At 70.4% G+C, this 110,918-nt stretch carries 106 protein-coding genes and 1 riboswitch (2 of these 107 cut by a window edge); of the genes, 45 read left to right on the top strand and 61 right to left on the bottom strand.

What is annotated here, in order from left to right:
• Positions 1-640: the beginning of an arginine--tRNA ligase gene (gene argS / locus EZ242_RS16805; protein WP_135286339.1), read on the bottom strand. 1,034 nt of this gene lie to the left of the window's left edge; 640 of the gene's 1,674 nt are visible here — the first part of the coding sequence; its start codon is at positions 638-640; its stop codon lies beyond the left edge, outside the window.
• 42 nt (positions 641-682) lie between these two features.
• Positions 683-1,588 (bottom strand): LysR family transcriptional regulator, encoded by a 906-nt coding sequence (locus tag EZ242_RS16800; RefSeq protein ID WP_135286338.1) that lies wholly within the window; start codon positions 1,586-1,588, stop codon positions 683-685.
• Positions 1,589-1,688: 100 nt separating this feature from the next.
• On the opposite strand from EZ242_RS16800, the gene EZ242_RS16795 reads away from it, so the two are divergent.
• From EZ242_RS16795 to EZ242_RS16780, 4 genes are all read left to right on the top strand, one after another.
• Positions 1,689-2,378 (top strand): haloacid dehalogenase type II, encoded by a 690-nt coding sequence (locus EZ242_RS16795; protein ID WP_135286337.1) that lies wholly within the window; start codon positions 1,689-1,691, stop codon positions 2,376-2,378.
• A gap of 22 nt (positions 2,379-2,400) precedes the next feature.
• Complete coding sequence (locus EZ242_RS16790; protein WP_135286336.1) at positions 2,401-4,596, top strand: malate synthase G; 2,196 nt, start codon at positions 2,401-2,403, stop codon at positions 4,594-4,596.
• Positions 4,597-4,681: 85 nt separating this feature from the next.
• Positions 4,682-5,518 carry a DUF1631 family protein gene (locus tag EZ242_RS16785; RefSeq protein ID WP_135286335.1) on the top strand — a complete coding sequence of 279 codons (837 nt, stop codon included), beginning with the start codon at positions 4,682-4,684 and terminating at the stop codon, positions 5,516-5,518.
• Between the two features lie 22 nt (positions 5,519-5,540).
• Positions 5,541-5,777, top strand: a complete 237-nt coding sequence (locus EZ242_RS16780) for a cysteine-rich CWC family protein (RefSeq protein WP_135286334.1) — start codon at positions 5,541-5,543, stop codon at positions 5,775-5,777.
• On the opposite strand, the gene EZ242_RS16775 is transcribed toward EZ242_RS16780, so the two are convergent.
• Together EZ242_RS16775 and EZ242_RS16770 are read right to left on the bottom strand one after the other, a co-directional pair.
• Entirely contained in the window at positions 5,754-6,977 is a 1,224-nt protein-coding gene (locus EZ242_RS16775; RefSeq protein WP_135286333.1) for a hypothetical protein, read from the bottom strand. The two genes, EZ242_RS16780 and EZ242_RS16775, sit on opposite strands and share 24 nt — an antisense overlap.
• 509 nt (positions 6,978-7,486) lie before the next feature.
• A complete protein-coding gene (locus tag EZ242_RS16770; protein ID WP_135286332.1) occupies positions 7,487-7,936 on the bottom strand; it encodes a hypothetical protein in 450 nt (149 codons plus the stop codon).
• A gap of 94 nt (positions 7,937-8,030) precedes the next feature.
• Between EZ242_RS16770 and EZ242_RS16765 the strand changes: the two genes are divergently transcribed.
• Entirely contained in the window at positions 8,031-8,795 is a 765-nt protein-coding gene (locus EZ242_RS16765; RefSeq protein ID WP_135286331.1) for a class II glutamine amidotransferase, read from the top strand.
• A gap of 7 nt (positions 8,796-8,802) precedes the next feature.
• Here the strand turns inward: EZ242_RS16765 and gshB are convergent, their stop codons facing one another.
• The 12 genes from gshB to EZ242_RS16705 form a co-directional block, all read right to left on the bottom strand.
• Positions 8,803-9,756 carry a glutathione synthase gene (gene gshB, locus EZ242_RS16760; protein WP_135286330.1) on the bottom strand — a complete coding sequence of 318 codons (954 nt, stop codon included), beginning with the start codon at positions 9,754-9,756 and terminating at the stop codon, positions 8,803-8,805.
• Between the two features lie 5 nt (positions 9,757-9,761).
• A complete protein-coding gene (locus tag EZ242_RS16755) occupies positions 9,762-11,630 on the bottom strand; it encodes a potassium transporter Kup (RefSeq protein ID WP_135286329.1) in 1,869 nt (622 codons plus the stop codon).
• 127 nt (positions 11,631-11,757) lie between these two features.
• A complete protein-coding gene (gene gshA / locus EZ242_RS16750; RefSeq protein ID WP_135286328.1) occupies positions 11,758-13,050 on the bottom strand; it encodes a glutamate--cysteine ligase in 1,293 nt (430 codons plus the stop codon).
• 74 nt (positions 13,051-13,124) lie between these two features.
• Positions 13,125-14,138 carry a DUF6352 family protein gene (locus EZ242_RS16745; protein WP_135286327.1) on the bottom strand — a complete coding sequence of 338 codons (1,014 nt, stop codon included), beginning with the start codon at positions 14,136-14,138 and terminating at the stop codon, positions 13,125-13,127.
• Entirely contained in the window at positions 14,138-15,418 is a 1,281-nt protein-coding gene (locus tag EZ242_RS16740) for a glutamate-5-semialdehyde dehydrogenase (RefSeq protein ID WP_135286326.1), read from the bottom strand. Before EZ242_RS16740 ends, EZ242_RS16745 begins: the two co-directional genes overlap by 1 nt.
• Positions 15,415-16,500 carry a DNA polymerase III subunit delta gene (gene holA / locus EZ242_RS16735; protein ID WP_135286325.1) on the bottom strand — a complete coding sequence of 362 codons (1,086 nt, stop codon included), beginning with the start codon at positions 16,498-16,500 and terminating at the stop codon, positions 15,415-15,417. The genes EZ242_RS16740 and holA overlap by 4 nt, the downstream gene beginning before the upstream one ends.
• Complete coding sequence (locus EZ242_RS16730; RefSeq protein WP_135286324.1) at positions 16,500-16,997, bottom strand: LPS-assembly lipoprotein LptE; 498 nt, start codon at positions 16,995-16,997, stop codon at positions 16,500-16,502. The genes holA and EZ242_RS16730 overlap by 1 nt, the downstream gene beginning before the upstream one ends.
• Entirely contained in the window at positions 16,997-19,636 is a 2,640-nt protein-coding gene (leuS, locus tag EZ242_RS16725) for a leucine--tRNA ligase (protein WP_135286323.1), read from the bottom strand. Before leuS ends, EZ242_RS16730 begins: the two co-directional genes overlap by 1 nt.
• 48 nt (positions 19,637-19,684) lie before the next feature.
• Positions 19,685-20,104 carry an ExbD/TolR family protein gene (locus EZ242_RS16720; RefSeq protein ID WP_135286322.1) on the bottom strand — a complete coding sequence of 140 codons (420 nt, stop codon included), beginning with the start codon at positions 20,102-20,104 and terminating at the stop codon, positions 19,685-19,687.
• Entirely contained in the window at positions 20,101-20,745 is a 645-nt protein-coding gene (locus tag EZ242_RS16715) for a MotA/TolQ/ExbB proton channel family protein (RefSeq protein ID WP_240787128.1), read from the bottom strand. The genes EZ242_RS16720 and EZ242_RS16715 overlap by 4 nt, the downstream gene beginning before the upstream one ends.
• Positions 20,746-21,573: a 4-hydroxy-tetrahydrodipicolinate reductase gene (gene dapB, locus EZ242_RS16710; protein WP_420821258.1), complete on the bottom strand. Its 828-nt coding sequence runs from the start codon at positions 21,571-21,573 to the stop codon at positions 20,746-20,748.
• Between the two features lie 2 nt (positions 21,574-21,575).
• Positions 21,576-22,121, bottom strand: coding sequence for an outer membrane protein assembly factor BamE (locus EZ242_RS16705; protein WP_135286320.1), 546 nt, complete (start codon positions 22,119-22,121; stop codon positions 21,576-21,578).
• 74 nt (positions 22,122-22,195) lie between these two features.
• On the opposite strand from EZ242_RS16705, the gene fur reads away from it, so the two are divergent.
• Positions 22,196-22,636: a ferric iron uptake transcriptional regulator gene (gene fur, locus EZ242_RS16700; protein WP_135286319.1), complete on the top strand. Its 441-nt coding sequence runs from the start codon at positions 22,196-22,198 to the stop codon at positions 22,634-22,636.
• A 16-nt stretch (positions 22,637-22,652) separates the two neighbouring features.
• Here fur and hprK read toward each other — a convergent pair whose 3' ends face one another.
• From hprK to EZ242_RS16675, 5 genes are all read right to left on the bottom strand, one after another.
• Positions 22,653-23,603 (bottom strand): HPr(Ser) kinase/phosphatase, encoded by a 951-nt coding sequence (hprK, locus tag EZ242_RS16695; protein ID WP_135286318.1) that lies wholly within the window; start codon positions 23,601-23,603, stop codon positions 22,653-22,655.
• The gene (locus EZ242_RS16690; protein WP_135286317.1) at positions 23,600-24,067 is read right to left on the bottom strand and encodes a PTS sugar transporter subunit IIA; all 468 of its coding nucleotides are present in this window, start codon (positions 24,065-24,067) and stop codon (positions 23,600-23,602) included. Before EZ242_RS16690 ends, hprK begins: the two co-directional genes overlap by 4 nt.
• 130 nt (positions 24,068-24,197) lie before the next feature.
• Positions 24,198-24,533, bottom strand: a complete 336-nt coding sequence (hpf, locus tag EZ242_RS16685) for a ribosome hibernation-promoting factor, HPF/YfiA family (RefSeq protein ID WP_135286316.1) — start codon at positions 24,531-24,533, stop codon at positions 24,198-24,200.
• Positions 24,534-24,777: 244 nt separating this feature from the next.
• The gene (locus tag EZ242_RS16680) at positions 24,778-24,966 is read right to left on the bottom strand and encodes a hypothetical protein (RefSeq protein ID WP_135286315.1); all 189 of its coding nucleotides are present in this window, start codon (positions 24,964-24,966) and stop codon (positions 24,778-24,780) included.
• 25 nt (positions 24,967-24,991) lie between these two features.
• The gene (locus EZ242_RS16675; protein ID WP_135286314.1) at positions 24,992-25,171 is read right to left on the bottom strand and encodes a hypothetical protein; all 180 of its coding nucleotides are present in this window, start codon (positions 25,169-25,171) and stop codon (positions 24,992-24,994) included.
• 151 nt (positions 25,172-25,322) lie between these two features.
• Here EZ242_RS16675 and EZ242_RS16670 point away from each other — a divergent pair, with 151 nt between their 5' ends.
• The 3 genes from EZ242_RS16670 (at position 25,323) to corA (ending at position 28,210) form a co-directional block, all read left to right on the top strand.
• Complete coding sequence (locus EZ242_RS16670; protein WP_135286313.1) at positions 25,323-25,916, top strand: cysteine hydrolase family protein; 594 nt, start codon at positions 25,323-25,325, stop codon at positions 25,914-25,916.
• A gap of 40 nt (positions 25,917-25,956) precedes the next feature.
• Positions 25,957-27,150: a patatin-like phospholipase family protein gene (locus tag EZ242_RS16665; protein WP_135286312.1), complete on the top strand. Its 1,194-nt coding sequence runs from the start codon at positions 25,957-25,959 to the stop codon at positions 27,148-27,150.
• Between the two features lie 73 nt (positions 27,151-27,223).
• Positions 27,224-28,210 carry a magnesium/cobalt transporter CorA gene (gene corA, locus EZ242_RS16660; RefSeq protein WP_135286311.1) on the top strand — a complete coding sequence of 329 codons (987 nt, stop codon included), beginning with the start codon at positions 27,224-27,226 and terminating at the stop codon, positions 28,208-28,210.
• Here the strand turns inward: corA and EZ242_RS16655 are convergent.
• The 5 genes from EZ242_RS16655 to EZ242_RS16635 form a co-directional block, all read right to left on the bottom strand.
• Entirely contained in the window at positions 28,203-28,913 is a 711-nt protein-coding gene (locus EZ242_RS16655) for a 5'-methylthioadenosine/adenosylhomocysteine nucleosidase (RefSeq protein ID WP_135286310.1), read from the bottom strand. The two genes, corA and EZ242_RS16655, sit on opposite strands and share 8 nt — an antisense overlap.
• Before the next feature lie 28 nt (positions 28,914-28,941).
• A complete protein-coding gene (locus tag EZ242_RS16650; RefSeq protein WP_135286309.1) occupies positions 28,942-30,621 on the bottom strand; it encodes a long-chain-fatty-acid--CoA ligase in 1,680 nt (559 codons plus the stop codon).
• Between the two features lie 310 nt (positions 30,622-30,931).
• On the bottom strand, positions 30,932-32,362 hold the full coding sequence (locus tag EZ242_RS16645) for an NAD(P)(+) transhydrogenase (Re/Si-specific) subunit beta (RefSeq protein WP_135286308.1): 1,431 nt from the start codon (positions 32,360-32,362) through the stop codon (positions 30,932-30,934).
• A complete protein-coding gene (locus tag EZ242_RS16640; protein ID WP_135286307.1) occupies positions 32,359-32,682 on the bottom strand; it encodes an NAD(P) transhydrogenase subunit alpha part 2 in 324 nt (107 codons plus the stop codon). The genes EZ242_RS16645 and EZ242_RS16640 overlap by 4 nt, the downstream gene beginning before the upstream one ends.
• A 5-nt stretch (positions 32,683-32,687) precedes the next feature.
• Entirely contained in the window at positions 32,688-33,803 is a 1,116-nt protein-coding gene (locus EZ242_RS16635) for a Re/Si-specific NAD(P)(+) transhydrogenase subunit alpha (protein WP_135286306.1), read from the bottom strand.
• A 178-nt stretch (positions 33,804-33,981) separates the two neighbouring features.
• Here EZ242_RS16635 and EZ242_RS16630 point away from each other — a divergent pair, with 178 nt between their 5' ends.
• The 3 genes from EZ242_RS16630 (at position 33,982) to mnmA (ending at position 36,555) form a co-directional block, all read left to right on the top strand.
• Positions 33,982-34,701: a hypothetical protein gene (locus EZ242_RS16630; RefSeq protein ID WP_135286305.1), complete on the top strand. Its 720-nt coding sequence runs from the start codon at positions 33,982-33,984 to the stop codon at positions 34,699-34,701.
• Positions 34,702-34,931: 230 nt separating this feature from the next.
• The gene (locus tag EZ242_RS16625) at positions 34,932-35,426 is read left to right on the top strand and encodes an NUDIX hydrolase (protein WP_135286304.1); all 495 of its coding nucleotides are present in this window, start codon (positions 34,932-34,934) and stop codon (positions 35,424-35,426) included.
• A gap of 22 nt (positions 35,427-35,448) precedes the next feature.
• The gene (mnmA, locus tag EZ242_RS16620; protein ID WP_135286303.1) at positions 35,449-36,555 is read left to right on the top strand and encodes a tRNA 2-thiouridine(34) synthase MnmA; all 1,107 of its coding nucleotides are present in this window, start codon (positions 35,449-35,451) and stop codon (positions 36,553-36,555) included.
• 276 nt (positions 36,556-36,831) lie between these two features.
• On the opposite strand, the gene ssb is transcribed toward mnmA, so the two are convergent.
• Both ssb and EZ242_RS16610 read right to left on the bottom strand, forming a co-directional pair.
• Positions 36,832-37,359 carry a single-stranded DNA-binding protein gene (gene ssb / locus EZ242_RS16615; RefSeq protein ID WP_135286302.1) on the bottom strand — a complete coding sequence of 176 codons (528 nt, stop codon included), beginning with the start codon at positions 37,357-37,359 and terminating at the stop codon, positions 36,832-36,834.
• A 52-nt stretch (positions 37,360-37,411) separates the two neighbouring features.
• On the bottom strand, positions 37,412-38,620 hold the full coding sequence (locus tag EZ242_RS16610; RefSeq protein ID WP_135286301.1) for an MFS transporter: 1,209 nt from the start codon (positions 38,618-38,620) through the stop codon (positions 37,412-37,414).
• A gap of 138 nt (positions 38,621-38,758) precedes the next feature.
• Here EZ242_RS16610 and uvrA point away from each other — a divergent pair, with 138 nt between their 5' ends.
• On the top strand, positions 38,759-41,695 hold the full coding sequence (uvrA, locus tag EZ242_RS16605; protein WP_135286300.1) for an excinuclease ABC subunit UvrA: 2,937 nt from the start codon (positions 38,759-38,761) through the stop codon (positions 41,693-41,695).
• Between the two features lie 11 nt (positions 41,696-41,706).
• Positions 41,707-42,711: a metal-dependent hydrolase gene (locus EZ242_RS16600; RefSeq protein WP_135286299.1), complete on the top strand. Its 1,005-nt coding sequence runs from the start codon at positions 41,707-41,709 to the stop codon at positions 42,709-42,711.
• A 10-nt stretch (positions 42,712-42,721) separates the two neighbouring features.
• Here the strand turns inward: EZ242_RS16600 and pyrF are convergent, their stop codons facing one another.
• Together pyrF and EZ242_RS16590 are read right to left on the bottom strand one after the other, a co-directional pair.
• Positions 42,722-43,552 (bottom strand): orotidine-5'-phosphate decarboxylase, encoded by an 831-nt coding sequence (gene pyrF, locus EZ242_RS16595; RefSeq protein WP_135286298.1) that lies wholly within the window; start codon positions 43,550-43,552, stop codon positions 42,722-42,724.
• Positions 43,553-43,590: 38 nt separating this feature from the next.
• A complete protein-coding gene (locus tag EZ242_RS16590) occupies positions 43,591-46,263 on the bottom strand; it encodes a hybrid sensor histidine kinase/response regulator (protein WP_240787126.1) in 2,673 nt (890 codons plus the stop codon).
• Between the two features lie 173 nt (positions 46,264-46,436).
• Here EZ242_RS16590 and EZ242_RS16585 point away from each other — a divergent pair, with 173 nt between their 5' ends.
• Together EZ242_RS16585 and EZ242_RS16580 are read left to right on the top strand one after the other, a co-directional pair.
• On the top strand, positions 46,437-47,162 hold the full coding sequence (locus EZ242_RS16585; protein ID WP_135286297.1) for a pseudouridine synthase: 726 nt from the start codon (positions 46,437-46,439) through the stop codon (positions 47,160-47,162).
• Entirely contained in the window at positions 47,147-47,785 is a 639-nt protein-coding gene (locus EZ242_RS16580; protein WP_135286296.1) for an MBL fold metallo-hydrolase, read from the top strand. The genes EZ242_RS16585 and EZ242_RS16580 overlap by 16 nt, the downstream gene beginning before the upstream one ends.
• 10 nt (positions 47,786-47,795) lie before the next feature.
• On the opposite strand, the gene EZ242_RS16575 is transcribed toward EZ242_RS16580, so the two are convergent.
• The gene (locus EZ242_RS16575; RefSeq protein ID WP_135286295.1) at positions 47,796-48,722 is read right to left on the bottom strand and encodes a M48 family metallopeptidase; all 927 of its coding nucleotides are present in this window, start codon (positions 48,720-48,722) and stop codon (positions 47,796-47,798) included.
• Positions 48,723-48,754: 32 nt separating this feature from the next.
• Here EZ242_RS16575 and EZ242_RS16570 point away from each other — a divergent pair, with 32 nt between their 5' ends.
• From EZ242_RS16570 to EZ242_RS16560, 3 genes are all read left to right on the top strand, one after another.
• A complete protein-coding gene (locus tag EZ242_RS16570) occupies positions 48,755-50,101 on the top strand; it encodes an AmpG family muropeptide MFS transporter (protein ID WP_135286294.1) in 1,347 nt (448 codons plus the stop codon).
• A gap of 106 nt (positions 50,102-50,207) precedes the next feature.
• On the top strand, positions 50,208-50,927 hold the full coding sequence (locus tag EZ242_RS16565) for a response regulator (protein ID WP_240787125.1): 720 nt from the start codon (positions 50,208-50,210) through the stop codon (positions 50,925-50,927).
• A 7-nt stretch (positions 50,928-50,934) separates the two neighbouring features.
• Positions 50,935-52,095, top strand: coding sequence for a sensor histidine kinase (locus EZ242_RS16560; protein WP_135286292.1), 1,161 nt, complete (start codon positions 50,935-50,937; stop codon positions 52,093-52,095).
• 23 nt (positions 52,096-52,118) lie between these two features.
• On the opposite strand, the gene waaF is transcribed toward EZ242_RS16560, so the two are convergent.
• From waaF to radA, 5 genes are all read right to left on the bottom strand, one after another.
• Positions 52,119-53,102 (bottom strand): lipopolysaccharide heptosyltransferase II, encoded by a 984-nt coding sequence (gene waaF / locus EZ242_RS16555; protein ID WP_135286291.1) that lies wholly within the window; start codon positions 53,100-53,102, stop codon positions 52,119-52,121.
• A gap of 168 nt (positions 53,103-53,270) precedes the next feature.
• On the bottom strand, positions 53,271-53,495 hold the full coding sequence (locus EZ242_RS16550) for a zinc-finger domain-containing protein (RefSeq protein ID WP_135286290.1): 225 nt from the start codon (positions 53,493-53,495) through the stop codon (positions 53,271-53,273).
• Between the two features lie 5 nt (positions 53,496-53,500).
• Complete coding sequence (locus tag EZ242_RS16545) at positions 53,501-54,436, bottom strand: branched-chain amino acid transaminase (protein ID WP_135286289.1); 936 nt, start codon at positions 54,434-54,436, stop codon at positions 53,501-53,503.
• A 42-nt stretch (positions 54,437-54,478) separates the two neighbouring features.
• Complete coding sequence (locus EZ242_RS16540) at positions 54,479-54,913, bottom strand: glycerate kinase (RefSeq protein WP_135286288.1); 435 nt, start codon at positions 54,911-54,913, stop codon at positions 54,479-54,481.
• A 62-nt stretch (positions 54,914-54,975) separates the two neighbouring features.
• Positions 54,976-56,355 (bottom strand): DNA repair protein RadA, encoded by a 1,380-nt coding sequence (radA, locus tag EZ242_RS16535; protein ID WP_135286287.1) that lies wholly within the window; start codon positions 56,353-56,355, stop codon positions 54,976-54,978.
• A gap of 94 nt (positions 56,356-56,449) precedes the next feature.
• Between radA and hpaR the strand changes: the two genes are divergently transcribed.
• From hpaR to EZ242_RS16475, 12 genes are all read left to right on the top strand, one after another.
• Positions 56,450-56,884, top strand: a complete 435-nt coding sequence (hpaR, locus tag EZ242_RS16530; RefSeq protein WP_135286286.1) for a homoprotocatechuate degradation operon regulator HpaR — start codon at positions 56,450-56,452, stop codon at positions 56,882-56,884.
• Positions 56,881-57,498, top strand: a complete 618-nt coding sequence (locus tag EZ242_RS16525; RefSeq protein WP_135286285.1) for a fumarylacetoacetate hydrolase family protein — start codon at positions 56,881-56,883, stop codon at positions 57,496-57,498. Before hpaR ends, EZ242_RS16525 begins: the two co-directional genes overlap by 4 nt.
• Complete coding sequence (locus EZ242_RS16520; protein WP_135286284.1) at positions 57,495-58,253, top strand: fumarylacetoacetate hydrolase family protein; 759 nt, start codon at positions 57,495-57,497, stop codon at positions 58,251-58,253. Before EZ242_RS16525 ends, EZ242_RS16520 begins: the two co-directional genes overlap by 4 nt.
• Positions 58,250-59,719: a 5-carboxymethyl-2-hydroxymuconate semialdehyde dehydrogenase gene (hpaE, locus tag EZ242_RS16515; RefSeq protein WP_135286283.1), complete on the top strand. Its 1,470-nt coding sequence runs from the start codon at positions 58,250-58,252 to the stop codon at positions 59,717-59,719. The genes EZ242_RS16520 and hpaE overlap by 4 nt, the downstream gene beginning before the upstream one ends.
• A gap of 234 nt (positions 59,720-59,953) precedes the next feature.
• On the top strand, positions 59,954-60,880 hold the full coding sequence (hpaD, locus tag EZ242_RS16510) for a 3,4-dihydroxyphenylacetate 2,3-dioxygenase (RefSeq protein WP_135286282.1): 927 nt from the start codon (positions 59,954-59,956) through the stop codon (positions 60,878-60,880).
• Positions 60,881-60,893: 13 nt separating this feature from the next.
• Positions 60,894-61,304: a 5-carboxymethyl-2-hydroxymuconate Delta-isomerase gene (locus EZ242_RS16505; RefSeq protein WP_135286281.1), complete on the top strand. Its 411-nt coding sequence runs from the start codon at positions 60,894-60,896 to the stop codon at positions 61,302-61,304.
• Positions 61,301-62,104, top strand: a complete 804-nt coding sequence (hpaH, locus tag EZ242_RS16500; protein ID WP_135286280.1) for a 2-oxo-hept-4-ene-1,7-dioate hydratase — start codon at positions 61,301-61,303, stop codon at positions 62,102-62,104. The genes EZ242_RS16505 and hpaH overlap by 4 nt, the downstream gene beginning before the upstream one ends.
• A gap of 6 nt (positions 62,105-62,110) precedes the next feature.
• Positions 62,111-62,908 carry an aldolase/citrate lyase family protein gene (locus EZ242_RS16495; RefSeq protein ID WP_135286279.1) on the top strand — a complete coding sequence of 266 codons (798 nt, stop codon included), beginning with the start codon at positions 62,111-62,113 and terminating at the stop codon, positions 62,906-62,908.
• Positions 62,905-64,614: a dihydroxy-acid dehydratase gene (gene ilvD / locus EZ242_RS16490; protein WP_135286278.1), complete on the top strand. Its 1,710-nt coding sequence runs from the start codon at positions 62,905-62,907 to the stop codon at positions 64,612-64,614. Before EZ242_RS16495 ends, ilvD begins: the two co-directional genes overlap by 4 nt.
• Before the next feature lie 26 nt (positions 64,615-64,640).
• Entirely contained in the window at positions 64,641-65,414 is a 774-nt protein-coding gene (locus tag EZ242_RS16485; protein WP_135286277.1) for a class II aldolase/adducin family protein, read from the top strand.
• 4 nt (positions 65,415-65,418) lie between these two features.
• The gene (locus EZ242_RS16480) at positions 65,419-66,396 is read left to right on the top strand and encodes a 2-dehydropantoate 2-reductase (protein ID WP_135286276.1); all 978 of its coding nucleotides are present in this window, start codon (positions 65,419-65,421) and stop codon (positions 66,394-66,396) included.
• Positions 66,393-67,307, top strand: coding sequence for a DMT family transporter (locus EZ242_RS16475; RefSeq protein ID WP_135286275.1), 915 nt, complete (start codon positions 66,393-66,395; stop codon positions 67,305-67,307). The genes EZ242_RS16480 and EZ242_RS16475 overlap by 4 nt, the downstream gene beginning before the upstream one ends.
• A gap of 110 nt (positions 67,308-67,417) precedes the next feature.
• Here the strand turns inward: EZ242_RS16475 and EZ242_RS16470 are convergent, their stop codons facing one another.
• Both EZ242_RS16470 and EZ242_RS16465 read right to left on the bottom strand, forming a co-directional pair.
• Complete coding sequence (locus tag EZ242_RS16470) at positions 67,418-68,842, bottom strand: FAD-binding oxidoreductase (RefSeq protein WP_135286274.1); 1,425 nt, start codon at positions 68,840-68,842, stop codon at positions 67,418-67,420.
• A gap of 91 nt (positions 68,843-68,933) precedes the next feature.
• On the bottom strand, positions 68,934-69,632 hold the full coding sequence (locus EZ242_RS16465) for a hypothetical protein (RefSeq protein WP_135286273.1): 699 nt from the start codon (positions 69,630-69,632) through the stop codon (positions 68,934-68,936).
• Positions 69,633-69,786: 154 nt separating this feature from the next.
• On the opposite strand from EZ242_RS16465, the gene EZ242_RS16460 reads away from it, so the two are divergent.
• Positions 69,787-70,344 (top strand): cob(I)yrinic acid a,c-diamide adenosyltransferase, encoded by a 558-nt coding sequence (locus tag EZ242_RS16460; RefSeq protein ID WP_135286272.1) that lies wholly within the window; start codon positions 69,787-69,789, stop codon positions 70,342-70,344.
• A 138-nt stretch (positions 70,345-70,482) separates the two neighbouring features.
• Here EZ242_RS16460 and EZ242_RS16455 read toward each other — a convergent pair whose 3' ends face one another.
• The gene (locus tag EZ242_RS16455; RefSeq protein ID WP_135286271.1) at positions 70,483-70,905 is read right to left on the bottom strand and encodes a hotdog fold thioesterase; all 423 of its coding nucleotides are present in this window, start codon (positions 70,903-70,905) and stop codon (positions 70,483-70,485) included.
• A gap of 11 nt (positions 70,906-70,916) precedes the next feature.
• A complete protein-coding gene (locus EZ242_RS16450; RefSeq protein WP_420821259.1) occupies positions 70,917-72,239 on the bottom strand; it encodes a solute carrier family 23 protein in 1,323 nt (440 codons plus the stop codon).
• 126 nt (positions 72,240-72,365) lie between these two features.
• Between EZ242_RS16450 and EZ242_RS16445 the strand changes: the two genes are divergently transcribed.
• Positions 72,366-74,390, top strand: a complete 2,025-nt coding sequence (locus EZ242_RS16445; protein WP_135286269.1) for an acetoacetate--CoA ligase — start codon at positions 72,366-72,368, stop codon at positions 74,388-74,390.
• Here the strand turns inward: EZ242_RS16445 and EZ242_RS16440 are convergent.
• Genes EZ242_RS16440 through EZ242_RS16425 form a run of 4 tightly spaced genes read right to left on the bottom strand, consistent with a single transcriptional unit; the run spans position 74,382 to position 78,485 of the window.
• Positions 74,382-75,311 (bottom strand): DMT family transporter, encoded by a 930-nt coding sequence (locus EZ242_RS16440; protein WP_135286268.1) that lies wholly within the window; start codon positions 75,309-75,311, stop codon positions 74,382-74,384. The genes EZ242_RS16445 and EZ242_RS16440 overlap by 9 nt on opposite strands.
• 9 nt (positions 75,312-75,320) lie before the next feature.
• The gene (locus EZ242_RS16435) at positions 75,321-76,718 is read right to left on the bottom strand and encodes an amidohydrolase family protein (RefSeq protein WP_135286267.1); all 1,398 of its coding nucleotides are present in this window, start codon (positions 76,716-76,718) and stop codon (positions 75,321-75,323) included.
• Between the two features lie 11 nt (positions 76,719-76,729).
• The gene (locus tag EZ242_RS16430) at positions 76,730-77,497 is read right to left on the bottom strand and encodes a TSUP family transporter (protein WP_240787124.1); all 768 of its coding nucleotides are present in this window, start codon (positions 77,495-77,497) and stop codon (positions 76,730-76,732) included.
• 7 nt (positions 77,498-77,504) lie between these two features.
• A complete protein-coding gene (locus EZ242_RS16425) occupies positions 77,505-78,485 on the bottom strand; it encodes a Bug family tripartite tricarboxylate transporter substrate binding protein (protein WP_135286266.1) in 981 nt (326 codons plus the stop codon).
• A gap of 141 nt (positions 78,486-78,626) precedes the next feature.
• Between EZ242_RS16425 and EZ242_RS16420 the strand changes: the two genes are divergently transcribed.
• From EZ242_RS16420 to fghA, 3 genes are all read left to right on the top strand, one after another.
• A complete protein-coding gene (locus EZ242_RS16420; RefSeq protein ID WP_135286265.1) occupies positions 78,627-79,331 on the top strand; it encodes a GntR family transcriptional regulator in 705 nt (234 codons plus the stop codon).
• A gap of 67 nt (positions 79,332-79,398) precedes the next feature.
• Complete coding sequence (locus EZ242_RS16415) at positions 79,399-80,505, top strand: S-(hydroxymethyl)glutathione dehydrogenase/class III alcohol dehydrogenase (RefSeq protein ID WP_135286264.1); 1,107 nt, start codon at positions 79,399-79,401, stop codon at positions 80,503-80,505.
• Positions 80,506-80,518: 13 nt separating this feature from the next.
• Complete coding sequence (gene fghA, locus EZ242_RS16410) at positions 80,519-81,373, top strand: S-formylglutathione hydrolase (protein ID WP_135286263.1); 855 nt, start codon at positions 80,519-80,521, stop codon at positions 81,371-81,373.
• A 19-nt stretch (positions 81,374-81,392) separates the two neighbouring features.
• On the opposite strand, the gene EZ242_RS16405 is transcribed toward fghA, so the two are convergent.
• Both EZ242_RS16405 and EZ242_RS16400 read right to left on the bottom strand, forming a co-directional pair.
• Positions 81,393-81,824, bottom strand: coding sequence for a MarR family winged helix-turn-helix transcriptional regulator (locus EZ242_RS16405; RefSeq protein WP_135286262.1), 432 nt, complete (start codon positions 81,822-81,824; stop codon positions 81,393-81,395).
• A complete protein-coding gene (locus tag EZ242_RS16400) occupies positions 81,821-82,330 on the bottom strand; it encodes a flavin reductase family protein (protein ID WP_135286261.1) in 510 nt (169 codons plus the stop codon). Before EZ242_RS16400 ends, EZ242_RS16405 begins: the two co-directional genes overlap by 4 nt.
• A 63-nt stretch (positions 82,331-82,393) precedes the next feature.
• On the opposite strand from EZ242_RS16400, the gene EZ242_RS16395 reads away from it, so the two are divergent.
• Positions 82,394-83,164: an alpha/beta fold hydrolase gene (locus EZ242_RS16395; RefSeq protein WP_135286260.1), complete on the top strand. Its 771-nt coding sequence runs from the start codon at positions 82,394-82,396 to the stop codon at positions 83,162-83,164.
• Between the two features lie 6 nt (positions 83,165-83,170).
• Here EZ242_RS16395 and EZ242_RS16390 read toward each other — a convergent pair whose 3' ends face one another.
• Together EZ242_RS16390 and EZ242_RS16385 are read right to left on the bottom strand one after the other, a co-directional pair.
• The gene (locus EZ242_RS16390; protein ID WP_135286259.1) at positions 83,171-83,770 is read right to left on the bottom strand and encodes a hypothetical protein; all 600 of its coding nucleotides are present in this window, start codon (positions 83,768-83,770) and stop codon (positions 83,171-83,173) included.
• A complete protein-coding gene (locus EZ242_RS16385) occupies positions 83,767-85,074 on the bottom strand; it encodes a D-amino acid dehydrogenase (RefSeq protein WP_135286258.1) in 1,308 nt (435 codons plus the stop codon). Before EZ242_RS16385 ends, EZ242_RS16390 begins: the two co-directional genes overlap by 4 nt.
• Positions 85,075-85,136: 62 nt before the next feature.
• Between EZ242_RS16385 and EZ242_RS16380 the strand changes: the two genes are divergently transcribed.
• Positions 85,137-85,760: a TetR/AcrR family transcriptional regulator gene (locus EZ242_RS16380; protein WP_240787123.1), complete on the top strand. Its 624-nt coding sequence runs from the start codon at positions 85,137-85,139 to the stop codon at positions 85,758-85,760.
• A 55-nt stretch (positions 85,761-85,815) separates the two neighbouring features.
• Here EZ242_RS16380 and EZ242_RS16375 read toward each other — a convergent pair whose 3' ends face one another.
• From EZ242_RS16375 to EZ242_RS16365, 3 genes are read right to left on the bottom strand one after another with little or no spacing between them, the layout of a single operon-like run.
• Positions 85,816-86,238 carry a universal stress protein gene (locus EZ242_RS16375; RefSeq protein WP_135286257.1) on the bottom strand — a complete coding sequence of 141 codons (423 nt, stop codon included), beginning with the start codon at positions 86,236-86,238 and terminating at the stop codon, positions 85,816-85,818.
• On the bottom strand, positions 86,235-87,119 hold the full coding sequence (locus EZ242_RS16370; protein ID WP_135286256.1) for a metallophosphoesterase: 885 nt from the start codon (positions 87,117-87,119) through the stop codon (positions 86,235-86,237). Before EZ242_RS16370 ends, EZ242_RS16375 begins: the two co-directional genes overlap by 4 nt.
• Positions 87,120-87,123: 4 nt before the next feature.
• The gene (locus tag EZ242_RS16365; protein ID WP_135286255.1) at positions 87,124-88,116 is read right to left on the bottom strand and encodes a LysR family transcriptional regulator; all 993 of its coding nucleotides are present in this window, start codon (positions 88,114-88,116) and stop codon (positions 87,124-87,126) included.
• Between the two features lie 121 nt (positions 88,117-88,237).
• On the opposite strand from EZ242_RS16365, the gene EZ242_RS16360 reads away from it, so the two are divergent.
• Entirely contained in the window at positions 88,238-88,657 is a 420-nt protein-coding gene (locus EZ242_RS16360; protein WP_135286254.1) for a hypothetical protein, read from the top strand.
• 11 nt (positions 88,658-88,668) lie between these two features.
• On the top strand, positions 88,669-88,824 hold the full coding sequence (locus tag EZ242_RS22095) for a hypothetical protein (RefSeq protein ID WP_167784827.1): 156 nt from the start codon (positions 88,669-88,671) through the stop codon (positions 88,822-88,824).
• Positions 88,825-88,893: 69 nt separating this feature from the next.
• On the opposite strand, the gene EZ242_RS16355 is transcribed toward EZ242_RS22095, so the two are convergent.
• The 4 genes from EZ242_RS16355 to EZ242_RS16345 form a co-directional block, all read right to left on the bottom strand.
• Complete coding sequence (locus tag EZ242_RS16355; protein WP_135286253.1) at positions 88,894-90,744, bottom strand: phosphoenolpyruvate carboxykinase (GTP); 1,851 nt, start codon at positions 90,742-90,744, stop codon at positions 88,894-88,896.
• Between the two features lie 339 nt (positions 90,745-91,083).
• Complete coding sequence (locus tag EZ242_RS22090; protein ID WP_167784825.1) at positions 91,084-91,236, bottom strand: hypothetical protein; 153 nt, start codon at positions 91,234-91,236, stop codon at positions 91,084-91,086.
• Positions 91,237-91,312: 76 nt separating this feature from the next.
• Entirely contained in the window at positions 91,313-91,726 is a 414-nt protein-coding gene (locus EZ242_RS16350; protein ID WP_135286252.1) for a PaaI family thioesterase, read from the bottom strand.
• A 10-nt stretch (positions 91,727-91,736) separates the two neighbouring features.
• Entirely contained in the window at positions 91,737-92,939 is a 1,203-nt protein-coding gene (locus EZ242_RS16345; RefSeq protein ID WP_135286251.1) for a threonine ammonia-lyase, read from the bottom strand.
• Positions 92,940-93,064: 125 nt separating this feature from the next.
• Between EZ242_RS16345 and EZ242_RS16340 the strand changes: the two genes are divergently transcribed.
• Positions 93,065-95,365: an ATP-binding protein gene (locus tag EZ242_RS16340; protein ID WP_135286250.1), complete on the top strand. Its 2,301-nt coding sequence runs from the start codon at positions 93,065-93,067 to the stop codon at positions 95,363-95,365.
• Between the two features lie 13 nt (positions 95,366-95,378).
• Here EZ242_RS16340 and EZ242_RS16335 read toward each other — a convergent pair whose 3' ends face one another.
• Positions 95,379-95,630 carry a DUF3297 family protein gene (locus tag EZ242_RS16335; protein WP_135286249.1) on the bottom strand — a complete coding sequence of 84 codons (252 nt, stop codon included), beginning with the start codon at positions 95,628-95,630 and terminating at the stop codon, positions 95,379-95,381.
• A 342-nt stretch (positions 95,631-95,972) separates the two neighbouring features.
• Between EZ242_RS16335 and EZ242_RS16330 the strand changes: the two genes are divergently transcribed.
• The gene (locus tag EZ242_RS16330) at positions 95,973-97,145 is read left to right on the top strand and encodes a hypothetical protein (protein ID WP_167784823.1); all 1,173 of its coding nucleotides are present in this window, start codon (positions 95,973-95,975) and stop codon (positions 97,143-97,145) included.
• On the opposite strand, the gene recQ is transcribed toward EZ242_RS16330, so the two are convergent.
• Complete coding sequence (gene recQ, locus EZ242_RS16325; protein ID WP_420821257.1) at positions 97,142-99,013, bottom strand: DNA helicase RecQ; 1,872 nt, start codon at positions 99,011-99,013, stop codon at positions 97,142-97,144. The genes EZ242_RS16330 and recQ overlap by 4 nt on opposite strands.
• 70 nt (positions 99,014-99,083) lie before the next feature.
• Between recQ and EZ242_RS16320 the strand changes: the two genes are divergently transcribed.
• Positions 99,084-100,130, top strand: coding sequence for a homocysteine S-methyltransferase family protein (locus tag EZ242_RS16320; RefSeq protein ID WP_135286247.1), 1,047 nt, complete (start codon positions 99,084-99,086; stop codon positions 100,128-100,130).
• On the opposite strand, the gene EZ242_RS16315 is transcribed toward EZ242_RS16320, so the two are convergent.
• A complete protein-coding gene (locus EZ242_RS16315) occupies positions 100,112-103,900 on the bottom strand; it encodes a CHASE domain-containing hybrid sensor histidine kinase/response regulator (RefSeq protein WP_135286246.1) in 3,789 nt (1,262 codons plus the stop codon). The genes EZ242_RS16320 and EZ242_RS16315 overlap by 19 nt on opposite strands.
• A gap of 98 nt (positions 103,901-103,998) precedes the next feature.
• A riboswitch (S-adenosyl-L-homocysteine riboswitch) is annotated at positions 103,999-104,076 on the top strand.
• A 38-nt stretch (positions 104,077-104,114) separates the two neighbouring features.
• Here EZ242_RS16315 and metH point away from each other — a divergent pair.
• Complete coding sequence (gene metH, locus EZ242_RS16310; protein WP_135286245.1) at positions 104,115-106,841, top strand: methionine synthase; 2,727 nt, start codon at positions 104,115-104,117, stop codon at positions 106,839-106,841.
• Here the strand turns inward: metH and EZ242_RS16305 are convergent.
• From EZ242_RS16305 to EZ242_RS16295, 3 genes are all read right to left on the bottom strand, one after another.
• Complete coding sequence (locus EZ242_RS16305; RefSeq protein WP_135286244.1) at positions 106,838-107,767, bottom strand: hypothetical protein; 930 nt, start codon at positions 107,765-107,767, stop codon at positions 106,838-106,840. The two genes, metH and EZ242_RS16305, sit on opposite strands and share 4 nt — an antisense overlap.
• Positions 107,760-108,284: a CDC27 family protein gene (locus EZ242_RS16300; RefSeq protein WP_135286243.1), complete on the bottom strand. Its 525-nt coding sequence runs from the start codon at positions 108,282-108,284 to the stop codon at positions 107,760-107,762. The genes EZ242_RS16305 and EZ242_RS16300 overlap by 8 nt, the downstream gene beginning before the upstream one ends.
• 98 nt (positions 108,285-108,382) lie before the next feature.
• On the bottom strand, positions 108,383-109,933 hold the full coding sequence (locus EZ242_RS16295; RefSeq protein WP_135286242.1) for a YifB family Mg chelatase-like AAA ATPase: 1,551 nt from the start codon (positions 109,931-109,933) through the stop codon (positions 108,383-108,385).
• Between the two features lie 277 nt (positions 109,934-110,210).
• Here EZ242_RS16295 and EZ242_RS16290 point away from each other — a divergent pair, with 277 nt between their 5' ends.
• Positions 110,211-110,918, top strand: the 5' portion of a protein-coding gene (locus tag EZ242_RS16290) for a TorF family putative porin (RefSeq protein WP_135286241.1). Its footprint extends 57 nt past the window's final position; only the first 708 of its 765 coding nucleotides appear in the window; its start codon is at positions 110,211-110,213; its stop codon lies off the right edge, out of view.

Raw genomic sequence — 110,918 nt, 5'->3', positions numbered from 1 at the left:
TGCGGGCGAGGAAATCGGCCGCGATATCGGCGATGTAGTCGCCGTTGTAGGCCGACTCGGGCCAGCCATCGTCGCCGGGCTTGATGCCCTGGATGCGCAGCTGCGTGGAGCGGGCCAGCGTCTCGATCTGCACGCCCGCGTCGTTGTAATAGAACTCGCGATGCACCTGCCAGCCCTGGCTGGCGTACAGGTTGCAGATGGCGTCGCCCAGGGCGGCCTGGCGGCCGTGGCCCACGTGCAGCGGGCCGGTGGGGTTGGCCGAGACGAACTCGACCATCATGCGTCGCCCGTTGGCGCGCTGGTGTCCGTAGCGCTCGCCCGCCTCCAGCACCTCGCGCACCACCTGCTGCTTGGCAGCGGGCTTGAGGCGGATGTTGATGAAGCCCGGGCCGGCGATCTCCAGGGCGTCGACCCAGCGCGCAAAGGCGGGGCGCTGCTGCAGGTCGGCGCGCAGGGCCTCGGCGACCTGGCGCGGGTTCTGGCGCAGGCCCTTGGCCAGCTGCATGGCCGCGGTGCAGGCCAGGTCGCCATGGGCCGCGGCCTTGGGCGACTCGAAACCTGCCTTGGCGCCGGCGCCGGGCTGCAGGTTTTCCAGCCCGGCGGACAGGTCGCCGAGCAGTTCTTGGGTCACGAGGAGCATCGCGGGATTCTACGGGCCGGCCCCTGGCCGCCTCTCGGCGGCTCAGCGCTTCCAGTAGGCCGGCTGGCCGTAGTGATGCTTCAGGAAATCGATCCACAGGCGCACTCGCAGCGGCAGGTGCCGGCGCTGCGGGAAGGCCGCATAGATGCCATTGGGCGCCGCCGCGTAGTCACGCAGGATCTCCACCAGGCGTCCGCTGGTGATCTCGGCCTCCACCTCCCAGGTGCTGCGCCAGGCGATGCCCAGCCCCTGCAGGCACCACTCGTGCAGGACCTGGCCGTCCGAGCATTCCAGCGGCCCGTTGGGCTTGAGGTGGACGATCTCCACGCCGTCCCGGAACGCCCAGCCGCGCGTCTGCGAGGCGTCGCTGGACAGGGCTAGGCAGTCGAAGCGCGCGAGGTCCGCCGGACGCTGGGGGACACCGTGCTGCCGCAGGAACTCCGGCGTGGCCACGCACAGGCGGCGGTTGTCGGCCAGGCGGACGCTCACCAGGGAGGAATCGGGGAAGTCGCCCACCCGCACGGCGCAGTCATAGCCTTCGCCCGCCAGGTCGACCACGCGGTCGCTCAGGTTCAGGGACAAGGTGACCTCCGGATGCAGGCGCCGGAACTGCGGCACCAGCGGCGCGACGTGCCGGCGACCGAAGCCCGCCGGGGCGGTGATGCGCAGGTGGCCGCTGGCCTTGACGCCCCCGGCGCTCACGCTGGCCTCGGCATTGGCCAGCTCGGCCAGCACGCGCTGGCAGTCCTCCAGGAAGGCGCTGCCCTCGTGGGTGAGACTCAGCCTGCGCGTGGTGCGCAGCAGCAGCTTGACCCCCAGCCGGGCTTCGAGCGCGTCGAGCCGGCGGCCGATCACTGCCGGTGCGATGCCTTCGGCGCGCGCCACGGCGGCCAGGCTGCCGCGCTGGGCCACGGCCACGAAAGTTTCGAGCTGCCTGAGCTTGTCCACCGTGCACGCTTCCTGAGAAGGGATTACCTTTATTCCAGTCACGAATGTAATGACCGGAACGCGACTTCATTATCCCGCTGGTTCTCAATAAAGTCCGTGCATGGCCGCTCCCCGCGCTGTGCTTTTCGACGCCTACGGCACCCTGTTCGACGTCTACAGCGTCGCGCTGGTGGCCGAGCAGCTGTTCCCCGGCCAGGGCCAGGCCCTGGCCGTGCTCTGGCGTGACAAGCAGATCGAGTACACGCGGCTGGTCACCACGAGCAACGACGGCGCGCACTACCAGCCCTTCTGGGCCTTGACCGAGGCCGCGCTGCGCTTCGCCTGCCGCAAGCTGGACCTGCCGCTCACGCCCGCGCGCGAGCAGCAGCTGATGAACCAGTACCGTCACCTGTCCGCCTTTCCCGAGAATCGGCGCGTGCTGCAGGCGCTCAAGGCGCTCGGCGTGGTCACCGGCATCCTGTCCAACGGCGACCCGCAGATGCTGGGCGTGGCCGTGCGCAGCGCCGGCCTCTCGGACCTGCTGGACCACGTGCTGAGCGTGGACGCGGTGCGCCGCTACAAGACCCATCCGGCCGCCTACGCCCTGGGCACCGACGCCACGGGCCTGCCCGCCTCGCAGGTGCTGTTCGTGAGCAGCAACGCCTGGGACGCGCTGGGCGCGACCTGGTTCGGCTACCGCACGCTCTGGGTCAATCGCTGGCAGCAGCCCTTCGAGGCGCTGGGCACGCCGCCCACGCGCGAGGGCAGCAGCCTGGACGACGTGCTGTCCTTTTTCGATACCGCTTCTTGAACTTCACCGGAGGAACCGCCCGATGACCGCCCGCACTTCCCACCACGGCCTGCAGGTCGACGCCGCCCTGGCCCGCTTCATCGACGAGGAGGTGCTGCCCGGCACCGGCGTCGAGCCGGCCGTGTTCTGGAAAGGCTTCGACGCGATCGTGCAGGAGCTGGCGCCGCGCAATGCCGCCCTGCTGGCCGAGCGCGATCGGCTGCAGCAGGAACTGGACACCTGGCACCAGGCGAACCCCGGCCCCGTGCGCGACCTGCCGGCCTACCGGAGCTTCCTGGAGCGCATCGCCTACCTCGTGCCGCAGCCGGCCGGCGTGCGGGCCACCACCGAGAACGTGGACGCCGAACTCGCGCAGCAGGCCGGCCCGCAGCTCGTGGTGCCCATCCTCAACGCCCGCTACGCCCTCAACGCCGCCAACGCGCGCTGGGGCTCGCTCTACGACGCGCTCTACGGCACCGACGCCATTCCCGAGGCCGGCGGTGCCGACCGCGGCCCCGGCTACAACGAGGTGCGCGGCGCCAAGGTGATCGCCTATGCGCGTCAGGTGCTGGACCAGGCCGCGCCCTTGGCCGAGGGCTCGCACGCCGACTCCACGGGCTACGCAATCGATGGCGGACGCCTCGTCGTGGCCTTGGGCGGCGGCAAGCGCGCGGGGCTGAAGGACCCTGGCGCGTTCGTGGGCTACCAGGGCGACGCTACGGCGCCTTCGGCCATCCTGCTGCGCCACCACGGCCTGCACCTGGAGATCCGCATCGACCGCCAGCACCCGATCGGCGCCACCGATCCCGCCGGCGTGAGCGACCTGGTGCTGGAGGCGGCGCTGTCCACCATCCTGGACCTGGAAGACTCCATCGCCGCGGTGGACGCGCAGGACAAGCTGCTCGCCTACCGCAACTGGCTGGGCATCCTCAAGGGCACGCTGACCGAGCAGGTGAGCAAGGGCGGGCGCAGCTTCACGCGCGGGCTCAACCCGGACCGCCGCTACACCACGCCCGACGGCCGCGGTGCGCTGAGCCTGCCGGGCCGCTCGCTTCTCTTCCTGCGCAATGTGGGCCACCTCATGACCAACCCCGCCATCCTGTGGGGCGAGGGGCGCGAGATCCCCGAGGGCATCATGGATGCGGTCGTCACCACCGCCATCGCGCTGCACGACCTGCAGGGGCACGGCGCCAATGGCATCCGCAACTCGCGCACGGGCTCGGTGTACATCGTCAAGCCCAAGATGCACGGCCCGCGCGAGGTGGCCTTCGCGAGCGAGCTGTTCGGGCGCGTGGAGCAGCTGCTCGGCCTGGCACCGAACACGGTGAAGCTCGGGATCATGGACGAGGAACGGCGCACCAGCGTGAACCTCGCCGCCTGCATCGCCGAGGCCGCCGCGCGCGTGGCCTTCATCAACACCGGCTTCCTGGACCGCACGGGCGACGAGATGCACACCGCCATGCTGGCCGGGCCGATGCTGCGCAAGGGCGACATGAAGTCCAGCGCCTGGATCCAGGCCTACGAGCGCAACAACGTGCTGGTGGGCCTGTCCTGCGGGCTGCGCGGGCGCGCCCAGATCGGCAAGGGCATGTGGGCCATGCCCGACCTGATGGCGGCCATGCTGGAGCAGAAGGTCGCGCACCCCAAGGCCGGCGCCAACACCGCCTGGGTGCCCTCGCCCACCGCCGCCACGCTGCACGCGCTGCACTACCACCAGGTGGACGTGTTCGGGGTGCAGCGCGAGCTGGAGAAGACCTCCGCCGAGAGCGCGCGTGACGAGCTGCTGGCCGGCCTGCTGCAGGTGCCCGTGGTGGCCGACCCCAAGTGGTCGGCCGAGGAGCGCCAGCAGGAACTGGACAACAACGTGCAGGGCATCCTGGGCTACGTGGTGCGCTGGATCGACCAGGGCGTGGGCTGCTCCAAGGTGCCGGACATCCACAACGTCGGGCTGATGGAAGACCGCGCCACGCTGCGCATCTCCAGCCAGCACATCGCCAACTGGCTGCTGCACGGCGTGGTGTCGCCCGAGCAGGTGCACGAGACCTTCCGCCGCATGGCTGCGGTGGTGGATGCGCAGAACGCGGGCGACCCGGCCTACCAGCCGATGGCCGGCCGCTGGGACAGCTCCTACGCCTATCGCGCCGCGCTGGACCTGGTGTTCAAGGGCCGTGAGCAGCCCGCCGGCTACACCGAGCCGCTGCTGCACGCCTGGCGCCTGAAATGCAAAGCAGGTTCCTGAGGGCTTGGCAAGAAACCGACAGCTTTTCGTCAGTTCTCACAGGGGACGCCACAACAGAGAACGCGCCGGCTCCTAGACTGGCGCGATGTCCCAGGCGTCCCTGCTTTCGTCGGATGGCTTTCGCCGGCTGATCGGCCGCGCGCCTGTCGTGCCGCGGCTCGAGACCGTCCGCAGCCTGCTGCCCTCCAGCGGGCTGAGCACCGGGACCGACTGGGAAGCCGCCGCCAACGATGCGCTGGTGCAGGACGCCATGCGCTTCGCCGAGCAGCGCCGCGCCACGGCCGAGCAGCTGGTCATCGAGCTGGTCCAGCGGCCCGACCTGCGCGAGGCGCCCGAGCCGGTGCAGGACTTCCTGCTGCAGGTCTGGCCCCTGGTGCTGGCGCATGCCCGCCTGACCAGCCCCACGCCCGAGCACGACCCCGGCGCCTTCATGGCCCTGGTGCCGCGGCTGCTCTGGAGCGTGCGCCGCGACTCCATCCTGCGCCGCCCCGGACGCCTGGTGGCCATGATCCCCGAGCTGCTGGGACGCCTGCGCGAGGGCCTCGCCCTGATCGGACGCGAGCCGGCGGCCTGCCGGACCTTCTTCCGCGCCCTGGAAGCGCTGCACCGGCCGGCGCTGCAGTTGTGCGCCAGCCGGCGGCAGAACCAGCTGTTCTTCGCGCCCGATCCGCAGGATTCGCTGCTCGAAGGTCCGCCCGCGCCCCACCCGCTGCTGCGCCTTCGGGCGGGCCGCTACCTCTTTCTCTACAGCGGCGGGCGCTGGCAGAAGGTGCGGCTGGACTGGGTCGATCCCCGGGGGCGGCAGTTCATGTTCAGCGGCGAACAAGGCGACGCCCACGCCATGACGCGCCGCATTCTTTCGCGCCTGCTCGCGGAAGACCTGATCCGCTTCGACGATCCACGCCCGCACCTGTGCGCGTGAAAACCAGTTAGCGTTCGCCACCATGTCCGACGCTTTCCCGCCCGAGCGCTGCCCTCTGTGCCAACGGCCCAACGCCTGCGCGCTGGAGGAAGCCCGGCGCACAGGCCAGGCGCAGGGGCCGTGCTGGTGCACGCAAGCCGCATTCAGCCCCGCGCTGCTGGCGCAGCTACCACCCGAGGCACGCGGCAAGGCCTGCATCTGCGCGGCCTGCGCCCGCCCCACACCCGCACCGCTCTCAGGTCAGGGCCTGGAGCAGTAGCGAGGTCCCGCCCACCAAGGCGCCCATCCCCCAGGTCGCATCCGAGAGCACGTCCGCGCGCTCGCGCAGCGCCTCGACGCGGGTGTCGCGGTCGCGCGCAGGCAGGCCGAGCCACAAGCGGTCCTCGAGGAGCTGCCGCAGCGGCTGCAGCATCGGATCGGTGAGGTCCCAGCGGCCCAGTTCGGCCGCCAGGGCCGAGAGGTCGTCAGGCTCCGCCTCGGCGTGAGCGGCGCTCAGGAAGAGGCGCGCCTCGTCCCGGGCTCGCAGCAGGTCCAGCAGGCTTCGCTGCAACTGCAGGTTCGCCTGGGTCCGCAGCTGTGCGAGGTCGATCTTGTGCGCCTGGGCACGCTGGTTGTCCACGGTCGGCAGGATCGCGCGCTGCAGCATGGCGCAGCCCAGGCGCACGCAACGCTCGACCAGTGGCACGGCCACGGCGAAGGCGGCACCGAGCGCGATGCAGCCGGCGGTCACGACGAAGGAAGCGCCGGCGGCCACGCGCGCCGCCTCCAACCGCGCCTGGGCATCCGGGCGCCCGAGCGCTCTCGCGTGCGCGTAGGCCGCATTGGCCACGGCGTTCGATCCCATGGGCAGGGTCGGCTGCCCCGCCTCGGCCGCCTGCCAGTTGCGCCAGGCGCAGTGCGCGTGGGCGACCGCCTGGCGCAGCAGCAGAACGGAGACCACCAGCGCGGGGGCTGCGAGGCCGCCGCTGGCCACCGTGGCTGCGATCGCCAGGCCGAGCGAAGCCGTGGCCGCGCCGACGCCCAGCAGGCGGCTGAGGAAACCGGCCCGGTGGAAGTCGATGCGCGTCTTTTGGCTCGCTTCCTCGAATCGGGTGCGTGCGCTGCGCAGGGCTTCCACCGCTGCCCTGACCGGCGGCGAGGCCCGGTCCAGGTCGGGCGTGGGTAGCCTCGGCGACGTGGTGGCCGCTGCGGGCGGCTCGTTGCGCCAGACCTTCTGGAGCTGCCGCGCCGCGATCGGCACCAGCGGCGCAGCGAACCCGAAGCTGGCGACGGCCGCGAGGCACGCGGCCAGCAGGTCCACGAGCGCAACTGGCAGGTGGGCCCAGTGCAGGAGCTTGCGCACGAACGACGCCTTGCTCGCATCGACGCCGACGCCCCTGGCGCGATCGCTGGCCTCGCTGGCCCGATGCACGGCGTCAGGCGCGTCGTCGGTCTTGGAGACACCAAGTGGTTCGGGCAACCCGGTGCCCAGCGGTGCAGGCCCGGACGCGGACTTGCTGGTGGCGCTTGGCCCGGGTTTTGGCTTCGACACCGTGGCGGCGTTCTCCGCCGCCGCAGGGTCTGGAAGTGGCTGTGCGACTGGGGGCGAAGGCGTCTCTGGCTGCAGCGACGTCTCTGGACGCGGCAAAGTCTCAGGGCGCGGCAGCGGCTCAGGACGCGGCGGCCGCTTCACTCGCACCAGCTTCACGCGCGTCGCACCGCCAACAGTGTCGGCTTCGCCGGGTGCAGGTGGCGGCACCCCTGGATGCCCGGGCGGCAAGGGCTCGCTTTCCGACCGCTGAGCGTCGTCGGCCACCTCGCCAGCGGGCTTCCTGGCGCTTGGCGACGGCGGCAGACCGAGCGAGGCCGGGCGGCGCTTGTAGTCGCGCAGGCTCTTGCGCTCGATCTCATGGAACAGGCAGGGCTTGCTCACCGGGTAGGGCGGGAGCAGGGTTCGGACGGGCATGGGTGCGCTCCGGCCGGGCTGGGTCAGGCCGCGAGCGCGTCCAGCTCCGCCAGCCGCAGCTCGGCTTCGCGTCGCACCTCGGCGTGCCCCCGATCCAGCCAGGACAGCTTGACGCTGGCCTCGAACGCCTCGCGCGCCTCGGGCAGCTGCTCCATCGCGCCCAGGCACTCGCCCATTCGGTAGGCGCACAGCGCATCGGTGGCGTCCAGCATGAAGGCGAGGGCATAGAAGCGACCGGCCGACTCGTGCTGCTCCAGGTGCTGCAGGCAGTAGGCGAGCGCCAGGTGGTAGGCGCGTTCCCAGGGATTGCTGTGCACCAGCCGGAAGGCATCGTCCACGGCCTCGGCGAAGCTGCCCGCCTCCAGCTGCGCACGCACGCGGCGGTAGGTCGCCTCCTGCGCCTCGGGCGCGAGCACCTCGCCTTCTTCGGCGCCGAGGGCCTCGATCGCATCCAGTCCGAAATCGAGATTCATGCCGGACTCCTGGTGAGTAGAACTTCTTATATCAGCGGATGAGCTGAGGCCGCAAGGCGTCTTACCCGCAGGACGCACCCTCACAATCGGGGCCATGTGCCAGCTTCTCGGAATGAACTGCAACACGCCCACGGACGTGGCCTTCAGCTTCACCGGCTTCGCCCAGCGCGGCGGGCGCACGGACCACCACGCCGACGGCTGGGGCATCGCCTTCTTCGAAGGCAAGGGGGTGCGCCATTTCGTGGACCACCAGCCGGCCTGCGCCTCGCCCGTGGCAGAGCTGATCCGCAAGTACCCGATCAAGAGCCGCACCGTGATCGCGCACATCCGCAAGGCCACGCAGGGCGTGGTGGCGCTGGAGAACTGCCATCCCTTCGTGCGCGAGCTGTGGGGCCGCTACTGGGTGTTCGCGCACAACGGCGACTTGAAGGATTTCCACCCGCGGCTGCACGCGAGCTTCCAGGCCGTGGGCGACACCGACAGCGAGCGCGCCTTCTGCTGGCTGATGCAGGAAATCTGGAAGTCGCACGCGGGCGTGCCCAGCGTCGAGGAGCTCACACTCACCCTGCGCGAGCTGGCGCCCCGCCTGTCACGCCATGGGCCCTTCAACTTCCTGCTGTCCAACGGCCACGCGCTCTGGGCGCACTGCTCGACGAATCTCTACTCCGTGGAGCGCAGGCACCCCTTCGCGCACGCCCAGCTCGCGGACGAGGACCTGTCCATCGACTTCGCCCAGCACACGACGCCGGGCGACAAGGTGGCCGTGGTGGTGACGGCGCCGCTGACGACCAACGAAGCCTGGGCGCCCTTCACCCCGGGCGAGCTGCGGGTGTTCGCGGACGGTGGGCGCGTCGGCTGACCGAACCCTATTTCGCCGCCAGCGCCGCTTCCAGCGCGTCGAGGAACATGGCCGGCACGTCGAAGCCGGTCTGCTCGGTGATCTCCTGGAAGCAGGTCGGGCTGGTGACGTTGATCTCGGTGAGCCAGTCGCCGATCACGTCCAGCCCCACCAGCAGCAGGCCGCGTGCGGCCAGCACCGGGCCCAGCGCCTCGGCGATCTCGTGGTCGCGGGCCGTGAGCGGCTGCGCCACGCCCTTGCCGCCGGCCGCCAGGTTGCCGCGCACCTCCGTGCCCTGCGGAATGCGGGCCAGGCTGAAGGGGACCGGCTTGCCGCCGATCACCAGCACGCGCTTGTCGCCGGCGCTGATCTCCGGCACGAAGCGCTGGACCATGAGCGTGGTGGTGCCGCCGCCATTGAGGGTTTCGGTGATGGAGCCGAGGTTCAGGCCGTCGGCCCGCACCCGGAAGATGCCCTTGCCGCCCATGCCGTCCAGGGGCTTGAGGATGATGTCGCCGTGCTCGTCATGGAAGCGCCGGACCTCCGCTTCGTCGCGGGTGACCAGCGTGGGGCTCACGAACTGCGGGAACTCCATCACCGCGAGCTTTTCCGGGTGATCACGCAACGACGCCGCGCGGTTGAAGACGCGCGCGCCCTCGCGCTCGGCCTGCTCCAGCAGGTGGGTGGCGTAGAAGTACTCGCTGTCGAAGGGCGGGTCCTTGCGCATGAGGACCGCGTCGAACTCGCTCAGGGCCCGCACCGGGCGGCCCGCCACCTCGAACCAGGCCTCGCCCTCCTGCCCGGTCAGGACGATCTCGCGCACCTGCGCCTGCACCCGGCCGCCCGAGCGCCACGACACATCACGAGGCTCGCAGGCGGCCACGCGGTGCCCGCGTCGCTGCGCCTCGCGCATCATGGAGAAGGTCGTGTCCTTGTAGGTCTTGAAGCTCTCGAGCGGGTCGGCCAGGAAGAGAAGGTTCATCGCGTTCAGATGGAGATCTTGGAGCCCAGCTCCACGACGGAGTTGTTCGGCAGCTTGAGGAAGTCGGCCGCCGCGCTGGCGTTGCGGTGCATCTGGGCGAAGAGTTTCTCGCGCCAGGGCGCCATGCCGCCGCCCACGCTGGGGACGACCACGTCGCGCGACAGGAAATAGCTGGTGGTCATGGCATCCAGGTCGCAGCCGCGGTTGTGCATCAGCTGCAAGGCGCGCGGCACGTCGGGGTCGTTCTTGAAGCCGTAGTGCACGATGACCTGCCAGCAATCATGACCCAGGGCCTCCACCTCGAGGCGGCGGCTCATGCCGACCCAGGGCACCTCGTGGTTGTGCACCGTGACGAAGAGGTTCTGCTGGTGCAGCACCTTGTTGTGCTTGAGGTTGTGCAGCAGGGCGTTGGGTACCGCGCCGGCTTCGGCGGTGAGGAAAACGGCCGTGCCCGGCACCCGCGTGGGCGGGCTCACGAACACGGCGTCGAGGAAGCCCCGCAGGTCGATGGCATCGGTGCGCAGGGCCTGGTTGAGGATGGTGCGGCCGTTCTTCCAGGTGATCATGAGCGTGAAGATGGCCCCGCCGATGGCCAGCGGAAACCAGCCGCCATCGAACAGCTTGAGCATGTTGGAGGCGAAGAAGGTCGCATCGACGACGAAGAAAAGGCCGGTGGATCCGATGCACAGCCACAGCGGGTACTTCCAGCCGTAGCGGATGACGAAGAAGGTGAGCGTGGTGGTGATCAGCATGTCCAGCGTCACCGCGATGCCGTAGGCCGCCGCGAGGTTGCTGGACGAGCGGAACAGCACCACCGCCAGCACGATGGCGACGAACAGGCCCCAGTTCACGAAGGGCAGGTAGATCTGCCCGGCCTGCTTCACGCTGGTGTGCTGCACCTCCAGGCGCGGCAGGTAACCGAGCTGGATGACCTGCTTGGTGACGCTGAAGGCGCCCGTGATGAGCGCCTGGGAAGCGATCACGGTCGCCGCCGTGGCCAGGCCCACCAGCGGCAGCAGGGCCCACTCCGGCGCCATCAGGTAGAAGGGGTTCTTGACCGCCTCCGGCCGCTCCAGCAGCAGGGCGCCCTGGCCGAAGTAGTTGAGCGTGAGCGCCGGCATGGCGACCGCGAACCAGGCCAGGCGGATGGGCCGCTTGCCGAAATGGCCCAGGTCCGCATAGAGCGCCTCGGCGCCCGTGACCACCAGCACCACCGCACCGAGGATCACGAAGCTCGTTCCCGGGTTGGCCAGCACGAAGCCCAGCGCATGGTGCGGGCTGATGGCCGACAGGATCTCCGGGTGATGCACGATCTGGCTCACGCCCAGCAGCGCCAGCACCGCGAACCAGGTGAGCGTGATCGGCCCGAAGAAGCGGCCGATGCCGGCCGTTCCCCGCTTTTGCACCGCGAACAAGGCGAACAGGATCAGGAGCGTGAGCGGGATCACGAAGCGATCGAAGGCGGGTGAGACCACCTCCAGGCCTTCCACCGCGGACAGCACCGAGATGGCCGGCGTGATGACGCCGTCGCCGTAGAAGAGGCAGGTGCCGAAGATGCCCACGACCAGCAGCACGCTGCGCAGGCGCGGCTTGTCCTTCACCGCCTGCGAGGCCAGCGCCAGCATGGCGACCAGCCCGCCCTCGCCGGCGTTGTCGGCGCGCAGCACGAGCACCACGTACTTGAGCGAGACGATCAGCGTCAGCGTCCAGAACAGGATGGACAGGACGCCGTACACATTGGCCTGCGTGAACGGCACGTGGCCCGATCCGAACACCTCCTTGACGGCGTACAGCACGCTGGTGCCGATGTCGCCGTAGACCACGCCGATGGCGCCGAGGGTGAGGGCCGCGAGGGAGGATTGCGAACGTTGCACGAAGAATGCCCTGGAAAGCCGCGCTGGCGGCGACCCGGGGGCGGGTTGTCGGACGGAGCGGTATTGTGCGCCTGCAGCAATCGCGCTGCCCGGCGGGCCCGTTGCCGGCGGGCAACGGGCGGGGTCGTCACTCGTAGGTTTCGGCTTCCGGGTCGGTCGATTCCAGCTCGTAGCTGGCCGCGAGCAAGGCCACGCGGGCGATCACGCCGTACATGTAGAAGCGGTTGGGGGCGCTCGCGCCGGGCTTCTGCCCGGGCTGCGGAAGGCGCGTGCTTTCGGCGAAGGCGAGCGGCACATAGCCCGCGCCCGGCCCGCTGAGGTTCTCGTCCACGCCGCGCTCGGCATGCACGCGGTAGAAGCCGCCCACCACATAGCGGTCCATCATGTAGACCACCGGCTCGGCCACGGCTTCGTGCATGCGTTCGTTGGTCAGCACGCCTTCCTGGATGATGGTCTCGCGCCCCTGCAGCGCGCCGGCAACGCCGGGCTTGCCGCGGGCCTTGCGTTCGAGCTGGGCAAGGTCCCGCACGTCGCGCACCGTGAGGATGCCCCGGCCATGGCTGCCGTTGTCGGCCTTGACCACCACGAAGGGCTTCTCGTTGATGCCGTATTCCTTGTATTTCTTGCGGATGCGCGTGAGCAGCCCATCGACCTGCGTGGTGAGGCACTCCAGGCCCTGGGGCTGGTCGAGGTCGAGCTCGCCGCAGCGGCTGTACATGGGATTGATCAGCCAGGGGTCGATGCCCAGCATCTTGCCGAAGCGCTTGGCCACTTCCTCGTAGCTCTGGAAGTGCCGGCTCTTGCGCCGCACGGTCCAGCCGGCATGCAGCGGCGGCAGCAGGTACTGCTCGTGCAGGTCCTCCAGGATGCCCGGCGCGCCCGCGGACAGGTCGTTGTTCAGGAGGATGGTGCAGGGGTCGAAATCCTTCAGGCCCAGCCGGTACTTGCTTCGCACCACCGGCTCCAGGCAGAGGGTGTCGCCGCCGGGAATGTCGATGCGCGTGGACTCCTTCACGTCGGGGTCGATGGAGCCGACCCGCACGTTCAGCCCCGCCATGTGGAAGATGCGCTGCAGCTGCGCGATGTTGCTCAGGTAGAAGGTGTTTCGGGTGTCGTTCTCAGGAATGATCAGCAGGTTCTTGGCTTCCGGGCAGATCTTCTCGATGGCCGCCATGGCCGCCTGCACCGCCAGCGGCAGCATTTCCTGCGTGAGGTGGTTCCAGCCGCCGGGAAAGAGGTTGGTGTCCACCGGCGAGAGCTTGAAGCCGGCGTTGCGGATGTCCACCGAGCAGTAGAACGGCGGCGTGTGCTCCATCCACTCGAGGCGGAACCAGCGTTCGATGGCCGGCATCGATTCGAGGACCCGCTGTTCGAGTTCGTTGATCGGGCCACTGAGGGCGGTGATGAGGTGGGGGACCATGCTGGGTAGGGGCTGGAGACTGGAGGCTAGGCCGACAGCCAGGGGCGGCTTGTTGCCAATCAGCGTCTTTCCACTTAGGACACCTGCGCGAGCGGCAGGTTCATCAGGAGGTTCTGCGGCTTCAGGCGCAGCTTCTGCGACTCGTCCATGGCCATGGCCAGGTAGATGGGGCGGCCGGCGATCTCGGGCCGCAGGGCGGTGGGCTCGTCCAGGTGCAGGCTGAAGAGGCACAGCATGCGGCGCATCTGCGCTTCGTCCACGTCCTGGCCCTGGTAGAGCGCATTGAGCACGGCGCTGGCCTGGGCGTCCAGGCCCACGTGCCAGACCCACTGCGTCTCGTCGATCTCGCGCTCGACCTGCACCCGGGCCGACAGGCCCAGCAGGTGCGCGAGCCAGCGCTCCATGACGCGGCACAGGGCCTCCAGGCCGGGCTGGCCGTGGTGCAGGGGCAGGACCAGGTCGTGCGCCTCGCTGCGCGCCCAGTAGTCGTCCGCCACGTCCGGATTGAGCACGTCCAGGTCCGTGGTGCGCAGCGGCGCCCCGCCCTGGCGCAGCAGCTCGCCCAAAGTGCCGAAACCGCCGGCGACGGCCAGCCGCTCGACGGTCTCGTTGTCCGCCGCCATCACCTGCCCGTCCTCCTGCACCGCGATCTTCTGCACCCTGAACAGCATCTCGGCCGCGCGCGCCTCGAAGGGCGTGGCGGAGTCGCCCAGGGCTTGGCGCAGCAGGATCTGCGTGAGCTGGTGCACCAGCAGGGGCGGCACGTCCACCTGCCCGCGGAAGATCTGCAGGTAGCTCGCCTCCAGCGTGGGCCGGGCCAGCAGGCGCTCGCGAAAGCGCAGCCAGACGGCGACGTTGGCGCGCGCGTCCTCGTCTTCGACCGCGGCCAGCTCGCGCTCGGACACGGCCGCGCGCGGCTGCGCGACGAGCCGCGCATGCAGCGCCCGCTCGCCGGGGCCGGATTGCGGCACCGGCGCCAGCTCGGGCCGCTCCAGCAGGAAGCGCAGGAACTCGTCACCCACGCGCAGGCGCCCTTCGCCATCCTGCTCCAGCAGGTGCCAGCCGCAGCCGGGCCAGTAGCCGGCCATCAGCCGCGCACCTCGCCCTGGCCCAGCACGATCCACTTGAGCGAGGTGAGGCCTTCGATGCCCACGGGGCCACGGGCGTGGAACTTGTCGGTGCTGATGCCGATCTCGGCGCCCAGCCCGTACTCGAAGCCGTCGGCGAAGCGGGTGCTGGCGTTGACCATCACGCTGGCCGAATCGACCTCGCGCAGGAAGCGCTGCGCGTGCACGTGGTCCCGCGTGAGGATGGCATCCGTGTGGTGGCTGCCGTAGTGGTTGATGTGCGCGATGGCCTCGTCCAGGCCACCCACCACCTTGATGCTGATGACGAGCGCGAGGTATTCCTCGTACCAGTCCTGCTCGGTGGCGGCCACCACCCTGGCGCCCTGCACGTTTCGCAGCAGCGCCGCGGCCTCGGCGTCGCAGCGCATCTCCACGCCCTTGGCGGCGAAGACCTCGCCGATGCGCGGCAGGAAGTCCGCCGCGACACCGCGCGCCACCAGCAGGCTTTCGCTGGCGTTGCAGGGGCTGACCTTCTGGGTCTTGGCGTTGTCCACCACGCGCAGGGCCATGTCCAGGTCGCAGGGATCGTCCACGTAGCTGTGGCAGTTGCCGTCCAGGTGCTTGATGACCGGCACCTTGGCCTCGCGGCTGATGCGCTCGATCAGGCTCTTGCCGCCGCGTGGGATGACCACGTCCACGTACTGCGGCATGGCGATGAGCTGGCCCACGGCCTCGCGGTCGGTGGTCTGCACCAGCTGCACCGCCTCGGGCGGCAGGCCGCTGTCCTGCAGGGCCTGCTGCACCAGGCGGGCCAGCGCCTTGTTGGAGTCGATGGCCTCGGAGCCGCCGCGCAGGATGCAGGCGTTGCCGCTCTTGATCGACAGGCTCGCCGCCTCGATGGTGACGTTGGGCCGGCTCTCGTAGATCATGCCGAAGACCCCGATCGGCACGCGCATGCGGCCCACGCGGATGCCGCTGGGCTGCTGCTGCATGCCGACGATGTCGCCGATGATGTCCGGCATGGCCGCCAGCTGCTCGCAGCCCTCGGCCACGGTGGCGATGACCTTGGCGCCCAGGCGCAGGCGGTCGACCATGGGCGCGGCCAGGCCCGCGGCCTCGGCGCGCGCGAGGTCACGGGTGTTGTCCACGTCCAGCGCCTGCACGCTCTCGCGCAGGAGCGCAGCCAGGCGCCTCAAGGCCTGGTTGCGCGCGGCGGTGGACGACTTGGCCATCACGGCCGCGGCCTGCCGGGCCTGCAGGCCCATGGCGTGCAGCGTCTCGGCGATGTTGGGGGCGTTCATGGCGCGATTCTGGCACGCGGCCCGGCGCCGGCCGGCGGCACGCAGGCCAGGCACAGCTGCATGGCCAGGCGGTGCAGGGCCTGCCAGCCGTCGGTCGGCCAGCCGGGCGCCTTGAGGCCCTTGACGATGCCGTCCACCACGTGCGCGGAATGCAGCAGCGACTCCAGCGCGAGCGGCGACAGGCGCGGCAGCACGCGCTCGAAGAGCCGCTCCTTCAGGCCCCACACACGCTGCTCGCGCAGGGCCACCGGCATGGGCCGGCCCTCGCCGAGCGCATCCTTGACGCGCTTGAGCGCGCGGATGTCCTCGGCCAGCGTGTAGTGCACCAGCACCTGCGCCTCGCCCTCGGCCTGCAACCCGTCGAGCATGCGCTGCACGCGTTGCGCCTGGCCGCCCAGCACGGCCTCGGAGAGCTTGAAGACGTCGTAGCGCGCGACGTTGAGCACGGCCGCCTCCACCTGCTCGAAATCCAGCTCGCCGGGCGGATGCAGCAGGCCCAGTTTCTGGATCTCCTGGTGCGCGGCCAGCAGGTTGCCCTCGACGCGGTCGGCAAAGAACTGCAGCGTGCGCTGGCCCGCCTCGCCGGAAGCGACGCGCTGGCCCTGCGCGGCCAGGCGCTGGGCGATCCACTGCGGCAGCGCGGCGCGCTCGACGGGGTCGATCTGCACCGTCACGCCGAAGGATTCGAGGGCACCGAACCAGCCGCCGCTGCGCGTGGCGCGGTCCAGTCGGGGCAGCAGCACCAGCGTGAGCACGCTGTCGTTGCCCTGGGCCTGCTGCGCGATGGCTTGCAGGGCCTGGCCGCCGTCCTTGCCGGGCTTGCCGCTGGGGACGCGGATTTCCACGATCTGGCGCTCTGCGAAGAGGCTCAGCGAGCCCCCGGCGGCCAGCACGCCGCTCCAGTCGAAGTGCGCGCCGGCGATGGTGTGCACGCTGCGCTCGCTGTAGCCCCGCTCGCGCGCGGCGGCGCGGATGGCATCGGCCGCCTCCTGCACCAGCAGGGGCTCGTCGCCATGCACGGTGTAGAGCGACTGCAGCTGTCGCCCGAGGTGCTTGTCCAGCTGCGCTGCAGCGATCTGCATCAGACCACCTTCACCGCCGCCAGGCGGCGCAGCAGCTGCTGGACCAGGTCGGTCTGCATGTCGCGGTACAGGAGGTTCTCCTCGGCTTCCTTGGCGAGCACGGCGGATTCGTTGAAGCTGATGTCGCGCTGCTGGCCCAGCTCGGTGGGCGCGATGAGCTGGCGGCCCTGCGGCGTGCGCAGCGCGAAGACGATGCGGCTTCGCAGCTGGAACTCGCGCACCTGCCCGCTGGCGCTCTGGGCCACCACCACTTTCTGGCGCAGCTCCGAAGACAGCTCCAGGACCACATCGGCCTGCTCGCGGGCCTGGGCGCCGGTCAGCACCCGCACGCTGGGGATGGAGGCCAGGTTGCGGCGCAGTTCGCTGCCCAGCGGCGAGCTGTCCGGAATCGCGAGGAAGATGCTGTCGAAGGCGAAGTCGGGCGCCTGGCGCAGCTGGAAGCCGCAGCCGGCCAGGAGCGCGGCGGCTGCGAGGGGCAGCACGGCACGGCGGCGCATCACAGCACCACGTTCACGAGCCGGCTCGGCACGATGATGATCTTGCGCGGCTTCGCCCCAGCGGCGAATTTCTCGAAGGCCTCGCTCGCCAGCGCCGCACGCTCGATGTCCTCGCGCGTGGCATGCGTGGAGACCGAGACGCTGCCGCGGTGCTTGCCGTTGATCTGCAGCACCAGCTCGATCTCGTCCTGCACCAGCGCCGCCTCGTCCAGGCGCGGCCAGGGTGCATCGACCAGCTCGCCCTGCACGCCGGCATAGCCCAGCGCCTGCCACAGCGCATGCGCGATGTGCGGCGTGACCGGATAGAGCACGCGCAGCAGGATGCCGAAGCCCTCGGCCAGCGCGGCCCGCGCGCCCGGCTCGTCCAGGGCCTTGAAGTCCTCCAGCGCATTGAGCATCTTCATGGCGCCGGAGACCACGGTGTTGTACTGCATGCGCACGTAGTCGTAGTCCACCTGGCGCAGCACCGTGTGGATCTCGTGGCGCAGGGCCTTGACCGTGCGGCCGAAGCCGGCGGCCTGGGCCACCTCGGACGCCTGGCCCCCGACCTCGGACCCGCCGCCCAGCCGGTGGCCGAACTGCCAGACGCGGCGCAGGAACCGGTAGCTGCCTTCGAGGGCGGCGTCGTTCCACTCCAGCGTGGCCTCGGGCGGCGCGGTGAACATGGTGTACAGGCGCGCGGTGTCGGCGCCGTACTTCTCGATCAGCGCCTGCGGGTCCACGCCGTTGTTCTTGGACTTGGACATGGTGGTCCAGCCCTCGTAGTCCACCGGCTGGCCGTCGGCCTTGGACGTGGCCGAGACGACCTTGTTGTGCTCGTCGCGCACGATGTCCAGCTCGTGCTGCCAGAAGTACTGCTTGCCCGTGGTGGTGCGCGAGAAGGCCTCGTTGAGCACCATGCCCTGGGTCAGCAGGCGGGTGAAGGGCTCGTCGATCTTCACCAGCCCCAGGTCGCGCATGACCTTGGTCCAGAAGCGCGCATAGAGCAGGTGCAGGATGGCGTGCTCGATGCCGCCGATGTACTGGTCCATGGGCATCCAGTAATCCGCGCCCTCGGCCACCATGGCCTGGTCGTTGTGCGGGTCGCAGTAGCGCATGAAGTACCAGGCGCTGTCCACGAAGGTGTCCATGGTGTCGGTCTCGCGCCGGGCCTCCTTGCCGCACACGGGACAGGTGCAGCGCAGGAAGTCCTCGCGCTTGTTCAGCGGGTTGCCGGTTCCGTCGGGCACGCAGTCCTGCGGCAGCACCACCGGCAGGTCCGCCTCGGGCACCGGCACGGCGCCGTGCTCCTCGCAGTGGATGATCGGAATGGGCGTTCCCCAGTAGCGCTGGCGGCTGATGCCCCAGTCGCGCAGGCGCCAGGTGGTCTTCTTCTCGCCCAGGCCCTTGCGCTCCAGCGCGTGCGCCACGGCCTCGACGGCGTCCTTGTAGTGGAAGCCGCTGAAGTCGAAGGAGTTGCAGGTCAGGCCCCGCTCCTTGTCGGCGTACCAGTCCTGCCAGCGGTGGTAGTCGTAGGTCTCGCCGTCCACCTGCACCACCTGGACGATGGGAAGGCCGTACTTGAGGGCGAAGGCGAAGTCGCGCTCGTCGTGGCCCGGCACGCCCATGACGGCGCCGTCGCCATAGCCCATGAGCACGTAGTTGCCGACCCACACGTCCACCGGCTCCTGGGTGATCGGATGGATCACCGTGAGCCCGGTGCGCATGCCTTCCTTGTCGCGCAGGGCCAGCTCCGCCTCGGTGGTGCCGCCCTTCTTGCAGGACTCGATGAACTCCGCCAGCGCGGGGTTGCCTTGCGCGGCGTGCGTGGCCAGCGGATGCTCGGGCGCCACGGCACAGAAGGTCACGCCCATGATGGTGTCGGCGCGCGTGGTAAAGACGTACAGGCGCCCGTCGCCGATCAGCTTGCCGTCCGCGTCGCGGATGTCGTGCGGGAAGGCAAAGCGCAGGCCTTCGCTCTTGCCGATCCAGTTCTCCTGCATCAGCTTGACCCGCTCGGGCCAGCCGGGCAGCTTGTGCTGCACGTGCTCGAGCAGTTCCTCGGCGTAGTCGGTGATCTTGAGGTAGTAGCCCGGGATCTCGCGCTTTTCCACCACGGCGCCGGTGCGCCAGCCCTTGCCGTCGATCACCTGTTCGTTGGCCAGCACGGTCTGGTCCACCGGGTCCCAGTTGACGACCTGCGTCTTGCGGTAGGCGATGCCCTTTTCGAGCATCTTGAGGAACAGCCACTGGTTCCACTTGTAGTAGCTGGGATCGCAGGTGGCGACTTCGCGCGACCAGTCGATCGCCAGGCCCATCGCCTGCATCTGCTTCTTCATGTAGGCGATGTTGTCGTAGGTCCACTTCGCCGGCGGCACGCCGTTCTTCAGCGCGGCGTTCTCGGCCGGCAGCCCGAAGGCGTCCCAGCCCATGGGCATGAGCACGTTGTAGCCGTTCATGCGCAGGTAGCGCGTGAGCATGTCGTTGATGGTGTAGTTGCGCACATGCCCCATGTGCAGCTTGCCGCTGGGATAGGGCAGCATCGAACAGGCGTAGAACTTCTTGCGCGCGGCATCCTGGGCGACGCGGTAGGCATCGCGGGCGGTCCAGTGCGACTGCGCGGAACGCTCGACGTCCAGGTGGTGGTACTTGTCTTGCATGGTGGCGCAAATTGTAGGGGTGGCCTCCCCTGCAGCACGAGCTCGAAGCTAGCGCGCCGCCGGCTCCGCGACGAAGCCGATGCGGTTGAGGCCGGCCTTCTGCGCGGCGCCCATGATCTCCACCACGCGGCCGTAGGGCACGCTGCGGTCGGCGCGCAGCTGCACTTCCGTGTCCGGGTTACGGCGCGCGGCGGCGGCCAGCTGCTCGGCCAGGCCGGCCGCGTCCGCCGGCTGGCCTTCCACGAAGAGCTGGCCTTGCGCATCCAGCGTGATGCCGATGGCGGCCGCCGCCTCGGCGGGCTGCGCCGCTTCCGTGGCGGGCAAATCCAGCCGGATGGAGCTGGCCAGCAGCGGCGCGGTGAGGATGAAGATCACCACCAGCACCAGCATCACGTCCACCAGTGGCGTGACGTTGATGTCGCTGAAAGGCCGCGCGCCCGGCGTGCGCTCCAGGCGGCCGAAGCTCACGCCGCCGCTCCGGCCAGCAGGTCCCGCAGGTCGCGGGCGAAGCCTTCGAGGTCGGCCTCGATGCGGGCGATGACGCGGCCGAAGATGTTGTAGCCCAGCACGGCGGGGATGGCGACCGCCAGTCCGGCGGCCGTCATGATGAGCGCCTCGCCCACCGGGCCGGCGACCTTGTCAATGCTGATCTGGCCCGCCGCGGCGATGCCGGTAAGAGCCAGGTAGATGCCCCAGACCGTGCCCAGCAGCCCGACGAAGGGCGCGGTCGACCCCACGGTGGCCAGCAGCACCTGCCCGAACTGCAGCCGGTGCAGCACGCCGTGCAGCGCATCGCGCAGCACCCGGGTGAGCTGGACCGCGGGCGCGCCGGAGGCGCCCAGCGGCCCCGGCGCCGGGTGCTGCGTCGCCTCCACCAGGGGCAGCACCAGGGCGTTGCGGTCGAAGGCCGGCAGGGCCTGGCGCGCGTCGTCGATGGAGGCGGACTGCCAGAACAGCGCCGTGCCGCGGGCCACGTCCGCCACGGCGCGGCGCAGCAGCCAGGCCTTCCAGAAAATCACCACCCAGCTGGCCACGGACATCAGCAGCAGGAGCACGGCCAGGGCCTGCGTGACGGCGTCACCCTGGCGGGCCAGCTCCCACAGCGTCACTTAGCGCAGCCCCAGCACGTCGAACATGTCGAACAGGCCGCTGCGCCGGCCGGCCAGGAAGCGCACTGCGCGCAGGCTGCCCTGGGCGTAGGTGGCGCGGCTGGCGGACTTGTGCGTGATCTCGATGCGCTCGCCGGTGCCCGCGAACAGCACCGTGTGGTCGCCCACGATGTCGCCGCCGCGGATGGTGGAAAAGCCGATGGTGGACGGATCGCGCTCGCCGGTCACGCCCTCGCGCGCATAGACCGCGCACTGCTTGAGGTCGCGGCCCAGCGCCTGGGCGATCACCTCGCCCATCTTGAGCGCCGTGCCCGAAGGCGCATCGACCTTGTGGCGGTGGTGCGCCTCGATGATCTCGATGTCGTAGCCGGTGTCCAGGGCCTGAGCGGCCATCTCCAGCAGCTTGAGCGTGACGTTGACGCCCACGCTCATGTTGGGCGCCATGACGATCGCGATGTCACGCGCCGCGTCGCGGATCTGGTCCTTCTGCGCGTCCGAGAAGCCGGTGGTGCCGATGACCAGGTTCACGCCCAGTTCGCGGCAGGCGCGCAGGTGCGCGAGCGTGCCCTCGGGCCGCGTGAAGTCGATCAGGACCTGCGCCTGCGCGAGCCCGGCACGCGGGTCGGCCGTGACGGCCACGCCGCTGGCATGGCCGAGGAAGGCACTGGCGTCGTTGCCGATGGCGGGGCTGCTGGCCTGGTCCAGGGCGCCGGCGAGCCGGCAGTCGCCGCTGTCGCGGACCGCTTCGACCAGCATCTGGCCCATGCGGCCGGAGACGCCGGCGATGGCGACGCGGTGGTGCGCGCCGGGCTTGGAGTCGGGCGCCATGCTCATCGCACCTGCGGCTCGAGCGGCGGATAGCTGGCCGAGGCCGGCGGCGGGGCGGGCGCCTCCTCGGCGCGCGGCGCCGGCTTGCCGAAGCGCTGCAGCTGCGCCTCGGTGGCCTGGAGCACCGGCACCGGGCCGCTGGCACGGCGGGTGTCGATCTGTTCGACGAACTCGGCCTCGCTGGGCAGGCGCTCACCTTCGAAGCGCTCCAGCGCGTTGTCCTTGAAGAACACGGTGAGGTGGTGGGCCTGCGAGGGGACGCCCGGGCGCTTCAGGGTGAAGACGTAGTCCCAGCGGTCGGCGTGGAACAGGCTGGTGACCAGCGGCGTGCCCAGCACCTCGCGCACCTGCTGGCGGCTCATGCCGGGCTTGAGCAGCTCGGCCTGCTCGCGCGAGACGAAGTTGCCCTGCACCACCGGCGGCTTGTAGGGAGCGAGGTTCGAGGCAAAGCGCTTGGTGGCGTCGTTGAGCGAGCCGCAGCCGGCGACCGCGGCACTGGCCGCCAGCACCAGGACGAGCCGGCTAAGGCGTGGGTGGAGGGCAGGCATCGGACGAGGGTGGCTTTATGATCCGGGCGATTGTAGCGAGCGCCCTCCTGCGGGCTCCGGCACGACGCGACCCCATGGCGAACATCGACGAACTCAAAAGCACCGGCCTGAAGGCGACGCTTCCGCGGCTGAAGATCCTGGACGTGTTCCAGAAGGGATCGCAACGGCACATGACCGCGGAAGACGTCTTCCGCGTGCTGCTGCAGGAGCGCTCGGACATCGGCCTGGCCACCGTCTATCGGGTGCTCACGCAGTTCGAGCAGGCCGGCATCCTCTCGCGCAGCCATTTCGAGAGCGGCAAGGCCGTCTATGAACTCAACGAAGGCCAGCACCACGACCACCTGGTGTGCCTGGACTGCGGCCGCGTGGAGGAGTTCTATGACCCGGAGATCGAGAAGCGCCAGCACGAGGTGGCGCAGCTCAAGGGCTTCGAGATCGCCGACCACGCCCTGAGCCTGTATGCGCACTGCACCAAGCCGCAGTGCCCGCACCGGCCGCAGCGGACGACCCGCTGACCGGGTCGCGGCTCGCCTAGGAATCCTTTTCCATCGCGCGCCGGTGGCGCTCGACGAACTCCTGGTAGGTGTCCACGCCGCGCAGCTGCAGGATGGTGTTGCGCACGGCCGCTTCCACCAGCACGGCGATGTTGCGTCCGGCGACCACCTGGATCACGGCCTTGCGGATCGGCACGCCCAGCACGTCCTGCGTGAGCGGCTCGTAGGGCAGGCGCTCGTACTCGCGCTCCAGCGTCTCCCGCCGCACCAGGTGGACGATGAGCTTCAGGCGCATCTTCCGGCGCACCGCGGTCTCGCCGAAGATCGCGCGGATGTCCAGCAGGCCGATGCCGCGCACCTCCAGCAGGTTCTGCAACAGCTCGGGACAGCGCCCCTCGATCGTGGTCTGGTTGATGCGGTACAGGTCCACCGCGTCGTCGGCCACGAGGCCGTTGCCGCGCGAGATCAGCTCCAGGCCCAGCTCGCTCTTGCCCAGGCCCGACTCGCCCGTGATCAGCACGCCCAGGCCCAGGATGTCCATGAAGACGCCGTGCATGGAGGTGCGCTCGGCGAAGTGCTTGGACAGGTAGGCGCGCAGCACGTCGATGACGAAGGCCGAGGATTCGGCCGTGGCGAACATCGGGATTTGCGCCCGCTCGCACATCGCGACCAGCGCGTCGGGCGCGACCTGGCTGTCGGCCAGCACCAGAACGGGCGGCTCCAGCGTCACGATGCGAGAAATTCGGCGGGCGCAGTCTTCCTGCGTGGCGTTGGTGAGGTAGGCGATCTCGCGCTCGCCCAGGATCTGCACCCGGTAGGGATGGATGTAGTTCAGGTAACCGACCAGGTCGGCGCCCGAGCGCGCGGCCCGCACGGCGACCTCGTCGAAGCGCCGCTCGGAAGCACCGAGGCCGGCCACCCACTCCCACTTCAGCTGCCCGCGATGGTCCTCGAAGAGGACGTCGGCGCTGACGACGGTGGGTTTCACGCCGACTGCGCCGACTGCCAGTTCGCGATCAACGCATGCAGTTCATCGGCGCTCTGGCTCGACTTGATGCGCTCGCGCAAGGGTGCGTCGCTCAGCAGCTCGGCAATTTCGGAGAGGATTTCCAGGTGCTTCTGCGTGGCCGCCTCGGGCACCAGCAGGAAGATGAGCAGGCCGACCGGTTGCTCGTCCGGCGCATCGAAGCCGATGGGCTGGGCCAGCTGGAACAAGGCCGCCATGGGCGCCTTCAGGCCCTTGATGCGCCCGTGCGGAATGGCCACGCCATGCCCGAGCCCAGTGGAGCCCAGGCGTTCACGGGCGAACAGGCTGTCGGTGACGAGCGCGCGCGAGAGACCGTGCAGGTTCTCGAACAACAGCCCGGCTTCCTCGAAGGCCCGCTTCTTGCTGGTGGCGTCGACGCTCACGAGCACTTGAGCGACAGGCAGGATGGACGCGAGGCGGTTCATGGTTGGGAGGTGGATTATGCACCCCGCCACAGGCCCGGCGGAAAGAGGAGTTCAGCCTGGGCCCATCGGGCAGGCGACGTCGGCCGGGGCCCTGGCGCCGCCGCAGGCGCTGCCTGCGCAGCGCCGGTGATCACGCGGTCGCGAGGCGCTTGACGGCTTCGTGGTGGTGATCCTGCAGGCGCGACTTGTAGCGGCCGACCAGTCGGTCGAGCTTGTCGGCCAGCTGGTCGAGAGCGGCGTAGAGATCCTCGTGTGCGCTTTCGGCGAAAAGATCGTTCCCCTTGACATGGATGAGGCATTCGGCGCGCTGGCGGCGGTCCTTCTCGGTTTCGTTCTCGATGATCAGGCGGACCCGGATGTCTTCGATCTGGTCGAAGTGCCGCGTGATCCGCTCCAGCTTGGCCGTCACGTAGTTGCGAAGGGCTTGCGTGACTTCCAGGTGGTGGCCGCTGATCGTCAAGTTCATAGCATCTCCTGTGGTTGGGGGGCCGAGGGATGGCGGGCCGTCCGGTGCGGGCGCCGCCGCGAGGGATCCGTGACGGCCCACTATGCGCAAAGGCGCCACGAAGATCAATCCGATTTCGTGGGTCGGCGTAGGGATTACCAGGGGCTATTGACGCAGCGCAAAGGCTTGAAGAGCATGACAAGGGCCGGGTGCCTCGCTACGGCAGCGAGGCACCCGGCCCGGAGAATGCGACCCGCAGAGTGGATCAGTTCCAGCGTGGTCCGCGGGCGTGGCGCTCCCAGGCGGCAGGCTGGCGCGCAGCCGGCTGGCTCGCGCGTGGATGCAGCACGGCACCAGGGCGCTCCAGGTTGCCGTGCTCGACGCGGTCCACCCGGGGCTTGTCGCGCGGCACGTCGATGGGGCGCTTGGGCGCCTTCAGGGCTTCGAGGGACATGGAAACTCCGGAAATTCGATATTGATCAGCTGCCGCCTTCGCTGCGCCGCGCCTGTGCGCGCGCCACCGGACGGGGCTCGAGGGGCTTGCTGAGGAAGGGCCAGGCATGTCCAGGTCGCGTGCGCACGGCGTCCTTGCCCTGTGCCGGGGCACTCGGGCGCCAGCCGGAGCCTGCGGCTTTCGGATCGGACGCGTGGTGGATCATGGACAGCTCCTTCTACAGTTGAGGGGACTTTAGGAAGCCCGCCTCATCCGGTATGTCGGACGGCTCGGCTGGGGAATGTAGGACCGGTCCTGCCCCCGCCGCCTGTGCCGGCCGGCCGCCGGTGTCCGGCACCGGCCGGAGGATTGCTGCCATGCCTGCCTCCATCCGCGAGAACCGCCACCACCGCGCCAGCGCACCGCACAGCCCGCGCGTGCTGCTCCTGGTCGACTACATCAACCCGCTCGACTTCCCTGGCGCCGAGGAGCTCGCCCCCCGCGCGCTGCAGGCCGCCCGGGCCGTGGCCGCGCTCAAGGAGGCCCTCGCGGAGCAAGGGGTCGCGACGGTCTATGCCAACGACAACTACGGCGCCTGGCAGTCCGACTTCCGCTTCCTCGTCGAGGACTGCCAGCGGCGCGACGGTGCCGCCGGCGACATCGCCCGCCTGCTGGCCCCCCGGCCCGCCGACCTGACGGTGCTCAAGCCCCGGCACTCAGCCTTCTACGGCTCGCCGCTGGAGCTGCTGCTGGCCGAGATGGACGCCACGGAACTGGTGATCTGCGGGCTGGCGACGGACATGTGCGTACAGATGACGGCGGCCGACGCCTTTCTGCGCGAGTTCCGCTGCTGGATTCCCGAGGACTGCAGCGCGGCGGAGAGCACTGAAGCCCACCTGGCCAGCATGCGCTACATGGCCAGCGTGCTGAAGTGCGATACGCGCGCCTCCATGCAGACACCTCTTTCTTAATCCTTAGGTCTGCTCTACCATGGCCGCAGCTTCCGCGGCCATGACGCTCGACACCCTCATCCAGACCGCCCTGCTGCGCCCCGCCCCGGACACGCGGGCGCTGGTCTTGATGGGCGGCGGGGCGCGCACGGCCTACCAGGCCGGCGTGCTGCGGGCCTTGGCGCGGTGCATGGGCGGTGACACATTCCCCTTCGACATCCTGCTGGGCACCTCGGCCGGCGCGCTGAACGCCACCTACCTGGCCACGCAGGCGGCCGACGGGGCCGCGGCCTTCGAGCGGCTCGCCGGCTTCTGGTCCGAGCTTCGCAGCAGCGCGGTGTACGAGCTGCACCTGCCGTCCTGGACGCGGCCCTCGCGCCTGGCCACGGCGCTGCACCTGTGGCGCCAGGGTCGGCGCCAGGGGGCCATCCTGGACACCACGCCCCTGGCCCGGACCCTGGAGGCCCAGCTGTCGATGGGCGGACTGGAACGAGCGCTGCGCAGCCGCGCGATCGAGGCGCTGGCCGTCACCGCCTCCAGCTACTCCACCGGCGTGCACTGGACCTTCTGCCATACCGCGCGCGACGGCGGGCGCCGCCCCTGGAACTCGCCGGGGCGCCGGGGCGAGTTCCAGGCCATCACCGCGCAGCACCTCCTCGCCTCGGCCGCCATTCCCTTCCTCTTTCCCTCGGTGCCCATCGAAGTCGATGGCCGCACCGAGCATTTCGGCGACGGCTCCATGCGCCAGATCTCGCCCCTCTCGCCCGCGCTGCGCCTGGGGGCGGGCAAGCTGCTGGTGATCGGCGTCGGCCAGCCGGAGCCGCTGCTGCCGAACGGGCCGTCCGCCCGCCCCCCGGGATTCGGCACCATCGCGGGCCACGCACTGGGCAGCGTGTTCCACGATGCCGTGCGGGCCGACGTGGAGCAGGCCCGCCGGGTGACACGGGCCCTGTCGCAACTGCCGCCCCGGCTCGCGGCGGCCGTGCCTTACCGGCCGGTGGAGGTGCTGTCCATCCAGCCCTCGCGCTCGCTCGACGCGCTGGCCCTGGAGCACCTGGCGGACATGCCCGCGCCGCTGCGGTCGGCCCTGCGCGCCGTGGGCGCCCTGGGCCCCGGCGCGCCCCTGGCCAGCTACCTGATGTTCGAGCCGCCCTTCGTGCGCGCATTGATCGCTCTGGGCGAGCGCGACGCCGCGGCGCAGGGCGCGCAACTGCGCGCCTTCTTCGAACCGGCCAGGACCGTTGCGCGGGCATAATCCACGCGCCTTTCAGCGTCGGCAGGCACCGCCCGCCGCGCCGACCCGAAGTCACCGTCACGGACGAGAGCCCATGCTCAATATCTTCACGCTCGTGAACGGGCGGCTGTTCCAGGAGGAGATCGAGTCCCTCGAGGAGCTCTCGAAGTTCCAGCCGATCTGGGTGGACCTCGAATCACCGTCGGTGGAGGAGAAGCGCTGGGTGAGCCAGTACTTCGGCCTGTCCATCCCGCAGGACGCGACCGACGAGGACATCGAGGAATCGGCCCGCTTCTACGAGGAAGACAACGGCGACCTGCACATCCGCAGCGACTTCCTCATCGCCGGCGACGACGAATTCCGCACCGTGCGCGTCGCCTTCATCATGAACCTGGTCAACGACAGCCTGCGCAGCAAGGGCGTGCTGTTCTCCATCCATGACGAGGACGTGCCGGTGTTCCGGCTGCTGCGCATGCGCGCGCGCCGCGCACCTGGGCTGATCGAGGACGCCAAGGAAGTGCTCCTGAGCCTGTTCGACACCGACGCGGAACACTCGGCCGACATCCTCGAGGGCATCTACGACGAGCTGGAGCTGGTGAGCAAGCAGGTGCTGGCCGGCGACGTGACCGACCAGCGCGCCGGCGAGGTCCTGGGCCGCATCGCGCGCCAGGAGGACCTGAACGGCCGCATCCGCCGCAACATGATGGACACGCGCCGCGCGGTGAGCTTCATGATGCGAAGCCGCATGCTCTCGGCCGGCCAGTTCGACGACGCGCGCCAGATCCTGCGCGACATCGAGTCCCTGGACAGCCACACGGCCTTCCTGTTCGACAAGATCAACTTCCTGATGGACGCCATCGTCGGCTTCATCAACATCAACCAGAACAAGATCATCAAGATCTTCTCGGTCGCCAGCGTCGCCCTGCTGCCGCCGACGCTGATCGCGAGCATCTACGGCATGAACTTCCGCTTCATGCCCGAGCTGGACTGGGCCGCCGGCTACCCCTTCGCCCTGGGCCTGATGGTCGCCAGCGCCGTGGGCCCCATGTGGTACTTCAGGAAACGCGGCTGGCTCAAATAGGTCCGCCCGGCCAGGCCGCCAGCAGCGCCTCGACGATCGCCGCCGTGTGCCGGCTGGCCACCTGGTCGATGAAGCTCACGAAGTCGCCATGGGCCTCATCGTCCGCGCGGTCGGAGATGGTGCGCACGGCCGCATAGGCGATGCCGTAGTCGTGGCAGACCTGCGCGACGGCCGCGCCTTCCATCTCCACCGCCAGGGCGTCGGGAAAGGCCAGTTGCAAGGCCATGGCCTCGGAGGCGCTGTCGATGAACTGGTCCCCGCTGAGGATCAGGCCCTCGTGCTGGCCAGCGCCCGGCAGGGCCCGCCGTGCGGCGCGCACCAGGCGCTCGGTGAGCGCGGCATCGGTGGGGAACATGGCCTGGCCGTAGAGCGGCACCTCGTAGCGAGGAAACAGCGGCGAGGCGTCCAGGTCGTGCTGCACGAAGCGGCGCGCCACCACGACGTCGCCCCGTCGTACCTGCGCGCCCAGCCCGCCCGCCACGCCGGTGAAGACGAGCTGCCGCACGCCGAAGTGTTCGGCCAGGACGGTGGCCGTGGTCGCCGCCGCCACCTTGCCGATGCGCGAGAGCACCGCCACCACCGGCTGGCCATGCAGGTGCCCGACCCAGAACTCGCGGCCCGCCACGCGTTCGCGGCGCTCGTCGGGCATGAGTGCGAGGACTGCGGACAGCTCCTCTTGCATGGCGGAAACGAGGGCGAGCATGGGCGTGGCGGGAGGCGCCGAAGAGGGTTCAGGCGTGGGCGGCGCGCAGCTCGCGGCGCAGCACCTTGCCCACGGGGGTCTTGGGCAACTCCATGCGGAACTCGACCACGCGCGGGCGCTTGTAGCCCGTGAGCCGGTCGCGGCACCACTCGCGCACCTGCGCTTCGGTCAGCGCCGGGTCCTTGGCCACCACGATGAGCTTCACGGCCTCGCCGGAGTGCTCGTCGGGCACGCCGACCACCGCGCATTCGAGCACGCCGGGCATGGCGCCCACCACGTCCTCGATCTCGTTGGGGTACACGTTGAAGCCCGAGACCACGATCATGTCCTTCTTGCGGTCCACGACGCGGAAGAAACCGCGCTCGTCCATGATGCCGATGTCGCCGGTGCGGAACCACCCTTCGGGTCCGAGGACCTTGGCCGTCTCTTCGGGCCGCTGCCAGTAGCCGGCCATCACCTGCGGACCCTTGATGCAGATCTCGCCGGGCTCGCCGGCCGGCACTTCCCGTCCCTCGTCGTCCATGCAGGCCATCCACGTGGACGGCAGCGGCACGCCGATGGTGCCGCTGAACTCCTTGCTGGTCACCGGGTTGCAGCTGGCCGAGGGCGAGGTCTCCGACAGGCCATAGCCTTCGCAGATGGGGCAGCCGGTCTTCTCCAGCCACAGGCGTGCCACGGCGCTCTGCACGGCCATGCCGCCGCCCACCGAGACCTTGAGGTTCGACCAGTCCACCTTGCCGAAATCCGGGTGGTGCGCCAGGCCGTTGAACAGCGTGCTCACGGCCGGGAAAGTGTGGAAGCGATGGCGCGACAGCTCGTCCAGCGTGGCCTTGAGGTCGCGCGCGTTGGGGATCAGGATGACCTTCGCGCCGGTGCGCAGCGACAGCATCATGCTGACCGTGAACGCGAAGATGTGATAGAGCGGCAAGGCGCAGACCGCGGTGCTCTGCTCGCCGGCGGGCACCGTGCCCATGGCCGGCGCGTTCCAGGCCTCGGACTGCAGCACGTTGGCGATCAGGTTGCGGTGCAGCAGCACCGCGCCCTTGGAGACGCCGGTGGTGCCGCCGGTGTACTGCAGCACCGCGATGTCGTCGGGGCGGATCTCCGGGCGCTTGAAGGGCGCGCGGCGCCCGCGCGCCAGCGCGTCGTTGAAGCGCACCGCCCCCGGCAGCGTGTAGGCGGGCACCAGCTTCTTGACCTTGCGCACCACGTAGTTGACCAGGGCTCCCTTGAGCGTGCCCAGCCGGTCGCCCATGGCGGCGAGCACCACGTGGCGCACCGGCGTCTTCGCGATGCACTGCTGCAGCGTGGCGGCGAAGTTCTCGATGATCACGATGGCCTTGGCGCCCGAATCCACCAGCTGGTGCTCCAGCTCGCGCGGCGTGTACAGCGGGTTCACGTTCACCACGATCAGCCCGGCCCGCAGCACCGCCGCCACCACCACCGGGTACTGCGGCACGTTGGGCATCATGATCGCCACCCGGTCCCCGCGCGCCAGCCCCAGCTGCTGCAGGTAGGCGGCAAAGGCCTGGCTCAGCTCGTCCGTCTCGGCAAAGCTCTGCTCCTTGCCCATGAAGCTGTAGGCCGGCCTGGCCCCATGCTCGCGAAAGCTCTGCTCCATCAGCTCGACCAGCGATCCGTAGCCACTCGGATCGATCTCGGCAGGAACGCCGGCGGGATAGGCCGCCAGCCAGGGGCGCTCGGTCATTGGAATGTCTCGTCCTCGTTCTGATTGATCTCACGTCCGCCCAGGCGGACGGGTGCGGATTGTGACCTCAGAACCCGGCCCCCTGTAGCCTGTTTTCCCTAAGAACGGAGCGAACCCAGCACGGCTCAGAGCGCTCCCCGACCGCCGAACCCGCACCAAAACAGATGCCTTTAGACCAGGGCCATCACGGAACCGCCAAACCCGCCCCGCCCGCAGAAGCCAAGTCCAGCGGCCATCGCGGAACGGCTTTGCCGGGCCGCTGATGGCGCCCCCTGAGGGGGAGGCGCCGAAGGCGCTTCGGGGGGGAGCGTTATTCAACTGCCTTGACCATGTCCTCCACCACCTTCTTCGCGTCGCCGAACACCATCATGGTCTTGTCCATGTAGAACAGCTCGTTGTCCAGGCCGGCATAGCCCGCGGCCATGGAACGCTTGTTCACGATCACGGTCTTGGCCTTGTAGGCCTCCAGGATGGGCATGCCGTAGATGGAGCTGCCCTTCTGCAGCGCGGCCGGGTTCACCACGTCGTTGGCGCCCAGCACGATGGCCACGTCCACCTGGCCGAACTCGCCGTTGATGTCCTCCATTTCGAACACCTGGTCGTAGGGCACCTCGGCCTCGGCCAGCAGCACGTTCATGTGGCCCGGCATGCGGCCGGCCACCGGGTGGATGGCGTACTTGACCGTGATGCCCTTGTGCGTGAGCTTCTCGGCCAGCTCCTTGACGGCGTGCTGCGCGCGCGCCACCGCCAGGCCGTAGCCCGGAACGATGACCACGGTTTCGGCGTTGCCCAGGATGAAGGCCGCGTCGTCGGCGCTGCCGCTCTTGACGCTGCGCTGCTCGGCCGAGCCCTGCGCCGCGGCGCCCGCATCCCCGCCGAAGCCGCCCAGGATCACGTTGAAGAACGAGCGGTTCATGGCCTTGCACATGATGTAGCTCAGGATCGCGCCCGAGCTGCCCACCAGCGAGCCGGCGATGATCAGCATGCTGTTGTTCAGGGAAAAGCCGATGCCTGCCGCCGCCCAGCCCGAGTACGAGTTGAGCATGGACACCACCACCGGCATGTCGGCCCCGCCGATGGGGATGATGATCAGCACGCCCAGCACGAAGGCCAGCACCAGCATCAGGTAGAAGGCCGGCCAGTTCTCCGTGGCCATGTAGAACAGGCCCAGCGCGATGGTCGCGAGGCCGATGGCCAGGTTCAGCAGGTGCTGGCCGCCGAACACCACCGGCGCGCCCTGGAACAGGCGGAACTTGTAGCGTCCCGAGAGCTTGCCGAAGGCAATGACCGAGCCGGAGAAGGTGATGGCGCCGATGGCCGCGCCCAGGAACAGCTCCAGGCGGTTCCCGGCGGGAATCTCGCCCGGGCGCAGCGCGATGCCGAAGGCCTGCGGCTCGGTGACCGCGGCGATGGCGATGAACACCGCCGCCAGGCCGATCATGCTGTGCATGAAAGCCACCAGCTCGGGCATCTTGGTCATCTCCACGCGCCGGGCCATGATGGCCCCGGCCGTGCCGCCTACCAGCAGGCCGAGCAGCACCCAAGCCATGCCCATGCCGGCGCCGGCGCCGGCGGAAAGCTCCACGATGAGCGCGCCCGTGGTGAGGATGGCGATGGCCATGCCGGCCATGCCGAACAGGTTGCCGCGGATGGAGGTGGTCGGGTGCGACAGGCCCTTGAGGGCCTGGATGAAGCACACCGAGGCCAGCAGGTACAGCAGGGTGACGACGTTCAGGCTCATTTGGCGTGGCCCTCCGGCTGCGCGGCGACCTTGCGCTCCTTCTTGCGGAACATCTCCAGCATGCGCCGGGTGACCAGGAAGCCACCGAAGACGTTCACGGCCGCCAGCGCCACGGCCAGCACGCCCATGGTCTTGGCCCAGCCGCCCTCGGTGAGCGCGGCGGCCAGCATGGCGCCGACGATGACGATGGCGGAGATCGCATTCGTCACGGCCATGAGCGGCGTGTGCAGCGCGGGGGTGACGTTCCACACCACGTGGTAGCCCACGTAGATGGCCAGCACGAAGATGATGAGGTTGACGACGGTGTGTGAGACTTCCATGGCTTTCACTTCCTCCGGACTTCGCCGTTGTGCGCCACCAGGCATGCGGCCACGATGTCGTCTTCCAGGTCCACCTTGAACGCGCCTTCCTTGGTGAGCACGAGCTTCAGGAAGTCGAGCACGTTGCGCGCGTAGAGCGCCGAGGCGTCGGCCGCCACCAGGGCCGGCAGGTTGGTCTCGCCCACCAGCGTCACGCCGTGGCGGGCCACCGTCTGGCCGGGGACGGTGAGCGGACAGTTGCCGCCCTGCGCGGCCGCCAGGTCCACGATGACGGAGCCGGGCTTCATGGACTGCACCATCTCCTCGGTGACCAGCACCGGCGCCGGGCGCCCCGGGATGAGCGCCGTGGTGATCACCACGTCGGCCAGCGCCACGCGCTTGGCCACTTCGTGCTTCTGCCGGTCCAGCCAGCTTGGCGGCATGGGCCGCGCATAGCCGCCCACGCCCTCGGCGGCTTCCTTCTCTTCGGCGGTTTCGTACGGCACGTCGATGAACTTCGCGCCCAGGGACTCGACCTGTTCCTTCACGCTGGGCCGCACGTCCGAGGCCTCGATCACGGCGCCCAGGCGCTTGGCCGTGGCGATGGCCTGCAGGCCCGCCACCCCCACGCCCAGGATGACCACGCGCGCGGCCTTCACCGTGCCCGCGGCCGTCATGAGCATGGGAAAGAAGCGCTGGTAGGTGTTGGCCGCGATCATCACGGCCTTGTAGCCGGCGATGTTGGCCTGCGAGGACAGCACGTCCATGCTCTGCGCCCGCGTGGTGCGCGGCGCGGCTTCGAGGGCGAAGGCGGTGAGGCCGGCGGCGGCCAGGCGCTGCAGGCGCGCGCTGTCGAAGGGGTTGAGCATGCCCACCAGGGCCGTGCCCGGTCGCAGCGCCGCGTATTCGGTCTCTTGAGGCGGGCGCACCTTCAGGACCAGCTCGCAGCCGAGGGCCTGCGCCTGGTCCACGATCTCGGCGCCGGTCGCGCGATACGCCTCGTCGGTCACGCTGGCCGCCAGGCCCGCGCCCGAGGCGACACGCAGTGAATGGCCCTGGGCGATCAGTTTCTTGGCCGTCTCCGGCGTGACGGCCACACGGGTCTCTCCCGCCGTGGTTTCGGCGGGTACGCCTATCAGCATGAGCTCTCCTCGAGGTCTTCCGTTGGGGATTCCGACACAAAGGCGACAGGAGCTTACATGATCGGCTGAGGGACATTCCACGGCTTGGCGCGGTGCCGAGCTTGTCATCCTGGCGCCTACACCGAGGCGAGGTCGTGTCCGACCTTGCTGAGCTGAGGCCAGACCGAAGACTGCCGGGATGGCACGAACCGCACACCTCACCCAAAGCCTTGGCGGCGCGCGCGCCAGCAACATCAGCTACCTCGGCGCGGCGCGTTGCCGCCGCAAGTTCGAGCTGTATTACCCCGAGGGCTTCTCCGACGAGGCCTACCTGATTGCGGAACGCTCGCACAAGGAGCGCGCCCACCTGGAGTGGGACGCCGAGCTGAACCCGCACACCTTCCGCAAGCTGCTGGCGCGCGGCGAGTACCGCCACATCGCCGATGCGGCGCTGCGGATCGAGTCGCGCACCAACCTGCTGTTCTCCTTCGAAAAAATGGCGCTGCGTGACGCGCTGCGCCCCGCCGCCGGTGCGCGCCTCTTCGCGCACGAGCTGCATGCCTTCCTGTACGGGCGTGGCTCGTCCCAGCGACGCTTCGAGGACTGGGTGCAGGCCGTCGCCGAGCTGCCCCGCACGCGCGGCCGCGTGCTGACCTGGCCGGTGGTGACCGCCTTCGGCTTCATCGCGCGGCCGGACCGGCACCTGTTCCTCAAGCCGCGCGTGACCTGCAAGGCCTCGCGCGCCTATGGATTCGACCTGCCTTACCAGAGCACGCCGTCCTGGCGCGTGTACGAGCGCCTGCTGACCTTCGGGGCCATCATCCGCCGCGACCTCGACCGACGCCCCGGGCTGCGGGCGCGGGACATGATCGACGTGCAGTCGTTCATGTGGGTGCAGGGGGCCATGGAATATGAATAACCCCCCGAAGCGCCTTCGGCGCCTCCCCCCTTAGGGGGGCGCCACCAGCGGCCCGGCAAAGCCGGTTCCGCGGTGGCCGCTGAGAAAGGGCTCCCCCCCGAAGCGGCCTGGCGGCCGCTCCCCCCTCAAGGGGGCGCCACCAGCGGCCCGGCGAAGCCGGTTCCGCGGTGGCCGCTGGTCCGGGGCATTGGCGCTCGGTCTTTTCTTTGGCTCGCGGCTAGCATCGCGGCATGCGATGGAAACCCAATGTCACGGTCGCGGCCGTCATCGAGGAGGGCGGGCGCTTTCTGCTCGTCGAGGAAGAGACGCCTGAAGGCTTGCGGCTGAACAATCCTGCCGGGCATCTGGATCCCGGGGAGTCTCCGGCCCACGGGTGCGCGCGGGAGGCGCTGGAGGAGACGGGGCATGCCTTCGAGCCGACGGCGCTGGTGGGGGTGTACCTGGCGCGGGTGGCGAAGGGTGAAGGCGGTGAGGACGTGACCTACCTGCGCTTCGCGTTCTGCGGGCGGCTGGGGGCGCACGATCCCGCCCGGACGCTGGACCACGGCATCGTGCGCACGCTGTGGATGGACATCGACGAACTGCGCGCCAGCGCCGCGCGGCACCGCAGCCCGCTGGTGCTGCGCTGTGCGGAGGACTACCTCGCGGGGGCGCGGCATCCGCTGTCCCTCGTCCATACGCATGCCTCGGTGACGGAGATCGGCGGCGCGCACTCGGGCGGCTGAGGCCGCTTGAGATAATCCGCCGATGGTTCGCAAGCAGCGCGTGGTGGTCGGCTTGAGCGGCGGGGTCGACTCCGCCGTCTCCGCGTGGCTGCTCAAGTCCCAGGGTCATGAGGTGGTGGGCATCTTCATGAAGAACTGGGAGGACGACGACGACAGCGAGTACTGCTCGTCCAACGAGGACTTCGTCGATGCGGCCAGCGTGGCCGACGTGATCGGCATCGAGATCGAGCACGTCAACTTCGCGGCCGAGTACAAGGACCGCGTCTTCGCCGAGTTCCTGCGCGAGTACCAGGCCGGGCGCACGCCCAACCCGGATGTGCTGTGCAACGCGGAGATCAAGTTCAAGGCCTTCCTGGACCACGCCATGCGGCTGGGGGCCGAGAAGATCGCCACCGGCCACTACGCGCGGGTGCGCGAAGCCGCGGGCGCCTTCCAGTTGCTCAAGGGGCTGGACCCGGGCAAGGACCAGAGTTATTTCCTGCACCGGCTGAACCAGGCACAGCTGTCGCGCACGCTCTTTCCCGTGGGCGAGCTGCACAAGAGCGAGGTGCGGCGCCGGGCCGAGGAGATCGGCCTGCCCAACGCACGCAAGAAGGACTCCACCGGGATCTGCTTCATCGGCGAGCGGCCTTTCCGGGACTTCCTCGGCCGCTACCTGAACAAGACGCCCGGCCCCATGAAGGACGAGCGCGGGCGCACCGTGGGCGAGCACCAGGGCCTGAGCTTCTACACCCTGGGCCAGCGCCAGGGCCTGGGCATCGGCGGCGTGAAGGAACGGGGCGCCGCCCGGGGGGGCGGCGAGCACGCGCCCTGGTTCGTCGCGCGCAAGGACGTGGAGCGCAACACCCTGTATGTGGTGCAGGGCCACGACCACCCGTGGCTGCTGTCACGCAGGCTGCACGCGCAGGACGCGAGCTGGATCGCGGGCGCGCCACCTGTGGAGGGCGCCTGCGCCGCGAAGACGCGGTATCGGCAGCAGGATGCGGCCTGCACCCTCGGCGGCGTCGAGGCCGAGCGCTTTGCACTCGACTTCGACGCGCCGCAATGGGCGGTCACGCCGGGGCAGTCGGCCGTGCTCTACGACGGCGAGGTGTGCCTGGGCGGCGGCGTGATCAGCGGGAGCGACTGAGGCGCCCTTGCAGGCCCATCGACAGGCGCTGACAAACAGCGAAATAACGGACCCCGTCGGGCCTCAACCGTTCGGGCTGAGCCTGTCGAAGCCCACCGCGCGAGACCCACCACGCAAGCCCTTCGACAAGCTCAGGGCGAACGGATGCGTTTTGATCGGGAGTGTCTTCCACCGGGACCTTGGTTGCGGTGAATGAATGCTCGGGGCGTACGGACGCGGCTGGCACCCGGGACGGGCCCGATCGCCGCGTCCACCGTTGCGCCCACGAGGCGACGCTCAGAACGGAATGTCGTCGTCCATGTCGCTGAAGTCCGCCGCCGGCTTTGGCGCCGGTGCGGGCCGCGCGCCGCCGCCGCCACCACCGCCACCCCCGGCGGGACGCCCCGCCGGTGCGGCCCGGCGCTGGGGTGCACCGCCGCCGTACTCGTCCTCGCCACCGCCGCCGCCGCCGCCGGGGCCGCCCATGCCTTCGCGGCCGCCCAGCAGCTGCAGCTCGGTGGCGATGATGTCCACCGTGTTGCGCTCCACGCCGTCCTGGCCGGTGTACTTGCCGTACTTCAGGCGGCCTTCCACGTAGATGGGGCGGCCCTTGCGGACGTATTCGTTGGCGATCTCGGCCAGGCGGTCATAGAAGGTGACGCGGTGCCACTGGGTGTCTTCCACCGTCTCGCCGCTGTTCTTGTCCTTGCGCCGGCTGGACGTGGCCACGCTCACGTTGGCCACCGCCTGCCCCGAGGGCAGGTAACGCATTTCGGGATCCCGGCCGCAGTTGCCGACCAGAATGACTTTGTTGACGGATGCCATGGGTTTCCTCCGGGTGAATCGGGGCGATTATGGGGTGGCGACTGGCGGGCTTCTAAGTGGCCTGGGCCTCGTCGGCCAGCGTCTCTTCCGGCGACTTGGCGCGCTGCGGCGCGCGCATGGGCCAGGCCACCACCAGCCACAGCAGCATGAGCGCCGCGCAGGCGCCGAAGACGCCGTGCGGCCCGGCCACCTTGGCCAGCCAGCCGCCCAGCGCACCGCCGACGAAGAAACCGAGCGACTGCAGGGTGTTGTAGACCCCCAGGGCGGCGCCGCGCGCGTGCGCGGGAGCGACCCGGGAGGCCATGCTGGGCTGGCTGGCCTCCAGCACGTTGAAGCCGCAGAAGAAAAGAAAGAGCAGCGCCCCCATTTCGGCCACGCCCGGTCGCGCCGCCACCAGCAGGAAGCCCAGCTGCACGACCCCGATGAGGCCCACGGAGCCCAGGAACACCGCGCGCAGGTAGCCGCGCCGCTCCAGCGGAAACAGCACCGCCGCCATGACGAAGAAGGACCCGAGGACCGTGGGCAGGTACACCTCCCACTGGTGCTGCGCATCCAGGCCCGCGGTCACCAGCAGGCCGGGCACGGCCACCCACATGGCCAGCTGCACCGCATGGAGCACGAAGACGCCCAGGTTCAGCCGCAGCAGGGCCGGATGCTTCAGCACCTCGGACATCCGCCCCCGCGGCATGTCCCGGTGCTGCTGCGGCTCCGGCGGGGTCCACCAGCGCACGACGGCGATGCAACCCAGCGCCAGCACGCCCGTGAGCGCGAACAGGCCCGCCAGCCCGATGCCCGCGGCCAGCATCGGCGCGGCCACGAGGGACAAGGCGAACATGAGCCCGATGCTCGCGCCCACCATCGCCATGGACTTGGTGCGCACCTCGTCGCGCGTCTGGTCCGCCAGCAGCGCGGTGACGGCCGCCGACACGGCGCCCGCGCCCTGCAATGAGCGGCCGACGATGAGCCAGGTGAGCGTGGGCGCGGCGGCGGCGACGAAGCTGCCGAGCGCGAACACGACCAGGCCGAGGGTGATGGTGCGCTTGCGCCCGAAGCGGTCCGAAGCCAGGCCGAAGGGGATCTGCAGCAGGCCCTGGGTGAGGCCGTAGATGCCCATGGCCAGGCCGATGCGGGCCGGATCGTCCCCGCCGGGGTAGCCCGCCGCCTCCAGGGCGAAGACGGGCAGCACCAGGAACAGGCCCAGCATGCGGGCGGCGAAGACGGTGGCGAGGGAGCCGCTGGCCCGGCGCTCGAGCGGCGTCATGCGGCTGGATGAGGGGGCGGTGGAGGTGGAACTCACGAAGTCGGAAGGCTGGCGAAACAATGGGGCACGCGCCGGCGCGCAAGGGGTGGATTGTCGGCCATCGGCCGACCGGCCCCTGGCGCACGTGCCGCAACTATCATGCCGGGTTTACCTTTTCCCGGGCTCCGCTTGAAACCCCCCGCCGACAGCGTCTACCTCGGCGATACGCTGAAGCAGCAGCGCATCGCCATCCGCGGTGCGCGCACGCACAACCTCAAGAACGTCGACCTCGACATCCCGCGCAACCGGCTGGTGGTGATCACGGGCTTGTCCGGCTCGGGCAAGTCCTCGCTCGCCTTCGACACGCTGTACGCGGAGGGCCAGCGGCGCTACGTGGAGAGCCTGTCCGCCTATGCGCGGCAGTTCCTGCAGCTCATGGACAAGCCCGAGGTGGACGTCATCGAGGGCCTGTCGCCGGCCATCGCCATCGAGCAGAAGGCCAGCAGCCACAATCCGCGCTCGACGGTGGGCACGGTCACCGAGATCCACGACTACCTGCGCCTGCTCTTCGCCCGCGCGGGCACGCCCTACTGCCCCACGCACGACGTGCCGCTCACGTCCCACACGGTCTCGCAGATGGTCGATGCCGCACTCGCCCTGCCGGCCGACACCCGCCTCATGGTGCTGGCGCCGGTGGTGCGCGAGCGCAAGGGGGAGTTCGGCGAGCTGTTCGCGCAGATGCAGGGCCAGGGCTACGTGCGCTTCCGCATCGACGGCCAGCCCTACGAGGCCGAGCGCCTGCCGGCGCTCAAGAAGACCGAGAAGCACGACATCGACGTGGTGATCGACCGCCTGAAGGTGCGGCCGGACGCGCAGCAGCGCCTGGCCGAGAGCTTCGAGGCGGCCCTGCGCCTGGCCGAGGGCCGCGCCGTGGCCCTGGAGATGGACAGCGGGCGCGAGCACCTGTTCAACGCGCGCTTTGCCTGCCCGATCTGCCACTACGCCATCGGCGAGCTGGAGCCGCGCCTGTTCTCCTTCAACTCGCCCGTGGGCGCCTGCCCGAGCTGCGACGGCCTGGGGCAGCTGGAGTTCTTCGACCCCCATCGCGTGGTCGGCTTCCCCACCCTGTCGCTGGCCTCGGGCGCCATCAAGGGCTGGGACCGGCGCAACCCGCACTACTTCAGCCTCATCGAGAGCCTGGCGCGGCACTACGGCTTCGACGTGGAAGCGCCCTTCGAATCGCTGCCCGAGCCGGTGCGCCGCGCGGTGCTGCACGGATCGGGCGAGGAGGAGATCAAGTTCAGCTACGTGCTGGATGGCGGGGGCGCGACCGGCCGCAAGGTGAACAAGAAGCACGTCTTCGAGGGCGTGATCCCCAGCCTGGCGCGGCGGTGGCGCGACACCGATTCGCCCGCCGTGCGCGAGGAGCTCGCGCGCATGCGCAGCCTGCAGCCCTGCCCCGAATGCCATGGCGCGCGGCTTCGCAGCGAGGCGCGGCACGTGCGCGTGGGCGAAGGCGAACAGGCACGCAGCCTGCACCAGATCAGCCACGCCACCCTGCGCGAAAGCCAGGCCTATTTCGAGCAGCTGCGGCTGCACGGCGCCAAGGCGGAGATCGCCGACAAGGTCGTGCGCGAAGTGGGCTCGCGCCTGAAATTCCTCAACGACGTGGGTCTGTCCTACCTCAGCCTCGACCGCAGCGCCGACACGCTCTCGGGCGGCGAGGCCCAGCGCATCCGCCTGGCCAGCCAGATCGGCTCCGGCCTCACGGGCGTGATGTACGTGCTGGACGAGCCCAGCATCGGCCTGCACCAGCGTGACAACGACCGGCTGATCGACACCCTCAAGCACCTGCGCGACATCGGCAACAGCGTGCTGGTGGTCGAGCACGACGAGGACATGATCCGCGCGGCCGACCAGGTGATCGACATAGGGCCTGGGGCGGGCCTGCACGGCGGGCAGGTCATGGCCCAGGGCACGCCGGCCGAGGTGGAGGCCGACCCGCGCTCGCTCACCGGCCGCTATCTCGCGGGCAGCCTGAAGATCGCGGTGCCCGAGAAACGCCACCCGTGGCTTCCGGTCGCCGGCGGCAAGGCGGGCGAGCTGCAGCGGCTTCGCATCGTCGGCGCGCGCGGCAACAACCTGAAGGACGTGAGCGTCGATGTCCCGGTGGGCCTGCTCACCTGCGTGACCGGCGTGTCCGGCTCGGGCAAGTCCACGCTGGTGAACGACACGCTGTATGCCGCCGTGGCCCGCACGCTGTACCGCGCGCACGAGGAGCCGGCGCCCTGCGAGGAGATCGACGGCATCGAGCACTTCGACAAGGTCATCGCGGTCGACCAGTCGCCCATCGGCCGCACCCCGCGCAGCAACCCGGCCACCTACACGGGCCTGTTCACGCCCATCCGAGAGCTCATGGCCGACACCAACACCGCCAAGGAGCGCGGCTACGGCCCGGGGCGCTTCTCCTTCAACGTGGCCGGCGGCCGCTGCGAGGCCTGCGAGGGCGACGGCGTGGTGAAGGTGGAGATGCACTTCCTGCCCGACGTGTACGTGGCCTGCGACGTCTGCCGCGGCCAGCGCTACAACCGCGAGACGCTGGAAGTGCAGTGGAAGGGCCGCAACATCGCGCAGATCCTGGACATGACGGTGGAGGCCGCGCACGCCTTCCTCAAGACCGTCCCGGCGATCGCGCGCAAGCTGCAGACCCTGCTGGACGTGGGCCTGTCCTACGTCAAGCTCGGGCAGGCGGCCAACACGCTCTCGGGCGGCGAGGCGCAGCGCGTGAAGCTGGCGCTGGAGCTGTCCAAGCGCGACACGGGGCGCACGCTCTACATCCTGGACGAGCCCACCACGGGCCTGCACTTCGCCGACATCGACCTGCTCCTGAAGGTGCTGCACCAGCTGCGCGACGCGGGCAACACCATCGTGGTCATCGAGCACAACCTGGACGTCATCAAGACCGCCGACTGGCTCATCGACATGGGCCCCGAAGGCGGCGCGGGCGGCGGCCAGGTGGTGGCCGCCGGCACGCCCGAGGACATCGCCGCCCACCCGCAAAGCCACACGGGCCGCTACCTCAGGCGCTTGCTGTAGCCTGCGCGCCCATGGACTCCGTCTCGCAGTTCGCGCTGGGGGCCGCCGTGAGCGTGGCCGTGATGGGCCGCCGCACGGCGGTGTGGAAGGCCGCCCTGTGGGGCGGCCTGGCGGGCACCATCCCCGACCTCGACTCCTTCATCGACTTCGGTGACGCGGTGCGCAACATGACCTTTCACCGCGGCCACAGCCACGGCCTGTTCTGGCTCACGCTGGGCGCGCCGGTGCTGGCCTGGATCGCGAGCCGGCTGGGCGGCGGGCGCGCCCTCTTCAAGCGCTGGTGGCTGGCCCTGTGGCTGGCTCTGGTCACGCATCCGCTGCTGGACACCATGACGGTGTACGGCACGCAGCTGCTGCAGCCCTTCTCGGAACACCCCTTCGCGCTGGGCAGCATCTTCATCATCGACCCGCTCTACACGGTGCCGCTGCTGGTGGGCCTGGTTGTGGCGCTGGCGCGGCGCGCGCACCGGGGCCTTGCATGGAACCGCTGGGGCCTGGCGCTGTCCTGCCTCTACCTGGGCTGGAGCGCGGCGGCGCAATGGCATGTGCGCCAGATCGCCGAGGAATCGCTGGCCGCCCGCGGCGTGCAGGACGCGGCGGTGCTGGTCACGCCGGCGCCGCTCAACACCGTGCTGTGGCGCGTGGTCGCCGTCAAGGACGACCGCTTCCTGGAAGGCTTCTATTCGCTGCTGGACCCGCAGCGCTCCATCACCTTCCGCGCCTTCGACCGTGGCCTGCCTTTGTACGAGTCGCTGGACCACCTCTGGCCGGTCGCCCGCATGGCCTGGTTCTCGCGCGGCTTCTTCAAGATGAGCGAAGAGCACGGCCAGGCCTTCATCACCGACCTGCGCATGGGGCAGGAGCCGGGCTACGTCTTTTCATTCCGGGTCGCGCGGCGCGGGTCCGGCTGGCAGCCGGCGGAGCCGGAGAACCTGGGCTGGCGGGGGGATGTGGGGCGCGGGATCGAATGGATCTGGGCGCGGATGTGGGATTCGGATCTGCCGCCGCTGGAGTGATGCGGACCGGTCAGTTCGAAGGCCGCGCGTCCTGCAGCACGGCGCGCGTCCTCACCGCCTCGCGCCGCGCCGCCTCGGCGAAGTCCTCGCCACCCGAGGCGTACAGGATGGCCCGCGAGGAGCTCACCACGATGGGTGCGTCCTCGCGCCAGCCGGCCTTCACCGTGGCCACCGCATCGCCGCCCTGTGCGCCGACGCCGGGGATGAGCAGCGGCATGCGCGGGGCCACCTGGCGCACGCGCTCGATCTCGGCCGGATAGGTGGCGCCGACCACCAGCCCCAGCTGCCCGTTGAGGTTCCAGGGTCCCTGCGCCAGCCGGGCCACGTGCTCGTACAGCAGGGGCTCGCCAGGGACCGAAGCCAGGCGCTGGCTCTGCAGGTCATCGCCGCCCGGGTTGGAGGTGCGGCACAACAGAAATGCGCCCTTGCCCTCGTAGCGCAGGTAGGGCTGGACCGAGTCGAAGCCCATGAAGGGCGAGAGCGTGACCGCGTCGGCACCGTAGCGGTCGAAGGCTTCGCGGGCGTACTGCTCGGCGGTGGAGCCGATGTCGCCGCGCTTGGCATCCAGGATGACCGGCACCTGCGGGACGTTGCGCCGCAGGTGCTCCATGAGGCGCTCCAGCTGGTCTTCGGCGCGGTGGGCGGCAAAGTAGGCGATCTGCGGCTTGAAGGCGATGGCCAGGTCCGCCGTGGCGTCGGCGATGCGGGCGCAGAAGTCGTAGATGCGGCTCGCATCGCCCTGCAGCGCCCCCGGGAATCGCGCCGGTTCCGGGTCCAGCCCCACGCAGAGCATGGAGCCGTTGCGCCGCTGGGCGTCCAGCAGCTTCTCGATGAACGTCATGGCGCGCGATTGTAAGGACCGCCTCGTGCGGCCCCGGCTCAGGGCGCGCCGGGAACCGGCTTGGCGCGAGGGATCGAGGTGCCCTCGGGCGGCAGCGGCTTCGCCGGCTCCTCCGGAGGCACTGAGGGCTGCCCGGCTGCCAAGGGGCTGATCCTGGCCAGCGTTCGCTCCAGCACCTGGATGTCCGCCGGCTTGGCCAGGTGCACGTCGAACCCGGCGGCGCTGGAGCGGCGGCGCGCATGGTCGCTCGCATAGCCCGACAGCGCCATGAGGTAGGCGCCACGCAGCGCCGGGTCCGCACGCAGCGCCTGGGCCACGCCGTAGCCGTCGATCTCGCCGGGCAGGCCGATGTCCGAGATGACCACCTCGGGACGGAGGACGCCCGCGGCGGCCACGCCCGACTCGCCGTCGAAGGCGAGCTGCACCGTGTGCCCCGCCATCTCCAGCAGCTCGCCGAGCGAGCGGGCGGCATCCTCGTTGTCCTCGATGACCAGCACCTTGAGCCCGCGCGCCTCGACCGCGGTCCGCTCCGCCGGGCGGCCGCCTTCCTGCTGCGGCTGGGCGAGCGGCAGCCGCAGCGTGAAGCTGGAGCCGTGCCCCAGGCCGTCGCTGTCCACGGCCACGCCGCCGCCGTGCAGTTCCACCAGGCCCTTGGTCAAGGCCAGCCCCAGGCCGAGGCCGCCCTTGGAGCGCGCGAGGTCCTGCCGCGCCTGGCTGAAGGGATCGAAGAGGCGCTGGATCAGCTCGGCGTCCATGCCGACGCCGGTGTCCACCACCCGCACCATGGCCATGCGGCGGGTGGCGTCGGCCTCCACGTGCACTTCCACCTGGCCGCCGCGCTCGGTGAAGCGGGCGGCGTTGTTCAGGAGGTTGCCGACCATCTGCGCGAGGCGAACCGGATCGCCGTCCACCCAGATGGGCTGGGGCGCGCTGCGCACGTGAAGCCGCAGGCCCGCGCTCTCCAGGCTGGAGCGATAGTCCTCGGCCGTCTGGCGCGCGACGGCCGCGAGGTCGCAGCGTTCCTTGCGCAGCGCCAGCTTGCCGCGCGCGATGCGCGAGACGTCCAGCAGGTCGTCGATGAGGCGCGACATGTGCGTGACCTGCCGGTCGATGACCTCGCGCGCGCGGTCCTGCCGCGGCTCGTGCGAGCCGACCCGGCGCAGGATCTCGACGGCCGTGCGGACCGGCGCCAGCGGGTTGCGCAGCTCGTGCGCGAGCAGGGCGATGAATTCGTCCTTGCGGCGGTCCGCATCGTGCAGTGCCTGCTGCGCCTCGAGCTGCTCGGTCACGTCGGTGTTGGTGCCGAACCAGCTGACGATGCGCCCGCCCTGGTCGCGCAGCGGAAAGGCCCGCGAGAGGAACCAGCGGTAGCTGCCGTCGCGCGCCCGCAGCGGGAAGGTGTCCTCCCAGGGGTCGCCGGTGGCCACGTGGCGCTGGAACTTCTCCAGCGCCTGCGCTCGGTAGTCGGGGTGCTGGCAGCGGTCCCAGCCGCGGTCGGCCGCCGCCTCCGAGTCCAGTCCGGTGTACTCGTACCAGCGGCGGTTGAACCACTGCACCACGCCGTGCCGGTCGGTCATCCACGCCAGCTGCGCGATGTTGTCCGCCAGCGCCTTGAAGCGCATCTCGCTTTCCTTGAGCGTGGTGGCGCGTTCCTTGAGCAGGCTGGAGGCCGCACCCAGCGCCGCCGCCACTTCGGCGGCTTCACGGATGTGCGTCTCGGGGCTTGCGATGACGCGGCCGGCGCCCAGCTCGGAGGCCGCTTGGCTGAGCGTCTGGAAGGCCCGCCCGATGCGCCGGCCGATCAGCCGAGCCAGCAGCAGGCCCGCGGCGAAGAGCACCGCGATGCCCAGGCCCACGACCGCGGAGGTTCGCAGCATGTCCGACAGCAGCGCCGATTGCGGGATACCGATGGCCACGCCCCAGTTGGACACCGGCGAGCGGCTGAAGAAGGCGTCCATCACCACCCCGTCCAGGGTGGTGAACTCGCCGCGTCCCTCCGGCAGGAAGGCAAGCGGCTCCAGCAGGCCTGCGGCCACCTTCTGGCCGACGAAGCGGCGCGGCGCCTGCGCCCGCGCGACCAGCGTGCCGGTGGTGTCGAAGACGCCGGCGAACCAGTCGGCCGGCATGCCCTGGGTGCGCAGCACGGCGTCGAACTGCGAGGGCGGCACCACGATGCCCAGCGAATAGCTCAGCTCGCCGCGCACCAGCACGGGCACGTCCACGCTCATGGCGATGCTGCGCAGCTCGGGGGATTCGTACAGCCCGGAGATGCTGGCCTGCCCGGTCTCGAACACGTACTGCACATGCTCGGGCGCGGCGCCCTGGGGCAGCGCCGCGCCCCACTCGACGGCGGTGTTCAACCACTGGCGACCGACGGAGTCGCGCAGCACCGCATGCGTGCCCAGGCCTACCTGGCTGAGCACCTGCCGGGCCTGGCGGTGGAAGCGGGGCAGGTCGCCCTCGGTCAAGGCCGAGGACGTGGCCAGCGATTGCGCGACCGCCTGCACCTTCAGGAGGTGGTTGTCGGTGGCCTGGGCGAGTGCGCGCGCGGTCAGAAGGGTGCTCTTCTCCAGCTCGGCGCGGCTCTGCCGGTACTGGTGCCCGACCAGCACCAGCGCGCCCACCACGCCCGGCAGCAGGCACGCCAGCACCAGCCAGATCAGGTAGGTCCGCACCGTCCAGCGAACCGGACGCTTCTCTCTTAGGATCATTGAACTCCGTCGCTCCCTCGCGCAGGGGCCGGACTGTGGCAGCGCTGGCCGGCTGAAGCAAATCGCATTTGTTTACCCTGCGGCTGAGCAAGGGAAACTCTGCGTCGGCCGCCAAGGGCCGCACAAATAAAACCTGGCCACCCTACGCTCCACAACGTCGAGCCTTCCAGCTGATGAGCAGCATTGAACTTCGCCTCCTGCACCTCGATACGGATGTGGTCGCCGTTGACAAGCCCGCCGGGATGCTCGTGCATCCGAGCCGCCTGGACGCGCAGGAGAACGTCACGGTCCTGGCCGAGTTGCAAGCCCAGCTCGGCCAGGTCCTGTATCCGCTGCACCGGCTCGACAAGGCGACCAGCGGCGTGCTGGTGCTGGCCCGCCATGCCGAGGCGGCCCGCCACTACGGCCGCGTGTTCCGGGACGGCCTGGCGGCCAAGCACTACCTGGCCCTGGTGCGCGGATGGCCGGCGGAGCAAGGTCGCATCGAGCAGCCGCTCGCGCGCGACCCGGAGCGGCCGTCGGCCGGCCAGCCGCACCTGGACGCGCGCACCGACTGGCAGCGCCTGGCCACCTTCGAGTGGCCGTTCCCGGTGGATGGCCGCCACCCGACCAGCCGCTATGCCCTGGTCGGGGTGCAGCCCCTGTCGGGCCGGCGGCACCAGATCCGGCGGCATTTCAAGCACATCGCGCATCCGCTGGTCGGCGACAGCACGCACGGCAAGGGCGCACACAACCGCGCGGTGGCGCAGTGGCTCGGAACAGCCCGCCTGTGGCTGCACGCGGGGCAACTGCGCTTGCCCGCACCCGGCGGCGTGCTGGACCTGCACGCACCGGCCGGGCCGGAATGGGCGCCGCTCCTGCCTGCGCCAGAATGGCGCCCGCCATGCTCCGCTACCTGACCATCCCCGTCACCGCCTTCGCCCAGAACTGCTCGATCGTCTGGGACGACCAGACCCTGCAGGCCGCCGTCATCGACCCGGGCGGCGATCTCGACCGGCTGCTTGCTGAAGTGCAGCGACGCGGACTGAAGCTGGAGCAGATCTGGCTCACCCACGCGCACATCGACCATGCCGGCGGCACTGCCGAGCTGGCACGCCGGCAGGACCTGCCCGTCATCGGCCCGCATGAGGCGGACCGGTTCTGGATCGAGGCGCTGCCCCAGCAGGGCGCGATGTTCGGCTTTCCACCCGCCGAGGCCTTCACGCCGACTCGCTGGCTTCAGGACGGCGACACGGTGAGCCTGGGCGCGCACACGCTGAACGTGCGGCATTGCCCGGGCCACACGCCGGGCCATGTCGTGTTCCATTCGCCCGACCTGCAGCGCGCCTTCGTGGGCGACGTGCTCTTCGCCGGCAGCATCGGCCGCACGGACTTCCCGCAGGGCGACCACGCCATGCTGATTGCCAGCATCACGCAGCGGCTCTGGCCCATGGGCGACGAGACGGTGTTCATTCCGGGGCACGGACCCGAGAGCAGCTTCGGGCAGGAGCGGCGGACCAACCCCTACGTGCGCGACCGCTGATAGCGCTGGTTCAGCGAATGATGGGAATGCCCGCCGATGCGGGCGCACTGCGGGACGGCGCCACGGTGGCGGCCGGCTGCCCGGCTCGCCCCGCGCGGGCCTGCTCGTACAGCCCGCGCACGCGCGGCACGTTCTCGCGCAGCCGCCGGATGCGCTCCGGCCCGCTCGGGTGCGTGGACAGGAAGGCCGGGCCGCTGCTGCCACCGGCCTGGTTCATCTTCTGCCACAGGCTCACGGCCGCGTCCGGGTCGTAGCCCGCGCGCGCGGCGATCTCCAGGCCGACCAGGTCCGACTCGATCTCGTCTTCCCGGCTGAAGCGCAGGGTCAGCAGCTGCGTGCCCAGGTTGGCCGCCACGTCGCCGAGCTGGCCCAGCCCCAGGATTTGTCCCAGCACCGACAGGCCGATGCCCGTGCCCTGGGTCTTGGCGATGCGCTCGCGGGCGTGCTCGCGCAAGGCGTGCGCCATCTCGTGCGCGAGCACCATGGCCGCCTCGTCCTCGGTGAGCTTGAGCTTCTCCAGCAGGCCGGTGTACACGGCGATCTTGCCGCCGGGCATCACGAAGGCGTTGACCTGCGGACTGTTGATGAGGTTGACCTCCCAGCGCCAGTTGCGGGCCCGTTCGTTCCAACGCACGGCCGGGGGAATCAGGCGCGAGACGATGTTCTGCAGGCGCTGCAGGGAGGGGTTGCCGGGCGGTGCCAGCACGCCCTTGGCGCGCGCCTGCGCCAGCAGCTGCTGGTATTCCTGCGCGGCCGCCTGCTCCAGCTCCTCGGCCGGGATCAGGGTGCGCAGGCGCGAGGCTTCGCCGACATCGACCTGGCCGACCGCCGCGCCCGACAGGCCGGCACCGGTGGCCAGCAGGAAGGTCCGGCGCGCCACACCGGTGCGTTGACGCGCGAGCGCGTCCGAGATCCTGGCATCGCAGAGCTGGCACATGCGGCCCATCATAATGAGCGCGCTGCGCCCCCATGTCAGACAACATCATCACACCGCCGCAGACCGCGCGCCGGGACGGCTGGCTCCGTGCCTTGCAGGTCTACCTCGAACCCGCGACCTGGCGCATGCTGTTCCTCGGCTTCTCCGCCGGGCTGCCGCTGCTGCTGGTGCTGGGCACGCTGAGCTTCCGGCTGCGCGAGGCCGGCATCGACCGCACCACCATCGGCTACCTCTCCTGGGTGGGCCTCGCCTACGGCTTCAAGTGGGCCTGGGCGCCGCTGGTGGACCGGCTGCCGCTGCCCGGGCTCACGCGCTTGTTGGGGCGGCGCCGCAGCTGGCTGCTGCTGTCCCAGCTCGCCATCGCGGCCGGGCTGGCGGGCATGGCCTTCGTCGATCCGCGCCAGCAGCTGCAGGCGCTGGTGGGGTGCGCGCTGGTGGTGGCCTTCGCCTCGGCCACGCAGGACATCGCGCTGGATGCCTTCCGCATCGAATCGGCCGACACCGAACGACAGGCCGCGCTCGCGGCCGCCTACCAGACCGGCTACCGGCTCGCCATGATCTGGGCCGGCGCCGGCGTGCTGTGGCTGGCTGCGCAGGCGGAGTCCGCGGGCGCGGGCGGCTACCAGCCGCAGGCCTGGCGCCTCGCCTACCTCGTGATGGCCGGCTCCATGGCCGTGGGCCTGCTCACGGTGCTGCTCTCCCCCGAACCGCTGCGGCGGCCGCAACCGAGCGCGCGCGGCCTGGCCGAATGGCTGCGCGAGGCGGTGGTCGAGCCCTTCGCCGACTTCGTGCGCCGCTACCGCTGGCAGGCGGGGCTGGTGCTGGCCCTGATCGCCGTGTACCGGATCAGCGACGTGGTCATGGGCATCATGGCCAACCCCTTCTACGTGGACATGGGCTACACCAAGGAGGAAGTGGCGGCGGTCACCAAGGTGTACGGCGTGGCCATGACGCTCCTGGGCTCCTTCATCGGCGGCGTCATGGCGCTGCGCCTGGGCGTGATGCGGGTGCTGATGCTCGGCGCGGTGCTCAGTGCCTTCACCAACCTGCTGTTCGCCTGGCTGGGCGCGCGCGGGCACGACGTGCAGGCGCTGGTGCTGGTCATCTCGGCCGACAACCTGGCTTCGGGCATCGCCTCGGCCGCCTTCATCGCCTACCTGTCCGGCCTCACCAACGTGAGCTACTCGGCCACGCAGTACGCGCTCTTCAGCTCCATCATGCTGCTGCTGCCCAAGTGGCTGGCGGGCTTCTCGGGGCAGTTCGTCGACGCCTTCGGCTACAGCGCCTTCTTCACCGGCACGGCCGCCCTCGGGGTGCCGGTGCTGCTGCTGGTGGCGCTGGCCGCGCGGGTGCAGCCTGCCGCGAACCGGAGCGGGTGAAGCGCGGGTCGGCGCGGGTCCGCGCAGGGGCTTTACCTTTCTTTACGGCCGCGACAAGCTGCTGCCGCCGGCCGACCGCAGCATGGAGCGCTCCCCGCTCGCTACGATGCGCCGCATGCCGCAACTGCTGATGATCGAAGACGACGCCCGCCTCGCGCAGATGGTGGGCGAGTACCTGGAGCAGTCGGGCTTCGTCCTCACCCATGCGACCGACGGCAAGGCGGGCCTGGCCCTGCTGGAGGCCCCCACGGCAGCGGGGCTGCCGGACCTGGTGCTGCTGGACCTGATGCTGCCGGACATGGACGGCCTGGAGGTCTGCCGGCGCCTGCGCGCGCTCCCCAGCGACGCGGCGCGCCTGCCGGTCGTGATGCTCACGGCCAAGGGCGATCCCATGGACCGCATCATCGGCCTGGAGATGGGCGCGGACGACTACCTGCCCAAGCCCTTCGAGCCGCGCGAGCTGCTGGCGCGCATCCGCGCGGTGCTGCGCCGGCGCGGCGAGGCGGCGCCGTCGGCGCGCATCATGCGCTTCGGCTCGCTGGAGATCGACCGCGATGCGCGCACCGTCACGGTGGCGGGCGAAGCGCGCGAGATCACCTCCTACCAGTTCGACCTGCTGGCCGCCCTGGCCGAGCGCGCCGGCCGGGTGCTCACGCGCGACCAGATCATGGAGGCCGTGCGCGGGCGCGAGCTGGAAGCCTTCGACCGCTCCATCGACGTGCACATGGGGCGCATCCGCGCGGCCATCGAGGCCGATCCCAAGAACCCCAAGCGCATCCTCACCGTGCGCGGCGTGGGCTACGTGTTCGCCAGGCAGCAGGACTGAACCGGCGGTGAAACTGCCCCTGTACCTGCGACTGTGGCTGGCGGTGGTGGCAGCCGTCGTGGTGATCACGCTCTTCTTCGGCTGGCTGTTCCAGGCCAGCCGCGAGGAGCGGCCCATGCGCGAGCTGATCGTGCGCGACGAGGCCGACCAGGTGGTCGGCCTGAGCCGGGGCCGGCCCGTCTGGGTGCCGGGCGAGGGACTCGAATTCTCGGTGGCGATGCGGGACGGCCGGACGCTTTCGGTGCAGATCCCGCCGCGTCCGCGCCCGCCCGGCGCGTCGCCGCCGGACCGCTGGCTGCGCGGCTCCAGCGGCTGGTTTTTGCTGCTGGTCATCGCGGCCGTGGCCGTGGCCGTGGGCAGTTTCCCCATTGCGCGGCGCCTGACCAAGCGCCTGGAGGCGCTGCGTGAAGGCGTGGAGCGCTGGGGCGAGGGCGACCTGCGTGCCCGGGTGGACGACTCCGGCGGCGACGAAGTGGCCTTCCTCGCGCGCCGCTTCAACCGCGCGGCCGAGCGCATCGAGCAACTGGTCGCCAGCCACAAGTCGCTGCTGGCCAATGCCTCGCACGAGCTGCGCTCGCCGCTGGCCCGCATCCGCATGGGGCTGGAGCTGATGGGCCCGCAGGCCGACGCGGCGGCGCGGCGCGAGATCGAGCGCAACATCGCCGAGCTGGACCAGCTGGTCGAGGAGATCCTCCTGGCCAGCCGCCTCGATGCGCCGGACGCCGACATCGGCCCCGTGGAGACGGTGGACCTCACCGGCCTGGCCGCCGAGGAATGCGCGCGGCTGGACGCGGAGCTGCTGGTCTCCGAAGACGGCCACGCGGTCGAGGTGCCCGGCGTCGCGCGCCTGCTGCGGCGCGTGGTGCGCAACCTGCTGGAGAACGCCCGCCGCTACAGCGAGGGCCCGGTGAGCATGGCCGTGCGCCGCGAAGGCGGCCAGGCCGTCCTCTCCGTGCACGACCGCGGGCCCGGCGTGCCGCCGGAGCAACGCGAACGCATCTTCGAGCCCTTCTACCGCCTGCCCGGCGCGAGCGAACGCGCGGGCGGCGTGGGCCTGGGGCTGGCCCTGGTGAAGTCCATCGTCGAACGGCACCGCGGCAGCGTGCGCTGCGAGGGGCGCGAAGGGGGCGGGGCGTCCTTCGTGGTGAGGCTGCCGGCCGCCGCTTGAAGCCAGGCCGACCCGCGCGCGGCTCAGAGCCTCCGCAGTACCTGCTGCGCCGACAGGTCCCGCAAACACCGGTGATGCCCCAGCGGGCATTCGCGCTCGAAGCAGGGCGCGCAGTCCAGCGGCGGCTGGTAGGTCGGGTCGTCCTTGAGCCAGAGCACCTGCGCGCGCTCGTTCAGCGGCGGTGTGTGCAGCGGGCTGGTGGAGCCGAAGAGGGCCACCTGCCGCACGCCGAAGGCCGCGGCCACGTGCATCAGGCCCGAATCGTTGCTCACCATGGCGCGGGCGCCTGCGATGAGGGCAAAGGCGTCGGCTAATGAAGTCTTGCCGGCGAGCTGGAGGCAGCGGCCCGGCGCGGCGTCGGCGATGGCCTGGCACAGCTCGGCCTCCTTGCCGGAGCCGAGCAGCAGCACCGGCGCATCGAGCCCGCGGGCCAGTTCCGCGTAGTGCTCCGGGGGCCAGCGCTTGGAGGGGCCGAACTCGGCACCGGCTGCGAAGGTGTAGTAGCCCTGCGGCGCGAGGCCGTGCAGGGCCGCCACACGGTCGATCTCGCCTTCGGGCAGCACCAGGCGGGGCCGGTCGCCGGAGACGTCGGCTTCGCCGCTCAGCGCCGAATAGAAGGCCACCATGGGCGGCTTGCCCGAGGGGTTCTTCAGCCGGTGCGTGAGCAGGCCGACGCGGGATTCACCCAAATAGCCCACGCGGCGCGGGATGCTGGCGAGGAAAGGCAGCAGCGCGCTCTTGAGCGAGTTGGGCAACACATAAGCCGTCTCGAAGCGCCCCTGCAGCTCGCGCCCGAGGCGGCGCCGCGCGGCGAACTGCAGGCCACCGTGCTGGAAGGGAAACTCGATGACCTCGGCCACCTGCGGCATGGCGCGGTACACCGGCGCGACCCAGGGCAGCGCGCCCACCGTGAGCCGCTCGCCGCGTGCATGCAGGCGGCGCATCAGCGGCTCGGTCATGACGGCGTCCCCGATCCATTGCGGGGCGATGACGAGGGAGCGGGTCATGTCGTGGGCGCGCGGCCCCCATCCCGACCTTCCCCCAGAGGGGGAAGGAGAAGGAGGCCCCTCCCCCTCTGGGGGAGGGTGGGGGTGGGGGCTTGCGTGCCAGTGAGGTCGTCGGCGCGCGCAGCCCCCATCCCGACCTTCCCCCAGAGGGGGAAGGAGAAAGCAAGCTCAGTGGCCGCCGCCAAAGTGCTCGCCGGCCTTGAGCCTGTACACCGTGCCGCAGTACGGGCACTTGGCCTCGCCGCTGGTGGCCACGTCCAGGTACACGCGCGGGTGGGTGTTCCACAGCTTCATGTCGGCCTTGGGGCTGGGACAGAAGATGCCGCCGTTGCCGTTGAGGTCCTTGGCCAGCAGCTCGACGGCGGCTTCCTTGCGGGGGGCGGTGGTGCTCATGGCCGTCAGACGCGCGTGAGCCAGTCCGCGTACTTGGGGTTGCGGCCGTTGACGATGTCGAAGAAGGCCGACTGGATCTTCTCCGTGATGGGCCCGCGGGCGCCGGCGCCGATCTGCACGCGGTCGAGTTCGCGGATGGGCGTGACCTCGGCGGCCGTGCCGGTGAAGAAGGCTTCGTCGGCGATGTAGATCTCGTCGCGCGTGATGCGCTTCTGCACGATCTCCAGGCCCAGGTCGGCGCAGATGTGGAACACCGTGTTGCGCGTGATGCCGTTGAGCGCGCCGGCCGACAGGTCGGGCGTGTAGATCTTCCCGTCCTTGACCACGAAGATGTTCTCGCCCGCGCCTTCGCTCACGAAGCCGCTCGCGTCCAGCAGCAGGGCCTCGTCGTAGCCGTCGTCCAGGGCCTCCATGTTGGCGAGGATGGAGTTGGAGTAGTTGGAGACCGCCTTGGCCTGCGTCATGGTGATGTTGACGTGGTGGCGGGTGTAGCTGGAGGTCTTCACGCGGATGCCGCGCTTGAGGCCCTCTTCGCCCAGGTAGGCACCCCAGGCCCAGGCCGCCACCATGAGGTGGACCCGGTTGCCCTTGGGGCTCACGCCCAGCTTCTCGGAGCCGTACCAGGTGAGCGGGCGCAGGTAGCAGCTTTCCAGCTTGTTGGCCCGCACCACCGCCTTCTGCGCCTCGTTGACCTCCTCCTTGCTGAAGGGGATGGCCATGCGCAGGATCTTGGCGCTGTTGAAGAGGCGGTCCGTGTGCTCCTTCAGGCGGAAGATGGCGGTGCCGGCTTCGGTGTTGTAGGCCCGCACGCCCTCGAAGGCGCCGCAGCCGTAATGCAGGGTGTGGCTCAGGACGTGGATCTTGGCGTCGCGCCAGTCGACCATTTCACCGTCCATCCAGATCTTGCCGTCGCGGTCGGCCATGCTGGGAACAACGCTCATGTCTCGTCCTTCGGGGGTCAGGGGGAAAGCAAGCCGGCGATTTTAGTGCGCCGATGGGCTCGCCACCGGGGCGGACGCATCGGCCGTGGCCGGCGGCCGGTACAGGGTCCACTTCACCAGCTTGCCGTCCAGGAACTCGCAGGTGACGCTGGAGCCACCAGGGTCGGTCCAGCGGAAGATTTCGGGCTGCTGGTCCTTGGGCGAGAGCTGCTCGCCCAGCGCGCGCGTGAGCATCAGGGCGTACATGAGGTTGCACTTGGGCTTGAGCTTCGCGTTGAGCATCACGGCGCTTCCCACATAGCCCACCGGCCGGTCGGCGGCACGCTTGAGCACGTACATGAGTCGGGTGAAGTGCAGCAGCAGCCACATGACGAGGGCGCTCGCGGCGACGGCCAGCCCGGGGGCGCCATACGTGTGCCATGCAAGCCAGAGCACGCCCAGGGCGGCCGCGGCGACCAGAATCCTTTGCAATTTCATGGCCGCGATTGTCTCGCGCCGCGCGGGGAGCTCCGGCTGTGGCGACTGCGTAGCCCGCGCGCTCACGCCAGCCCGCGCACCACCTCCATGGCCTCCTCGATGCGCTCGACCGGGTGGATCGTGAGCCCCTCCAGCTCCCGGCTGCCCTTTTTCGGCGCATTGGCCCTTGGCACCACCGCCACCGAAAAGCCCAGCTTGGCCGCTTCCCGCAGGCGCTCCTGGCCGCGCGGCGCGGGCCGCACCTCGCCGGCCAGGCCCACTTCGCCGAAGGCCAGGAATCCCTTGGGCAGCGCCCGCCCCCGCAGGGACGAGGTGATCGCCAGCATGACCGCCAGGTCCGCCGCCGGCTCGCTGATGCGAACGCCGCCCACGGCGTTGACGAACACGTCCTGGTCCATGCAGGCCACGCCGGCGTGGCGGTGCAGCACCGCCAGCAGCATGGCAAGCCGGTCCCGCTCCAGGCCCACAGAGAGACGGCGCGGGCTGGGCCCGCCGCTGTCCACCAGGGCCTGGATCTCCACCAGCATCGGCCGCGTGCCCTCCAGCGTCACCAGCACGCAGCTGCCCGGCACCGGCTCGCTGTGCTGGGACAGGAAGATGGCGCTGGGGTTGGCCACGCCCTTGAGGCCGCGCTCGGTCATGGCGAAGACGCCGATCTCGTTGACGGCGCCGAAGCGGTTCTTGATGGCGCGCACGAGGCGGAAGCTCGAATGCGTGTCGCCCTCGAAGTACAGCACCGTGTCCACCATGTGCTCCAGCACGCGCGGGCCGGCAAGCGCGCCTTCCTTGGTGACGTGGCCGACCAGCACCACGGTCGTTCCGCCTGCCTTGGCCGCGCGCGTGAGGTGCGCGGCGCATTCGCGCACCTGGGCCACGGAGCCCGGCGCGGACGTGAGCTGGTCGGAATACACGGTCTGGATGGAGTCGATCACCGCCACGGCCGGCTGGCTGGATGCCAGCGTGGCCAGGATCTTTTCCAGCTGGATCTCGGCCAGCACCTTCACCTGCGAGTGGTCCAGACCCAGCCGGCGCGAACGCAGCGCGACCTGCGCGCCCGACTCCTCGCCCGTCACGTAGAGCGTCGGGACCTGCGCCCGCTGCAGCCCATCGAGCGCCTGCAGCAGCAAGGTCGATTTGCCGATGCCCGGGTCGCCGCCGATCAGCACCACACCGCCCTCGACGATGCCGCCACCCAGCACGCGGTCGAGCTCGTCGATGCCGGTGGGCGTGCGCGCGACCTCGGCCGCCTCGATGTCGGCCAGCACCGCGACCGCCGCCGAGCCGGCCAGCGGCGCGAAGCGGTTGCGCGCCGCGCCGGACGAGGACTCGGCCACCGTTTCCACCAGCGTGTTCCAGGCCTCGCAGGCGGGGCACTTGCCGAGCCAGCGTGGGCTGGTTCCCCCGCACTCGGTACAGGTGAAGACGGTTTTTTCCTTGGCCATGGGGCGGGATTGTCACCGGCTGGGCCAGGCCCGATGCCCCTGGTCTGGACATGGCGGCCGTTTCATTTAACATGTTAATCAATTCACCGCCACCATGGCCCCTCGCTTCGCCCACCGCAACCTCCCGCGCCTGCTGCTGCAGGCGCGCGAAGCCGTCATGGCCCACACGCGGCCCAGCCTGCGCGAGCACGGCCTGTCGGACCAGCAGTGGCGCGTGCTGCGCGTGCTGGGCGAGCACGGCACGGTGGAGACGGGGCGCGTGGCGCGCGAGGCTTTCATCCTCGGGCCCAGCCTCACCGGCATGCTGGCGCGCATGGAACGCGACGGGCTCATCACCCGCGAGCGCGACGCGGCCGACCAGCGGCGCACGGTCGTGCGGGCCACGCCCCGCGGGCTGGCGCTGGTGGAGACGCTGTCGAGCGCCGTGGAAGCCCACTACGCCTGGATGGAGAAGTCCCTGGGCAAGCAGAACCTGCGCCAGCTTTACGAGCTGCTGGACCAGGTCATCGAACTGGAGAAACCCGAATGAGTCCTTTCCGTCCAGCGGGCGCCGTGTACGGCACGCTGATGAACTTCCGCAGTGAGCACGAGGCACTGGGTGCGCGCATGCACGAGGCGCCGTACAAGGCTCCGCCCAAGGCGCCGGTGCTCTACGTCAAGCCCGCCAATACCTGGTGTGCTCCCGGCGAAGCCATCGTCATTCCCCAGGGGGTCGAGGAGGTCGAGGTCGGCGCCACGCTCGCCATGGTCATGGCCGCGCCCGGCGTGGTCGGCGGCTGGGTGCTGGTCAACGACGTGTCGCTGCCGCACGCGAGCTTCTTCCGCCCGGCCGTCAAGCAGCGCTGCTTCGACCGCTCGCTCGGCCTGGGCGAGACGGCGGCCCCGGTCGATGACCCGGCTGCGCTCGCGCTGGAGGTGCGCGTCAACGGCGAGCTGCGCCAGACCGTGCGCTTCGACGCGCTGGTGCGTCCGCCCGCGCAGCTGCTGGCCGATGTCAGCGAGTTCATGACGCTGGGCGAGGGCGAGCTCCTCATGCTCGGCTGCGAGGCGCAGCGCCCGCGCGTGCGCGCCGGTGATACCGTGGAACTGAGCGCGCCCGGGCTGGGCGTGCTGCGTCACACCGTCGAGCAGGAGGCCGCATGAAGCACGCCCGCGTCATCGTGGACGGCCAGGTCCAACGTGCCACCGAACGGGACGGCCAGGTCCTGCTGCCGGACGGGCGCCTGCTCGCACCCGAAGCCGTGCAGTGGCTGCCGCCGCTGGAACCCGTCGCCCCGCCGCGCACCATCTTTGCCCTGGGCCTGAATTACGCCGACCATGCCAAGGAGCTGGAATTCAAGGCGCCGGAGGAGCCGCTCGCCTTCATCAAGGGCAGCGATCGCGTGCTCAATGGCCACCGCCGCACCACGCGGCGCCCCGCCGGGGTGAACTTCATGCACTACGAGTGCGAGCTCGCCGTGGTGATCGGCCGCACCGCGCGCCGGGTGCGGCGCGGCGATGCCTACGACTTCATCGCCGGCTACTCGGTCGCCAACGACTACGCGATCCGCGACTACCTGGAAAACTGGTACCGCCCCAACCTGCGGGTGAAGAACCGCGACGGCGCCACGCCGCTGGGGCCGTGGCTGGTGGACCGCGGGGACGTGCCCGACCCCATGGCCCTGGCGCTGCGCACCACCGTCAACGGCAAGGTCACGCAGAGCGGCAACACGAAAGACATGATCTTCGACGTGCCTTTCCTCGTCGAATACTTCTCCGGCTTCATGACGCTTCGGCCTGGTGACCTGATCCTCACCGGCACGCCCGACGGCGTGGTCGATTGCCGGCCCGGCGACGTCGTCGTCACGGAAATCGAGGGCCTGGGCGCCCTCATGAACACCATCGAGGGCAGCGAATGACACAGCGCATCAACCACCTGATCGACGGCAAGCCGGTGGCCGGCCGCGACTATTTCGACACCGTGAACCCGGCCACGCAGGAGGTGCTGGCCGAGGTGGCCAGCGGCGGCGAGGCGGAAGTCAACGCCGCCGTCGCCGCCGCGAAGGAGGCATTTCCCAAGTGGGCGGGCCTGCCGGCGCCCCAACGCGCGAAGCTCGTGCGCAAGCTGGGCGACCTGATCGCCCAGCACGTGCCCGAGCTGTCGCAGACCGAGACCAACGACACCGGCCAGGTGATCGCGCAGACCGGCAAGCAGCTGGTGCCGCGCGCGGCGGACAACTTCTACTATTTCGCCGAGATGTGCACGCGGGTGGACGGCCACACCTATCCCACCGAGACGCACCTGAACTACACGCTCTTCCACCCGGTGGGCGTGTGCGCGCTGGTCTCGCCCTGGAACGTGCCCTTCATGACCGCCACCTGGAAGGTCGCGCCGTGCCTCGCCTTCGGCAACACCGCCGTGCTGAAGATGAGCGAGCTCTCGCCGATGACCGCCGCGCGCCTGGGCGAGCTGGCCCTGGAGGCCGGAATTCCGCCCGGGGTGCTGAACCTCGTGCACGGCTACGGCAAGGAGGCGGGCGAGCCGCTGGTGCGCCACCGCGACGTGCGGGCCATCTCCTTCACCGGCTCCACCGCGACGGGCAACCGCATCGTCAAGGAAGCGGGCCTCAAGAAGTTCAGCATGGAGCTGGGCGGCAAGAGCCCCTTCGTGATCTTCGACGACGCCAACCTCGACCGCGCGCTGGACGCCGCGGTGTTCATGATCTTCTCCAACAACGGCGAGCGCTGCACCGCGGGCAGCCGCATCCTGGTGCAGAAAAGCATCTACGCCGACTTCGTGCAGAAGTTCGTTGCGCGGGCGAAGAACATCACCGTGGGCGATCCGCTGGACGAGAAGACCATCGTCGGCCCCATGATCTCGCAGGCGCACCTGGCCAAGGTGCGCAGCTACATCGAGCTGGGGCCCAAGGAAGGCGCGACGCTGCTGTGCGGCGGCCTCGATGCGCCGTCGGTGCCCGACCGCGTGAAGAAGGGCAATTACGTCCTGCCCACGGTCTTCGCCGACGTGGACAACCGCATGAAGATCGCGCAGGACGAGATCTTCGGGCCGGTGGCCTGCCTCATCCCCTTCACGGATGAAGCCGACGCCATCCGCATCGCCAACGACATCGACTACGGCCTGTCCAGCTACGTGTTCACCGAGAACGCCGGCCGGGCGCTGCGCGTGGCGGCGGCCATCGAGGCCGGCATGTGCTTCGTCAACAGCCAGAACGTGCGCGACCTGCGCCAGCCCTTCGGCGGCACCAAGGCCTCGGGCACCGGCCGCGAGGGCGGCACCTGGAGCTACGAGGTGTTCCTGGAGCCGAAGAACGTCGCGATGTCCCTGGGCTCCCATCACATCCCGCATTGGGGGACGGCGGCGTGACGCCGCCGCCCCCTTTGGGGCGTGCTGGAACGCCCCCCTCCCCAACCCTCCCCTCGAGGGGCATGCGGCCTATGGCCGCAGCCCCCAAGGGGCGTACCGGGGCTCCCCCCTCCCCAACCCTCCCCTCGAGGGGCATGCGGCCTATGGCCGCAGCCCCCAAGGGGCGTACCGGGTCTCCCCCCTCCCCAACCCTCCCCTCGAGGGGAGGGCTTCAATATCTTTCGGGAGTTCATCATGGGTAAGCTCGCCCTCGCCGCCAAGATCACCCACGTTCCGTCGATGTACCTCAGCGAGATCGACGGCCCCCGCAAGGGCTCGCGCCAGGACGCCATCGACGGTCACGTCGAGATCGGCCGCCGCTGCCGTGAACTCGGCGTGGACACCATCGTGGTGTTCGACACGCACTGGCTGGTCAACGCCAACTACCACATCAACTGCGCGCCGCACTGGAAGGGCCTGTACACCAGCAACGAGCTGCCGCACTTCATCAGCAATATGACCTTCGAGTTCTCCGGCAACCCGGTGCTCGGCCAGGCCATGGCGCGGGTGGCCAACGACATGGGCGTCGAGACACTGGCGCACGACGCGACCACGCTCAACCCCGAGTACGGCACGCTGGTGCCCATGCGCTACATGAATGCCGACCAGCACTTCAAGGTGGTGTCGGTCTCGGCGCTGTGCATGGCGCACTACCTCAACGACAGCGCGCGCCTGGGCTGGGCCATCCGCCGCGCCATCGAGGACGAGTACGACGGCACGGTGGCCGTGCTCGCCAGCGGGTCGCTCTCGCACCGCTTCGCGCAGAACGGCCTCGCCCCCGAGTTCGGCTTCAAGATCTGGAGCCCCTTCCTGGAAGCACTGGACCGGGACGTGATCCGCATGTGGCAGGCCGGCGACTGGAAGACCTTCTGCGGCATGCTGCCCGAGTACGCCGCCAAGGGCCACGGCGAAGGCTTCATGCACGACACCGCCATGCTGCTGGGCGCCCTGGGCTGGTCCGACTATGACGGCCACGCCGAGATCGTGACGCCCTACTTCGGCGCCTCCGGCACCGGGCAGATCAACGCCATCTTCCCCGTCACGCCGCAGACCGGCGCCGCCATCCCGCGGGCCCAGGCCTCCTCGGCCGAGGGCTACACGGCCATCAGCAGCCGCCTCTGAGAAGCACGCCGCCATGCCGCACCTGGTGATCCTCTACACGCCCAACATCGAGCCCAAGACCGACCTCACGGCCCTGTGCCGCGCGCTCGCCGACACCATGCTGTCGGTGCGCGACGAGGCCGGCAAGCAGGTCTTTCCCACGGGCGGCACGCGCGTGCTGGCCTACCCCGCCGCGCACTACGCGGTGGCCGACGGCCGCGGCGACTACGCCTTCATGTACCTGAACCTGCGCATGGCCGCGGGCCGCAGCGACGCCGTGAAGCAGGCGGCCGGCGACGCCCTGCTGCAGACGGTGAAGGCGCACTTCGCGCCCATCTTCGAGCGCGAGCTGATCGGCATCACCGTGAACGTGGACGAAAGCCCCGGCCAGGTGTACGACGCCAAGCACAGCACCCTGCACCCCCTCTTCAACAAAGCCGCATGACCCTCGCCGCCGACCTCATCGAGCAACTCGCCGCCGAACTGCACCAGAGCGAAAAAACCCGCGTGCAGGTGGAGCACTTCAGCAAGCGCCACCCGCAGATGACGCTGCAGGACGGCTATGCCGTCTCGCGCGCCTGGGTGAAGATGAAGCTGGCCGAGGGCCGCCGCGTGCGCGGCCACAAGATCGGCCTGACCTCGCGCGCCATGCAGATCTCCAGCCAGATCGACGAGCCGGACTTCGGCACCCTGGTGGACGACATGTTCTTCGAGCCCGGCGCGCTGCCCATGCAGCGCTTCATCGCCCCGCGCGTGGAGGTGGAGCTGGCCTTCGTGCTCAAGCAGCGCCTGCAGGGCGAGGGCCTCACGGTGGACGACGTGCTGGACGCCACCGACTACGTGCAGCCGGCCGTCGAGATCATCGACTCGCGCATCGAGCAGTTCGACCGCCACACCAAGGCCATGCGACGCGTGCAGGACACCATCAGCGACAACGCCGCCAACGCCGGCATCGTGCTGGGGGGGCGCCGCGTGGCCCCGCGCGAGGTGGACCTGCCCTGGTGCGGCGCCATCCTGCGCGTCAACGGCGTGGTGGAGGAAACGGGCCTGGCCGCCGGCGTGCAGGGCCACCCGGCCATCGGCGTGGCCTGGCTGGCCGGCAAGCTCGCGCCCTGGGGCGAGTGCCTGGAGCCCGGGCAGGTGGTGCTGGCCGGCTCGTTCACGCGGCCCGTGGCCGCCAAGGCCGGCGACCGCTTCGAGGCCGACTACGGCCCCCTCGGCCGCTTCAGTTTCCATTTCGAGTAAGCGCCCATGCAAACGCCCGTCAATCCCTTCAAGCAGGCCCTGGCCGACAAGCGCGCCCAGATCGGCCTGTGGCTCGGCCTGGCCAACGGCTACACCGCCGAGATCTGCGCCGGCGCCGGCTTCGACTGGCTGCTGGTCGATGGCGAGCATTCGCCCAACGACCTGCAGACCATGCTGCACCAGGCCCAGGCCATCGCGGGCTACCCCGGCTCGCACGCCGTCGCGCGCGTGCCCATGGGCCACGGCGAGGTCGGCCAGACGCTGATCAAGCAGTACCTGGACATCGGCTACACGAGCCTGCTGGTGCCCATGGTGGACACGCCCGAGCAGGCGGCAGCCATCGTGCGCGCGAGCCGCTACCCGGGCGCGGGCCTGCGCGGCCTGGGCGGTGCACGCGCCTCGCGCTGGGGCCGCTACCCGCGTTATGCCCACGAGGCCAACGAGCAGGTGTGCCTGCTGATGCAGGTGGAGAGCCGGACCGCGCTGGACAACATCGAGGCCATCGCCGCCATCGACGGCGTGGACGGCGTCTTCGTCGGGCCCGCGGACCTTGCGGCCTCGCTGGGGCACACCGGCAATGCGGGCCATCCGGAGGTGCGCGCAGCGGTGGACGACGCCATCCGCCGCATCGTGCGCACCGGCAAGGCCGCGGGCATCCTGACCGTGGACGACACGCTGGCGCCGCATTACCTCGCGCTCGGGGCCACCTTCGTCGCGGTGGGCGTGGACACCTACCTGCTCGCGCGCGCCACCAGTGCGCTGGCCGCGAAGTTCAAGGCGCAGCCTGCAGGAAGTGCGCCATGACGGACAAGCCCCGCCTGCGCTCGGCCACCATGCACGAGGGCCTGCTGCGCGCCAGCGCGCGCGGCTTCCTGCACGCCCTGGGCCAGGACGACGAGGACATCGCCCGGCCGCACGTCGGCGTGTTCCATACCGGGGGCGAGATGAGCCCCTGCAACGCCAACCTGCGCGATCAGGCCCAGCACGCCAGGACCGGCATCTACGCCGCCGGCGGCACCCCGCACGAGTGCCCGGTGGTCTCGGTCTCCGACGGCCTCACCATGGCGCATTCGGGCATGCGCTTCTCGCTGATCTCCCGCGAGCTGATCGCCGACAGCGTGGAGGCCTCCACGCGCGGCCACCAGTGGGACGGCATCTTCGCCATCGGGGCCTGCGACAAGAACCTCCCCGGGTTGATGATGGGCATCGTGCGCTGCAACGTGCCGGGCGTGTTCGTGCACGGCGGCGCGGCGCTACCCGGGCGCCTGGCGGGCCAGGACATCAACGCGGTCCACAATTACGAGACGATCGGCAAAGTGCTGGCCGGCACCGCCAGCACCGAGGAACTCGCCGCCGTCACGCATTCCTGCATTCCGACCACGGGCGCCTGCGCGGGCCAGTTCACGGCCAACACCATGGGCATGGTGTCCGAGGCCCTGGGCCTCGCGCCGATCGGCTCCTCCATGATCCCGGCGGTGTACAGCGAGCGCGCCCCCATGCTGCGCCGCGCGGCCCGCGCACTGATGAAGGCCGTGGCCGGCGACGGCCCCCTGCCGCGCGACGTGGTCACGCGCCAGGCGCTGGAGAACGCCTGCGCGGTGGTGTCCGCCACGGGCGGCTCGACCAACGCCGCGCTGCACCTGCCGGCCATCGCGCACGAGGCGGGCATCAAGTTCCACCTGGACGACGTGGCCGAGGTCTTCGCGCGCACACCGCTGATCGGCGACCTGAGCCCCGGCGGACGCTTCCATGCGCGCGACGTGCACGAGATCGGCGGTGCGCAGGTCATCCTGCGCGAGCTGTTGCGCGGCGGCTTCCTCCACGGCGATGCGCTCACCTTCACCGGCCAGACCCTGGCCCAGGCGCTGGAAGGAGCGGCCGAGCCCGACGGCGAGGTGGTGCGGCGCATCGAGAACGCCCGCGCCCGCGAGGGCGGCGTGGCGGTGCTCAAGGGCAACCTCTGCCCCGACGGCGCGCTGCTCAAGACCGCGGGCCTGGCCACGCTGGTCTTCAGCGGACCGGCCCGCGTGTTCGAAAGCGAAGAGGAGGCGCAGGCCGCCGTGCAGCACCGACGCTACCAAGCCGGCGACGTGCTGGTCGTGCGCAACGAAGGCCCCAAGGGCAGCCCCGGCATGCGCGAGATGCTGGGCATCACCGCGCTGCTCTATGGCCAGGGCATGGGCGACCGCGTGGCCCTGCTGACCGACGGCCGCTTCTCGGGTGCGACGCGGGGACTGTGCATCGGCTATGCCGGCCCCGAGGCCGCCGAGGGCGGCCCGATCGCCGCCCTGCGTGACGGCGATACGGTCCACATCGATGCCCGCCCCGAGGCGCGCAGCATCCGCGTCGCGCTGAGCGACGCGCAGATCCAGGCGCGCCTGGCCGAACGCAGGCCCCGACCCACGCCGCGCGGCGGCCTGCTGGAAAAGTACGCCGCCACCGTGCGGCCCAGCCACCAGGGCGCCGTCACCCACTCGGGCGGCGTGGTGTGGCTGCGCGACGAGTCCTGAATCCCTTGCCAACCCACGAGGAAACCATGAACGCCATGGCCCAACCCACCGCCACCATGCACCCCGACGAATGGCAGGCCCGCGTCCAGCTGGCCGCCTGCTACCGCGTGTTCGACATGCTGGGGTGGACGGAGATGATCTACAACCACATCACCGTGCGCCTGCCGGACAGCGTGACGGGCGGCCGCAAGCACTTCCTGATCAACCCCTTCGGGCTGCACTACTCGGAAGTGACGGCCAGCAACCTGGTGAAGATCGACGTGCAGGGCAACAAGATCGAGGACAGCCCCTGGGGCGTGAACCCGGCCGGCTTCACGGTGCACTCGGCCATCCACGAGCACCTGCCCGAGGCGCACTGCGTCATGCACACGCACACCACCGCCGGGGTGGCGGTGGCCTGCACCGCCGGCGGCCTGGCGCAGAACAACTTCTATTCGGCGCAGGTCGGCGGCATGGTGGCCTACCACGACTTCGAAGGCATCACCGTGCACGCCGACGAGGCGCCGCGCCTGCTCGCAGCCATCGGCGACAAGCCGCTGGTGATCCTTCGCAATCATGGCCTGCTCGCCTGGGCGCCCTCGCTGCCCCTGTGCTTCGTGCGGCTGTGGACGCTGAACCGCGCCTGCGAGATCCAGCTGGCGCAGGCCACGCTCGGCCCCGCGATCCCCGTGCCCGAGGACGTGGTGCGCAAGACCACGCGCGACGCGCTGCAATGGGACACGCGCTTCGGCGCCGGCCAGGACGTGTTCGACGCGCTGGTGCGGCGCGTGGAGCGCATCGACCCCTCCTACAAGCAGTGACACGATGAAGACCTGCATCTACGGCGCCGGCGCCATCGGCGGCTGGATCGGTGCGACGCTGGCGCGCGCGGGAACCCCCGTGAGCGTGGTCGCGCGCGGCGCAACGTTCACCGCGCTGCGCGAGCACGGACTGCGCCTTGCCAGCGGCGGCGAATCGTTCGCAGTTCCGGTCGAGGCGAGCGAATCGCCGGCAACCCTGGGCGTGCAGGACCTCGTGGTCATCGCCGTGAAGGCGCCGGCCATGGCGGAGGTCGCGCGTCACATCGCTCCGCTGCTCGGGCCGCAGACCCTCGTCCTCACCGCCATGAACGGCGTGCCCTGGTGGTTCTTCGACGGCTTCGGCGGCGCGCTGGCCGGCAGCCATCTGGAGTCGGTGGACCCGGGCGGCGAGATCGCGCGCTGCATCCCCGCGCGGCACATCATCGGCTGCGTGGTTCACGCGAGCTGCTCGCTCAAGGGTCCGGGGGACGTGCAGCACCACTTCGGCAAGCGCCTGATCGTGGGCGAGCCTTCGGGGGAGAAGACGGCGCGCGTGCGCGCCCTGGTCGATCTGCTGCAGCAAGCCGGCCTGGAGGTGCAGCTGTCCGAGCAGATCCAGAAGGACGCCTGGTACAAGCTCTGGGGCAACATGACCGTCAATCCGGTCAGCGCCATCACCGGCGCCACCACGGACCGCATCCTGGCCGACCCGCAGGTGCGCGAGTTCATCTCGCGCGTGATGCTGGAAGCGCGCGAGATCGGCCACCGCATCGGCATCCCCATCGAGCAAGAACCGGAGGACCGGCACCAGGTCACGATGAAGCTGGGCGCCTTCAAGACCTCCATGCTGCAGGACGTGGAAGCCGGCCGCGCCGTGGAACTCGACGCGCTGGTCACCGTGGTGCAGGAGATCGGCCGCCTGACCAGCGTGCCCACGCCTTTCTCCGACGCATTGCTCGGCCTGGCGCGCCTGCATGCGCGCGTGCGCGGGCTCTATCCGTGAGCGCCACCGCCCCGCCGCTGCGCGCCCTGAGTGGCGCGGCCTTCGCGACCCTGCTGCTCATCGCGCTCATGATGGGCGCTAACCACGTGGCCGCGCGCATCGCCTTCAACAACGGCGTGGATGTGGCAACGGCCGTGGTGTTCCGCAGCTTCGTCACCGCCGGCGTCGTGACGGCCGTCGTGCTGGCACAGCGGGTGCGCCCGCGCTTCACCGCCCGCCACAAGCGAATGCTGCCGGCGGTCGGCCTGCTGATCGGGGTGCAGAGCCTGTGCCTCTACTCCTCGGTCGCGCGGCTGCCGGTGGCGCTGGCGCTGCTGGCCTTCAACACCTATCCGCTCTGGACGGCGTTCTGGGCCGCGCTGGTGTACCGCCACCGGCCCGAGCGCGCGACGCTCATGGCCATGCCGGTAATCCTTTTCGGCTTGGCCCTCGCGCTGGACGTCTTCGGCGCCGCCTCGGGTCTGGGCGCAGGCGGCCAGTGGGCGCGCATCGGAGCCGGCGTGGCCTTCGCCCTCACGGCCGCGGCGGTATTCGGCCTCGCCCTGGTGATCACGCAGCACGAAGCCGGCGACGTGGACGGCCGCGTGCGCACCGCCACCACCATGGCCATCGCCGGCCTCGTGGGCCTGGCGACCGTCGCGGCCCAGGGTGGCTTCCACCTGCCCACCGCACCCGCCGGATGGGGCGGACTGGCCGCCCTCACCGCCCTTTTCGGCACGGCCTTCACCATCATGTTCACCGTGCTGCCCAAGCTGGGCGTGGTCGGCAATTCGGCCATCATGAACGTCGAGCCGGTGTTCGCCCTGGTGCTCGCCTGGCTGATCTTGGGCCAGGCCATCGCCCCGGTGCAGGTGCTGGGGGCGCTGGTGGTGGTGGGGGCGGTGATGTGGCTGGGGATGAGGAAGCGGTGATCGCCCGAACGGATGTGTTTGATTGGCGATGTCTTCCACCGGGGCCTTGGCCCCGCGGTGGATAAACGCTCAGCCCGACCGAGGTCTGGGATCGCTGTTCGTCGAGAACATCAGAGCGAAAAAATCTTCCCCGGATTCATGATGTTCTTCGGGTCCAGCGCCCGCTTGATGGTCCGCATCATCTCCACCGCGCCGGCGCCCGCCTCGTCCACCAGGAAGCCCATCTTGTGCAGGCCCACGCCGTGCTCGCCGGTGCAGGTGCCGCCCAGGCGCAGGGCGCGTGCGACCAGGGTCTGGTTCAGGCCTTCGGCAACCTCGCGCTCGCGCGGGTCGTCCGGGTTCAGCAGGTAGCCGAAGTGGAAGTTGCCGTCGCCCACGTGGCCCACGAGGAAGTAGGGGATGCCGCTGGCGTCGGCTTCCTCGACGGAGTCGAGCAGGCAGTCGGCCAGGCGCGAGATGGGCACGCAGGTGTCGGTGGAGATGGCGCGGCAGCCCGGGCGTGACTGAATCGCGGCGAAGTAGGCGTTGTGCCGCGCGGTCCACAGGCGCGTGCGCTCCTCGGGCGTGGTGGCCCACTCGAAGGCCGTGCCGCCGAACTCGGCCGCGATCTCCTGCACCGTCTCGGCCTGCTCCTTCACGCTCGCGGGCGAGCCGTGGAACTCCATGAGGAGCATGGGCTGCTCGCGCAGGCCCAGCTTGCTGTGCGCGTTGACCATGCGCACCGTGTGCTGGTCGATCAGCTCCACGCGGGCGATGGGCACGCCCAGCTGGATGACCTGGATGGTGGTGCGCACCGCCGCCTCGATGCTGGGGAAGGAGCACACCGCCGCCGAAATGGCCTCGGGCAGCGGGTAGATGCGCAGCGTGATCTCGGTGATGACGCCCAGCGTGCCCTCGCTGCCGACGAACAGGCGCGTGAGGTCGTAGCCGGCCGAGGACTTGCGCGCCCGCGTGCCGGTGCGGATCACCTCGCCGCTGGCGGTGACCACTTCCAGCGCCAGCACGTTCTCGCGCATGGTCCCGTAGCGCACGGCATTGGTGCCGCTCGCGCGCGTGGCGCACATGCCGCCGAGGCTGGCGTCGGCGCCGGGGTCGATGGGGAAGAACAGGCCCGTGCTCTTGATCTCTTCGTTGAGCTGCTTGCGCGTGACGCCCGGCTGCACGGTGACGGTGAGGTCCTCGGCGTTGACCGCGAGCACGCGGTTCATGCGGCCCAGGTCGATGCTGATGCCGCCCTGCACCGCCAGCAGGTGACCCTCCAGCGAGGAGCCGACGCCGAAGGGGATGACCGGCACCTCGTACTGCTGCGCCAGGGAGAGCGCATCGGCCACGTCCTGCGTGGACTCGGCAAAGACCACGGCCGCCGGCGGCGGGACGCTGAAGGACGACTCGTCCCGGCCATGCTGCTCGCGCACCGCCATGGCGGTGGAGCACTGCGCGCCGAAGCGCGCCTGCAGGGCCTCCAGCAGGGCTTGCGGCACGGGACGCGGCTGCACCTCGGGAACGAAATGCGTGAGATCGGTGGGAGCGTTCATGGGGGTCCTTCTGCAATCGGCGCACGCGGGCGACGGCGGCAGTTTAGTCCGCCGCAAGCGTCCAGCGCACCCGGCCCCGCGCCAGCGCGGCCTACTGACCCATGGCGTCCTGGTACTCGAAGCGCGTCACCCGCCCGTTGCCGTCGCGGTCCATCTGCTCGAAGCTCATGGGCGCGACGGTGAGGAATTGCGCCTCGGCCCGGGTGAGCTCGTCGTCGCGGTCCGTGTCCGCCCCGAGGAAGGAGCGGGCGATGTCCACCGCCGTGTAGGGCGGCAGGGGCGCGGGGACGGCCCGCGAGCCGGCGCCGCCCAGGGTGGCCGTGGCGGGCGGCGCCACCGGGACGCGCGATCCACCGCCGCCCACCCCGACGCCGACACCCATGCCGGGGTCCACTCCAGGCACCGCCACGGGCGCTGCGCCCACTGGCGGCGTCACCACGCCCGTGCCCGGATCGGGCACGCCCGGCGGCAGGATGGCGCCCGAGGGCACGCCACCCGGGAAGGGTTGCGGGGACGGCAGGCTGCCGGGAATGGGCGAGGGCAGCGTGCCCTGGATGGGCGAAGGCAGGTTGCCCTGGATCGGCGAGTTGAGCCCGCCCGGGAAAGGGGACGGCGAAGGCAGCCCCGCCGGCGCCGGTGCGCCGGGCGTGACCACGCCCGGGCTGCCGATGGTCACGGGGCCACCCCCTACGCTGGGTGCGGGCCGCACGGCGGCCGGCTGCGCCAGCGCGGCCGCAGCGCCGACCAGGGCCGCGGCGGCGACAGTGCTTCGGATGAGGTTCACACGCATGGCTTTCTCCTGCCCGACAGGCGGGCTGATCACTCATGCTCTCCGAGCGCCCCGGCGCGGACCATGGGCGTGCCGAGCAAGCGCGCGTAGGACGAGGCCCGCCGCGCGCGGGCGACAATGCCGGCTTGTGCCTGCCACCACAGAAGGAGCCGCCATGGGCAAACGCCTGACCCAGATCGCCACCCGTACCGGGGACGACGGCACGACCGGCCTGGGCAACAACACCCGCGTGCCCAAGGACAGCCCGCGCATCCAGGCGCTGGGCGACGTGGACGAGCTCAATTCCCACATCGGCCTGCTGCTGTGCGAAGCCATGCCCGAGGGCGTGCGTGAGCTGCTGGTGCAGGTGCAGCACGAGCTGTTCAACCTCGGCGGCGAGCTGTCGATCCCGGGTTTCGAGCTGCTGAAGGACGATGCGGTGCTGGCGCTGGACGAGGCATTGGCCGAGCACAACGCCCGCCTGCCCAAGCTGGAGGAATTCATCCTCCCGGCCGGCACGCGCGCGGCGGCGCAGGCGCATGTATGCCGCACGGTGGCCCGGCGCGCCGAGCGCGCGGTGGTGGCGGTGGGCGCCGCCGAGCCCTTGCGCGAGGCGCCCCGGCAGTACCTCAACCGCCTGTCGGACCTGCTCTTCGTGCTGGCGCGCGTCCTGAACCGGATGGACGGCGGGGACGACGTGTACTGGCGCAGCGAAAGGCTGGCCAGGGGCTGAGGCTGAGGCTGAGGCTTAGAAGGTGTGAAGGAATCGTAGCGAGCGGCCCGAGGTGGCGCGGAGCATCGCAGCCGTACCTGGGTACGGCGAGAAGCGCAGGCGCCAGATCGGGTCGCAAAGGAGATTCATTCGCACCTTCTAGCGCGGCGACAACACCGCCATCGTGATCCGCGACACGCAGGTCAGGCGCCCCTGGTCGTCCTGCATGTCGATCTGCCACACCTGCGTGCTGCGGCCGATGTGCACCGGCCGCGTGATGCCCGTGACCCAGCCTTCGGTGGGCCCGCGCAGGTGGTTGGCGTTGATGTCCAGCCCCACCACCTGGTGGCCGGGCGGGCAGCTGTAGGCCGCGCCGCAGGAGCCCAGCGTCTCGGCCAGCACCACGCTCACGCCGCCGTGCAGGCGGCCATAGGGCTGGCGCGTGCGCTCGTCCACGGGAACGCGGCCGCGGATGAAGTCGTCGCCGACCTCCAGGAACTCCATGCCGAGCCGCTCGGGCGCGGTGTTGCGGTGGCTCTCGGTGAGCAGCTCGATGGAGATGGGATGGGTCCAGATGCGCATGAGGGGCGATGTTAGCGAACCGGCGCATCGCCGGCCGCGGCGGTGGCGGCGGACGGCCGGCCGCGGCCGAGCACGGCCCACAGCAGGATGGCGCCGAAGGTGGCGGTGCCGATGCCGCCGAGGGCAAAGCCGCCGAAGCGCAGCGTGAAGTCGCCCGTGCCCAGCACCAGCGTGATGGCGGCCACGATGAGGTTGCGGTTGTCGGAGAAATCGACCTTGTTCTCCACCCAGATGCGCGCGCCGGCGATGGCGATGAGACCAAAGACCACGATGGACACGCCGCCCATCACCGGCAGCGGGATGGCCTGGATCACGGCGCCGAACTTGGGCGAGAAGCCCAGCACGATGGCGATGAGCGCGGCCACCAGGAAGATGGCGGTGGAGTAGATCTTGGTCGCGGCCATGACGCCGATGTTCTCGGCATAGGTGGTCACGCCCGTGCCGCCGACGCCGCCGCTGACCACCGTGGCCACGCCGTCGCCCATGAAGGCGCGGCCCATGTACACGTCCAGGTTGCGCCCGGTCATGGCCGTGACGGCCTTGATGTGGCCCAGGTTCTCGGCCACCAGGATGATGGCCACCGGCGCGATGAGCAGCATGGCCTGCGGGCTGAAGACCGGCGCGGCGAAGTTCGGCAGGCCGAACCACGGGGCGGCGGCGATGCCCGAGAAGTCCAGCGGCTTGCCCAGCCCCAGGCCGTTGGTGAGCACGGCATAGAGGATGCTGGCCACGATCAGGCCCACCAGGATCAGCAGGCGCTGCACCATGCCGCGCGTGAACACCGCCACCACCGCCACCGAGACGAAGGTCAGGGCCTGCATCCAGGCGTCGAAGCTGGTCGGCGCCATGTTCTTGATGGGAATGCCGGCGAGGTTCAGGCCGATGACGGCGACCACCGAGCCGGTGACCACCGGCGGCATGAAGCGTTCCACCCAGCCCGTGCCGGAGGCATGGACCACGGCGCCGATCACGAAGTACAGGACGCCGCAGGCGATGATCCCGCCCAGCGCGACGCCGATGTTCGGGTTCAGCCCCTGCCCCGTGTAGCCCGTGGCCGCTATCACCACGCCGATGAAGGCGAAGCTGGAACCCAGGTAGCTGGGCACCTTGCCGCCGGTCATGAGGAAGAAGATGAGCGTGCCCACGCCGCTCATGAGGATGGCCACGTTCGGGTCGAACCCCATCAGGAGCGGCGCCAGCACGGTGGCGCCGAACATGGCGATCACGTGCTGCACGCCCATGACGGCCGTCTGCGCCCAGGGCAGGCGCTCGTCCGGCCCGATCACCCCGCCCTGCGCGAGCACCCCCGAGGGCCGCTCGACCCAGCTGAACATCCCCATGCTGCTTCTCCTCGCTATTAAAAGAGGAGCAATGTTAAGGCGGGTCGGCAGGGGGGCTCAAGCGCCGGCCCAGGAAATCCAGCATGGCGGCCGGCCCGCGTCGCAATTAGGCTGCGCTCCATGCCAGGACCGACCGCCTCCAACCGACCCTTTCGCCCGCAGATCCGCCTGTACCAGGACTGGCTCGCCGCCCACAAGGGCCTGCGCTTCGACGACTACGACGCGCTCTGGCGCTGGTCGGTGGAGGACCTGCCGGCGTTCTGGCAAAGCATCTGGGAGTACTTCGACCTGCGCTCGCCCACGCCCCACCGAAGCGTGCTGGCCGACGCGAAGATGCCGGGCGCCCGCTGGTTCGAGGGGGCGCAGGCGAGCTACCCGCGCCAGGTGCTGCGCCACGTGCAGGCCGCGGGCGCCGCAGGCCTGCCGGCGCTCGTGAGCCGCAACGAACGCGGCCATCACCGCGAGCTGTCCTGGCCCGAGCTGCAGCGGCAGGTGGCCGCGCTGGCCCTGCACCTGCAGGCGCAGGGCGTGCGGCCCGGCGACCGCATCGCGGCCTACCTGCCCAACGTGCCCGAGACGGCCATCGCCTTCCTCGCCGCCGCGAGCATCGGCGCCGTGTGGAGCCTGTGCGCGCCCGACATGGGCGCCCCGGCGGTGCTGGACCGATTCCGCCAGATCGAGCCCACGGTGCTGATCGCCTGCGACGGCGTCCACCACGGCGGCCGCGACCTGGACCGCACGGAGGTGGTGGCCCGCCTGCGCGCCGAGCTGCCGAGCGTGCGCCATGTGCTGCTGCACCGCGAGCTGGGCGCGGACGCGCAGGTGCTCGGCGAGCACGCGGACCTGGCGGCGGTGCTGGCCCGCGACGATGCCGACACGGCGGCCTTCGAGCCCCTGTGGCTGCCCTTCGACCATCCGCTGTGGATCGTCTATTCCAGCGGCACCACGGGCCTGCCCAAGCCCATCGTCCATGGCCATGGCGGCACCGTGCTGGTGGCGCTAACCCTGGGCTGCCTGCACAACGACGTGGGCTGCAGCTACGCGCCCAACAGCTTCGGCGAGCGATTCCACTGGTACAGCTCCACGGGCTGGGTGATGTGGAACGCGCAAGTGGCGGGCCTGCTCAATGGCAGCACCTGCTGCATCTACGACGGCAGTCCCGCCGGCCCGCGCGACGCGCCCGACTGGACCACCCTGTGGCGCTTCGCGGCCGAGACCGGCGTCACCTTCTTCGGCGCCGGCGCGGCCTTCTTCGCCAGCTGCATGAAGGCGGGCGTGTCGCTCTCCGGCCTGCCGGCGCTGGCGCGCGTGCGGGCCCTCGGCACCACCGGCTCGCCCCTGTCCGAGGACGTGCAGCGCTGGGGCACGCAGCAGTTCCAGGCCCTGGGCGTGGAGGACATCTGGTGGTGCAACATCTCCGGCGGCACCGACTTTGCCGGCGCCTTCATCGGCGGCCACCGCGAGCTGCCGCAGGTGCCGGGGCAGATGCAGTGCCGCCTGCTCGGCTGCGCCGTGGAGGCCTGGAACGAAGCGGGCCAGCCCGTGATCGACGAGGTGGGCGAGCTGGTGTGCACGCGGCCCATTCCGAGCATGCCGCTGTACTTCTGGAACGACGAAGGCCACCGTCGCTACCTCGCCAGCTACTTCGACACCTACCCCGGCGTGTGGCGCCACGGGGACTGGCTGCGCATCACGCCGGAGGGCGGCTGCATCATCTATGGCCGCAGCGACGCCACGCTGAACCGGCACGGCCTGCGCATGGGGACCAGCGAGCTGTACGCCGCGGTGGAGGCGCTGCCCGAGGTGCTCGATTCGCTGGTGGTGGACCTGGAAGTGCTGGGGCGCCCGAGCTGGATGCCGCTCTTCGTGGTGCTGCGCCCGGGGCTGGCGCTCGACGAGCCGCTCAAGGCCCGCATCGCCGCCGCGGTGAAGAATGCGCTCTCGCCGCGCTTCGTGCCCGACGAGATCGTGCAGGCGCCGGAGATCCCGCGCACGCTCTCGGGCAAGAAGCAGGAGCTGCCGATCAAGAAGCTGCTGCTGGGCCAACCACTGGAGAAGGTGGTGAACCGGGACGCGATGGCCAACCCGGGCTGCCTGGACTGGTACCTCGCCTACGCGCGACAGCGCGAAGGCACCTCAACCTGAGCGTTGCGCCGGTGCCGCCGCCACGGACGGTTTCCGGTTCACCAGCACGATGCCCGCGGCCACGCCGACGAGCGCCACCACCAGCTGCAGCGTGAGCGGCTCCCCGAGCAGCGCCACGCCGAGCACCAGCGCGAACACGGGCGTGATGAAGGTGAAGGACGACAGCTTGGTCGCCGGGTAGTACCGCAGCAGCCACATCCAGGCGAGATAGCTGGCGAAGGCGCCCACCAGCGTCTGCAGCGCGATGGAGCCCCAGGCCAGGCCCGAGTACGAGAGCGACCAGCGCTCGCCGATGGCCAGCGACAGCGCCGGCGCGACCGCTGCCGTCACGGCCACCTGGTAGAAGAGGATCTTCTCGGCGTTCACGGTCACGAGCTTGCTGCTGCGAATGACCAGGGTGGTCACGCCCCACAGCAGGCCCGCGAGCAGGCCCAGCGTGTCGCCGCGCAGCTGGTGGGGCCCGGCGGCCGGGTCGCCGAAGCCTTCGCTGAAGGCCAGGGCCACCGCGCCGAAGGCCAGCACCAGCCCCAGCCACTGCAGCCCGCGCAGGCGCTCCGTGGGCACCAGGCGCGGCAGCAGCAGGGCCACCACGAAGGGCGCGGTGTAGAGGAAGACCGTCAGGCGCGAGGCGGTGGTGTCGCGCAGGCCCAGGTAGATGCAGGTGAACTCGCCGGCGAAGAGCAGCCCGGCGAGCAGGCCCGCCCCCAGCGTGCCGTCGCGGCCGAACAGGGGAATGCGGCGCCACAGGCACCAGGCCCACAGCACCGCGGTGGCCCCCATGAACCGCAGCCCGGCCTGCCACAGCGGCGGCACCTCGGCCACGGTGACCTTGATGAGGATCTGCTGGAAGCCCCAGAAGAGGCAGCTGGCCAGCACGAGCGTGATGGCCAGGGTGTCCATGTGTTCTTGTCTTTGTCTCATCCGCGGATGCTATCCCCCTGCGTGCCTGCGATGCACGTCGGCGGTGCGGTGCACGCGCTGGATCGGTGCGCGCGCGATGTCCTCGCGCGCCACCTCGCGCACCTCGGCCATGAGCGCGCGGGCGTCCCAGTCGGTCGGCCAGCCGCGCCACAGGCGCAGTGCGCCCTGCACGAAGACGGCGTCGATCTGGCCGCGGTCAGCCAGGCGCACCAACTCCCAGCTCAAATCCCAGCTCGGCTGCATTTCCGGCACGTCCAGGTCCAGCAGGAGGAAGTCCGCGGCCAGTCCTTCGGCGATGCGGCCGGTGACCTGCGCGAGGCCGCAGGCTTCGGCCGCGCGGTGGGTGGCGTGGTCCAGCCACATCCAGCCGCCGCCGCAGGACGAATCGCCACGCGCCAGGCCGTAGGCGATGCGCTGCGTGGCCTCGGCCGCGTCCATCAGGCGCAGGCCGTCATAGCGCGTGCCGTCGGTGCCGAGCGCGAAGGGAACGCCGCGCTCGTGCAGCTGCAGCGCGTCCAGCACGGCGTTGCCCTTCCACTGCGAGGCGACGGGGTTGTAGGCCACGGCGGCGCCGTGCTCGCACAGCAGGCCCAGCTCCGAGGGCGTGAGCAGAGTGGCGTGGGCCAGCAGCGTGCAGGCATTGAGGGCGCCGCATTCGGCCAGCAGCTCGATGGGCCGCAGCCCGCGCGCGACCAGCGAGCGCTCCACGGCCACCAGGTGTTCGTTGGCATGGGTCTGGAACAGGCGGCCGGACTCGCGCGCCAGGCCGGCCAGGTGCCGCAGCATGCGGTCGGTGGCGACTTCGGGAATGGAGACGGCCACCGACGGGTGCACCAGCGGGTCGTCCTCGAAGCGCGCGAGGTGCTGTGCGGCCCGCCGCGAGAGCGTGTCGAACGCGGCGTCGCCCTCGGGGTGCCCCAGGTCATTGCAGGTCAGCGCCAGCACGCAGCGGATGCCCGCCTCGCGCACGGCCTGAGCGATCTGGTCCAGGCCCTCCTCGGAGCGGGTGCCCGCGTCGACAACCGTCGTGAAGCCGCCGCGCAGTGCCTCCAGCGACGCCAGCTTGGCGCTGAGCCAGGCCGCGCGCGGCCGCAGGCTCTGCTCCATGGGCACCCAGATGCGGCGGAAGATCTCCGACGGCTCGCCGAAGGCGAGCGACTTGCCCAACGCCTGGGTGAGGTGCGTGTGGGCGTCGATCAGGCCCGGCATCAGCAGGCGGTCGGGCAGCGGCACGGGCGTGAGCTGCGGATGCTGCTGGCGCACGCGCTCCCTGGGCCCCACGCAGGTGAAGCGGCCCTGGGCGACGACCACCGCCATGTCCGGCTGCGGGCCCTCGGGCAGAAGCAGTTGTCCGGGTTCGAGCAGCAGCGTGTCTGCGCGCAGGAGGTCGGGTGAGGGCAAGGTCATGATGAGTCGGGTCACAGGAGCGCGCGCGCCCCCAGCCAGAGGCCGGTGGCGAGCAGGAGAAGCGAGACGGCGGTGTGCAGCTGGCGCGTGGCCATGCGACGGCCTGCCCACTGGCCGGCCAGCGAGCCGGCCAGCAGCAGCAGGCCCAGCAGCAGGGCGAGGCGCAGGTCCACGGGGGCGGCCTGCGCGTGGCCCAGCGTGGCCGCCAGCGCGACCGGCAGCTGGATGGCCTGGGCCCCGACCACCGTGGCCATGAGCGGCTGGCGCAGCAGCATGAGCGCGGGCACGAGCAGCACCGGCCCGCCGGTGCCGGTCAGGCCCGAGCCCAGGCCGACACCCAGGCCCAGTGCCGCGCCGAGGCCGGTGCCCACGCCGGGTGCATCGCGCTCGGCCGGCACGCCCGCGCGCAGGCCCCGCACGCCGCTGCCGATGGCCAGCGCCGCCAGCGCGATCAGCAGCCACTCGGCCTGCAGGCGGTGAACGAGCCAGGCACCCGCCAACGCGCCGAGCGCGGACCCGACGAGCAGCGGCAGCCACGGCAAGGCCGGCCCGGCGGCGGCTTCCGTGCCCGCCCCGCGGCGCATCGCGACCAAGGCGGCGATGCCGGGAAAGGCGAAGGCCAGGGCCGAGGCGGCGATGGCCTGCGCGGCGGGCATGCCCTGCAGGCTCACCAGCGCCGGCACCACCAGCACGCCGCCGATGCCGGTGGCGCCGATCAGCCAGCCGGCCAGCAGGACCGCGCCGGCACTGGCCAGCACGCCGCCATCAAGACCCATCATGTCTTCGTCATTCCACCTTGATCTGCGCGCGGGTGACCACCTCCTGCAGCATCTGCCGCTCGCGCAGGAGGTAGTCCGCGAAGGCCTTCTGCTCCAGCACCATGGGCCGGTTGGCGATCTCGGCCAGCTTGCGCACGACGTCGGGGTCCTTCATGGTGGCCTGCACGGCGGCCACGATGGCCGAGGCGGTGGCGGGCGGCAGCTGGGCCGGGCCCAGGAGCCCCAGCCAGGACTCGACGTTCACCTCGCGCAGGTCCGCGGTTTCAGCCAGCGCCGGCACCTCCGGCATCCCGGGCCAGCGCGCCGCGCTGGTGACGCCCAGGGCGCGCACCTTGCCGTCGCGGATGAAGGGCTGCGCCAGCGTGAGCGGCAGCACCGCCAGGTCGACCTGGCCGCCGCCGACGTCGGTGAGCACCTGCGGGCCGGACTTGTAGGGCACGTGCAGCAGCTTGATGCCGGCCCGCTGCTGGATCAGCTCGGACGTCACGTGCAGCGAGGTGCCCACGCCATCGGTGCCGACCGTGAGCTTGCCCGGCTGGCTGCGCGCGAGCTTCAGCAGCTCGGCGGTGCTGGCGACCGGCAGCTCGCGTCGCGCGACCAGCACGAAGGGCCCGACGGCCACGGTGGCCAGCGGCGTGAAGTCCTTGAAGGTGTCGTAGCGCACGGCCGCCGGCTGGACCAGGGGCGCGACGTTGAGCGGGCTGGCCACGGCGAACAGCAGCGTGTGGCCGTCGGCCGGGGCCTTGGCGGCACGCGTGGTGCCGATCGTGCCGGAGGCGCCGGGCACGTTCTCGATCACGACCGGCTGCTTGATCTGCTCGGCGAGCTTGCTCATGACCAGCCGAGCCGTCGAATCCACGCCCCCGCCCGGTGCGAAGGGCACGATGACAGTGACGGGCTTGGCCGGCCAGGCCTGCGCAATGCCCAGCGGGGCGGCGACGGCCAGCACGCCGGCGGCGCAGGCCTTGAGGAAGGTTCTCGATTTCACGGCACGATTCCTTTGCGAATGGGTCCACGGGGACGGGCTTGCTTGCCAGCACCGCCAACCTGTTATAACAAGTCAGGACAGGTTTAGCAATGCGCGTGCCAGCTACCATTCGTCCGTCTCCCGCCGTCCCGCACCACCCTGATGCACACGCTCTATGCCCAACTTCGCGACCAGCTTCGCGACCGCATCCTCCAGGGCCAGCTGGTCCCGCATGACAAGCTGCCCTCCGAGAGCGAGCTGAGCGCGGAGCACGGGGTCAGCCGCATCACGGTGCGCCAGGCGCTGGCCGACCTGCAGCGGGACGGCCTGATCGTGCGGGTGCAGGGCAAGGGCGCCTTCGTCGCGGCGCCGCGAACGCAGCAGAGCCTGCAGCGGCTGCAGGGCCTGGGCGAGGCGCTGGCCGGGCTGGGCCGGGTGCACAGCCGGCGGCTGTCCGTCAAGGAGTTGCGCGCCTCGCCGGAGGCCGCGCGGGCGCTGCGCCTTCCGGGGGGCAGCACGGCCTGGCAGCTCGCGTCGCTGCGCTACCTGGAGCGCGAGCCGCTGTCGGTGAACATCGCCTGGTTCCCCGGGGCCCTGGGCGAGCGCATGCTGCGCATCGACGCCTCCGGGCGCGACTACATCGACGTGCTCGAGACCGAGCTGGATCGCCCGGTGGCCCAGGCGGAACTGGAGATCAGCGCCGTGCCCGCGCCGACCCGGCAGGCGCGGCTGCTCAAGGTCGAGCCCGGCGCACCGGCGCTGCGCGTGCAGCGCGTGCTGCACGGCGCGGATGGCCAGCCGCTGCAGTTCGAGACGGCGCTCTACCGCGGCGACACCTTCAGCTACAAGCTCAGCCTGGTACGTTGATCGGCCACCGGCCGCGTGCCCGGTGCGACACTCGGGCCCTTTTCCCGCGAACGAGAAAGGCCCCCGCATGAAGACCCGAGCCGCCGTCGCCTTCCAGGCCGGCCAGCCCCTGTCCATCGAAACCGTCGAGCTCGAAGGCCCGCGCGCCGGCGAAGTTCTGGTGGAGATCAAGGCCACCGGCATCTGCCACACGGACTACTACACGCTCTCCGGCGCTGACCCCGAAGGCATCTTCCCGGCCATCCTGGGCCACGAGGGTGCGGGCGTGGTGGTGGACGTGGGGCCGGGCGTGAGCACGCTGAAAAAGGGCGATCACGTCATTCCGCTCTACACGCCCGAGTGCCGGCAGTGCAAGTTCTGCCTCTCGCGCAAGACCAACCTGTGCCAGCTCATTCGCGGCACGCAGGGCAAGGGCCTGATGCCCGACGGCACCAGCCGCTTCAGCCTCGACGGAAAACCCATCTTCCACTACATGGGCACCAGCACCTTCAGCAACTACACCGTGGCCCCGGAGATCTCGCTGGCCAAGATCCGGCCCGACGCGCCCTTCGACAAGGTCTGCTACATCGGCTGCGGCGTGACCACCGGCATCGGCGCGGTGATCTTCACGGCCAAGGTGGAGGCCGGCGCCAACGTGGCGGTGTTCGGCCTGGGCGGCATCGGCCTGAACGTGATCCAGGGCGCGAAGATGGTGGGCGCCGACAAGATCATCGGCATCGACATCAACCCGGCGCGCCAGGAGATGGCCCGCCGCTTCGGCATGACCCACTTCATCAACCCGCAGGAAGTGGACAACGTGGTGGACGCCATCGTGCAGCTCACCGACGGCGGCGCCGACTACAGCTTCGAGTGCATCGGCAACACGCAGGTGATGCGCCAGGCGCTGGAGTGCACGCACAAGGGCTGGGGCCAGAGCATCATCATCGGCGTGGCCGAGGCGGGCGCGGAGATCTCCACGCGCCCCTTCCAGCTGGTCACCGGCCGCCAGTGGAAGGGCTCGGCCTTCGGCGGCGCGCGGGGCCGCACCGACGTGCCGAAGATCGTCGACTGGTACATGGAGAACAAGATCAACATCGACGACCTCATCACCCACACGCTGCCGCTGGAGCGCATCAACGAGGGTTTCGATCTGATGAAGCGCGGCGAGTCCATCCGCGCGGTCGTCCAGTACTGAGCGGGGCCACGCCATGGAGATCCTGAGCCGCCACGCGGCCTTCGGCGGCGTGGTCCTGTTCTGCCGCCATGACTCAAAGGCCATCGGCCTGCCGATGCGGTTTTCCGTGTTCCTGCCGCCCTCGGCCGTGGTCGAGGGCGCGGCGCCGCATGCCGCGCTGATGTACCTCGCGGGCCTGACCTGCACCGAAGAGACCTTCATGGCCAAGGCGGGTGCGCAGCGCGTGGCGGCCGAGCTCGGCCTGGTGCTGGTCGCGCCCGACACCAGCCCGCGCGGCGCGAACGTGGAAGGCGAGTCGGCGCACTGGGACTTCGGCCTGGGCGCGGGCTTCTACCTGGACGCGACCGAAGCGCCTTGGCGGACCCACTACCGCATGGAAAGCTGGGTCGCTGACGAGCTGCCCACGCTCCTGGCACGCGAGCTGCCGGTGGACGCCGCCCGCCTGGGCCTGTTCGGCCACTCCATGGGTGGGCACGGCGCGCTCACGCTGGCGCTGCGGCATCCGGGGCGCTTTCGCACGCTCTCGGCCTTCGCGCCGATCTGCGCGCCCACGCAGTGCCCCTGGGGGGAGAAGGCCTTTCGCGGCTACCTGGGCCAGGACCTCGCCGCCTGGCGCGCGCACGACGCGAGCGAGCTGATGCGCGGCCAGTCGGGCCCACCGTACCCCGCGGGCATCCTGGTGGACCAAGGGCTGGACGACAAATTCCTGGCGGAGCAGCTCAAGCCCGAGCTGCTGGAGGTGGCCTGCGCCGAGGTCGGCCAGCCGCTCACGCTGCGGCGACACGCCGGCTACGACCACGGCTACTACTTCATCTCGACCTTCATGGAAGACCACCTGCGCTTCCATGCGCGCGGGCTGGCGGCCTGAGAGGCCGTGCCCACCGGCGCTACAGCTCGGTCAGCTTCCCGAGCAGGCGCCGCAGCACGCGGGCCTCGCCCGCGCCCAGCGCCTGCAGGATGCGGGCCTCGTGTTCCCGGGCCTCCTGGACCAGCGGCCGCACCAGGCGCCGGCCGGCGGCCGTGGCGCCGACCCGCGTGCGGCGCTGGTCGTCGGGATCGGCCAGCAGCACCACCCAGCCCTGGTCGGCCATGCGCTGGGCCAGCTTTGTCACGGTGGGCTGCTTGGACAGCACCTGGCGCGCGAGCTCGCTCACGGTGAGGGGCTCGCCGTCGTGCAGGGTGGCCAGCACGCGCCATTCGACCGGGCTGAGGCCCGCCGCACGGACGTGCTCATCGAACTCCCGGTACACCGCATGGTGGGCCTGGGCCAGCAGGTGGCCGAGGTCCTGGTCCACGAAGCGCTCGGCGACGGCGCTCACAGCGGCAGCTCGGTGAAGAAACGCCCGCCATGGAAGAGGAGCGGCGTGGCCCCCTGGCGCCAGGTGCAGCGCTCGACCTCGCCGACGAAGATGACGTGGTCGCCCTCGTCATAGCGGCTGCGGTTGAAGCATTCGAAGGTGGCCGCCGCGCCGGCGATCAGCGGCGCACCGCCCGCGCCCGACACCGACTGCACGCCGCTCCAGCGGTCCGAGCCCTTGGCCGCGAAGCGCTCGGCCAGGCTCTTCTGGTCGGCGGCCAGCACGTTGATCGCGTAATGCGAGCCGGCGCGGAAGGCCGCCAGCGAGGCCGCGGCCTGCGACAGGCTCCACAGCACCAGCGGCGGGTCCAGCGAGACGGAGTTGAAGGAATTGGCCGTCAGGCCGATGGGCAGCCCGTCGGGGGTGCGGGTGGTGACGATGGTCACGCCGGTGGCGAACATGCCCAGCGCCGCCCGGAACTCCCGGGCCGAAAAACTGGGCGCCTGCGCCCGGCGGGATGGACTCATCAACTCGGCTCGATGCATGAAATTTCATGTAGTATGCCCCGAAGCACAGGACGGCGGTGACTCATGAGCTTGCCCACCTTCAGCACCCTCGGCGACGGACCCACGGTCCTCATGCTGCACGGGGTCGCGGCGACCCACCTGGCCTTCGCGCCACAGGTCGAGTCGCTGGCCATGGCGGGCTTCCGGGCGGTGGCCTGGGACATGCCCGGCTACGGCCTCAGCCCTCCCATCGAGCCCTACACCTTCAAGGGACTGGCCGAGCGCTGCATCGCGCTCATCGGCGCCCTGCGCTGCACCACCGTCACGCTGCTGGGCCACGACATGGGCGGTATGGTCGCGCAAGAGGTGGTGGCACGCCGGCCCGAGCTGGTGGACCGCCTGGTGCTGTGCGGCACCAGCCCCTCCTTCACGCAGCTGGAGGCCGAGCTGGTGCCTGACGCGGCGCACACGCTGCGGCAGGGTCGCAGCATGGGCGAGCTGGCCGAGGCCCTGGTGCCGCAGATGGTGGGCTCGGGCTCGCTGCCCGAGGGTGTGCGCCTCGCGCAGCACTGCATGGGACAGGTCCACCCCTCCACCTTCCGCCGCGCACTGGACGCGCTGCCGACCTTCGACCGCACCTCCGGCCTGGACCACATCCACGTGCCGACGCTGCTGGTGGCCGGCGAACAGGACCGCCACGCCCCGCCGCACGTGATGCGCCAGATGAGCCGGCGAATCGCGAGCAGCACCTACATCGAGATGCCCGGCATCGGCCACCTGCCGAACCTGGAAGCACCGGACGAGTTCGACGCCGCGGTGCTGAACTTCCTGGCGCTGCCGCGGCTGCTCCACTGACGCGGACTACTCCTCGCGCAGGACCTCCCCATCGGAGATCCGCGCGCGCTGAAGCCACAAGACGCCGGCGCCCCACGCGAGCGACAGCAGCATGACCGCCGCGCCGGCGAAATGCACCGTCCGCCCGATGCCCTGCGCGCGCGGCAGGAGGCCCAGGCTGGACAGCAGGTAGATCCAGTCGTGTGGGCCGTCGTCGCCGGTGTGGCCCCCCAGCAGGATCAGCTGCGGGTGCAGCGCGTCGTACGCATAGGGCGCGATCGTGAGCAGCGACACCCCCGTGAGCCACAGGCCCAGCGAGGCACCGAAGGGATCGCGGTTCTTCGACAGCAGCACGCCGGCCATGGCCAGCGGCATCGCCAGTTGCCCGAGCGTGCCGCCGAAGACCGTCATCCATTCGCCCAGGGGCAGCATCAGCACGTGGCCGGCCTCGTGGAACAGCAGCAGCGGCCCGTGCAGGAAGGAACTGGCGATCTCGCCGCTGCGGATGTCGGCGCGCACGAGCGGCAGGCTCCAGGCGGCAAAGCCCAGCCAGAGGGCGAGCCGCAGCCACCAGCGCAGCGGGTCGACCCGCTCGGGGACGTGCAGCAGCGCGGCGAAGCGGCTCAAGCGTCGAACCCGAGGAAGCGCATCGCAACCGGCGGGCGCTCGCCCGACATCAGTTCGGCGATGGCCTTGCCCGAGCCCGCGCCGTGCGTCCAGCCCAGCGTGCCATGGCCGGCGTTGACCCACAGACCGCGCACCCGCGTGCGGCCGATGAAAGGGATGTTGGTCGGCGTGGCCGGCCGCAGGCCCGCCCAGTAGCGCGGCCTGCCGCCTTCGGCCTCGCTGCGGGTGTCGCACACGCCGGGCAGGACCTCCTCGATGCGCCGCGTCAGCATGCGGCAGCGGGCCTTCGCCACCGGCGAGTCGAGGCCGGTGTCATACCCGCCCAGCTCGATGGTGCCCGCCACCCGAAGCTCGTCGCCCAGCCGCGTGATGGCGCACTTGACCTCGTCGTCGATGGTGCTGACCCAGGGCGCCGCCTCGGGCCGCAGCAGGGCGAAGGTGGCGCTGTAGCCCTTGCCGGGGTAGATGGGCAGGTCGATGCCCAGCGGGCGCAGCAGCGGCGCCGTCCAGGAGCCGCAGGCGACGACCACCGCGTCGGCACGGTGCAGTCGCGCGGCGCCCGTGGCCTCGTCGCGCAGGTGGACGGCGGCCAGTGCGTCGCCTTCGCGCTCCAGCCGCAGCACCTCGTGCCCGAAGAGAAAACGCGCGCCGCGCTGCGTGCAGTGGTCGGCGAGCGCCTCGGTGAACAGGCGCGCATCGCCGCTCTCGTCGCTGGCCGTGTAGGTGCCGCCGACGATGCGGTGGGCGAAGGCGCGGAAGGCCGGCTCGATGGCGAGCAGTTCGTCGCGGCTGACCACGCGCCGCTCCACGCCGTGGCGGCGCATGAGTTCGGCCGCCTGCGCGGCGGCATCGAAGGCGGCGCTGTCGGTGAAGTAGTGGGCGATGCCCCGCTCCAGGCGCTGGTACGCGATGCCGGTGGCCGCGACGACGTCCTTGAGCGCGGCGTGGCTGTAGGCCCCCAGGGCGACGAGCTGCGCCACGTTGCGCTCGAAGGCCGCGTCGTTGCACTCGGCGAGGAAGCGCAGGGCCCAGCGCCATTGCTGCCAGCCCTCGCCGATCGGCAGGCGCGGGCGGAACAGCAGCGGCGCGTCGCGGCGCAGCATCCACTGCAGCACCTTGGCGGGCGCGTGACGATTGGCCCAGGGCTCGCAGTAGCTGACCGAGATCTGCCCCGCATTGGCGTAGGTGGTCTCGCGCGCGGGCGCCGGCTGGCGATCGACCACGGTGACAGCGTGGCCACGCTCCAGCAGGTGCCAGGCGGTGCTGGTGCCGATGATGCCGGCGCCGAGGACAAGCACGTTCATGGCGCGAGTGTGGCGCATGAGCCGCCCGGGCGCCGACGGTGCAGGTCGTAGAATCCCCAGCCATGAGTCTGCGCGCCGCCAGCGTCAAGCCGTCCTTCAAGGAGCAGATGCTGGCTGCGCGTGAAGAAGCCATCATCCAGGCGGTCAACCGCCTGCTGGCCGAGAAAGGCTTCGACGCCATGACGGTGGACGAAGTGGCCGCCGACGTCGGCATCGCCAAGGCCAGCCTCTACAAGCATTTCCAGAGCAAGGAAGAACTCGCGGCAGCGGCCATGGTGCGCGTGATGCAGCGGGCCGAGGAGTTCCTCGCCGCCGTGGACGCGCAGCTCGTGCCGCTGGACAAGCTCAAGGTGGTCGTGCGCTGGATGCTGGAGACCCTGCTGGCCGGCCAGATGCCCACGCTGCCCAGCCAGAACTCCAGCCTGCGCGCCGTGCTGCTGGCCAATCGGGACTACATCGATGCGCTCATGCGCATCAGCGACACGCTGGGGCGCTGGATCGAGTCGGCCCAGGCCGACGGCAGCGTGAATTCCCGCCTGCCGGCCGTTGCCGTGCTCTACACGCTCTATGCGCGCGCCTGCGATCCGGTCGTGGAGTTCCTCAAGGCCGGTGGACAGCACAGCGACGCGGAGATCGTCGAGCTGGTGATGTGCACCTGCTTCGAGGGGCTGAACAGCCGGGGCTGAGCGCCGCGGCAGGCTCAGAAGGCGGTGAAGGAATCGGAATTCCTTCGCCCCTCCGTCAGCGCACCAGGAGGACCGGCACGGTGCAATGCGCCAGCACCCGGTTGGCCACCGAGCCCATCACCAGGCGCCCCAGCGCGCCATGGCCGTGCGAGCCCATGAGGACCAGGTCGTAGCCCCCCTGCGTGGCGTAGTCGGCGATGGTCTCGCCCACCGAACCGGTCTTCCACGCGGAGGTGGCGCTCAGCCCGGCGGCCTGCAGCCGGGAGACGACGGGTTCGAGCACCTTGCGCGCTTCCTCGTCGTGGTAGTCGTGGGTGGCCTGGCTGCCCACCACCGACGCGGCGTGGTTGGGCAGCGGCATCTGCGCGTTGAAGACGGTGTACGCGTGGCTGGGGTCGAAGAGCTCGCGCTGCTTGAGCACGTATTCGACCATCTTGTTCGTGTAGTCGCTGCCGTCGGCAGCCAGCAGGATTTTCATGAGGGTTCTCCACCGAAAGAATGCGGCGAGGCTAGCACGGCCAGGCCGTCGGCCGGTCGCGTCCTGGCACGCCGCGGCTTGATCTCGATCACGAACTGTTCACGAAAGCCTTCCTGCTCGCCCTTGCTGGCATAGCCCAGGGTGTTGGCGAGCACGCGGCAGCCGCCCGCGACATAGTCCTGCTGGCAGTGCAGGTGGCCGTGCAGCCAGTAGTCCGCCTGGTCGAAGAGCGCGTCCAGGCCGTTGCAGAAGCCGGCCGTGCCGGGCGTGAGGCCGTAGCGCGGATCGGCGCTGCGCAGGCTCGGGGCGAAATGCGTGACCACCACCGTGGGCCCGTCGAAGGGCTGCGCCAGCGCGTCGCGCAGCCACTGGTGGCAGGCCAGGCCCAGCTCGCGCCAGCCGTCGGCGAGCAGCGGCTGGCCATCTCGCAGGGACGTGTTGCGTCGCAGGTAGAAGTTGGCGGCGCGCATGGCCTTGTCGCGCGCCTTGAGGCGCCGCACCGTGTCGGGCGCCTCACGGGCGATCGCTTCGAAGTCGGTCCACAGCGTGGTGCCGAGGAAGCGCACGCCTTCGATGAGTGCGCATTCGCGCTCCAGCCAGCGGATGCCCAGGCGCTCGCAGGTCTCGCGCAGCCGCGCATGCGTGGCGTCGAAGTCGAGCCCGTCGTATTCGTGGTTGCCCGGGACGTAGAGCACCGGCGTCGGCCAGCCGCGCAGCGGCGAGAAGCGATCGAGGCCGAAGTCGCTCCCTTCAAGACGGCTGCCGGGCTGGTAGGAGCCGATGTCGCCGGCCAGCACGAGCAGCTCGGCCTCGGGCGCGGGACGCGGAGCGCAGCCGGGATGCGACTCCAGGTGCAGGTCGGACAGGAGCTGGACTTTCACATGCTCATTGTGGCGAGGTGGTTCGGGGCCGGCTGTCGCCCTGCGGCGCGAAGGCGCGTGCCGCGGCGTCCGACACGGCCTGCCGCAGCCAGCGGTGCTCGCTGCGCGCGTCCTGCCGCCGGTGCCAGAGCGCGTCGACGTGCACCGCCGGCACCTCGAAGGGGAGCTCGCGCCAGGTCAGCTCCGCGGCCATGCCGGTCACGGCCACGAAGTGCAGCGGCAGCACCGTGAGCAGATCGGAGCCGGCCACCACGCGCCCGGCCGTGAAGAACTGGTTCACGGTGAGCACGATGCGCCGCCGTCGGTTGAGGGAGGCGAGCGCCTCGTCGATGAAGCCGAAGGGCCGGCCCGAGAAGCTCACCAGCAGGTGGTGCGCCCGGCAGAACACGTCCAGGCTCAGGGGCGCCGCGGCCAGCGGATGCGCCTGCCGCATGACGCAGACGTAGCGACCGTCATAGAGGCGCTGGTGGTCGAAGGCCGAGACGCCGCCCGCCTGCGCCTGCGCCGTGAGGTCGGCCAGCACGGCCGGGAAATGGCCCACGGCCAGGTCGATCTGCCCCTCGTCGAGCAGGCGACGCGGATCGCGCGTGGTCAGGGGCAGCACCCGCATCGAGATGCCCGGCGCCTGGCGCTCGATGATCTCGACCAGCCCGGGCATGAGCTCGGCCGCGGTGGCATCGGCCATCGCCAGCACGAACGTATTGCTGGCGGCCGCGGGGTCGAAGGCGCCCGGTGCGATGGAGGCCTCCAGCTGCCGCAGCGCCTCGCTCACGGCCGGCCACAAGGCCAGCGCGCGCGGTGTCGGCTCCACGCCATAGCCGCTGCGCACGACCAGGCGGTCTCCCAGGAAGTCGCGCAGGCGCGTGAGCGCGTTGCTGACCGCCGGCTGGGTCATCGACAGATTGCGCGCGGCACGGGTGAGGTTGCGCTCGGCCATGACTTGGTCGAAGACGCGCAGCAGGTTGAGGTCGAGTTGGCGGAAGTTGGGCGCATTCATAGGCAAGACGAATGATATGAATCACCAATCTAAAGTTGGCAAATATCAGGGACAACCCTAGTATTCGCTTCACAACAGACCGGCAACCCGCCGGAGCAAGCGACCCACAAGGAAGATTCTCATGACCAGCTTCGTTCACACCGACTTTCCCACCGAACATGCCGGCCTGACCCGCGTCCTGCGCGGCGCCGGTGTGGTGCGCCAGGCTTGGCGCCGCAGCGCCCACGGAAGCCTCGCGCTGGCGGGCGTGGTGGCCGGCGCCGTCGTGCTGGCCAACGAGCTGGTGGACACCTGGACCGACGGCCACCTGCTGGCCGCCTGGATCGTGATGTGGGCAGTCGCCTTCGGTGCGCTGGCGATCTTCGCGGCCCCGCTGGCCCGCGCCACCAAGGCGCTGTCGGCGGCCGCCGGCCGCTGGAACACCCGCCGCAAGCAGGCCGCCGAGGACCGCCGCGTCTGGGAGCTGGCGCTGGAGGATGCCCGCGTGATGGCCGACATCAGCCGCGGCATGGACAGCCGCTCGCTGCCGGGCTACTACTGATCCGCGCCCGGATGCTGTTCGCCCTTCTGATCGCCCCGGCCCGCGGCCTGCAGTGGCTGCTGCAGCGCCTGCCGGGCCCCCTGCGGGCGGCCATGGACGGATGGTCCCGGCGGCGAGCGCAGCAACGATGGGCTCGCCGCCAGCAGCGGATGCGGCAGCGCTCCTGATCGCCTTAGGAAGCCTCAGGAAAAAGCCACCCCGCGGGGTGGCTTTTTCGTGGGCCGGGTGCGGTCCGCTCAGGCGGCCAGGCGCTTTTCCAGGCGGGCCTTGGTGGCGCCGAGCTCCTCGGGCAGGTGGTAGGCCAGCTGCTCGAACAGCTCGGTATGCAGGGTCAGCTCTTTCTCCCAGGCGGCCTTGTCGATGCTGGTGACGGACTTGAACTGCTCGGGCGTGAAGTCCAGGCCGGTCCAGTTGAGTTCCTCGTAAGCCGGGCTCACGCCGAAGACATGCTCCTGGCCCGAGGCCTTGCCCTCGATGCGGTCGATCATCCACTTGAGCACGCGCATGTTCTCGCCGTAGCCGGGCCAGACGAACTTGCCGTCCGGGCCCTTGCGGAACCAGTTGGTGGTGTAGATGCGCGGCAGCGTGGCGCCCGAGGCCTGGAGCTTTCGGCCCAGGTCCAGCCAGTGCTGGAAGTAGTCGGCCATGTTGTAGCCGGCGAAGGGCAGCATGGCGAAGGGATCGCGCCGCACGACGCCCTGCTGGCCGAAAGCGGCGGCCGTGGTCTCCGAGCCCATGGTGGCGGCCATGTAGACGCCCTCGATCCAGTTGCGCGCCTCGGTCACCAGCGGCACGGTGGTGGAGCGGCGGCCGCCGAAGATGAAGGCGTCGATGGCCACGCCGCGCGGATCGTCCCAGGCGGCGTCCAGCGCGGGGTTGTTGGTGGCCGCGACGGTGAAGCGGGCATTGGGGTGGGCCGCCTTGGCGCCCGTTTCCTTGGCCAGCTCGGGCGTCCAGTCCTTGCCCTGCCAGTCGATGGCGTGGCGGGGCGCCGGGCCCATGCCTTCCCACCACACGTCGCCGTCGTCGGTGAGGGCCACGTTGGTGAAGATCACGTCACGGTCCAGGCTGTCCATGCAGTTGGGGTTGGTGTCGTGGTTGGTGCCGGGAGCGACGCCGAAATAGCCGGCCTCGGGGTTGATGGCGTAGAGGCGCCCGTCGCTACCCGGCTTGATCCAGGCGATGTCGTCGCCGATGGTGGTGACCTTCCAGCCCTCGAAGCCCGCGGGCGGAATCAGCATGGCGAAGTTGGTCTTGCCGCAGGCGCTGGGGAAGGCGGCGGCCACGTGGTACTTCCTGCCCTGGGGGCTGGTCACGCCCAGGATCAGCATGTGTTCGGCCAGCCAGCCCTCGTCGCGGCCCATGGTGGAGGCGATGCGCAGCGCGAAGCACTTCTTGCCCAGGAGCGCGTTGCCGCCGTAGCCGGAACCATAGGACCAGATCTCGCGCGTCTCGGGGTAGTGGACGATGTACTTGGTCTTGTTGCACGGCCAGGCTACGTCCTGCTGCCCGGGCTCCAGCGGGGCGCCCACGGTGTGGACGCAGGGGACGAACTCACCGTCCACGCCCAGCACGTCGTACACCGCGCGGCCCATGCGGGTCATGAGCTTCATGTTCACCGCCACATAGGGGCTGTCGGACAGCTCGATGCCGATGTGGGCGATGGGCGAACCCAGCGGGCCCATGGAGAAGGGCACCACGTACATGGTGCGCCCGCGCATGCAGCCGTCGAACAGCGGCTGCAGCGTGGCGCGCATCTCGGCCGGGTCGGTCCAGTTGTTGGTGGGGCCGGCGTCTTCCTTCTTCTTCGAGCAGATGAAGGTGCGGTCCTCCACGCGGGCGACGTCGCTCGGGTCGGACCAGGCGAGGTAGGAACCGGGCCGCTTGACGGGGTCCAGGCGCTTGAAGGTGCCGGCGTCCACCAGCTGCTGGCACAGGCGCTCGTACTCTTCCTGGCTGCCGTCGCACCAGACCACCGACTCGGGCTTGCACAGGGCCACCATGTCCGCCACCCAGGCGATCAGTTTGGCGTTGCGAACCCAGGAAGGCGCATCGAGGGACAAGCCCTGCATCACGGGGGAATTCATCGACAGAAGCTCCTATGTTGAAAACCGGATTTCCACAAGGCGAAGCTCTGGCGGGGAAGCGATGAGCGGCACCTTCTGGAAAGCGGGCTTGGCTCAGTCGAGAAGCGGGAGGCTGCTGGGCAACGTCGTCGCGCCGATGAATGTCTCCTGGCTGGGGCGCGTCCGCGGTCGGCTGGGGGATCGATTTTAGGTAAGCAGTCGCGGCGCTGGGCTGCGTTACAAAGCAATTCCATGCAAAAGGCGCATGAGGTTATGTCTATCTTATTGATGGGCTGAAAACGACACGGCCCGCGCTGCACGAGGCAGGCGCGGGCCGTGTCGGTGGAAGGCGGCCGCTGATCAGGCCAGGTAGATGGCGATGAAGGCCAGCAGGAACATCAGCACGGCGCCCACCAGGGGCAGCACGATGGGCACGCTGTGGATGATGCCTTCGACGGCGTCCTGCGGTTCATGGGGATCGCCGTGGCTGTGGCGCTGTGCTGGATCGGACATAAGGGTTCCTCGGAGCCGGTCGACAAAGGGATGCACCGATTTTACCGGCGCCGGCCCGCGGCCCGCCCCGGCGGGGTCAGAGCAGGGCGTAGGTGGTGCTGGCGCGGCACGCGCTCTTGCCGTCCTGGGCGCCGCGCAGGTCGATCTCGCCGAAGGCCAGGCTCTTGCCGGCACGCAGCACCCGCGCCTGCACCAGCGCGTCCTGGCCCGCCAGGGGCTTGAGGAAACTGGTGTTGAGCTGGACCGTGGTGCAGGGGCGGAACTCGCCGAAGTGCTGCATGAGCGCCAGGACCATGGCCGTGTCCGCGGCGGCCATCATGGCCTGGCCGCAAAGCATGCCGCCGTGGCGGGCCAGCTCGGGCGTGTTGGGCAGGCGCAGGACCACGCCCTCATCACCGTTGCCCCCCGCAGAGACCACGACGAGTCCGAGGGCCTGGACCCACGGCGCGAAAAGCTCGGCCAGGGCCGACTGGAGTTGTTCCGTCTGCATGCGCCGCACTCTACATGGGCTGGGCCTGGAAGCCGGCGGCGTGCAGGTCGTCCAGCACGGCCTGGATGTGGTCGCGGTTGCGCGTCTGCACCACCAGCTCGATCTCCACGTTCTGCGCCGCCAGCAGTGTGAACGCGCGCTGGTGGTGCACCTCCTCGACGTTGGCACCGGCGGCAGCGACGGTGGCTGTGATGCGCGCGAGCGAGCCCGGCACGTCGCGCGCGCTCACGCGGATGCGGGCCAGCCGCCCGGCGCGCACCATGCCGCGCTCGATGATGGCGGCCAGCAGCAGCGGGTCGATGTTGCCGCCGCACAGCACCAGGCCCACGCGCTTGCCGCGAAAACGCTCCGGGTACTTGACCAGCGCGGCCAGCCCCGCGGCGCCCGCGCCCTCGACCAGGGTCTTCTCGATCTCCAGCAGCATCACGATGGCCGCCTCGATGTCGCCTTCGTCCACCAGCAGGATGTCGTCCACGCGCTGCGCGATCACCGCCTGCGTGAGCTGCCCCGGCGTTCCGACGGCGATGCCTTCAGCGATCGAGCTCTGGCCCACCGGCAGGCTGGCGTGCTTGACCGCGTTGTACATGGTCGGAAAGCGCAAGGCCTGCACCCCGACCACCTCGATGCCGGGCCTGAGCGCCTTCATGGCCGTGGCCATCCCGGCGATCAGGCCGCCGCCCCCGACCGAGACCACCACGCAGTCCAGGTCCGGCACCGCCTGCAGCATCTCCAGCCCGACGGTGCCCTGCCCGGCGATGATGGCTTCGTCGTCATACGGGTGCACCAGCGCGAGGTCCTGCTCGCGCGCCAGCTGCAGCGCGTGCGCGCGCGCCTCGTCCAGGCTGTCGCCGTGCAGCACCACCTCGGCGCCGAAGCCCCGCGTGCGTTCGACCTTCACGCCGGGCGTGAAGCGCGGCATCACGATCACGGCACGCAGTCCCAGGCGCTGGGCGTGGTAGGCGACGCCCTGGGCGTGGTTGCCCGCGCTCATGGCGATCACGCCGCGCGGGCGGGGCTGCTGCTCGGCCAGCTGCGCCAGCTTGTTGCTCGCGCCGCGCTCCTTGAAGGACGCCGTGAACTGCAGGTTCTCGAACTTCAGGAAGACCTGGCAGCCGGTGATCTCCGACAGGGTGCGCGACTCCACGCAGGGCGTCTCCAGGACCTGGCCGCGCACCCGGTCGGCGGCGCGGCGGACATCGGCGAGTTCGATCATCGGCGCATTGTCGGTCCTCGCGCCCCGCCCCTCGATCCGGCCCTCCGGCCGCCTCCCACCGCCGGCCCAATCCATGTAGCATCGACCCGCGCCACTGCCCCAGGGCGGCCGGCCGGAGGCTTTCCATGGTCAAGCGTTCCATCGACGTGCAGGTCCTACCGTCCCCGGGTCTGGTCAACGCCCCGGTGCTGGACATGATGTGCTCGCATTTCGTGCTGACCCTGGCCGCACGCCAAGGGGCGAAATTCAATGTGCGGCGCGACCTCAACGGCCTGCTGTCCCTGTCCGGCCGCCACCTCGTCTGGCCCGCGCCCACCCTGGCACGCCTGCGCGAGTTCCTGGCCCGGCGCTGCAAGGACAACGAGTTCTGGCGTGGCCACGAGGCGCTGTCCACGCGCGAATTCCTGGAGCGCCACGGTGTCTGGCGCGGCCCCTACGAAGAAGGCACGCTGTTCTTCTACCTGGACGAATACGCCAAGGACCAGCCCAAGGACCTGCTGCACGTCCTGAGCCTCACCGGTGACTGGCTCACGCACGCGCTCAAGAAGCAGAGCACGCTGGTGGAAAAGAACATCGACGCGCTGGCCGGCCTGCTCCAGCTGAACAAGGCCGAACGCGCGCTGCTGCTGTACGGAACACTGGCGCGCTACCAGCGTGACCTGCGCAGCCTGCTGGTGGAGTTCAAGGTCAACAACGCGCCGGAGGCCTATGCCGCCATCGCGGAGATCGCGGGCGTCTCGCCCAGCGAAGTGGGCGAGGCGCTGCGCGCGGGCTCGCGCCTGGAACGCATCGGCCTGGTCGAGAACCTGATCTCCGAACACAACATCACGGACCTGGCCGACCTGATGAAGGTCAGCGAGAAGCTGCCGCCCGTGCTGATGCGCGAGTACCGCGACGAGGCCGAGCTGATGGCGGTCTTCACGCGCCCGGCCAGCAAGAGCACGCTGGGCCTGCAGGACTTCGCCTTCGCCCAGGAAGACGCGCAGGTGCTGTGCTCCCTGCTGAGCAACGCGGTCGCGCGCAAGGAGCCGGGCGTCAACGTGCTGCTGTACGGGCCGCCGGGCACCGGCAAGACCGAGCTGGCCAAGGTGGTGGCGCAGGCCGCGGGCCTGGAGCTGTACGAGGTGGAGTACGCCGACCGCGACGGCAACTCGCTCTCCGGCCGCGACCGCTACCGCTCGCTGCAGATCGCGCAGGTGTTCCTCAAGGGCAGTGCGCAGGCGGCGCTGCTCTTCGACGAGGTGGAGGACGTGTTCCCGCCCATCAGCACCGAAGCCGCGCAGCTGATGGCGCGCGCCGAGCAGGTGGTCGCGCCCACCAGCGGCAGCGTGAGCGGCAAGGCCTGGGTCAACCAGATCCTGGAGGCCAACGCGGTGCCCACGATCTGGGTCACCAACCGCATCGAGCAGATCGACCCCGCCTTCCGGCGCCGCTTCGCCTACCACCTGGAGCTGAAGTCACCCCCGCCCGGCGCGCGCGAGCAGCTGGTGCGCCGGTCGCTGGAAGGCGTGGCCGTGTCCGAGCCCTTCATCGCGCGCCTGACCGAGCGCAAGGGGCTCACCCCGGCGCAGATCCGCACGGCCGTGCGCTTCGCCGAGCTGGCGCGCTGCGAGGCGGTGGGGGTCGAGCCGCTGATCGAGCGCCAGCTGCGCAATGCGGACCTCGCGCTGGGCGTGCGGGACCAGCGCGCGGGCCAGCGGCGCAGCGTGACGGCCTACGACCTGGACATGCTGAACGTGGAATGCCGCTTCGAGGTGCCGCGCATCGTCGCGGCCCTGAAGGACCGCGGCCACGGCACCCTGTGCTTCTTCGGCCCGCCCGGCACCGGCAAGACCGCATTGGCCGAGTACATCGCGCAGGCGCTGCAGCGGCCGCTGCTGGTCAAGCAGGCCAGCGACCTCATGAGCAAGTTCGTCGGCGAGACCGAGCAGAACATGGCGGCCATGTTCCGCGAGGCCGAAGCCGAGAAGGCGGTGCTCCTGCTGGACGAGGCGGACAGCTTCCTGCAGGACCGGCGCGGTGCGCAGCGCACCTACGAGGTCACCGAAGTCAACGAGATGCTGCAGGGCATGGAGCGCTTCGACGGCATCTTCATCTGCACCACCAACCTGCTCGACCGCATCGACCAGGCGGCGCTGCGGCGCTTCACTTTCAAGATCAAGTTCCGACCGCTCACGGCGGCGCAGCGCGAGGCCATGTTCGTGGCCGAAGGGCTGGGCGGCGACGCGGCGCGCCTCGCGCCCGCGCTGGCCGCCCGGCTGGCGAAGCTGGACCAGCTGTGCCCCGGCGACTTCGCCGCGGTGAAGCGGCAGGTCGTGATCCTCTCGGCCGAGTTCAGCCCCGAGGAGTTCCTGGACCAACTGGAAGCCGAGCACCGCCTCAAGCCCGAGGTGCGCGAGGCGCGCAGCATCGGCTTCATGCAGTAGCCGTGCCTGCGGCTCAGGGGTAGAAGGGCTCGACTTTCCCCTTGAGGGTGATCAGCAGCGGCTTGCCGCGCCGGTCCAGGGTCTTGCCGGCCGGCACCTTGATCCAGCCTTCGCTCACGCAGTACTCCTCCACGTCGTGGCGTTCCTTGCCGTTGAAGCGGATGCCCACGTCGTGCTCGAACACGGCCGCCACATGGTGCGGGCTGCGGGGGTCGGCGCTGAGGCGGTCGGGGAGGTCGGGGCGGGTGGAAGGAGATTCAGACATGGCGGGATTCTCGGCGAAGGCTGGGTGCTGACCTCGCCCAACGTGGCGGACCACGGTTGAGCAGCGGATGGCTTCGATTTAGCATGCGATGTCAATCGAAAGGATTCGCATATGGACGCCGCATCGCGCAAGCCGTTCTTCAATCCCCGCGCCGAGGCGAATCGGCTCACCATGGCTCAACCGGGTGGCGACGCTGGCAGCGTCTCATCGGGAGAACAGGTTCCTGACGCCAAGAACCTGCGGGTCTCTCGGATGGCAGCCCCGGGGCCGCTCGGTGCTGCAGCGGGAGCCGCTGCGCGCCCCCTGCTTGGCCGACCCGTGAAAGCGGGTGCCCTCCCCTCCATGAGCGAAGACCTCCGACTGCGGCAGCTGATGCAGGAGGCGCTGCGACGAGGCGATGCGGACCGGGCGCGCGAAGCACTCGCGCCGTGGCTGGATCGAGACTCACCGGACCTGCGAGGCGCTTTGACTGTTCTCGCGGACGAGGCACAGGGTGGCTTCGACCGCAGAGCCTTGCAGGTCATCCGCGATAGCGTCCGACTTGTCGCCGCGAAAGCCTACGTCGAGGAGAAGCTGATTCCCGGCCGCCTGGGCGAGGTGATAAGCGGGGTGTTCGGCGGAGAACTCGAGGCCCGTTCAGCCGATCAGTTGGCTGCCGCACTGTCCGCGCTGAACAGCCTGGGCGAGCCGTGGCCCAGCAACATCACCGCCGCGGTGGAGCGGCACCTGTTAAGCATGGCGCCGGCACAGATTCAGGCGGTGGCCGACTACCTGCCCGAGGACCTCGTCGCTTTCGTACAGGGCCTCGTGAAAAGAACCTCCATGAAAGCGCTCGATCTCGGCCGCTTCTCGGCATTGATGCACGCCTGCTTCACCCGCCTGCATGGGCATGATTCCGGGGACGGGAAACATGCCTCGAAGCTGGGGAAGCCGGGGAAGGCGGGCGCGGCCTTCTTCAAGGCCGTGGTGCAGCATGTCCTGGCCGAAGAAAGCCCGCCGCCCTCGCCCAGCGCACGACGCTGGGCCGCTTCGCTGTATTCCACGCAAGACCCCGCCTGCATCCTGGGTCACGAGGCTGTCAGCATCGCCGCGCAGCACAGGCTGCTCGTTCTCGTGATGGCTTGCCAGCACCGCTTGCCTGAAGTGCCCGCGCTCCTGTTGCAAGGGCAACGAAACGCCCTCTTCGCGCAGCTGAAAGCGGCTGTGACTGCCGGGAATTGCGATGAGGCCCTGCGACGCAGGATCACGGGCCTGCTCGCAAGTGCGTACGATGGCCAGGCGGACCGTTGGCTCTCGAGCCTTCAAGACAGTGAGGTCGGTGCAGCCGACCGGCACGCCCGGTTCATCGAAGCCGAGCTGGAATGGCTACGCAGCCAGGTGGATCCGACGGGTGACCTGTACGAACCGAAGGCGGCGATGCGCAAGTCCCTGCTCGCCTTCCGGGTAGAGCTGCGGCAGGCAGCGCAGGCGGACATCGGACCGCGTTCTGAGCCAACCGCGCAAGTCTTCGACTAGGCGCAGCCCCGCACCACCCGCAGCACTTCCTCCCCATACGCCTCCAGCTTCTTCGCGCCCAGCCCGCTCACGCCCTGCAGGTCGTGCAGGTCCTGCGGGTCGCGCGCGGCAATGGCGGCCAGGGTGGCGTCGTGGAAGATCACGTAGGCGGGCAGGTTGTGCTCCCGAGCCACTTCGCCGCGCCAGGCCTTCAGGGCCTCGAAGCGCTGGCGCCCGCCTTCGGTCAGGCCCGCGGCCACCGCCGCCGCGGCCGGCCGGCCGGTGGTGGTGCGACGCCGCTTCGTCGCCGCCGTGGGCGTGGCCACGCCCTCACGCAGCTGGATGGTCTGCTCGCCCCGCAGCACCGCGCGCGAACCGGCCGTGAGCTGCAGGGTGTTGAAGGCCTGCGCGTCCACCGCCACCGCGCCGACCGCGATGAGCTGGCGCAGCACGCCGCGCAGCTGCGCCTCGCTGAAGGCCGCGCCGATCCCGAAGGTGCTGAGCTTTTCATGCCCGTGCTGCGTGACCTTGTCGGTGGCCTTGCCGCGCAGGATGTCCATGAGGTGCCCGGCCCCGAAGCTGATGCCGCTTTGCTGCTGCACGCGGTAGATGGTGGACAGCAGCATGCGCGCCGCCTCCGTGCCATCCCAGACCTGCGGCGGGTTCAGGCAGTTGTCGCAGTTGCCGCAGGGGCGGCTGGCCTCGCCGAAGTAGCCGAGCAGGCGAACGCGGCGGCAGTCGGTGGCCTCGGCCAGGGCCAGCAGCGCATCGAGCTTGCCGCGCATGACCTGCTTGAATTCTTCGGCGGCCGGGCTCTCGTCGATCATGCGGCGCTGGTTGACCACGTCCTGCAGGCCATAGGCCATCCAGGCGTCGGCCGGCAGCCCGTCGCGGCCGGCGCGGCCTGTTTCCTGGTAGTAGCCCTCGATGTTCTTGGGCATGTCCAGGTGGGCGACGAAGCGCACGTCGGGCTTGTCGATGCCCATGCCGAAGGCGATGGTGGCGACCATCACCACGCCTTCCTCGCGCAGGAAGCGGTCCTGGTGGCGCTGGCGCAGGCCCGCCTCCATGCCGGCGTGGTAGGGCAAGGCGTCCAGGCCGCGGGTCGCCAGCATGGCGGCCACTTCCTCGACCCGCTTGCGTGACTGGCAGTACACCACGCCCGCATCGCCCGCGTGCTCGGTCTCGATGAAGCGCAGCAGCTGCGCCGTCGCGTCCTTCTTCTCGACGATGCCGTAGGCGATGTTGGGGCGGTCGAAGCTGCTGACGAAGGGCTGCGCATCCTCCAGCTGCAGGCGCTCGACGATGTCGGCGCGCGTGAGCGCGTCGGCGGTGGCGGTGAGGGCGATGCGCGGCACGCCCGCATAGCGCTCGTGCAGCACGGTGAGCGCCCGGTACTCGGGCCGGAAGTCGTGGCCCCACTGGCTCACGCAATGCGCCTCGTCGATGGCGAAGAGCGACAGCAGCCCGCGCTGGTGCAGGGAATCGAGCTGGGCCAGGAAGCGCGGCGTGGTCACGCGCTCGGGCGCGGCATAGAGCAGCGTGATCTCGCCGGCGAGCATCCGGCGTTCGACCTGCCGCGCCTCGTCGGCCGTGAGCGTGGAGTTGAGGAAGGCCGCCTCCACGCCCGCTTCGTGCAGCGCGCCCACCTGGTCGTGCATGAGCGCGATGAGCGGCGAGACGACCACCGCCACGCCGTGGCCGGCGCGCTGGCGCACGATGGCCGGGATCTGGTAGCACAGCGACTTGCCGCCGCCGGTGGGCATGAGCACCAGGGCGTCGCCGCCGCCCGCGACGTGGTCGATGATGGCCGCCTGCGGGCCCCGGAACTGCTCATAGCCGAAGACCTCGCGCAGCACCGCCAGGGAAGGGGAAATGGAGGTGAGCAAGATGGCGGCGATTGTCCACCGAAGCCGGCGCCATTCTCGTGCGTTCGCCGCCACTTCCTACAATCGGCCGATGAACGCCATCCGCTACACCCGGGGCCAGGCGCTGGCCGACCTGCTGCCCCGGCGCATCGTCATCATCGACGGCGCCATGGGCACCATGATCCAGCGCCTGCGCCTGTCCGAGGAACAGGTGCGCGGCGAGCGCTTCAAGGACCACGGCAAGGACCTGCGCAACAACGGCGAGCTGCTCAGCCTCACCCGGCCCGACGTCATCCGCGACATCCACGAGGCCTTCCTGGCCGCCGGGGCGGACATCCTGGAGACCAACACCTTCGGCGCCACCTCCATCGCCCAGGACGACTATGCGCTGGGCGGCCTGGCGCGGGAGCTGAACCTGGCGTCCGCCCGCATCGCCCGCGAGGCCGCCGACCGCTTCGCCACGCCCGAGCACCCGCGCTTCGTGGCCGGCGCGCTGGGCCCGACGCCGCGCACGGCCAGCATCAGTCCCGACGTGAACGATCCCAGCGCCCGCAACGTGGACTTCGAGCAGCTGCGCGCCGCCTACCTGGAGCAGGTGCAGGCCCTGGCCGAGGGCGGCGTCGACCTGCTGCTGGTGGAGACCATCTTCGACACGCTCAATGCCAAGGCGGCGCTCTTCGCCATCGACGAGTACTTCGAGCAGTCGGGCGAGCGCCTGCCGATCATCATCAGCGGGACGGTCACCGACGCGTCCGGCCGCATCCTGAGCGGCCAGACCGTGCAGGCCTTCTGGTACAGCGTGCGCCACGCCCGGCCCCTGGCGGTGGGCCTGAACTGCGCGCTCGGCGCGGCCCTCATGCGGCCCTACGTGCAGGAGCTCGCGCGGGTGGCCGAGGACACGTTCATCAGCTGCTACCCCAACGCCGGGCTGCCCAATCCCATGAGCGAGACCGGGTTCGACGAGACGCCCGAGGTCACGTCGCGCCTGCTGGGCGAGTTCGCGGCCGAGGGCCTCATCAACATCGTGGGCGGCTGCTGCGGCACCACGCCCGCGCACATCGCGGCGATCCGCGACACCGTGGCGCCGCAGACCGCGCGGGCGCTGCGTCAGCCCGCCTTCTACCGCGACGCGGCCTGAGCGGCCTCGCCCTCCGGGGCGTCGAGCGCCGCCAGAGCCAGCAGCGTCTCGCCAATGTCTCCGGCAACTTCCTGCAAGGCCTCGTCCGCCCCACCGCCGGGGGACGCGTCCTGCTTCAGCAGGCGCTCCGCACGGGCGGCCGCCTCCGACAGGCGCTGGGCGCCCAGCGTGGCCGCCGAGCCCTTGAGCGTGTGCAGCAGGCGCACGGCCTCGGGCTGGGGCACGGAATTCAGGAGACTGGGCAGGCGCGCGGCGATGCCGCGCAGGCTTTCGGCGAAGCTGGGCACCAGGCGTTGGTAGAGCGCCTGGTCGCCGCCCAGCCGCTCCACGGCCGCGAAGACGTCGAGGACCGCGGGACCGTTCTCGGGAACCGGCTGGCTGTCCAGCGGCACCGGGGCTGACGCCGACTCGCTCGCCGTGCCGGGGCGCACGTGGCGCAGCAGCGTCCCCACCAGCTCGTCGATGTTGAAGGGCTTGCCCACGTGGTCGTTCATGCCGGCGGCCAGGCTTTCCACCCGGTCGCTCTCCAGCGCATTGGCGGTCATGGCGATGATGGGCAGGCGCCAGTTGCCCAGCTCCTCGCGCACCGCCCGGGCGGCGGCGTGGCCGTCCATGACCGGCATCATCACGTCCATCAGCACGGCGTCGAAGCGCTCGGGATGGCGGCGGATCCGCTCCAGCCCCTGCCGACCGTCTTCGGCCAGGTCGACTTCGGCGCCCTGGCTCGCGAGCAGCTCCTGCGCCACCTGCTGGTTGGTCGCGTTGTCCTCCACCAGCAGCAGGCGCATGCCGGCCAGCGGCCGGCTGCCGCGAGCCGGCGCCGATGCGGTTGCGGGCCGTATCGGTGCGGCCGTTGCGCGTTCCAGCGCGTCCTGCAGCATGGCCGCCGTGACCGGCTTGACGAGGAAGCCGTCGAGCAAGGCCTGCTCCTGCTCCGAGCGCTGGCTGAGCATTTCGCGGCCATAGGCCGTGACCATGACCACCAGCGGGGCGCTGGCGCCGGCGGGCAGCGCGCGGATGCGGGCGCTGACCTGCCAGCCGTCCATGTCGGGCATGCGCCAGTCGATGAACACGGCGTCGTAGGCCGGCGCCTTGGCGAGCAGGGCCAGCGCCTCCGCCGCGCTGGATGCGAGGTCCACCACCCAGCCCAGCCCGCGCGCCATGGTGCCCAGGCTTTCGCGCGCTTCGGCGTTGTCGTCGACCATCAGCACCTTGTGGATGCGGCGTGCCGCGCCCGGCGCACGGGCGAGGGGAAGCTGCGCGGGCACGGGCAGGTCCAGCTCGAACCAGAAGCGGCTGCCCTGGCCCGGCGCGCTCTCCAGCTGCAGGCGGCTGCCCATGAGCGCCAGCAGTTTCTGGCAGATGCCCAGGCCCAGGCCGGTGCCGCCGAACTCCCGCGCCGTGCTCGCGCTGCCCTGGTCGAAGTCGCTGAAGATGCGCTGCTGCGCCTGCGCGGACAATCCGATGCCGGTGTCGCGCACCGAAATTCGCAGGCGGGCCATGCCCTCGGTTTGCGACAGCAGGTCGATCTGCAGGACGACTTCGCCGCGTTCCGTGAACTTGATGGCGTTGCCGCCCAGGTTGATCAGCACCTGCCGCAGCCGCAGGTCATCGGCCAGCAGGTGGGACGGCAGCTGCGGGTCCAGCTCGAACAGCACCTCGACGTCCTTGGGCCCCACGTTGGCGGCGAAGATGACCGACAGATCGCGCAGCAGGTCCTCCAGCGCGAAGACGCGGGGGGCTAGGCTCATCTTGCCGGCCTCGATCTTGGCCAGGTCCAGGATGTCGTTGAGCAAGGCGAGCAGCGACTGCGCCGCGCGTCCGGCCTTGTCTGCGTAGTCGCGCTGGCGAGTGTCCAGGGCGGTCCCGCGCAGCAGGGCCAGCATGCCCATGACGGCGTTCAGCGGCGTGCGGATCTCGTGGCTCATGCTGGAGAGGAAGCGGCTCTTGGCCTGGCTCGCCTCCACGGCATGGTCGCGGGCGCGCCGCAGCTCCGTCACGTCCAGCGCCAGCACGAAGAAGCCGCGCACCTCGCCCGACTCCTGGTCCGGCAGGTAGTGCAGCTGCCAGGTGGTCGTGCGCCCCGCCGCATCGGTCGCCTCGTGCTCGAAGTACTGGGGTTCGCCCTGCAGCACCCGTTCCACGTGGGGCAGCAGCTCCTCGTAGAAGGCTTCGCCGAAGATTTCAGCCGAGAGGGGCTGACCCTTGAGCGTCTCGGGGCTGCGGCGGAAGACCTCGCAGAAGCGCCGGTTGACGAAGCGACAGCGCCGATCGCGGTCCCAGTAGGAGACACGGCCGGGCAGGTTGTCCGCGATGATGCGCATCAGGTGCTCGCTGTCCTGCAGGCGCAGCTCCGCTTGCTTGCGGCGCGTGATGTCGGTGGCGATGCAGATGAAGCCGCTGACGCGGCCTTCGTTGTCGCGGGTGGGCTGCAGCTCGTTGTCGGTCCAGTAGCGCACGCCATCGCGCAACTGGTTCTCGACTTCGAAGCGGCGCGCTTCCCGGCGCAGGATGGCGACCTGCAGCTCCCGCCGCGCGGCTGGGTCGACCCCGGCGATCTCGGGCAGCGTGCTGGCCTGGCGGCCGACGCACTCGAGGGCGCCCAGGCCGGTGAGCCGCTCGAAGCCGGCGTTGGCCCACAGGATGTGCCCTTGCAGGTCCAGGCCCAGCACGGCCCGCGAGGTGCGCTCCACGACCCGGGCCATGCGCTGCAGGTCGGCCGTCATCTCGGCGGCCAGCTGGCGCGCGCGGCTTTGCGCGGACATCAGCAGCCAGGACGCCAGTGCCAGCAGGGCACTGAGCAGCGTGCCGCCCAGCCCGATGACCAGCGAGAGCTTGCCACCCTGGCCCAAGCCCAGTGCGGGCGTGGCCGCCGCGCGCAAGATGAGCGTGCGCTCGCCCAGCTTCAGGGGCAGCTCGCGGCGCAGGTTGGTTGGGGTGGCGACCGGCGGATGCGAGGGCGACATCGTGCGGCTGTCGAAGAGCAGCGTGGCCGGCGTCGCCGACTCGCCGTCGAACAGCTGGAAATCCAGCCAGGGTCCGATGAACTCGGCCAGCTTGCCCATCACGTCCCGGATGCGCAGCGAGGCGAAGACGAGCTGGACCGGGTCGCCCGCTGCAGTGGCGGGCGCCACCACCATCCATCCGATGTCCTCGCCTGAAGCATCGAAGCGCACGGGCCCGCTGAGCGTGACCTGCCCCGTACGCAGCGCCTCCTGCACGGCCTTCAGGCGCGCGGGATCGGCGCGCAGGTCCCAGCCCACCAGGGCGGCGTTCGCCTCCAGCGGCTCCACGGTCCGCACCACCATCATCGGCCCCGGTTGCGGCGCGGCCCGCAGGGAGAAGCCCGGGCTGCCCAGCGCATGCTGGCGCGCCACGAAGGCGGCCGCGGATTCGGCGTCCACCTGCTCGATCACGCCCAACCCCGCCACGCCGGGGAAGTAGCGCGAGGTTTCGCGGCCGTCGATGTAGGCGCGAAACTGCGGGTGCGACAGATCCGGCGCCGCCTGCAGCGTTGCCCGGGTGCCCTTGAGCACGTGCTCGACGACCTGCATGCGGCGCTCGAGTTCCGATGTCAGCCGCTCGGCCTGCAGCCGGAACCGCATCTGCGTCTCCGCCTGCACGCTGGCGCGGGCGCCCAGCGCCGCCGCGATGGTGACGCCCAAGCCCCCCAGGAAAATGACCGCGCAGACCAGCTTGGGGCGCAGGGCGCGCTCAGGCGACGGCACGGGCACGCGCCGCTGGCGCGGCAGGCTGGGGATGAAGGACATCGGCACGAGGGAGGTGATTTCTGACTCAGCCGCAGCTTCTCATGTCCGGGCGCCCCAACCGCGTCGCGGAGCCGGCAAAGGCTTCGGTAGAATCACGCCTCCTCAAGGAGCGTTGCAGCGGCGAGACAGGTTTTCGCCGTCAGGCTTGAGAGCATTCCCAACGGCGCTCACCTCGCGTTTGGCCGGCCCCGGCCGCTTCCGCAGCAGGTGAACCATGCCCGACACAGCCTCCATTCCCGTCCCACCCCTGCGCCTGTGCGGGCTCGAGCCCCTCAGCGTGGAAACCGGGTCCCTGTTCGTCAACATCGGCGAGCGCACCAACGTCACCGGCTCGCGTGCCTTCGCGCGGCTGATCCTGCAGGGCGAGTTCGAGCAGGCCCTGGCCGTGGCGCGCCAGCAGGTGGACAACGGCGCCCAGGTGATCGACGTGAACATGGACGAGGCCATGCTGGACAGCAAGGCCGCCATGGTGCGATTCCTGAACCTGATGGCCAGCGAGCCCGACATCGCGCGCGTGCCGGTGATGGTGGACAGCTCCAAGTGGGAGGTGATCGAGGCCGGCCTGCGCTGCCTGCAGGGCAAGGGCATCGTGAACTCCATCAGCCTCAAGGAAGGCGAGGCCGAGTTCCTGCGCCAGGCCCGCCTGATCCGCCGCTACGGCGCCGCCACGGTGGTCATGGCCTTCGACGAGCAGGGCCAGGCCGACACCTTCGCGCGCAAGACGACGATCTGCGAACGCGCCTACCGGCTGCTGGTGGATCAGGTGGGCTTCCCGCCCGAGGACATCATCTTCGACCCCAACATCTTCGCCATCGCCACCGGCATCGAGGAGCACGACAACTACGCCGTGGACTTCATCGAGGCCACGCGCTGGATCAAGCAGCACCTGCCGGGCGCCAAGGTCTCGGGTGGCGTGTCCAACGTGAGCTTCTCCTTCCGCGGCAACGACCCGGTGCGCGAGGCCATCCACACGGTGTTCCTCTACCACGCCATCCGCGCCGGCATGGACATGGGCATCGTCAACGCCGGCATGGTGGGCGTGTACGACGAGCTGGAGCCCATGCTGCGCGAACGGGTCGAGGACGTGGTGCTCAATCGGCGGCCTGACGCGGGCGAGCGCCTGGTCGAGATCGCCGAGCAGGCCAAGGGCGCGGCGCGCGACGAGGGCAAGCGCAACGAATGGCGCGCCGCGCCCGTGGCCCAGCGCCTGTCGCACGCATTGGTGCACGGCATCAACGACCACATCGTCACCGACACCGAGGAGGCGTACCAGGAGGTGCTGGCCCGGGGCGGGCGCCCGCTGCATGTGATCGAAGGGCCGCTCATGGACGGCATGAACATCGTGGGCGACCTGTTCGGCCAGGGCAAGATGTTCCTGCCGCAGGTGGTGAAGTCGGCGCGCGTGATGAAGCAGGCCGTGGCCCACCTCATCCCCTACATCGAGGAAGAAAAGAAGCAGCAGGAAGCCGCCGGCCAGGACGTGCGGGCCAAGGGCAAGATCGTCATCGCCACAGTCAAGGGGGACGTGCACGACATCGGCAAGAACATCGTCACGGTGGTCCTGCAGTGCAACAACTTCGAGGTGGTGAACATGGGCGTGATGGTGCCCTGCCACGAGATCCTGGCGCGCGCCAAGGTGGAAGGCGCGGACATCGTGGGCCTGTCGGGCCTGATCACGCCCTCGCTGGAGGAGATGCAGGTCGTGGCCAGCGAGATGCAGAAGGACGAGCACTTCCGCCTGCGGAAGATCCCGCTCCTGATCGGCGGGGCGACCACCAGCCGCGTGCACACGGCCGTGAAGATCGCGCCGCACTACGAGGGACCGGTGGTCTACGTGCCCGATGCCTCGCGCAGCGTGGGCGTGGCGCAGAGCCTGCTGTCCGAGCAGGCGAGCCGCTACATCGCCGAGGTGAATGCCGACTACGAGAAGGTGCGCCAGCAGCACGCGAACAAGAAGCGCGCGGTGCTGTGGCCGCTGGCGCAGGCCCGCGCGAACCGCACGCCCATCGACTGGGCCGGCTACACGCCGCCGCGTCCCAAGTTCCTCGGCCGCCGCGTCTTCCGCAATTTCGACCTCGGCGAGCTGGCCCGCTACATCGACTGGGGACCGTTCTTCCAGACCTGGGACCTCGCGGGACCGTTCCCGGCCATCCTGAAGGACGAGGTGGTGGGCAGCGAGGCGGTGCGCGTGTTCTCGGACGGCCAGCGCATGCTCAAGCGCCTGGTCGAGGGGCGCTGGCTCACCGCCAGCGCGGTCATGGGCTTCTGGCCGGCCAACAGCGTGGACGATGACATCGAGCTCTACACCGACGAGACGCGGCGGCAGGTGGCCATGACCTGGTGGGGCCTGCGGCAGCAGACCGAAAAGCAGGCCATCGAGGGCGTGATGCGTCCGAGCCGCGCGCTGGCCGATTTCGTGGCGCCGCGCGGCGTCGCCGACGACTACGTGGGCCTGTTCGCCGTGACCGCCGGCATCGGCGTGGAAGCCAAGGAGAAGTACTTCCTGGACGACCACGACGACTACTCGGCCATCATGCTCAAGGCCCTGGCCGACCGCCTGGCCGAAGCCTTCGCCGAATGCCTGCACGCGCGGGTGCGGCGCGACCTGTGGGGCTATGCGGCCGACGAGCAGCTGTCCAATGAAGACCTGATCCGCGAAAAGTACCGCGGCATCCGCCCGGCGCCGGGCTACCCCGCCTGCCCGGACCACAGCGTCAAGCGCGAGATGTTCGAGCTGCTGAACGCGCGCGAGATCGGCATGGACCTCACCGACAGCCTGGCCATGACGCCGGCGGCGAGCGTGAGCGGCTTCTACATCGGCCACCCGGAGGCGCGCTACTTCAACGTCGGCCCGATCGGCCCGGACCAGGTGGAGGACCAGGCGCGTCGGCGAGGGGTGGAGCGAGCCCAGCTGGAGCGGCTGCTGGCGCCCAACCTCTAGATTTGCCCGGGTAAGGTTCCCGGCTGCTCGGAGTCCTCCCTTCCAAGTTCGCTGCACGACAAGCTGGGAGGTAGCCCGGCGGCGGCGTCTTCGTCGGGGTCTGGCCAGGCGACAAGTGTGGCGATCGTCGGGGCCCTGGCCGACGTGCACGGCGCCGGCAACACCCGCACATCCGGCCGAGCGGTGAGGGCAGGCGGTGTGGAAATGACCAACTCCTCGTCGGCGGCGCGCTGCAGCCTCGGCATTGGCGGCTCCTGCCGCGGCCGGCCAGCGCCCAGTACCGACAGCACAAGGCGCAGCACGCCGGTGAGCGCCACGGCCGCCGCATGATCCAGCTCCCACGCGCGTGTCTGCGCGGATCCCAAGGGCCACGCCGAGATTCCGGCCTCACCGCGAACGAAACCGAGCAGCACCGCCACGGCCATGCCGCAAGGCGCCAGCACGGTCTCCGAGCGGGCGAGCAGGGCGGGTGCGCCCGCACCGCAGCAGCGGCCTGCTGCCATCAAGGTCCGCGCCACCAGTCCGCTGCCGGGGTCGAGCGGCGCGCGCTCCCGGCTGCTGCGCCGCAGGTCACGCGCCGCCAGGAGCGCGTCGGCCGCGCTCACCAGCGCGCTGAGCGCATAGAGCGCCAGCAGCCAGCGCGTGCGGTCCGGGACCGGCTCGTCCGCGTCACGCGCCAGATGCTCCAGCACCACGGCGCCGGCGAGTGCGCCACCGGCGCTGCACAGGGCCACGAGGCCGATGCCGACATCGACGAGGCCTTCTCGCAGGCGGGCGGCGCAGCACTGGCGAGGCATCTCCGTGAGGCCGGCGCCGCGGGGCGGCGTGAGCTGCGCCGGTGCTTCGTCGAACTTGTCGTCCCCCCGGGCGAGAGCCGGCCCGGACCGTGCCACAGGGGTGGCCTGGTGCCTGGCCACGCTAAGCACGACCGGCTCCCCTTGCGAGTCGCTCGATGCCCGCTTGCGCGTACGGAAGCACTTGCGCATCCGCCGGCGCCGCCGATGCGCTGGCGAGGCAGCGACGGTACGCCTCCAGCGCCGCCGCATGCTCGCCCAGGCGTTCCATGCACTCCCCCAGCCGCAAAGCGCAGCCCGGCTGCTGCGGATCGAGCAGGAGCGACTGCAGGTAGTGGGGCACGGCCCGTTCGTGCTGGCCTTCGAGCTGCAGCGCCAGCCCGAAGGCGAACTCGAAGCGCGCGTCCCAGGGATTGAGGGCCACCAGCTCCGCCAGCGCCGGCAGGGCTTCGTGCGCATCGCCGTCCATGAGGCGCCGGCGCGCGTCCTCGTAGCGCGCTTCGAGATGCTCCGGGCTGATGCGGCGCAGGTGCGACAGGCTCAGGCCATCGACGAGAAAGGCCTGCACCAGGCGCTCGATCGCCGGGCGCCGCGGCTCGGGCGGCGGTGGTGCGGCGGAGGCGCGGGCGCGGGTGTCGGACAGGTTCACGGAGCTTCTCCCTGGGGTTGCGGAAGCGTGGAAGCTATCGGTTGGGTCTGACGACTGGCTGGCGCGGCGTCAAGATTGACAGTGGTGCGCCTCCCGGCCTAGTGTCCTGTCCCAGCCGCTTTCGACAAGCCGCGGCGCAGCTGGATGGCCTCCGCCAAGTGCGGAGCGGCAACGCGCGCCTCGCCCGCCAGGTCGGCGATGCTGCGCGCCACCCGCAGCACCCGATGGGTGGCCCGGGCGCTCCAGCCCAGGCGCGTGGCGGCGGACTGCAGGAAGCTGCGCGCCGGGGCATCCAGGGCCGCGTGCTCGTCGAGCGGTGCGCCCGCGAGGGCCTGGTTGGGGCACCCCTGGCGCGCGATCGCCCGTTCGCGGGCCGCGATGCAGCGTGCCCGCACCTGCGCGCTCGACTCGCCGCTCGCGGCCTCCAGCAGCTCTTGCGGCGCCAGGGCCGGCACCTCGACCTGCAGGTCGATGCGGTCCAGCAGCGGTCCGCTCAAGCGGCCCTGGTAGCGGGCGACCTGGTCCGGGCTGCAGCGGCAGGCCTTGTGGGCGCAGCCCAGCCAGCCGCAGGGGCAGGGGTTCATGGCCGCGACCAGCTGGAAGGCCGCCGGGAACTCGGACTGGCGCGCGGCCCGCGCGATATGGATGCGGCCCGTCTCCAGCGGCTCGCGCAGCGCCTCCAGCGCCGCGCGCGGAAACTCCGGCAGCTCGTCCAGGAACAGCACGCCCTGGTGGGCCAGCGAGATTTCGCCCGGCCGGGGCGGGCTGCCGCCGCCCACCAGGGCCACCGCGCTGGCCGAGTGATGCGGACTGCGGGTGGGTCGGCGCGACCAGTGCTCCAGCCGGAAGCCGCCGGCCAGGCTCGCCACGGCCGCACTCTCCAGCGCCTGCAGCACCGTCATCGGGGGCAAGAGGCCGGCGAAGCGCTGGGCGAGCATGGACTTGCCCGAGCCGGGCGGACCGACCAGCAGCAGGGCATGGGCGCCGGCTGCGGCGATCTCCAGCGCACGCCGCGCCGCGGCCTGGCCCTTGACCTCGGCGAGGTCCGGGCCGGTTTCCGCGGGCGCCGGCGCCGGGGGTGCCGGGCGCTGCAGCCCGGCGGGCGGGCCTCCACCGTCCGCGTCCGTGGCGGCGGGTCGGAAGTGCTGCACCACCTCCAGCAGGTGCGCGGCGCGCCAGACCTGGGCTCCCGGCACCAGCGCGGCTTCCTCGGCACTGTGTGGCGGCAGCACCAGCGCCACGGGCTCCGCGCTCGCGTGCAGGGCCAGGCTCATCGCCAGCGCGCCCCGCACGGGCCGCAGCGCTCCCGCCAGCGAGAGCTCGCCCATGAACTCGTGGCCTTCCAGCGCCGCCGCATCCAGCTGGCCGCTGGCCGCAAGGATGCCCAGCGCGATCGGCAGGTCGTAGCGGCCGGTGTCCTTGGGCAGGTCGGCCGGCGCCAGGTTCACGGTGATGCGCTTGTTGTGCGGGAAGTCCAGCCCGCAATTGAGCAGGGCCGAGCGCACGCGCTCGCGCGCCTCCTTGACCTCCACGTCGGCCAGGCCCACCAGCGTGAAGCTGGGCAGGCCATTGGCCAGGTGCACTTCCACGGTAACGGGTGCGGCGTGCATGCCGAGCAGCGCGCGGCTGCGGATCGAGGCCAGGCTCATGCTTGTTTCTCCGTGCGGGCGGCATCTTAGTCCTTTGGACCTCACGCTCTTCGATGGTGCGCTGGGGCGCCGCACGCACGCCGCTGGTGCGTTACTGGCCGTCCGGCGCCCGGCACCGGTGCGTCCTTGCGCGACCGTGCGCACCGGTGGTGTCAGCCATGCACCGGAGTGGCCCGCTGCAGGCAAGCCCTTCTCGACCGCACTGGCACGCCTCGTGCTAGCAGCCCCTTGCGCTTTCCCTACCAAATCCAACCCAGTCCCAAGCACGGAGAAAAACATGTCCCTCAGAGCTGCTGCGCTTCTGTCCACTCTGGTCCTGTCCGGCACCGTCTTCGCCCAGACGGCGGCGCCGGCGCCCGACTACACGGTCTCGTACAACATCGGGGTCGTGAGCGACTACCGCTACCGCGGCATTTCGCAGAGCGCCAAGCGCCCGGCCCTGCAAGGCGGCTTGGACGTGGCGCACTCCAGCGGCTTCTATGCGGGCCTGTGGGGCTCCACCATCCGCTGGATCGAAGACAGCGCGGCGCCGAGCCTGGACGGGAAGGTCGAGATCGACCTGTACGGCGGCTACAAGGGCGCGCTGACCGACTCGGTCGGCTACGACCTGGGCGGCCTCTTCTACTGGTACCCCAACAACAACCTGTCCACGGTCACCGGCGAGAACGCCAACACCTTCGAGCTTTACGGTGCACTGAGCGCCGGCCCGGCCACGATCAAGTACTCGCACGCCATGACCACGCTCTTCGGCGCGGCCAACAGCAAGGGCAGCGGCTACCTGGACCTGTCGGCCACGTTCGACCTGGGCAACGGCTTCAGCGTGGTGCCGCACGTGGGCTGGCAGCGCATCGACAACTTCGGCACGTACCGCGACTACGCGATCACGCTGGCCAAGGACTTCGGCGACGGCTTCGTCGGTTCGGCCGCCGTGGTCGGCACCAACTGGGACGACCGCTTCGGCGCGCCCGCCACCCTCGTGGGCAGC

The organism is Ramlibacter rhizophilus, assembly GCF_004681965.1.
Lineage (GTDB): Bacteria > Pseudomonadota > Gammaproteobacteria > Burkholderiales > Burkholderiaceae_C > Ramlibacter > Ramlibacter rhizophilus.
The sequence above is the reverse complement of the archived record's forward strand: the minus strand, read 5'-3'. Positions and strand labels throughout refer to the sequence as shown.

Coding starts and splice junctions, on each gene's coding strand:
- EZ242_RS16795 (WP_135286337.1), top strand. CDS start 1,689: ATGGCCGCTCCCCGCGCTGTGCTTTTCGACGCCTACGGCACCCTGTTC.
- EZ242_RS16790 (WP_135286336.1), top strand. CDS start 2,401: ATGACCGCCCGCACTTCCCACCACGGCCTGCAGGTCGACGCCGCCCTG.
- EZ242_RS16785 (WP_135286335.1), top strand. CDS start 4,682: ATGTCCCAGGCGTCCCTGCTTTCGTCGGATGGCTTTCGCCGGCTGATC.
- EZ242_RS16780 (WP_135286334.1), top strand. CDS start 5,541: ATGTCCGACGCTTTCCCGCCCGAGCGCTGCCCTCTGTGCCAACGGCCC.
- EZ242_RS16770 (WP_135286332.1), bottom strand. CDS start 7,936: ATGAATCTCGATTTCGGACTGGATGCGATCGAGGCCCTCGGCGCCGAA.
- EZ242_RS16765 (WP_135286331.1), top strand. CDS start 8,031: ATGTGCCAGCTTCTCGGAATGAACTGCAACACGCCCACGGACGTGGCC.
- gshB (WP_135286330.1), bottom strand. CDS start 9,756: ATGAACCTTCTCTTCCTGGCCGACCCGCTCGAGAGCTTCAAGACCTAC.
- gshA (WP_135286328.1), bottom strand. CDS start 13,050: ATGGTCCCCCACCTCATCACCGCCCTCAGTGGCCCGATCAACGAACTC.
- EZ242_RS16745 (WP_135286327.1), bottom strand. CDS start 14,138: ATGGCCGGCTACTGGCCCGGCTGCGGCTGGCACCTGCTGGAGCAGGAT.
- EZ242_RS16740 (WP_135286326.1), bottom strand. CDS start 15,418: ATGAACGCCCCCAACATCGCCGAGACGCTGCACGCCATGGGCCTGCAG.
- holA (WP_135286325.1), bottom strand. CDS start 16,500: ATGCAGATCGCTGCAGCGCAGCTGGACAAGCACCTCGGGCGACAGCTG.
- EZ242_RS16730 (WP_135286324.1), bottom strand. CDS start 16,997: ATGCGCCGCCGTGCCGTGCTGCCCCTCGCAGCCGCCGCGCTCCTGGCC.
- leuS (WP_135286323.1), bottom strand. CDS start 19,636: ATGCAAGACAAGTACCACCACCTGGACGTCGAGCGTTCCGCGCAGTCG.
- dapB (WP_420821258.1), bottom strand. CDS start 21,573: ATGGCGCCCGACTCCAAGCCCGGCGCGCACCACCGCGTCGCCATCGCC.
- EZ242_RS16705 (WP_135286320.1), bottom strand. CDS start 22,121: ATGCCTGCCCTCCACCCACGCCTTAGCCGGCTCGTCCTGGTGCTGGCG.
- fur (WP_135286319.1), top strand. CDS start 22,196: ATGGCGAACATCGACGAACTCAAAAGCACCGGCCTGAAGGCGACGCTT.
- EZ242_RS16690 (WP_135286317.1), bottom strand. CDS start 24,067: ATGAACCGCCTCGCGTCCATCCTGCCTGTCGCTCAAGTGCTCGTGAGC.
- hpf (WP_135286316.1), bottom strand. CDS start 24,533: ATGAACTTGACGATCAGCGGCCACCACCTGGAAGTCACGCAAGCCCTT.
- EZ242_RS16680 (WP_135286315.1), bottom strand. CDS start 24,966: ATGTCCCTCGAAGCCCTGAAGGCGCCCAAGCGCCCCATCGACGTGCCG.
- EZ242_RS16675 (WP_135286314.1), bottom strand. CDS start 25,171: ATGATCCACCACGCGTCCGATCCGAAAGCCGCAGGCTCCGGCTGGCGC.
- EZ242_RS16670 (WP_135286313.1), top strand. CDS start 25,323: ATGCCTGCCTCCATCCGCGAGAACCGCCACCACCGCGCCAGCGCACCG.
- EZ242_RS16665 (WP_135286312.1), top strand. CDS start 25,957: ATGACGCTCGACACCCTCATCCAGACCGCCCTGCTGCGCCCCGCCCCG.
- corA (WP_135286311.1), top strand. CDS start 27,224: ATGCTCAATATCTTCACGCTCGTGAACGGGCGGCTGTTCCAGGAGGAG.
- EZ242_RS16655 (WP_135286310.1), bottom strand. CDS start 28,913: ATGCTCGCCCTCGTTTCCGCCATGCAAGAGGAGCTGTCCGCAGTCCTC.
- EZ242_RS16650 (WP_135286309.1), bottom strand. CDS start 30,621: ATGACCGAGCGCCCCTGGCTGGCGGCCTATCCCGCCGGCGTTCCTGCC.
- EZ242_RS16645 (WP_135286308.1), bottom strand. CDS start 32,362: ATGAGCCTGAACGTCGTCACCCTGCTGTACCTGCTGGCCTCGGTGTGC.
- EZ242_RS16640 (WP_135286307.1), bottom strand. CDS start 32,682: ATGGAAGTCTCACACACCGTCGTCAACCTCATCATCTTCGTGCTGGCC.
- EZ242_RS16635 (WP_135286306.1), bottom strand. CDS start 33,803: ATGCTGATAGGCGTACCCGCCGAAACCACGGCGGGAGAGACCCGTGTG.
- EZ242_RS16630 (WP_135286305.1), top strand. CDS start 33,982: ATGGCACGAACCGCACACCTCACCCAAAGCCTTGGCGGCGCGCGCGCC.
- EZ242_RS16625 (WP_135286304.1), top strand. CDS start 34,932: ATGCGATGGAAACCCAATGTCACGGTCGCGGCCGTCATCGAGGAGGGC.
- mnmA (WP_135286303.1), top strand. CDS start 35,449: ATGGTTCGCAAGCAGCGCGTGGTGGTCGGCTTGAGCGGCGGGGTCGAC.
- ssb (WP_135286302.1), bottom strand. CDS start 37,359: ATGGCATCCGTCAACAAAGTCATTCTGGTCGGCAACTGCGGCCGGGAT.
- EZ242_RS16610 (WP_135286301.1), bottom strand. CDS start 38,620: ATGACGCCGCTCGAGCGCCGGGCCAGCGGCTCCCTCGCCACCGTCTTC.
- uvrA (WP_135286300.1), top strand. CDS start 38,759: ATGCCGGGTTTACCTTTTCCCGGGCTCCGCTTGAAACCCCCCGCCGAC.
- EZ242_RS16600 (WP_135286299.1), top strand. CDS start 41,707: ATGGACTCCGTCTCGCAGTTCGCGCTGGGGGCCGCCGTGAGCGTGGCC.
- pyrF (WP_135286298.1), bottom strand. CDS start 43,552: ATGACGTTCATCGAGAAGCTGCTGGACGCCCAGCGGCGCAACGGCTCC.
- EZ242_RS16590 (WP_240787126.1), bottom strand. CDS start 46,263: ATGATCCTAAGAGAGAAGCGTCCGGTTCGCTGGACGGTGCGGACCTAC.
- EZ242_RS16585 (WP_135286297.1), top strand. CDS start 46,437: ATGAGCAGCATTGAACTTCGCCTCCTGCACCTCGATACGGATGTGGTC.
- EZ242_RS16580 (WP_135286296.1), top strand. CDS start 47,147: ATGCTCCGCTACCTGACCATCCCCGTCACCGCCTTCGCCCAGAACTGC.
- EZ242_RS16575 (WP_135286295.1), bottom strand. CDS start 48,722: ATGTGCCAGCTCTGCGATGCCAGGATCTCGGACGCGCTCGCGCGTCAA.
- EZ242_RS16570 (WP_135286294.1), top strand. CDS start 48,755: ATGTCAGACAACATCATCACACCGCCGCAGACCGCGCGCCGGGACGGC.
- EZ242_RS16565 (WP_240787125.1), top strand. CDS start 50,208: ATGCGCCGCATGCCGCAACTGCTGATGATCGAAGACGACGCCCGCCTC.
- waaF (WP_135286291.1), bottom strand. CDS start 53,102: ATGACCCGCTCCCTCGTCATCGCCCCGCAATGGATCGGGGACGCCGTC.
- EZ242_RS16550 (WP_135286290.1), bottom strand. CDS start 53,495: ATGAGCACCACCGCCCCCCGCAAGGAAGCCGCCGTCGAGCTGCTGGCC.
- EZ242_RS16545 (WP_135286289.1), bottom strand. CDS start 54,436: ATGAGCGTTGTTCCCAGCATGGCCGACCGCGACGGCAAGATCTGGATG.
- EZ242_RS16540 (WP_135286288.1), bottom strand. CDS start 54,913: ATGAAATTGCAAAGGATTCTGGTCGCCGCGGCCGCCCTGGGCGTGCTC.
- radA (WP_135286287.1), bottom strand. CDS start 56,355: ATGGCCAAGGAAAAAACCGTCTTCACCTGTACCGAGTGCGGGGGAACC.
- hpaR (WP_135286286.1), top strand. CDS start 56,450: ATGGCCCCTCGCTTCGCCCACCGCAACCTCCCGCGCCTGCTGCTGCAG.
- EZ242_RS16525 (WP_135286285.1), top strand. CDS start 56,881: ATGAGTCCTTTCCGTCCAGCGGGCGCCGTGTACGGCACGCTGATGAAC.
- EZ242_RS16520 (WP_135286284.1), top strand. CDS start 57,495: ATGAAGCACGCCCGCGTCATCGTGGACGGCCAGGTCCAACGTGCCACC.
- hpaE (WP_135286283.1), top strand. CDS start 58,250: ATGACACAGCGCATCAACCACCTGATCGACGGCAAGCCGGTGGCCGGC.
- hpaD (WP_135286282.1), top strand. CDS start 59,954: ATGGGTAAGCTCGCCCTCGCCGCCAAGATCACCCACGTTCCGTCGATG.
- EZ242_RS16505 (WP_135286281.1), top strand. CDS start 60,894: ATGCCGCACCTGGTGATCCTCTACACGCCCAACATCGAGCCCAAGACC.
- hpaH (WP_135286280.1), top strand. CDS start 61,301: ATGACCCTCGCCGCCGACCTCATCGAGCAACTCGCCGCCGAACTGCAC.
- EZ242_RS16495 (WP_135286279.1), top strand. CDS start 62,111: ATGCAAACGCCCGTCAATCCCTTCAAGCAGGCCCTGGCCGACAAGCGC.
- ilvD (WP_135286278.1), top strand. CDS start 62,905: ATGACGGACAAGCCCCGCCTGCGCTCGGCCACCATGCACGAGGGCCTG.
- EZ242_RS16485 (WP_135286277.1), top strand. CDS start 64,641: ATGAACGCCATGGCCCAACCCACCGCCACCATGCACCCCGACGAATGG.
- EZ242_RS16480 (WP_135286276.1), top strand. CDS start 65,419: ATGAAGACCTGCATCTACGGCGCCGGCGCCATCGGCGGCTGGATCGGT.
- EZ242_RS16470 (WP_135286274.1), bottom strand. CDS start 68,842: ATGAACGCTCCCACCGATCTCACGCATTTCGTTCCCGAGGTGCAGCCG.
- EZ242_RS16465 (WP_135286273.1), bottom strand. CDS start 69,632: ATGCGTGTGAACCTCATCCGAAGCACTGTCGCCGCCGCGGCCCTGGTC.
- EZ242_RS16460 (WP_135286272.1), top strand. CDS start 69,787: ATGGGCAAACGCCTGACCCAGATCGCCACCCGTACCGGGGACGACGGC.
- EZ242_RS16455 (WP_135286271.1), bottom strand. CDS start 70,905: ATGCGCATCTGGACCCATCCCATCTCCATCGAGCTGCTCACCGAGAGC.
- EZ242_RS16450 (WP_420821259.1), bottom strand. CDS start 72,239: ATGTTCAGCTGGGTCGAGCGGCCCTCGGGGGTGCTCGCGCAGGGCGGG.
- EZ242_RS16445 (WP_135286269.1), top strand. CDS start 72,366: ATGCCAGGACCGACCGCCTCCAACCGACCCTTTCGCCCGCAGATCCGC.
- EZ242_RS16440 (WP_135286268.1), bottom strand. CDS start 75,311: ATGAGACAAAGACAAGAACACATGGACACCCTGGCCATCACGCTCGTG.
- EZ242_RS16435 (WP_135286267.1), bottom strand. CDS start 76,718: ATGACCTTGCCCTCACCCGACCTCCTGCGCGCAGACACGCTGCTGCTC.
- EZ242_RS16430 (WP_240787124.1), bottom strand. CDS start 77,497: ATGATGGGTCTTGATGGCGGCGTGCTGGCCAGTGCCGGCGCGGTCCTG.
- EZ242_RS16420 (WP_135286265.1), top strand. CDS start 78,627: ATGCACACGCTCTATGCCCAACTTCGCGACCAGCTTCGCGACCGCATC.
- EZ242_RS16415 (WP_135286264.1), top strand. CDS start 79,399: ATGAAGACCCGAGCCGCCGTCGCCTTCCAGGCCGGCCAGCCCCTGTCC.
- fghA (WP_135286263.1), top strand. CDS start 80,519: ATGGAGATCCTGAGCCGCCACGCGGCCTTCGGCGGCGTGGTCCTGTTC.
- EZ242_RS16400 (WP_135286261.1), bottom strand. CDS start 82,330: ATGAGTCCATCCCGCCGGGCGCAGGCGCCCAGTTTTTCGGCCCGGGAG.
- EZ242_RS16395 (WP_135286260.1), top strand. CDS start 82,394: ATGAGCTTGCCCACCTTCAGCACCCTCGGCGACGGACCCACGGTCCTC.
- EZ242_RS16385 (WP_135286258.1), bottom strand. CDS start 85,074: ATGAACGTGCTTGTCCTCGGCGCCGGCATCATCGGCACCAGCACCGCC.
- EZ242_RS16380 (WP_240787123.1), top strand. CDS start 85,137: ATGAGTCTGCGCGCCGCCAGCGTCAAGCCGTCCTTCAAGGAGCAGATG.
- EZ242_RS16375 (WP_135286257.1), bottom strand. CDS start 86,238: ATGAAAATCCTGCTGGCTGCCGACGGCAGCGACTACACGAACAAGATG.
- EZ242_RS16365 (WP_135286255.1), bottom strand. CDS start 88,116: ATGAATGCGCCCAACTTCCGCCAACTCGACCTCAACCTGCTGCGCGTC.
- EZ242_RS16360 (WP_135286254.1), top strand. CDS start 88,238: ATGACCAGCTTCGTTCACACCGACTTTCCCACCGAACATGCCGGCCTG.
- EZ242_RS22095 (WP_167784827.1), top strand. CDS start 88,669: ATGCTGTTCGCCCTTCTGATCGCCCCGGCCCGCGGCCTGCAGTGGCTG.
- EZ242_RS16355 (WP_135286253.1), bottom strand. CDS start 90,744: ATGAATTCCCCCGTGATGCAGGGCTTGTCCCTCGATGCGCCTTCCTGG.
- EZ242_RS22090 (WP_167784825.1), bottom strand. CDS start 91,236: ATGTCCGATCCAGCACAGCGCCACAGCCACGGCGATCCCCATGAACCG.
- EZ242_RS16350 (WP_135286252.1), bottom strand. CDS start 91,726: ATGCAGACGGAACAACTCCAGTCGGCCCTGGCCGAGCTTTTCGCGCCG.
- EZ242_RS16345 (WP_135286251.1), bottom strand. CDS start 92,939: ATGATCGAACTCGCCGATGTCCGCCGCGCCGCCGACCGGGTGCGCGGC.
- EZ242_RS16340 (WP_135286250.1), top strand. CDS start 93,065: ATGGTCAAGCGTTCCATCGACGTGCAGGTCCTACCGTCCCCGGGTCTG.
- EZ242_RS16335 (WP_135286249.1), bottom strand. CDS start 95,630: ATGTCTGAATCTCCTTCCACCCGCCCCGACCTCCCCGACCGCCTCAGC.
- EZ242_RS16330 (WP_167784823.1), top strand. CDS start 95,973: ATGAGCGAAGACCTCCGACTGCGGCAGCTGATGCAGGAGGCGCTGCGA.
- EZ242_RS16320 (WP_135286247.1), top strand. CDS start 99,084: ATGAACGCCATCCGCTACACCCGGGGCCAGGCGCTGGCCGACCTGCTG.
- EZ242_RS16315 (WP_135286246.1), bottom strand. CDS start 103,900: ATGTCCTTCATCCCCAGCCTGCCGCGCCAGCGGCGCGTGCCCGTGCCG.
- metH (WP_135286245.1), top strand. CDS start 104,115: ATGCCCGACACAGCCTCCATTCCCGTCCCACCCCTGCGCCTGTGCGGG.
- EZ242_RS16295 (WP_135286242.1), bottom strand. CDS start 109,933: ATGAGCCTGGCCTCGATCCGCAGCCGCGCGCTGCTCGGCATGCACGCC.